A 115,343-nucleotide genomic window follows, 5' to 3' on the forward strand; every position below is an offset into this window, starting at 1 on the left:
TTCAAAAATCCTGTAGTTATATTTTCCAGGCTTTAATTCTTTATAGTCTCCTGCTTGTTTAAAAGCTAGGCCTGTACCCAGAGTGACGATCTCAACAGGTTCAGCAGGCGTATTCTCTGTGGCTGGAACCGCAGCTCTAACCGCATAAGCATCCACTGCAAACGGCATGTTGGCCATGGAATTGACAAATCTCCAATAGATCTTTTCATAATTAGCTTCTGGAAGATCATCTTCGATAGTAAAGATCTCATAGTTCTCTTCTGTACCGCCAAGATACACTGAATAATGTGAATCAGCGGCAAAGGTCAGGGAATTGGCAGCCACCGTATTTCCTTCCAAATCTCGCACCGACACATTAAAAGTGCCCGATGGGATCAAGGCATAGGCGTTGGATGGAAAAACAGATCCGTAGGCATTTCCCTTGACTTCATCAGATGTGGATGAGGCTACTGAACTCACCTTTTTTTCATCAAAATAGAAATTGACTTCTGGAGCATTTTGTACATGAAAAAAGAATTTGCCATAGGTTCCTCCATCAGGGACATTCTCTGTAACTTCAGGAATTGCATTTTCATCGCACGCATTAAAAACGAGACTTACTGCGAATAATAGTAGTATAGTATTGAATGACTTTCTCATAATTTTATAGTTATTCAGGTTTGCTAAACCAAGTTTCATAAGTGTGATAATCTTCTTCATAGGCACCAATAACCTCTAATGCTGCTTTGTTCCACATGTATTCTGAGTTATACCTTGGTCTGGCACGATAGGCCGGTTTACCATTATTGGTAATATACAATGGATCTGGAAGTTCGAAGCCCTTATAGACAGGATCGGCAGCATCAACGTCATAATGATAACGTCTCATGTCAGACCAAGTTTCGAAAAAGCCCCATCCCCACGTGGCGATATATTTTTGAAGCATAATCTTGGATAAGGTCAAATCTTCAGTAGCCACTGGAAACAATTCGGAACTGGACAAATAAACTGCTTTTCTTTCTTCAAAAGTTGCAGGATCCGGCGCATATTGTTTGGCAAACTCCATGTGCGATTTTACGCCCTCTTGGTAGGCAGTAAGCGCCACATCTTTTTTATTGGAGATAAATGCAGCTTCTGCCTTGATAAATTGTAATTGCGCATAGGTCATCAATGGAAATCTCTCTGAATTATTAAAGAAATAAATCTGAGGTGACGGCGATGAGCCTTTATAGCCCACCTCGTTCCAGAAATTCTTAGGCACTTGGCTTGCCTCTGCAGAAGACCATTCGTTGATTCCTAATTCGGGAGAAACGCCGCGGTACTGTCCATCTGGAGATGGTGCCATCATAGCGGTAATACGCGGATCTTTAAGATGTTCGGCAGAATTTTCAGGCAATGGGTCAGCACCAATGAGGCTTGGATCTGTAAGTTCTGGATTGGTGCCATCAAGAAGTCCTATCATAAATTTCGTCTGACGGTAATATCCGATATTATCTCTCAGAGGACCAAAAAAGTTGGTATCAGAACTTATCGTGCCATCAAAACCGATGCTGGCATCATCTTGGTTTCCGGCCAATGACTTATCAACATAGGCAATCACTTGATCGGCGTTATAAGAACTCTTGTTGGTTAGCCTCTGGGCATTCATGGCAAGCAGGCCATAGGCAAATTTTATCCATTTGTCACGGTCGCCATTATAGATAAGATCAGCTTCACGTAAGCCAGAATCGGTAGGGCTCAATCCGTCCGTTCTTTCCAAATTTTCTATTCCCAAGAGCAACAGTCTTTTAATCTCTTCATAAACCACAGATTGTTCATCATAATTAAAAACGCGCTGACTGGAATTAAAGGCTTCTGTTACAATAACAGGCCCGTGATAGTCGGTCAACATCTGCCACCCGTAAGCTCTCATGATATGCCCTACTCCGACAAAATCATACTTTTTATTGAGCTCCCCGCTTTCGATCATATCGGAGAGATTGTATCCCATACTCCAATAAACCGCTCTCCAGAGTTGCGCATAAGAGTCGGACAACGGATTGTTATGGAGGTTGAGCGAATAGCCTGCTCCAGAGGTATGGGCCCAGTTTTGAGTGTAAAACCCTGTGAAACGTCCGTCCCATTGTACGGCTACTGCCATCTCAGATTGTATCTGTGGCAGGAAAAGTTCAGGTTGCAAAAGTGCATCCGGTCCATTGGGATTGGTATTGACGTCTAAATAATCAGAACAACCTGAAAAGGCCAATGTACCGGTAATTATTAAAAATGTATATAGTATTTTTTTCATCGCTTTTTTTATTTAAAATCCAACTTTTAATCCAAAATTCAATCCTCTTGGAAGCGGAAAGTTTCCGTAATCCAATCCTGCTCCTCCAGCACCACCTACAGCAGCAGAGTTTCCATTAGCCACAGGATCTAAACCAGAATAATTTGTAAATAAGAACAAATCAGTCCCTGTGATAAATAAACTGGCGCTTCTTAAGAACTTAGTTCTATCCAAAAAGCTTGATGGCAAATTATAACCTAAGGTAACATCTCTTAAACGCACCCAATTGATATCCTTTTCAATAAAACTTTGATGTGGATAGATTGAACTCCAATAGGTTGAGTTGCGGTACAGATCAATTGGAATATTGTTCTCGGTAGGATTGGCGGAATTTTCGTTCCCGTCTTTTAGCACCCCTGTTACAATTCGTGGCACTTCCCTATCCAAGGTTCTTTTACTTAATCCTCTTGTGGTTAAATAATGTTCCGTAGCATTATAGACATCGCCGCCAACTCTGAAATCCAACAGGAAGTTCAAGGAGAAGTTCTTATATCTGAAGGTATTGGTGAGACCCATGGTGAATTTAGGGTTTCGATCTCCAACGATGATCCATTCGCTCGTGTTCAATATTGGTAATCCGTTGGAAGGATTGATCAACACCTCGCCTTGGTCATTGCGCTGATAATCGTATCCGGTGAATGTAGTCAAAGGACCACCCACTCTCGATCCCACACGTACGTTTCCGTATAGCCAGGTATCCGAATTATAAAATTCTTGAACATCGCCAGGAAGTTTTACAAGCTCACTCTTGTTTTGAGTATAGTTGGCCAAAATATCCCAACTAAAGTTGTCGGTTCTTACAGGTGTGGCATTCAATTGGAATTCAATACCTTCGTTTTGGATCTCTCCGGCGTTAAATGTCATAAGAACGAAACCTGTAGCGTAGCTGAGCCTTAGGTTCTGGACAATTTGATCTACAGATTTTTTATTAAAATAGGTAACATCAAACCCTAACCTGTTCTTAAATAATTTTAGCTCAATACCATACTCATAAGAGGTGGTCATTTCAGGTCGTAAATCCAAACTTGGTCCGGTAAATCCATATCTGAATCCGCCTCCCGTAGTCAAAGCATTTGTATAAAATGGTCGTATGTTATACGGATTAGCATCCTTTCCTACCTGAGCGATAGAAGCTCTCAGTTTACCATAAGACAGCACATCCTTGATGCCTTTTAAAGGCTCCAATTCCGTAAAGACAAAACTCAAACCTGCGGATGGATAAAAGAAGGAATTGTTCTTTTTGGGCAAGGTAGAACTCCAGTCATTTCTGGCGGTTAAACTTAGAAAGAGCATATTGTCATAATTGGCATTGAAGGTAGCAAAAGCACCCACCAAGCGACGCTCAGTCAAATTATTGAATGCTCTATGGGTCTTTAAATCGGTATTGTTTATGGACCATAAATCAGGCGCTTGAAAGTTTTCACCCCCGGCTGCAGCGCTGAACGTATTGTAATCATACACCGCACTACCTATTTTGATATCCGTAGTAATCTTATCGTTTAACAATTTTGGTGGCGTAATTTGCGTATAATATTGAAACGTCAGATTTCTTGTAGTTACCAAGGCCTGATCAAATATACCGTTACGACTTTTTCCGGTGTTTGATTCCGGGTGCCTTACAATTGTGCTTTTGGTAGTGAAATAGTCAATTCCTACCTGTCCCACGAACTTCAACCAATTTAATGGCGTCACCGTGACTGATGTGTTTAATTTATAACGATCAGTCAGGGAGTTGAGAATGTTCTTATTGACATTGAAGAATGGATTTTCAACCGCATTGGCATATTCCGCGTAATCCCGTCTTTTGCCGGACGGTGTCAAATAATTACTGGCATCATCTGTAGATGGCCATAATAACAAATGTAACAACGGACCACCAGTACCTCTAAAAGTTTGATCATTATCTGATCGGGTATAATCAAAGGTCACATCGGCAGATAGAAATCGGTTGAATTCTGCAGTGAGCGCAGATGTCAAATTCAACTTCTCCAAGCTTGTGTTGGGAATAAAACCTTCTGAACTTGTATTGGATGCAGATACACGGTATTGGGTTTTCTCACTCCCTCCAGAAACCGAAATATTATGTTTTTGACTGTAGGCATCACGAAAGAAACTCTTCACGTTGTCATAAAATTGTGTTCCTGCCGGATAAGGCTGTCCAAAATAATACAGTTCCTCGTTGCCTTCCTCAGTATATCCGTTGGCACCTCTATCATAAACTTGCTGAATTTCCGGATATTCCACAATCCGATCTACTCTCATACTTGTGCTGTAATCGATTCGCGGCGTACCAGCCTGTCCTCTTTTAGTAGTAATCACAATTGCTCCTGAGGCCGCTTCTATTCCATATAAAGCTGCTGCTTCCGGACCTTTCAAAATGGTTACCGAGGCAATATCTTCAGGATTGATGTCAGCACCCCTATTGGTAAAATCGATACCTCTATTCTCAAATGAGGTTGCCGTATTAAGAGAGGAAGCAAAAACTGAAGTGGCGGTGGTATTGTTACTGATAGGAAGACCATCCACTACAAATAAGGGCTGATTGTTTCCACTCAACGAACTGATCCCCCTAATGACAATGGATGAAGAAGATCCGGGAAGTCCCGAAGTACTGTTGACTTCAACTCCAGCCACCCTACCGGCTAAACCATTGATAAAGTTTTCACGTTGTGTTTCTGCCAAGGTAGAACCTTTGATTTCAGTCACGGCATATCCAAGGGCCTTTTTCTCTTGTTTGATCCCTAATGCAGTGACCACCACTTCATCAAGGCCTTCCAAGTCTTCCTTTAACGTGACATCAAACCGGGTACGGGTCCCGATGGTTATTTCCTGGGTGTCAAAACCAATGGATGAAATCACCAATACTGCATCATTATTATCTGGCGCAGCAAAAGTAAAATTCCCGTCCATATTGCTCACGGTGCCCTTACTCGTGTTCTTGATATACACTGAAGCCCCTGAAACCGGCAAACCTTTCTCGTCAATGACCTTTCCGGTCAAGATCCGCTCTTGGGCAAAAGCTTGAAATCCCATAAAGCAGAGTAAAATTAAAAGTAATCGTTTTTCCATAATGTGAACCCCTTTAATAAATTGTTATTAGTTGATATTGAAATATTCAAATTGCACGGCACTATTTGACTAAGCAATTTTAGACAATCAATATTAAGGATTTTTTTCTTAAAAAATGTTAAAATTGCAGATTTTTTACGAAAAAAACCAAAAATATGCACATTTTATGAGGCTTATTTCGACATTTATGCCATATTTATACCTCAAACACGCATTTTTAGAAATTTGATAAAAGATAGATATGGCAGTGATTAGCGTTTTTTTCATTAATAATATAAGCCTCGGCCCATAAAACCCATTTATGAAATCAACCCTAAGGAAAGATTGCCGTTTGTTTACAACAGACATCACAAAAGATTTGGATGAAGGGTTTTCCTCCATCTTCATGCAATCAAAATCTTATCAGAATATGATGATGGACTATTAACAGAGAAAGAAAGATCGGTCAGGATCAATAATAGATCTTAAACATGAGCGACGTCGTGTTATACTTATCTAATCTGTGCCGCTAATTCTTATATCAGATGTTAAGATATATAGATTGAGAGATCAAATGAATGCTCACAAATGCACACTTATTATGGATTAAGTTCTGGTGCAGGATAAAAGTCTATTTCCAGAGCTTCCAGTCTCGATTTATGCAGGCTTAAACGTTTGGAAAACTCTTTAAAATCATCGTGGGACGACGACCAGCCAATTTCCGCAACCGCCATCAATCGAGGCCAAAGTCGGTTGTCCAACATGGCATCCGAAACTACCAACTCTGTCCATACGGGTGCCTCCAGTCCAATGATTTCGTCGGCCTTATCGTTGAAATTATAAACATCTTCCAATGACACACCAGATTTTTGACACCAGTTGTTGGTTTTTTCCTGTCCGGTTACATTGGCATGGTCAAAGTAAAAACTCGTGCAAATGGACTCAATAACTTTTGATTTTTTTAAGGGTGTAGTTTTGCCGTTCCACCTCTGAACTATCAACTCCTGGCTTACATCAGCTTTAGAAACTTCCTCCCAACCTATCGGGATCTTCCCAAAACTTCTTACCATGGAATCCGCTTTTACCACAAACGTTTCATAGAGGTCATCATTGATTTCATCGCCACCGATATGCAGCCAAGGACCAACAGTCATTGCCGACACTTCTCTTAAAACCTCGGCTACAAAGTTATAAGTCTCAGGATCGGTGAGGCATAATTTACTCCATCCCACTTTGTAGCCATCAAATAATTCTGGTGGTGTGGCCATTTTCGGATTAAGATTACTCAAATCATCGCAGTTAAGCTCTGGATAAGCCACTAAGGCCGCATAAATATGTCCTGGCAGATCAATTTCCGGAATGATGACCACATGCCGTTCTGTCGCATAATCTTGCAGTTCCTTATAGTCTTCTATGGATAAAAATCCAGATTTTCCGTTTTTAACGGCACTCTTACCCGCAATTTCTGTAAGAAGTGGTTTGCTTTTTAATTCAATACGCCAACCTTGATCATCCGTTAAATGTAGATGTAAACGATTCATCTTATAGAGCGCCATTCTGTCAATATGCCGTTTTAAATATTCCACACCAAAAAAACTACGGGCTAGATCAATCATATTACCTCGCCAGCTGTACTTTGGAAAATCTTCCACATGGAGGTGAGGCAGTGTCAGAGGCTTCGAATCCATTGACCTGCTTTTCAAATCTGCTGGCAAAACCTGCGTCAAGCTCTGTATGGCATAAAATAATCCAACCTCTCCCGCTGCCTTAATCGTTATACCTCGTTTATCGATATCCAAAAAATACCCCTCCTCACCCAACTGGCCATTCAAATCAGCGTCTTGGATCAATTTAAAGTTTCCTCGTTTGGAATTGGCCCGTATAGTGCTTTGTAGGTTGGCATCCTGAAGTAATTCACTAAGCCATTGTGCTGCTATTTCTGAAGATCCTGAAAAAGAGATGGTGTTTTGTTGAGGTAATTGATATACACCATTGTGGTGCGTCAATACTTGTGGTTTTGGAATAATAGCTACAGTTTCACCATTTACAGACGTTTCAACAGGGCTTTTTGTAGAGGAACATCCTAAAATTAAAATTCCAAAAATCAAAACGTTTAGAGTTTGAAAATATCGTACCATAGAGCTGCGAATTAAGAATTATTTGTGAAAATCAATTTAGTACTCCGAGAGTCCTTGTTTTGGTAGTTTAAAATATCAAATAGGGCTAAATCTATTGATTATATACCAAGTGATTATTTATCTTAAATTAACATCATTTCTTATTGTTGATAATACGGGAGTAATTTAGTAGGATTTTACGACAATTTATGATTTTGTTGCTAATTATTTTGTTTCTAAGAATTAGAAGTTTATTTCAATTGGCTTAAAAGTAGTATCAACTAGCATCATTTTATGGAGCTTAAGCTAAGGTTGCCTCAGATTTTATCTCAATGTTGTTTTGACTCTAAAATAATCTTCAGAGTCGTAAAACAACATTTGACACCGTGATTAAAAGGACAACCGATTTATGTCATAAATAAGTGTCTCTATGGTCGATGAGCTTTCGATAATTACGACATGAATGTTGGTGGAATACACCAACAACGGCCGAATTGCTCAAGATGCATCCTTTTCTTGTTATAAAACTTAAAATACTTTTGACCTCCTTGGACCGCAATAGAACGAAATAGATGCAATGTTGATTATGAATCAGGAAAAGTCGGATCAATTCGAAGTTTTTCTTCTCTATGTATTCTAAAGTCCACTCGTCAATTTTGAATTTATGCCGAATTAATTTTGACATTGTTTACATGTATTTTAGTAGTAAATCATGAGTTCCAGCCTTAGATATGCGGATAAGAATCGCTCCAATCCCAAAGCACAATGACCCATTGGGTTTGATATGAATCTGTATAAATATGGATTTCCTTGAACCCCACTTTTTTATGGGCATTTCTTGAGCGATGGTTGGCCAAAGCGATTTCGGTGATGCAAAAGTCATAGCGATCGGCAAATGTATCTTTATAAAGTTGAAAACACTTTTCAAAAACGCCCTTGCCTCTGTAATTTTTGTGAACACAAACTTGTCCAACAACCATATAATTATATTCTGATACCAATTGACCATTATAATCGATTTTCTCGAATTCCTCAAACATCGGGAGAATTATAGGAATATCAGACTTTGATAATTTTGTCATCGCCAACACATAGCCAATAACTTCCTTATCGTCTTTAGCCACAATTTGGGGTTCAATGGAATTTAAGTTTTCAAGCATTTCCAGGCTATGGTCAACAGTCACAAAACCATAGGTCTCAATCTCCTGATTTGATAGATTCTTTTTCAGATTGGCTTTTTGCAAAGTGGAGATACCTTCCAAATCGGCCTTATTTCTATATGTTGTGGAATAGTTGATCATGTTGGCATGAAAATGTGGATGAATATAACCATATAATTCAAGGTATTTATTGCAGCAGGAAATAAAATCAATCTCTTGAATTTGCTGTTTTTTTTGCGGATACGCTGTGATCATCGTTTAGATGGTTCAATTTATATTGCATTTTTTTTCCGATCCTCAATTTTATCAGATTTCATTCAATAATGTAGGATTCGATAATAGATTCTAAAATGCGTTTATTTCATTTTTTTGAGTCGACTAAAATCTCTGCCAAAGGTCTCAAGCATTCGTCGATTAAGTTTTAACTTTGCGCGAATTAAACTAAAACGCAATAATTTTATGACTAACGACGTCCAAAGCCATAAAGGTAGAGGCTGGATCTTAGCGGCTTTAATGATAACCATGGCTTTAGCGGCCATGGACAATACGATTGTAGCTACGGCCATTCCGCAAATTGTGGGCGATTTGGGTGGGTTTTCATTATTTAGTTGGTTATTCTCTATTTATCTTCTGATCCAAACCATTACGATTCCCATTTACGGAAAACTCGCCGATATCTACGGACGCAAACCCATTCTTATTTATGGGGTTATTGTATTTCTTTTAGGCTCTGCCGCTTGTGCCGGGGCTTGGGACATGATCAGCTTAATTGTGTTTCGAGGTTTGCAAGCGGTTGGCGCTGGCGCTATTATGGCAACGGTCAATACAATTGCTGCCGACATTTATACGCTTGAAGAGCGCGCTAAAATCCAGGGTTGGCTTTCCAGTGTTTGGGGCGTTTCGGCTATTATGGGCCCAACCATAGGTGGCGCCTTGGCCGACTATGCTTCTTGGCGTTGGATTTTTCTGATCAATATTCCCGTTGGAATTGGTTCTATTATCATGATCAGTATTTTTCTTAAAGAAAACAAGCCTATCAAATACGCAAAAATCGATTGGCTTGGTGCTTTGGCATTATTGGTCACAGGCGGATTTATCATGTTCGGATTGATGCAAGGTGGGCAATCTTGGGAGTGGATTTCTTATGAAACACTTATTTTCACAGGCATCGCAGCCGTTTTAGTTTATGCAACCATGAAGATCGAATCGCGTGCCGAAAGCCCCATCCTGCCCAGATGGGTCTGGCGAAAACGGGTTCTTGTAGGTGCCAATTTGGCGACCATAGGCATGGGCTGTATGACTATGGGCCCCAATATGTTTTTACCTGTTTTTGCACAATCGGTCATTGGAGTTGGGGCGATTATGGCAGGTTTTATATTGGCGAGCATGAGTATCACCTGGCCGATATCGTCGTCACTTTCGGGAAAGTTATATCTACAGATTGGATTTAGAAACACCGCACTGTGCGGCATTTCCGTTGTACTCATTGCCGTGTCAAGCTTCTTATTCATGCCTTACCCAGGTTCGGTATGGACGTTGGTGGCTATCCAGCTGCTTATGGGGGCGGGCTTTGGATTGATTTCTACGCCTTTGATGGTTGGGGTGCAATCGACCGTAGATTGGGGACAAAGAGGCGTTGTGACAGGCGCCAGTATGTTCTCGAGATATTTCGGGCAAAGTTTGGGAGCTGCCATCTTTGCCGCTATTTTTAATTCGGTGCTATTTGATAAAATGACGGAAGCCCCAGAAAATTTACTAAGCGCATTACCCAAAGTAAATGAGGTTGTAGAGGTGTTACAATCCGCCCATTCAGACGATAGCGTTCAAAACTATTTGCAACACGCATTTTTCGATTCGACACACACGGTCTATATCGGTTTATTGACCGTGGGACTGCTTACGCTCATTATTTTATTGCTCACGCCGAAACACTTTGGTAAAATTGATACGTTTTAAATATCGAAATTGCCTGCCCGTCCGAAGCGAAGTGAAGGCGGGAAGTTAAAGTTGAAAATCTTGAAACATGAACCCGTAACTCTGAAACTCAAAACATAACTCATAACTCTTAACTCATAACTTTAAAACCACCAAAATAGTAGCTATCTTGCGCCCTTAATTGTCCATAATAAAATGGGACACGTGGTTCGAAATTCTCCCACGTTAAAAAACTAAGAAACGCTTTATGTCCTCTATTAAAAACACGCGACTTGTATTATTACTGGTCGGATTTCACATTCTTATTATTGCGTCAAGCAATTACTTGGTACAGTTTCCGATCTCCATTTTCGGCTTCAAGGCCACTTGGGGTGCGTTTACCTTTCCGTTCATCTTTTTGGCAACAGACCTGACCGTGCGTCTTTTTGGAGCGCGAATGGGACGACGGATTATTTTTTATGCCATGTTTCCGGCCTTGTTGGTTTCCTACTTGATTACCGTTGGTTTTCGTCACGGCATTTGGCTGGGATTTGACGCGTTTTTTGGATTTGATCTATTTGTGGCGCGCATCGCCATCGCGAGTTTCGCGGCCTATGTGGTCGGGCAGATTTTAGATATTTTCGTGTTCAATAAACTTCGGCAGCATAAACAATGGTGGCATGCGCCATTGGCTTCGGGCATCTTTGGAAATTTTATGGACACCCTGACATTTTTTTTCATTGCCTTTTACAAAACCTCAGACCCCTATCTTGCGGAAAATCTGGTCGAAATTGCCACTGTTGATTATATTTTTAAAATAATCATCAACGCGCTGTTTTTCCTTCCACTCTATAAAGTCATTTTAGATCGGGTGACAAAAAGATTAAAAGATCAGAATTTGAGAAATGGACCTATCCCATAACAAATCAACTTTTTAAAGTCGAATAAATCCTACTACTCCATTTTCTGAAAAATGTAGAATACCATGCCACCTAATCCATAACAGACCACATCCCAAACATCTCCGGTATAGCGATCATCCTCTTGTGGCAGATAGTATTCAAAAACCACTGAAAAAAGTACAACCAGACTCAAGATCGTAAAGCCATTTACTCGAAGGGTCCTATCTTTTTTAATAATCCAAACCCCGTGCAGAGCTATTGTAGCGATAATTGGAATGGCTAAAAAATCATTGAGATGGTGGAAGATCCAATTGGGACCGGTTATAGCAAAGAATTTCAAGGTTTGTACGACCATGAACGCTGCAAATGACAGCAGCACATATAAATGCAACCGTTTCAATGGCAATTTTTGCATCATATAAACAACATGGCAATTAACCAGGCAATGAACATTCCGATGGCCATTACAATCGCCCAGATCGAGTAAAAGAAATAATAGATTCCGCGAACAAGTAAAAACCGATGCGTTTTCATTCGTTCAGAAAACGTCTCTTTCTTCACTGCTTTAGCCTTTAAAACAGGGGCGGAATCAGTTGTGCCTGCATTGGCCTTGGAAGTCAATGACTCATCCTGAACTATTGAAATCGACTCCTTGCGTGTAATATTTGTGTTGACTTTTTCCTCTGACATCTCATACAAAGTTCAATCTGCAAGAATACAAATAATTATTTACGATGGCTAGGAATTAGGCTATTGTTTAACATTTTATATCACCTGATTTTGATTGCCATTGCCTTCTCAAAAGCTCACTTAAATCACTAAAGAATTTCCATTGGACTCCAAAAACATAAGCACTATGTCATACAAAGAAATCGGACTCAATGTGATTCAATCAAGAACCTCGGCGCATTGAAACCTATTGTCGGGAATAAAAAAAACAGGCCCAGCAAATACTGAACCTGTTCTTAATCATTATTTCTACTAACTGATGTATCAATGTGATTGAACAGTCAAATTTAAGCCTCACAACTCGCACAATCCTTTTTCTGTGCAAACTTCTGGGCAGCATTCATACTGTGTTGGTAATAAAGCGATTTCAATCCCAATTTCCATGCGGTCACATGAATTTTATTGATCTCTTTCACCGGCATTTCAGGATGCACAATAATATTCACTGATTGGCCTTGATCAATATGATTCTGACGGTTGGCCGCTTGATAGATCAAATCCAATTGGTCAATTTCGGAATAGGTTTTAAACACATCCTTTTCGTGCTGAGTTAAAAAATCAAGATGCTGTACGGAACCATCGTTGTTACGGATATCTCTCCAAACCTCTGGATTATTTTGACCTTTTTCTTCCAACAAGGCCTCCAAATATGAATTTTTGATTGTTGTTTTCACCTTTGCAATGTCCTTCACATACACATTGGACCAGATTGGTTCAATACCTTGCGATACTTGGCCCAAGATAAAGGCGGACGAGGTGGTTGGTGCAATCGCATTCAAGGTCGCATTACGTCGGCCGTAGCCTTTAAGAATTTCTGGCTCTCCAAATTTCTCCGCCAATTCCTCAGAAGCTTTATACGATTTTTCTTGAATCAGCTTAAAGATCTCGCTGTTCAAATTGTAGGCTTCTTGGCTATTAAGAGGCAGCATTTTTGACTGTAACAGTGAATGCCAACCCAAGACCCCAAGTCCCAAAGCACGATTATCCTTGGCAAAATTATAGGCACGTTCCATAAAAAGGAAGGTCTGTTTATCTTCTCTACTTTCAGAATCGCGATAGGCTTCCAATTTCTCAACAAACTCAGTAATGACAGCATCCAGGAAATAGACCATAGTCTCCACTGCATCGGTATCCTTCCATTTGTCATAATGCAATAAATTCACTGAAGAAAGCACGCACACAAACGACCAATCGTCATTGGACGGTAGCATAATCTCCGTACACAGGTTACTCGCGTAAATAGGAAGTTTTTTATCCTTATAAACATCGGCAGCCGAATTATTGGCATTGTCCTTAAAGAAAATGTATGGGTAGCCCATTTCACCCCTTCTTTGAAGCACTTTTGCCCAAATAGAGCGCTTTGCCTCATCGCCGGCAATCATTTCCTCCATCCATTGGTTGGTTACGGTAACGCCGTGGGTCAATTCCTGAATAGGATTTCCTTCAGTACCGATCTCCAAAAACTCCATAATGTCCGGATGTTCCACAGGTAAATACGGAGAGAAACGACCACGTCTCACCGAACCTTGGCTCACCACATCCACCATAGATTCAAACAACTGCATGATATGGACCGCTCCAGATGCTTGTCCGTTATTTTTTACCTCTGCCCCACGATGACGGATTTTCCCGAAATAACCTGAGGTTCCGCCACCAAGTTTAGACATCATCCCTACTTCAGATTGGGTATAAAGAATATTGCCCATATCGTCATCAATATGCGACCCAAAACAGCTGATTGGAAGACCTCTTTTCTTACCGAAATTGGACCATACCGGTGATGCCAAAGAGAAAAACCCTTCAGACATATAATTGAAAAATTTATCGGAGTACCCTGGGATATCCAAGATTTGTTCTGCTCTATCGGCTATTTCACGAATACGTTCCTCGGCGGTCGTACCTGGCGTTAGATAGCCTGAAGCTAAAAAGTTACGACTGTGTTCATTAAGCCATTCAAAACCTTGTGTTTTTATTTCTCCAGTTTTTTGGAGCGCTTCTTTTCGAGCGTTTACAAGGTGGTCGGTTTCTGAAATTGATTTGGAGGTTTGTACGTTGAGGGTTTGGTTTAGATTGTTCATTTAAAAAAGGTCATCACTGGTTATACTTTGAGTTCTTTTACTGTAATTGATAGAGCGTTTCACGAAGAAGTCGCCATGCTTGGTTCCGATGATCTCGTCATCAAACCATTCCGTTTGGGCTATGAGGCTTTCGTCTATCTCAAATATTTTTTCTATCCCTATGCTCTCAAGGGAATTGTTGAATCGGTTCTTTATAAATTCATTGACTACGGCCTTAGGCAGGAAATCCAATTCGCCTTCTTCAAAAATCCAGTCCACAATTCTGCTTTCTGACGCAAAGGCCTCTCTACATACTTCCTGGATCATGCTGTTATAGTTCTCATCAAACCACTCTGGATTTTCTTCCTTGATTATTTTGATGATATCAATCCCAAAATCACCGTGGATCTGCTCCTCCTTCGAGGTGGCCTCCACAACGTTTGATATTCCCTTTAGCATATTTTTATGCTTATTAAAGGCCATAATGATCAAGAATTGAGAGAATAATGAGACATGTTCAATAAATAACGAGAACAACAAAATCGATTCTGCATATTCCTTATTGTCTTCACTTTTAGCGTTCTTAAGAGCGGTTTCCAAATATTGGACCCTCATCATAATGGCGGGCTTTTTCTTGAGGTCCTTAAATTCTTCATTAAGACCCAATATTTCCAATAAATGTGAATACGCATCGTGATGGCGTACCTCGCTTTCCGCAAAAGTGGCGCCTACAGAACCAATTTCTGGTTTCGGCATCCGGTGATAGATATCACCCCAGAAAGTCTTGACGGCAACCTCAATTTGAGAAATGGCCAGCATGGTATTTTTAATGGCACTGCGCTCCACTTCCGTGAGACGGGTTTTAAAATCCTGGATGTCGCTGGTAAAGTTGAATTCGGTATGGATCCAATACGAATGACGGATGGCCGGCACGTATTCGTAAAGTGCTGGATATTCGTAGGGCTTCAAATTGATACGCTTTTCAAAGATGTTCAATTTACGCCTTTGGGTCTGCTGATTTCGGTAAAGAATGTATCCTTTTGCCACATCAAAAAAGCCACTTTCCATCAATTTCGTTTCCACGAAATCCTGAACCTCCTCAACGGTTGGGATATAGTTTCCATCCTGTCCTTTCCTGTCTAAAAGGGCTTCATAAACCTTCTCAGATATGCGTTGCGCATCTTCCGGCCCTCCATGATTTGCGGCGGTCATCGCCTTCAATATCGCATCAGTAATCTTCTGTAAATGAAAGGGTTTTGTGGTAAAATCCCTTTTAATCACCTGGGTAATCTCCATACAAATAAGTGCTAAAAATTAGAAAAATTTCTTGAGGTGTAAAGATGTCGATTTTAAATATGACTTTTTGATGGTGCCCAAAATTGTTGTCAAATGGTTATCAACAATTGCACAAAAGTGAGTGGATTTCAGAAGGATCCAAACGGGTAGTTTACTGAGGACCACCACCCCAGAAATAAAAGTCATGGCCAATAGAAAATCAACCAGCTAAATTTTGAATAAGTAGTTTCATATCTCATTTAAAACGGACCAAAAAAAGAAAATGTAGAGTTTGTTCTGCTCTGTAAAAGCTTAAGACTTCCTTTTAAGGCGATTGCGCAAGAGACAAAGCACACCAACTTCCTCCTTGGAAAGGTTTTCGGCATCTTTGAGCAAGGCCTGGATTTCTTTTTCAAAATAATGCAACGTTCGACCCTCTATATAGTCGTCGATAATACGCGGATCGATGTAGGAACTACGGGCAACGGCTGGTGTATTGCCCAACCGTTCTGAAACTTGGTTGACGGCCTCCTTAATGTTTTTATCCAATAATTTCTGATCATCTTTTTTCACCACGCCCAATTCGTCCAAAGCAATGGCCGCAATCATGGTACCGGCCCAAGTGCGAAAGTCTTTGGCCGAAAAATCCTCTCCCATGACCTCTCGAATATAGGTGTTGAGGTCGTCACTTTTGACGTCCACAATCGTACCATCGTCATCCAAGTATTTAAAGATCTCATACCCGGGCATGTCGTCAATGGCTTTGACTATTTTGGCAAGTTTTTTATCCACCACGTGTTTCTCCTGTTCCTTTCCCGACTTTCCCGTGTAGGAAAAAATAAGTTCATCGCCATTTATTGTTAAATGTTTGTGCCGAATGGTGGTAAGGCCGTACGACTGGTTTTCTTTGGCGTAAACCTCACTGCCCGGTCTGAAAAATGCGGACTCCATCAGTCGGAGCATGGTGGCCAAAACTTTTTCGCGGGAGAGTTTTCTCTGTCTCAGATGCTGTCCGGTCACCCGTCTCATGTGCTCCAACTGGTCGGCAAAAGCAATAATCCGATCAAATTTTTTGGCATTTTGATGTTCAACATAATCGGGATGATAGATGTACTGTTTTCGGTCCTTGTCATCCCGTCCAGTCACCAGCAAATCGGCCTTAGGATTTTCATTGATTTCCACCTCGGTCCATGCGGGTGGAATGACCAAGGATTTGATCCAATTCCGGATCTTCTCATCTTTGATGGTAGCACCGTTTTCGTTGCGATAGGTGAAGCCTTTACCATGCTTTTTTCTGTAGTACATGTTATAATTTTGAATTAAAATTAATATAAAATGTGGTTGTTTCCCGTAAATAATGTAACGCATAAGCGTTTTATTCCCGTACTGAACAGGCAAGGCCAGCGACTCTAATGCATTAAATTTGAGTAAGATAAAAAGTAGTTCACAGAGCCAAGACATCTTTAAAACCTTCATTTTGCAACAGAAAGTTGATGTGGGCCGCCCCATTTTGTTTAGCTTAGTCCATTTTTGTGAAGAGGCGTAAAAACCTTAATTTTGGTAGCACCTTTTTTACAGGATTACAGATCATCTTTCGCTAACTTAAATTTCGCACCATGCGCAGCATTTCCCCTCTCTTTGTATTGTTTTTGTTATTTTGTTTGGGATTTCAATGTTGTGGCGTCAAAAAATCGGAGCCTGCTACCCCACCCAATATTATTCTGTTTTTAATTGACGATATGGGTCTGATGGATACCTCGGTCCCTTTTTTGACCGATGCTGCCGGCCAGCCAAAAGCCTATCCTTTAAACGATTTTTACATGACTCCAAACATGGAAAAATTGGCTACACAAGGTATTCGGTTTACGAATTTTTATGCACATTCGGTCTGTTCGCCATCACGGACCTCGATACTGACGGGACAAAATTCGGCACGGCACGGAGTGACCAACTGGATCCGTTCAGAGTCTGATAATCGCACTGCTTATGGGCCCTCGGCGTGGAACTGGAAAGGCTTGACCAAGGCATCTTTGACCCTTCCCAAACTCTTGCAAGCACGCGGTTATAAAACCATTCACGTGGGCAAAGCACATTTTGGACCTTTTGACAGTGAAGGCGAAGATCCACTAAACCTTGGATTTGACGTCAATATTGCCGGCAGTTCCATTGGACAACCTGGCAGCTATTTGGGTACCGAAGGCTTTGGCCATACTGGCGGTAATAAAAGCAGGGCCGTTCCGGGACTTGAAAAATACCACGGACAGGACATTTTCCTGACCGAGGCTTTGACCTTAGAAGCCAACGCGGCTATCACGGCGGCCCATAAGGAGAGGCGTCCATTTTTTCTGAACATGTCCCATTATGCGGTACACGCACCGTTTTATTCGGATGCCCGATTTGCCGCCCACTATAAAAATTCGGCGTATTCAGATCAGACTCAAGCTTATGCCACGCTGATTGAAGGAATGGACAAATCGTTGGGCGATATCATGCAACACATTAAAGATTTAGGTCTTGGTGAAAACACGCTCATCCTGTTTTTGGGTGATAACGGCTCGGATGCGCCACTGCCCATCATGAACGATTACAGCAGCGCTTCCCCTTTGAAAGGAAAAAAAGGCAACCATTGGGAAGGCGGTATGCGGGTACCGTTTATAGCAGCCTGGGCGACTCCCGATGTCAAGAACAAAAACCAACAATTACTGCCCATTTCCCAAGGAGCGGTACAAATTCAATTGGGAACCATATTGGATATTTTTCCGACCATTAATCGCATGGCCGGAGTGCAAACGCCACCCGCCTATCCACTTGACGGTTTTGATCTGCATCAGCAATTTTCTGGAAAGTACAACCAAAATCGGGACCTGATGTTTTTGAACCATTTCCCCCATGGCGACCATAGGAGCAATTATTTCACGAGTTTGGTCCAAGCAGACTGGAAATTGGTTTACCATTACCATCCCGAAAGCAATCAGCCCAGCTACGAACTTTTTCACTTAAAGGACGATCCGTTTGAAAGCAAAAATTTAGCGGACACCCAGCCAGAACGCCTCAAAGCCATGATGCAGGCCTTAACAAACGAACTGGCCGACAAACAGGCCCTTTTCCCCGAAAAAGATAAACATCCTTTAAAATTGATCATCCCAAAATAAAACAGATCTTATACAGTTTAGAAAGCTAATGAAGAACGACAACAATAACCCTAAGTTGCCAACCCAAAAATCATCAAAAACCAACCTGAAACCCTGGTTAGTCTGCCAAAATTTCAGGAACTAAAAATCTATCCAGCGTAAAAAGACCATAAACACTACCCACAACGGCATGCTCGAAACATATCTTCTACTTCAACAATGATTTAATCTTAAGAACCTTGGCAAAAACACTTTATACCATTTACGTAATTGAACTTTCAAAACGCGTGTATTCTGAAAACACAAAGTTCAGGACTGCCAATCCACAGTTTAATGGGGTATTGCAGTGTTTGTACGTTGGTCAGACCAGCAAAACACCTAAGGAGCGCTTCCTTCAACATAAAACAGGCTACCGCAATAAAAAAGGCCATAAAATATCTGCTTCTATAGTAGAGAAGTACGGATTGTATTTAAGACCGAGTTTATACACCCATATCGATCCTTTTCTCACAAGAGCTGAAGCCCTAAAAGCTGAAGAACAGATTGCACTCGAACTACGTCGGGAAGGCTATGCGGTTTGGTTTAACTAAATAGAAAACAAGTGTTTTGAAAGACACCTTTTTAATAATGCTTTGTAACTCTTGCACAACGTGTTTGTGTCGAGTAGGAAAAGGGAGTTTCACCCTTCCCCTCTCACAGAACCGTACGTGATAGTCTCCCATCATACGGCTCTTCTAATTTAATCCACAAATATAAGCTCATCCTCTCTCAAGTTGGCAAATCGTATTTTAAATTAGCTAACCCCTTTGCTCCACTCCCATTAAAGGAGCTTCATCACTACTACGAGTTAGTCCGCCACCTTACACTACATTGGTAATCATCTTGCAGTTGCTCTACTTGATTTTTCCCTTTTGCATTAATGTAAGGCTTCCTGCGTTCCATCCATAAACCCAGATAAAAGTCATGCCCCCTATACGACGGTTGCCGAATAGCCAGTAAATAGGTTTCCGCTATCCTTGTCCCTGAGAACTCGACTTTTCTCGGTTTTGGCAACATGTTTTGTCTTCTCGACGCATCATCGGAAGGTTCGCTTTCGCTCATCTCTTTTATCAATACCTGACAGATCAAGTCTGCCTTTTCTTTTCTCGCTTCACACAAACAAATTGCTTTGGATGCATTAGAAAAGTGGTTTAGAACCAGCTCCTACAAGCAGATTCTGGTGGGTCGGATCCACCATCTTATAAATAGTTACGTGAAGCTTATGCTTCACTCACAGCACACGTCGAGTAGACAAGGGGAGTTTCACCCCGAGCCTCTCACAGAACCGTACGTGATAGTCTCCCATCATACGGCTCTTCTTATTCAATTAATGCCTTTAATTCGAATAACCAATGAACCAATGGTAAAATAAACTCGGGTATTGTTCCCGAACTCTGTTTAACCATTTATAGGCTTTCGTTAGGTTATTCCTATACCGTTTATAGCGATATCTTGCCCATCTTACCAGTTTTATACGTAATATATAAAACACTTTGGACAAACTATAGCCACGGTATTTACCAAAGTAACGAATCCACCCTCGAAGCTTTGGGTTCAAGTGATGTGCAATACCAACAATACTGTCGCATCACATTCTTGGGATTTCCATTTTCCTGATCTGTTCAAATATTCGTGTTCTTGACTGGATGCTTATTGCACAATCAAATCCCAAAAACAGTTTCTTTGTTTTCTTTGATTTTGAGGTGCGTGGCTGAAAAGTATATCCTAAAAAGTCAAATTTTACCTTTTTATACTTTTGTTGCCTTCTAAAATCCTTACAATATACAATCTTTGTTTTATCTGGATGTAATGTCAATCCACAATACTCCACCCTTTCTTTGATTTTTTGTAGATTTTGCTCTGCCTGACTTTGTGTCGAACAATGGATGATAATGTCATCTGCATAACGTACAAATTCAATAGAAGGGTTCAATCTTCCAAGCCAAACATCCAAGGTGTAATGCAGAAACAAATTGGCTAATAGTGGACTGATCACCCCACCTTGCGGTGTGCCGTTTGTTCTTGCAATAATTTCACCTTTTTGGGTTTGCAGTGGAGCTTTGAGCCATCTTTCAATGTATCTCAGCACCCACTTTTCTTCCACGTGTTTGCCCAGCGCTTTAAGCAACTTGTTATGGTCGATGTCATCAAAGAAATTCTTGATATCCAAGTCAATCACCCAATCATATTTCCAACAGTTTTTACGAACCTGATCGAGCGCTTGATGGGCACTACGTTTTGGTCGATAACCATAGGATTGTGGATGAAAGATCTTTTCCAGTCTTCCCTCTATTTGATTCTTTATAACCGTTTGAGCTACTCTATCGCTAATGGTAGGGATCCCCAATTTACGGATAGAACCGTTCTTCTTAGGGATTTCAACTTGTAGGACTGGTGGTGGGAAATAGCTGCCCGAGGCTAAGCGATTCCAGACTTTGTATAAGTGTCGATGTCTTTGTAGGTCGTACTGTGACATACTCAGATCATCTACACCTGCACTTTTTCCTTTGCGCCTTACCTGTAGATAAGCTTCCCATACCATTTCTTTGGTAATAGGTAATGATTTTGTCTTCTCAAATTGAATCATCCTCTTGCAAGTTGTAAAAATTGATAAAACTGAATAAGTCAGTCCCTTCGCTCCATTTCCATTACAGAAACTTCATCACTACTACAGACTGATCCGTCCCTGCGCCAAGCATCGCTATTCTGCCTTTAGTTTGTGCTATTGTGCATTTCACTTTGCATCTTGGTACAGGTTCCCGAGTTCCGTAAATAAGCCCGAATAATGGTCATGCCTCCTAAATGACGTCTGCCGCCCAGCCAATAAACAGGTGACCGCTGGACTTATAATGTTTGTCATACTTCAAACACTTTTGACAGAGGGTTGCACTTTCTCGACACTTCATCAGAGGTTCATTTGCATTCATCTCCATTATTCATACCTGACCAGCTCTTGGCATAGCCTTTTCCATAACGCTCAATACCTTGGCTCTTTACCAAAGCACCTTATGGTGGTTTGATGCTTTCCCCTGTAGGACAACACCGGTGGGTCGGTTCCACCATCTTATAAACAGTTACGTAACGAATTTCAGCCGTTCGTTACTCTCGGCACACGTATGATTAGTGGCGCCTGCCTGTCGGCAGACAGGTGGTTAAGCAAGAAAGTTAGCAAATATAAACCGAATAGAAAATATGCGAGGATTTTCGTAAGCAAGCTAAAACAAGCAATTAATTATACACGTTGGCTGTAGTTTTTCTATATTCAGTAAATTTGTATTTTAGACACATGGAAGAACAAGGATATATAGAATTAAGAGTTACTAACAAGGACAATACTTTAAGTCCTAAGGATATTGATATAAATGAAGTTAAAGATTTTATATCAGATGTTGAGTCTTTTTTATATCCTAACCGAAAAGAAAAGCAAAATAGACCACATATTTCATATGACATTGAAGAAGGCTCTGCTAAACATAAATTCTTTTTGCCAATTACGGCAGTTATTTTGTTCAATGGTTTGACAAATGAGATTACCAATAGAAACAATCTTGATTTTTTAGATTACAAACGACAGTCAATTATTGATAAATTTCAAAAGAAGGCTGTAAAAGAAGATTATGTTATTGAGTTTAATAGTTCAATGTCCAAAGAACCTTCTTTAGTCATTGACTATACAACTAATTTTGAAATGATTGCTCCAACTTTTTATGAAAGTGAATTTTACTTATATGGTGAAATTTATCAGGAAGGTGGAAAAAATCCAAATCTACATATTAGTACCAAAAAGTATGGCAATCTTACAATTTCTGCTACTAAAGAACAAATAATGGCTGGTGAGAAAAAAACTTATAAACCATACGGTATTAAAGTTCGAGGAAAAAAGAGTTTTGAAAATGATTCTTTAACGGATTTAGAACTAATCGAATTTATTCAATACAAGCCTGTTTTTAATAAATCACTTTTGGATAAAGTTATAAAAAAAGCTTCGGTTAATTTAAGTAAAATAACTGACGTTGATTCTTGGTTAGATGATATTAAAGCTGAAGGAATATGAAGGGAATCGAAAGCGTTCTTTTAGATAGTTCCTTTTGTATTAGACTTTTGAAGTCAGATGCTGATTATCATCAAAATACAGTAGATTATTTTGAGTATTTTTTTAGAAAATGAAATTGAAATGTATCTTTCGACCATTGTTGTTAGTGAATATGCAGTTGGTGATAATCCAGACAACTTACTTTCTTTAAATGCATTTCGTTTATTAGAGTTTGACTATGAAGATGCTAAATTTGCTGGTCAATTTTTGGCTACTTTGCGAAATCTTGGTAAATTCGGTGATTTTGGTGAAAGAAAAGTAGTTATAAATGATATTAAACTTTTTTCACAAATTCATAATAGAGCTATTGATGCTTTTGTAACTAAAGACAGAAAGTCAATGACTAAAATGATGGAACCATTGTCAGATTCACATAATTTGAATTTTGAGTTTATTGATTTATCTATTCCGTTAAATGATAGGTTAGGAAGACTGTTTTAAATTACTGCCAATGTTATATAATTTCCAGTTGACTATACCCCGACCCCATTTTCTCCAGTCGTATTTGGGTCGTGATCCGTTCCTTTAAGGCTTCTACATGCGAAATCACTCCAATGGATTTATCGCCTTCATTTTGCATTTTCTCCAAAATGGTAATGGCTTGGTTCAAGGTTTCAGGATCTAAGGTGCCAAAACCTTCGTCAATAAATATGGATTCAATTTTCACGTTTTTAGCAGCCAAATCGGACAAAGCAAAAGCCATGGCTAAACTTACCATAAAAGTTTCGCCACCGGATAAGGTATTAATAGATCTTCGGGCATCACCTTGATGGCTGTCAAACACTTTTAAGGAGTCATTTTTGTCGGCTTCATCTGCAGTGGGGATGTCAAGGATGTAACGGTCGTTCATATCTTTTAAACGCAAATTGGCATAGCCAATCAGTTGCTCCAGCGTTAAATCCTGAACAAAATTTGAAAACCGTTTGCCAGTCGAATCTCCAATTAAATCGTTCATGGTTTTCCAAAGAGCTTCCTCCTTCTTCATTTCTTTTAATTTCTCCAACAGGGCTTCCTGCTTTTCCTTGGCTTTGGCATCGGCCTCCAAGGTCTTTTTAAGAATGCCTATTTGTTGATTTAAATTCCCAAAAGCCTCTTCCAATTTGGCGTAATTGGATTCCAGGACAGGCAAAGCTTCATTGGAAGTGAGTCGTTTCGTCAAAACTTCAATTTCCTTCATGGCAGTGTCCTTTTCGGTTTTTAATCGTTCTTGCCGCAGTTCTATCTCTTTCTTTTTCTGACGGATCTGTTCTGCCTGCGCTTCGGTTAAAATAAATGATTTGAGTTGGGCAACACTTTCAATAGATTCAGTTTTTAAGATATTATCCAACTGCTTTTCAAAAACTTCTTTTTCTTTGGCGATAATCGCCAGTTTAGTATTCAAAGTAGTAATGAAATGCTGGTTGTTTTTGATGTTTTCAAGGTTTGCAGCCCATTTTGAAATTAATGATTGCACCTTGTTATCCACAGCATCGCCCTCATAAAGTGCTTTTCTTTTGGCTTCCTTTTCAAGTTTTAAATCGAAACTTTTATGCCATTGTTTTGCGGAATGGCTCAGATTTTCCAATAAGTTCCTCAATTCAAATGCTTTTTCAACCTTCTCCAACAATTGAGACGTTTGTAGAATCTGGTTTTCTAAAGTCTGAAGCACATCATTATCTGGAATGTTTTCCAATTGAAGCGATTTACAGAGTTTTTCGATCTCAACAAGCTGTGGCGCAATAGCTTCATTAATTGAAAGGATATCTTGCTTTAAGATTAGAATCTTTTTCTGCTCGTTTTCTAAATTGGTTTGGGTGGACGTTTTTAAAGCGCGTTTCGTGTTCAGCAATTCCGTTTTCGATTTTAAAACGGCCTCTTTAGGATCAAAAACCGGATGATCCAAAGCAAATGGATGCTCCAATGCCCCACACAGCGGACAAGCCTCGCCATCTACCAAAGCATTCCGGTGGGCTTCCAGACTTTGATATTTTTTACGCATCTCTTCCTCCTTAATCAAGGTCTCCACCTCCACCTCCAACAGCTTCAATTCGTCGTCTAATGCCTTCAGTTGAATACTGTATTTTTCAACCAAAGTTTGACTGACCTTTAATTCGGCCGCTTTTGTGTTACTTTGTTTTAAATCGGAGTTGTACTGGGTTAGTGCAATTTTTATCGCATGGATGAGCTGCGACCTTTCCTTGAGATGGGCTTCTCTCTCCGCCAACTCGACGGCGTTGTTGATGTCCATTGTTTTTAGAAAATTATCGATTTTTTCTTCGATGGGTTGAATTCCCTCAATAAAAACTTTTGGTTGTGGATTAAAACGGATCCGATCAGAATCTTTATTAATATCCAAAAGGGTCTTTTTGATGTTTCCCTCGTGCAGTTTCGCCTCTGCACTGGCCAGATCTTCTTCTTTCTTTAGCGCAGTCACCGCTTTATTGAACTCCCTTAAATGAGTGACAAACTCTTCGGCGTCAACTTTTCTTCTTAAAAGCGTTGAAGCTTCTTCCAACAAACTGCTTTTCTCTTTTAAAATGTTTGTCTCTTTTACTTTCTCTCGAACAAGCTCTTCTGAATGTTCTTTAAACGCTTTTTCTTGTTGTTCAAAATCGGAAATCAGCTTGGAATGCACTACATATTTCGAGTGGTTTTTTAAGGTGATCTCCTCTTTTTTGAAATGTTCGATATCCTGGGCCAATTCCTTTTGCTGAATATCATTCGCAGTTAAAATCGTTTGATTTTTAAGAATGTTTTTTTGGTTGTCAATCTCAACTTTTAAAACATCCAACTCCTTTTTCTGGGTGATTTTAGATGTGTTTAAAGCGATTTCTTGGGCTATTAAATCCTTCTTTTCGGCCTCAGGGAGCAATTCGACTTCTCCGAGTCGGATGTCCTGTTCTTTACAAAGGTCCGATGCTGCTCTAAACTTTCTGAACACTGCACTTCCGATCGACCTGTAATCTTTTGCACCGGTAATATCTTCAAGTAACTTATTGCGTTCGTCTCTTTTTGCCTGCAACAATTTACTGAACTGTCCTTGAGACAAGACCATCGCTTTTACAAACTGATCATAACTGAGCCCAATCAATTCTTCATTTTTAACGGGCACCGCAGATTTCCCACTCTCAATAATAGTTCCCGTGGCCACATCGATGATTTCCTGTTTTCTATCATTGAGATTGTTGTTCCGATTTCTTTCAATCGACCAATGCGAGCGGTATGTTTTTTGGTTGACGATATATTCCACTTCAGCATAACAATCCGTTGCATTACGGGTCATAATGCCGCCTTCATCCTCAATAACCGATTTGCTAATGGATCCTATTCGGGGTACTTTATTGTATAAAGCCAAGGTAATGACATCCAGCAAGGTGGATTTCCCAGACCCCGTGGCGCCCGTAATTGCAAAAAGGCCGCTTTCTGCCAAAGGCCCCGATAAAAAATCGATATGGTGTTCGCCGCGAAGTGAGTGGATATTCTTAAAACTAATTTTACTGATTTTCATAAACTACAGGTTAAGCTCTTCTAAAATTTGACGAAATGCATTTTTTAATTCTTCGGTATTTTCCTGATGGCCATCCAGCTCCAGTCGTTTTTCAAACATTTCCATGGGCGTCACATCGGCAACACTTATTCCTGGTTCAAAAGCTTCTGAAGCTCCTCGGATTTTATTGAGAAAATTCAATTTTGATTTTACAATTTTAAGATGTGCATTCTCGTAATTTTCCAATAGGTCGTCCAAATCGCGACGGATCTGTATATTTTCATCGGGTTCATTTATAATGATTTCAGCAAGGGAAACCAGATTCGTAATGGGCGAATAGGCATATAATAGCGTTTTAACGTCTTCGAGTGTGCCTTGAAAAGTGATTAAGTTTCTGAACTTAGGGATGGGCACAATGTCAACCTCAACTTGTTGCCCACTAACTGAAATAATATTGACCTGTTTCACCTCTTCCTTTTCACTAAAACTCAAACAAATTGGTGAGCCAGAATAATGAACATTTCTTGATACGGCATAAGGTTTATGGATATGTCCCAGAGCTACGTAATGGGGAGCATCGCCAAAAATAGTGCCTGAAACCCCTGCCTGATTACCGATTTGAATGTCCCTCATACTTTCAGAAACCTGAGCGCCCTGAACATATAAATGACCCATAACGATGAAACAGAGTCCTGGATAATGTTGCATGTAATGCGAATTGACATTAGAAAAATAGGATGTAATTCCCTCTCGAATCTGCTCAATCTTATCACTATAAGATTCCCCAGCCGCGGCATTCCTGATATCCTTATCCCTTAGAAAAGGTACGGCTGCAATAACCACCTGCTCGTCCTTCTTAGTATATTTTATAAACAGATCATTGATATCCTCAGGAGCGCCACCAATCACGTCAATATTCAAGAATTCAAGAATTTCCTTTGGTGCATTTAAAACCGAGGCAGAGTCGTGATTCCCACCGGTCAAGATAATTTTACAATCGGTACCGAGCATGCGTTTTAAAAACCCATAATACTGCTTTAACGAGGCTTGCGAAGGATTGGCTTGATCAAACACATCCCCTGAAATTAAAAGCAAATCGATGTCTTCTTTCGCAATCGTATCCAATAACCAATCAAAAAACAACTCCAAATCCTCGGACAAATCCACCTTATGTAACTGTTTGCCTATATGCCAATCGGCAGTGTGTAATATTTTCATGTAAAATCAATTAGAGTCTGAATTCAAAAGCTATGGTTACGCTCTTTTCGTCAATGGCAACCAAGTTTAAAACAAGAAAACCTTTGGCATTAAAGATGAAAAAACCTCAAAAAGCGCATTAGTATTTTATTGTTTTAATCAGCCCCTAAACTTAAGAATAAATGATAGAATTTAATACGGATTTCCGCAAAAGAGAATAATCCATCCGCTATTTGATAAGCCTAAAACCAAATTGCAAACATTCTTAAGAAATAATTGATAAATCATGCTGACATTTTAGAAGGTCTCCCGATGTGAATTATAGAGAACAATTATTTCCAGAAATCTTAAACCAAAAACTATGCAAGAAAATTTTACTTTTTTGACAACCTTCGTAATTCTATCATTTCTTTCCACTTTTTTATACGCTCAAAATCCCACTTTTGAATGGGTCAGTCAGATAGGCAGCATTGGCAGTGAGTTCGTAAAATCCATTACCACAGATAATGAAGGCAACGTTTACACCACGGGCTCTTTTCAAAACACGGTCGATTTTGATCCTGGTGAGGGCAGTTTGAATTTTACGGCCGTAGGTTGGTCAGACATTTTTATTCAGAAACTTGATACCAACGGCAATTTGATGTGGGCCAAACACTATGGTGCTCCTGGAACTAATCTGGGTACTGGAATTATTACGGATGCCCTGGGCAATGTGTATGCAACTGGGCAATTTGAAAACACCGTCACTTTTGATCCTGACAACCCTACCTCTACCCTGACCTCATTTGGCATGGCAGATATATTCTTATTAAAATTGGATGCTGCTGGCAATTTCCTTTGGGTGAAGCAAATGGGCGGCACAAATTATGACGCCAACAATGCTATCACGTTGGATCCTGAAGGAAATATTTACACCACTGGGCATTTCTCTGGAACTGCCGATTTTGATCCAAGTTCAGAAATAGTAAATCTGACAGCCATAAGAAATAACGATGTATTTGTACAAAAATTTGATAATAACGGAAATCTTTTATGGGTAAAACAGATGGGCGGCAGAAGCTTTGAATATGGAATTTCCATAAAAACTGACGCCTCTGGAAATGTATATACCGCAGGTTATTTTCAAAATACAGTAGATTTTGACCCAGGTTCGGGCGTCGTAGACCTCACTTCAAATGGTAAGTTCGATGTGTTTGTGCAAAAATTGGATCCCTCGGGAGAATTTCTTTGGGCAAAACAAGTTGGTGGAACTGGAGATGATAGAGTCCATCAAATGACCATAGATAACAATGCTAATATTTACCTAACCGGATTCTTTGAAGGCACGGTGGATTTCGATCCTGGGAACGAGACCTTGAATTACACCTCCAATGGTCTTAAAGATATTTTTATTCTAAAATTAAATACCGACGGTGATTATTTATGGGCGAAACAATTTGGGGGAACAAGTGATGATGAAGGCATGTCCATTGTCACAACTACTACTGGTGACCTATTTGCTTCAGGGCACTTTAAAGACACTGTCGATTTTAATCCAGCAGAAGGAAATGCAATTTTCACCACAGGATATTTTGAAGATATATTTATTCTACATTTAAACTCTGATGGCAACTTTTTATGGGTAAAACAATATGGTGGCGTAATGGATGATAGAGGTTTAGTATTGACTACTGATGGTGATGATAGTCTATACAGCACAGGAACTTTCCGAACCACTGTAAATTTTGATCCCGGCGAGAGCGATGCCGAACTGACTTCTAATGGCTTATATGATATTTATATATTAAAATTAGGTATAGAAACATTAGGAATCACAGAAAGCAATATCACAGAAGACCTCCGCATTTATCCAAATCCCACAAAAGGCAAATTCTCCATTGAATTCAGCACTCTACAAACTTCTGTAAACGTCAAATTATATGCGCTGTCAGGCCAACTACTTATGGAAAAACGATTCCAAGACCTTAAAATTCTGCCGTTAGAGATTCAGCAAGCCGACGGCATTTACCTTCTTGAGCTCAAAGATGGTCAAGGTCGAAAAGCCACGGTTAAATTGGTGAAAAATTAAAACAACTATTAATCAAAAAGATAAACTATTATGAAAAAATTACTTATCGCCATCCTGTGTGGCTCGCTATGGACTGTTAGTAATGCCCAAGCTCCTACATTTGATTGGGCCTTTGCCACCGGAGGACTTAACGGAGCTACATACAATAGCTCGATGGCATTGGATAATTTAGAAAACATTTACAGTATAGGTCATTTCTATAGCGGCCCAGCAGATTTTGATCCCGGCTCGGATATGTTAAATTTGAGTTCCGTTGGAGGTCTTGACATCTATGTCAGTAAATATGATAGCTCTGGAGAACTCATCTGGGCCAAAAGAATAGGGGGAACTGAAGATGATGAAGGAACAGCAATAGCACTGGACGGCTCTGGCAATGTCTATTTCACTGGAAATTTTCAAGGTACGGCCGATTTCAATCCAGGATCTGAGGTTTATAACTTGACCTCCAATGGCGTTAAAGACATCTTTGTCTGTAAACTTGACTCAGAGGGCAACTTTCTTTGGGTGAAACAGATGGGCGGCCCTACGAATGATACTGGTCATGCCATTGTAGTGGATCATTCGGGAGATGTATTTGTTACCGGTGAATTTGAAAAAACGGTCGATTTTGATCCAGGCACTGGCAACAGCATGCTTACTTCCCGAGGTCAAACAGATATCTTCCTCTTAAAATTGAGTACTACGGGCGAATTTAAATGGGTCAAACACATTGGTTCTGAGAGTTTTGATCGCGGAGAGGCCTTGACCATTGACAGCGATTCCAATCTTTTTTTGAGCGGATACTTTACGGGCACCGTGGACTTTGACCCAGGTGATGGTATCGCTGAGCTGACCTCGTCAGGAGCTACAAGTGCTTCTGGTTTTGTATTGAAACTCGATGCTGGCGGAAACTTTGAATGGGTCACAGCACTGCCAAATAACATCGCTGGAAGAGCAGTAACAACAGATACGACTGGAAACATCTACATTGGTGGCGGTGGCCCAGGCATTGGAATCGTTAAACTTAATCCTACAGGCGTAGTCACTTGGGAAAAGTTTTTACCAGGACCTAATTCTAACGCAACATCCATTGCTGTGGATGTTTTGGGCCATGTCTATACCACGGGTTCATTCCGTGGTAATATCGACTTTGATCCCAGTGAAGACCAAGTTATTTTTAATTCCGGTTCTTGGCATGATGCTTATATCAATAAATTTGATGCGTCAGGAAATTATGTTTGGGCCTATCAATTGGGCGGACCTACACTACGCAATTATGGCGTAGCCATAGCGCTGGATGCTTCTGGCAGCATTTACGCCTCGGGTCATTTTAGATCGGAAATTGATTTTGATCCCGGCCCAAATACGTTCAATCTCAAATCAGAATACACTTATAACAGGTATCTCCTGAAGTGGAACCAAGAAACGGCTGGATTGGATGATCAATTACAGGGTATCCAAGTGTCTATGCACCCTAATCCAACTCAGGGGCCAATCCATATCAAATTTAATACGCTCCAAGACATTATTGAACTCCGTTTGTTTTCCATAACGGGACAGTTGGTAATGGAAAGCCATTTTAAAAACACCAAAAACATTTCCTTGGAACTTTATCAACCAGCAGGGATCTATGTCGCCGAATTTAAAAATGGCAAAGGTCAAAAGAGTATCCTTAAAATAGTGAAAGAATAACAATTAAAGCACTATAAGAACGGGTCTTAAACACATTGGCTTTTGATCATTTTATCGTTAATGCTATGACTCTGCGCATTGCCAGACTCTTCTTATAAAAAACAAACTCTAATTGATGAAGTATCTAATGGCGTAATTATATTGGGACTGGATATGGTTAATAAAGAGGTCTATCTTTAAGTTTTTGGATTAAGAAACGCCTTTATTTTTGATGGTTTCAAAAAGCGCATATATTATTGTTCAAACTTGGTGATATCAGACTGGAAAATCATGTACTACGGTCAACCATATACCCAATCAATCAATAAGAAATACTACTTAAAAACATATTTGTTTTGAAACATTAATACTGCAAATTCAAATCCTATAAAGTTCATTTTTGGGATTTATGATTCATCATAATGTCAAAACAATAGTTAACATATTGACAATCCTTTACGTTTCTCAGTGATGCCTATCTAAAATTGTTTAATTTTAGATGTCCATTCAATCCCCACTATGAGGCTAAAAGAACATATTATCGCCAAGGTTGCGCTAGTAAGTGCTATTTTAGGAGTACTAGGTGTATTGGCATTACTGTACCCAAATAATGATGGCATCAATTTTCTTATTCCTTTTTATATGGTTTTTTTCGGGATTGCCATACTCCTTGGAGGAATTAGTTTACTTATAAAGAGAAACACCTTGGCTTGGATAGCATTTTTGATTGGCTGTTTATTCGCCTTGGCTTTCATGGTGTTGATATTTTTATTAAAAGACATGTGTGTGATTTGTTGATTTTCCATAACCTAAGTCTCATAAGGATCAATACGAGTCAAAACGATGTAAGTCTTGATTCTTGCTCCTTTGTTCTCTGTTCTCTGGTCTCTGGTCTCTATTCTTTGTACTTAATACTTAATTCTTAATACTTCTTCTAATCACTCAATTCTTCAAATCATGCATCACCAAAATTGGCACTTTTGAATCATAGGTAATTCCCTTTACCAATGGCTGATTGAAAATACTGGCAAAAAACGAGTGCTTGCTATTTATGAAGGCTACCATATCACTTTCTCTACTTTCCACAAAACAATTAATGGCAGCAGAGACGGACAGTTGACTCAGTAAATGGAAGGAATGGTTGACATCTTCAAAATATTCGTCCAGCAGCTTTCTGTTGTTTGTTTGGAGTGCGTTCAATTTACCATCTTCTGAAACATGCAGTACTTTAATGGAAGCATCACAACTTTTCGCAATATCGATCAGATGTTTCAATTCGCGCTTCTTAATACTCGTTTTATAGTTTGTCGGAAAAACGATCTCTTTTGGAAGTACACACTTAGCAACTTGAGGAACCACAATTACTGGACAGTTCCTGATTTTTTCCATGACATCTATTGCAGTACTTCCATAAATTTTACTTCTGGCATTGGTTTGACCGCGAGTTCCCATTACAATCATCTCCACGTCCTTTTCGGCGACAAGGGCTTTAATGGCCTGAAATGGTTCATTGAAGACAGAAATGGCCTGAAAGCTATGTTTTGAATTCCCATTGTCTTGAAAGGCAATTTCATTTAATACCTTATGTAACTGTCGTTCAGAATTCTTCTTCGTGGACTCATACAATTCGCTGCCTGGTTCCATACCAATAAGACTTTCAAGATTGGTTGGCGTTATATAAAACACATTCAAGAGATAAAAAACACACTCTTGGTCTTTATAAAGTTCCAAGGCATATTTGATGGCTTGAAGCGCATTCTCTGAAAAATCGGTAGGCAATAATATTTTTCTTTTCATGGATATTTATGTATTTTAATATGGTTTTTGAAACTTGAAACTTGAAACTTGAAACTTGAAACTTGAAACCCAATATGCGCCCTTCTTTATTCCGGAATCACCAGAAAAGGTACCATCGGCTGGAATCCGATCTTTTTAATCACCGGCTCCTTAATGACCCTTTCAATTAAACTGTGTTTATAATTCACCATGGCAAGCACATCAATCTTAAATTCCTGAACGAAATCGTTGATTTCATCAGATTTAGTACCAAACTTTTCCATCCAATGAAACGTATGTTGATGGTTTACCAAATGGGACTGGAGGGCTCTCATATTGACTTTTTGCCGTTCATTTAATTCACTCTGTAAATTGATGTGCAAGATATAAATATGGGCATTATACAAATCGGCAAAATCCAATAATGCCTGCAATTCCTTAATTTCGTAACTGCGGGTAAAATCGGTTGGAAAGGCAATATGCCTTGGCGCTTTGTATTCATATGCATCCGGAATGGCAAGCATTGGGCAACTCTTCAAGCTCTGAATGATCTTGACCGTATTGCTTCCTAAGAAGTACCTATTAACCCCAGTAGCACCTTTGGTACCCGTAACGACCACATCTATATTGTTAATCTGTACCGCCCTTTTTATTGCTAACGTGATCTCTTCGGAGGTACTTATGACCTCAAACTTATGGTTGGCATTACTATTAAATTGCGTAGCGCGATCCTTTAATGCATTTAACCTAGTTTTTGAAGTTTCCGTCAAAGTGTCCAAATACTTCGCAGTAATATAGGATCTTGAGTCTGTATGAGCGAGTGATATGGAGTTCAGAAAATAGAAGGTGCAATGGAGTTCGGCATATAGACTTAAGGCATATTCAGTTGCACTCCATGCGTTGTCTGAAAAATCGGTCGGTATTAAAATGCTTATTTTTTCTGATGTCATGATGGATTAATATTTATTGTTGTTTTGATGGAATGACGAGAAATGGGATGTTCAAATAAAAACCAATCTGATTGATGGTGTCCTTGAAAAATAAATTCTCAAAAAACGATTGTTTATTATTGATCATTGCCAACATATCAACGGGATGTTCTTCCTGAAATTTATTTATTGCCGCTGGAATCTCCATATCCTCCATATCGTGAAACTCATAAGCTATTTCTTTAAATAAGGTCGGCAATAACATTTTATTACCCTCTTGCGCTTCACTTAAGCCATAGCCCGTATTGACGTGCATGACATTGATCTTGGAGGTGTGCCATTTGGCAATTTCCTTAAGCACATGTAGCTGTACAGACTTATAATCCACTTCCAGATCGGTCGGAAATAATATCTCTTTTGGTGTCACATAATCAAAATTCGATGGAATGGCCAATACAGGAACCTTAATCTCCTTAAAGACTTGAACTGTGTTGGATCCAAACAATATCTTCTTTGCACCTGTTGCTCCCTTGGTTCCCATAACAACAAGATCAATATTTCGCTCAACGATTAATTCCTTGATTCCAGCAATAAGCGTTTCAAATCTGGCAATAGTTTCAAACTTATGGTTTGGATTGGCACCAAATTCTTCTAAAATTTCTGTAGTCAATTCATCTAAACCTTCTTGAGAAGCGGCTCTTATAGGGTCACGTATTCCAAATTGCGCAGGGCTTAACAACACATAGGTCAAGTCGTAAACAACTGGCGTATAAGCATTGAACAGATGAAATGTACACTGATCATTTTCCAATAGTTGAATGGCATACCTAATGGCATTCTTTGAATTATCCGAAAAATCAGTAGGCAGGAGTATGTTTTTCATCATCCAATGGTTTAAGGTACTGGTATGGTACGTGTCGAATTCTGCATCGCCAAAAGTGGGATCTTTAGGTCAAGACTTACTTTATCGATATTGGAAGGAAACAACATGCTTTCTAAGAACGAATGTTGAGTATTGACCATGACCAACATATCAACATTATTCTTTTTAATATACTCCTGAATTGTCTCAGCCACTTTCCTACTTTTTGCAGTTATGAAGTTGATTTCAGTTTTGCATATCGTACCTTTCATAAAGGTCTGATTGTCTTCTTGTCTAATTGATAATTTTTCTGTTTTTGAAACATACAACACATCGATAACACTTCGGTAAGGCGCTGCCAAATCACATAGCAATTTTAGCTCCCGTCGTTTATAAGGAATGAGATAATCTGTAGGGAATAAAATGCGCTTAGGCTGCGTATTGGTATAATTTTTTGGAATAGCCAATACGGGACATTGTACATATTTCAAGACTTGGAAAGTATGACTTCCAAATACTATTTTACGATCATCGGATTTGCCCTTCGTTCCCATCACAATCAAATCGATATTCTTGGTATCCGCAATCCGATTGGCTTCTTCTACCAGCGAGCCATAAGCCGAAATACTATGGTAGGTATATCGGGGGTTTGGCGCTATTTTCTTAACCGTCTTAAGAAGTTCGTCCAAACTGGCTTCAGATTGCGCCTTCACACGCTTCAAAACATCGTCAAAATTTTCACGGGTCACCAAATCCTCGTGGTCATAGACCTCCTTCTGATAGGCGTGCATAAAATAAAACTCAACCCTTTCATATTTGAAAAACTCCAATGCATAGTTGATGGCATTCATTGAGTTTTTAGAAAAATCCGTTGGAAAAAGTATAGAAATCATAATGTTAAGTTTTGTTTCGTTAGGGATAAAGTTAAAGGAATAAAACCATAAAAACTATGATATATGTCATTTGAAAGACTGCCCAATTCCTGCGCCTGCCTCGTCGACAGACAGGAAAGCAGGAAACCTTCAGGTTTAGCGAAGCTAATCTCAGGTTAAAACAGACCAAAAAAACTAAATTACAAAATCACTCCACGATTGGTCTAAGTTCATCCTTTCTAAAAATGGCTCTGTGAAAGCTCTGTGCAACTCTGTGTAACCACGTAAAAATCCGCGAAAATCTGCGAGAGAAAAAAACCTAAAGATAAAGTTCCGTACTCGTAGAACTATAAGATTTGTCTGTACCAACCAGAGATTCCCGTCTTCGCGGGAATAATTCTATTTGTCGTGCATAACTAAAAACGGAATATGCGTGTGGTAGGTCATTTCCTCAATTTTATTATGGAACAAAATCCGTTGAAAGTAATTCAAGTTCTTAGCCACCATGGCCACCATTTTAATGTCCCTACTTTGAACAAAGCATTCAATGGCATCTTCAACGTTTCTATTGGTGAGTTTATGAAATTTAGTATCGAATTTATGAAAATACTCACTTAGTAAGTCTTTGTTATCCTGCTGCGCCATGGTTAGGGTATCCTCCCTGTTGGTGACATGCAGCACCTGTAAACTTGAATTATGGGCTTCCAGAATATTATAAAGTGGCTGTAATAGATCTACAGCGTAGGTCAATAGATAATCCGTTGGAAACGCAACTTCTTCTAAATCTGTGAATTTTGCATCCTCGGGGACCACCAACGCAGGACATTGCACTCTCCTTATGACATCTGCAGCATTACTTCCAATGATTACTTTTTTCAAGCCACTTGCACCTTTGGTCCCCATGACAATCATGTCTATTTTTTTTTCTACCACATGGTTGCGAATGGAATCCACAAAGAAATTATAATCGGTCAGGGTAAAAAAATGATGGTGAGGCTTCACTGAAAATTCTGTAGTAATTCGCTTCAGAAGAGATCTTAGTTGCTTTTTGGCAGGCTTAGTAAACGTGTTTTCAACAAAATCCTTGGTCTGGATATAAGGCGACTCATTTGCTGCCACATAACTCAAGGAATTAACGTGTAGCAAATAGAAGGTACATGTTGTTTTTTCGAAGAATTTAAGCGCGTAAACAATGGCATTCCATGAGTTGTCAGAAAAGTCAGTTGGTAAAAGTATATTTTTCATGTTAATTAGTCATTAGAGTAAGCAAAACAAATATATAGGCATGAAATCTCCTAAGAAATGATATCGGTCATGTATGTCCGATTTTATGGTTTAATAATTCTATTTCTCAACCATACAAAAACGGATTCGTGCACTCAAAACGACAAACTCAATCAAGGTTCATGGGAATGATAAGTTTTGAGGTATTGTCAATTTCTGTAAAGGTCCAAAAGAAATCATTGCCTATTAAGGTACAAAAAAACAAAACCCAATACGCATTGCGTTGGGTTTTCAGTTTTGATTCCTTAATATAGCAGGATTGACCAGAAGCTATTGTACCAAGGATTAGACTTAATGTGTTTTGCTTTTAGGGCTTGGGTTTCACTAATATATTTCTTGGAGTTTTCTAAGGTCAAGGATTTTTATATTTCTGCCCTCAATCTCTATTATGCCCTCTTTTCTAAAATTGGAAATGGTCCTAATAAGTGTTTCTGTGGCAATGCCCGCCACACTTGCCAGATCACTCCGAGAAATTTTTATGGACTCTCCTTTCTTTGGCTCCAGCTTTTCTACAAATTTCAAGATAGTGCTTGCCGTTTTCCTTTGAACCGAACTATAAGCCATTTGCAGCAATTGATCTTTGACATCCTTAAGGTCGTCGGCTAACAATTCAATAAGTTCAAAAGTAATATGAGGATTCTTATCTAAAATTTTTTTAAGCTGCTCTTTTGAAATTCCAACCAATGTGGTGTCATTGAGCGCTGTTGAAGTTTCTTGATAGGGAATGTTTTGAAGAAACGAGGTATATCCGAATATGTCAGAAGATTTATGCAAGGCGGTGGTCAATTCTTTCCCCTGCTCATCAAGCTTATGCGATTTTACAATTCCATCCTTTATCAAAAAGATGGCATTTGAATTTTGTCCCTCTTCACAAATCACCTCTCCTTTTTGGAAATTATACAAAGTGCCATTCTCATCAAAAAAACCCTTCAGGTCATTGAGTGTGCTGATGTCCTCAGTGCTATCATCCAAACCACCACGCCTCTGATTACTGCCAATTTCAAGTAAGATGGAAGCCTTTGCTATTCGGCTTTCAATGGCACTTACCAATTCATCCTCGGTAAAAGGTTTAGTGATATAATCATCCGCACCCAAGTTCATTCCCTTGCGTACGTCCTGTCGTTCTGTTTTGGCGGATAAAAAGATGAAAGGAATTTGCTTGGTATGATCATCTTGTGCAAGCTGCTCCAATACACCATACCCGTCCAATTCAGGCATCATTATGTCGCATACAATAATGTCAGGACGAAAACTTCTTGCCTTTTCCAATCCTATTTTGCCATTTGAAGCCACATCAACTTGATAGTTTAACAATTGCAATAATTCTGCTGTATTATCTCTTAAAACAGCGTCATCTTCTATCAGAAGTATCTTTTTTGTCATTCTGCTTTATTTGGGATGGTTAATATAAATGTTGAACCAATATGTTCTTTGCTCGTAAAACTTATAGTACCGCCTAAATTTTCAATATGCGATTTTACAATATTCAATCCTATTCCTGTACCTTGTGTTGTCAAGACATTCTCTGATCTGAAATAGCGGTTAAAAATATTTTTTTGATCTTTTTCTGGGATTCCAATGCCAGCATCGGCTATTTCAAAAATGGTATCCTTATCATTTTGAGTAATCCTTATGGTCACATCACTGTGTTCCGGGGAGTATTTGATGGCATTGTGAACCAAGTTTGACAAGGCCAATTCTATTGTTTTCTCGTCCTGGATTAAAGTAATGTCATCAATATTTTCTGGATACTTTATCTGTTGCCCTTCCTTTAATAGCATGTTGGCATTATAAACCACCTCATTGAGTACCTTGCTCAATCTAAAAGTACTGAATTTATAATTTACCTTTCCGGTTTCAAGTCGTTCAATGGACAAGAAATCGTTCAAAATGGCATTCAGGTAATTCACTTTGTCTTGAATAATTTTAATGTGCTTATCGCGATTGTCCTGTTGTGCCTCCAAGGTATATTTACCCAAAAGCATGGCAGAGGTTAAAATACCGCTCAACGGGGTCTTGAACTCGTGCGACACCAAGGATAAGAACTTAGTTTTGAGTTCATTGAGTTCCTTCTCTTTTTCGAGTGCCATTTCAAGTTGCTTGGTCCTCAACTCTACCGTCTCTTCTAATTTTTTGGTGTAATTTTTTTGTTCTGTGATGTCTAAAACAATGGAAATAAACACCTCACGATCCCCCAACATGGACAATTCCAAAGTGATATGTACTGGATAGGTTGTACCGTCCTTTCGTTGATGGACGGTTTCAAACTCCATTTTTTCCTCACTATGGCTCACTAAAGATGCGATTAATTCTCTAAATTTCCTTTCGGTAAAATCTGGTTTGATATCTACAGGCGTCATGGTCTTGAGCGTTTCAAGACTGTAACCCAGATTTTTTTGAGCGCCATAATTGGCGTTTAAAAACTGTAAAGAATCAGAATCAAAGACAAATATTTCATTGAGCGAATCATGAAATATTTTGGTGAGATAGTTGCGTTCTTCTTCAGCTTTCTTGCGTTGGGTAATATCATTCTGAATGCCAATAAAATGGGTTATCAAGCCAGTCTTATTTTTAATCGGGTTGATATAAAGCTCATTCCAGAACAAAGTTCCATCCTTTTTATAATTACGCAAGATCACCTGGCAGCTTTTACCATTTTTTAAGGCGGCCCTGATCACATCCAATCCTTCCTGATCCCGATCGTCACCTTGCAGGAATCGGCAATTGTTACCCAGAATTTCTTCAGAGGAATAACCCGTTAGAATCTGAAAAGCGGGATTAAAATAAATGATGGGATTGTCCTGCTCCAATGCATTACAGATTAAAATACCATTCCCAGCAGATTGCAGGGCCTCACTTTTTAAATTAAGATTCTCCTCAATGGCCCGGCGTTCGGTAATATCCACGACTAGCGCCATGACCAAGGTTTTACCGTAAAGGGTAAATGGATTCAGTCCCACTTCAACAGGAAAGCGCATATGGCTTTTAGTGAGGCCATATAGATTTCTCCCTTGACCCATGCTGCGTTTTTCACTATGCTTAAAAAACGAGTGAAAATGTTCAACATGTCTTTGGTGATACTCGACAGGAATTAAAGTATTTAGGGTTTTCCCTACCAGTTCATTGTCTTCATACCCAAACATGGCATTGGCTGACGCATTGGTAGACACGATGTTTTGGTGTTCATCCACCACAACAATCCCTTCAGAAATGGCATCTGATAGTAACTTTAAAATATCTTCCCCGTTTTCAAGCATAACGCAAAAATAGAATGATTTTAATAATTTGTGAAGATAGTAACAATTTATATTACGGTTTCATCTATTGAATTTTCTGTTTTGTTAAAAAAGTTGAAACCGTTTACACATAACAAATCTTTAAACCCGACCCCAGTACAAGGATCGGAAATTTGAACGCATAGAACAACATAAATGTAAAACTGCTTGTTCGTTGGCATCAAAACAAAGACTGGTAGGAAGCTGATAAGGTAATTGTGAATATAAACACAGACCCCTAAACTTTAAACTTTGATCTATTCATCGACGGCCTATTCGTAGCGTTTTCAAAAATGCCAACCATGAATTCCGAATTCCGAATACCTCCAATATTCTTTTAAAAATCAATAAATTGTTGAAAACATCTTGATAATTCTACAACGGAATCGCACTCTTGATGGATTTTTTGGTATTTTTATCAGATTAATTACGTTCCTTTAACCCACCCTCAACCAATTAGTGATTAAAATGAAGCGACTTTTTAAGTGTTTTGCACTATTATTCTTATGTTTTCACACAAGTATTGCTCAGGAAGGCTTGAAGAAGCATACAGTTAGCAGTGGTGAAACCTTATTCTCCATTGCAAAAAAGTACAATGTTACCCCGTACGATCTTCAGAAGGTCAATCCTAATGTCATCAATGGTATTAAAGTAGACGAAGTGCTTCTGATTCCCGAAAGTAAAATCAAAACACCCGTTCTTGAGAGTGCTGCCGACTCCATAAAAGCTTCAGTAAGATCATCCTCAATAAGCCATACCGTCAAAAAGGGAGAAACAAAATTCAGTCTCTCAAAACGCTTTGATTTGACTATTTCCGAACTCGAATCGCAAAATCCACAAATTATTCATGGTTTAAATATTGGAGATGTATTGGAGATATACCCGGGAATTTCGTACACAACTCCAACCGAGTCAATGACCTCTCCAAAGCCTTCGGACACGGCGCCTGCCAAATCGCAATCAAATATTGCATCGCCTAATGGCAAACGTCACGTGGTTGTTAGTGGTGAAACGCTTTGGCGTATCGCAAGTGCCAATGGATTGACCGTCGACCAATTGGTCAACGCCAATTCAAGAGTACTTTCTCGCGGTTTAATTGCAGGTCAAATTCTTTGGATTCCGAGTAGTCAACAGCTCAATGTTTCGGGTGACAGTGTCACTTATGTTGTTAAAAATGGAGATACCAAGTTCGGTCTTTCCAGACGTTTCAATACAACAATTTCTGAACTGGAGCGAAATAACCCACACATTAAAAACCTGCTTGAAATAGGGCATGTCATTACCATGCCTTATACCGAAGGGACCAGCAGAACAAACGACAATCTCACGCAAACCGAAATCCAATCCAAAACCCAAACCACCACCTCCATAAAGAAGGAAACTCCAGTAGAACCTATTGAGACCGATCCGAACATCAAAGAAACAACAGAGATTACGGAAGAACAACCTAAAATAAAGGAAACAGTCCCTACCGTTCCAGATGTGGACCTCGCTAAGGAGGAAGTTAAAAAGGTGGAAGTTGTTCCTACAAACACCGAAATAGTCACTACTACCAAAGAGCAACCTAAAGCGATTGAAACTGTACCTAGCACTCCAGAAAAAACGTTCACTCCTGAGAAACAACCTGTTGAAAGAGTGGATCAAAACACAGAAGCTGTCCGTGTGACCACTACAGTACCCAAAGAAAAAACTGAAACTCCTATGGAGACGCCGATAGCAAGTACCACAAAAACAGAATATGTGCCTTATGAAATCCAACCTAAGGAAACACTCTTCAGTTTGGCTCAAAAAGCAGGCATGTCCATTGATGATTTCCTTATATTAAATCCGCGGTTAAAAGAATCCGTACAAACTGGCACCTTCATCAAAATGCCAAATGCTGTTAGTCCACCTCATGCCCCATCACAAACCGTAAACACTCCAGGCCTGATCAGGGATTATTCAGTTCCTGTCGATTTAAAAGCAACTGCCAATACATCTCAATTTAAGAAATTATTGTTTTTCCTTCCTTTTTCACAAACGGAATATCAAAATTATGAGGCAAACAGCTCTAATTTCAGTGACATTTCTGACGATTTCAAACGTGCACATCTCGAGTTTTATAAAGGTGCCAATATCGCTATTGATTCCATCAGAAAAATGTACCTTTCTCTGGATGTAGATGTTTTAGAGCTCCAAAGTAACGTCCGATCTTCCAAAATAATGCCATTGCTTGAAAAAAGTGAAGTCAACGACTACGACGCCATTATCTTGCCATATTACGATACCGTTGAAGAAGAAATTGCCGCGTTTACTGCAGACAATAACATTCCTGTAATAACGGCTTCAACAATGGACTTCCAAAGTGGCAACGACAATTTGTTCAGTGCGGTACCTTCCATTAACCTTCAACGTCAAAAGGTATTGGACTATATCATGTCAAAAAATGCCCATATCATTGTTCTCAATGATGCCAACCGTTCCGAAAGCAGAGCCTTTATTTCTAAATACGTACCACATGCAGACTTCATCAATATCAAGAAGAACGGATCGTTCAGTGAAGGTGAATTAAAAGGAAAATTTAAAAAAGACCAACTCAATTATGTGATCATAGATAGTGAAAGGAATAGTGTATTTCTCAACACTACCAATATACTTTTGAGTGAACTAACCAATTACAACCTTCAGTTGGCGGTTTTGGAATCTGAACTAATTCCCGATGACGGTGCTGTATCCGAAAAAAGATTTCGCATTTTAAACATGGTTTTTCCATCATTAATCCCTGCCAAATCAACTGTAAGTTCAAAGGAATTTTTAAGTGCTTACCAAAAAAAGTATAATTTACTACCTTCGGCAAATATTATGTTGGGATTTGACATTACATTTGACAGCTTGTTAAGGCTTATCCAACAACAAGGTTTTAAAAGCTCCGCAGTGAAGGACATTACGGAATATACGCAGCTGAAATTTGATTATGAAAAGAACAATTTAGGAGGTTTTAGGAATGAGGGTATTTACATTTTGCAATATGATTCAGCCTCCAATATACGGGAAGCCAATTAATTTAAAGAAACGGTTTTGATCTATTGAATCCCTGTTTATATTTATGAAAAAAATTACAAAAGCCAATCTTTATAATAAATTTTTAGTTGCCTTCGTATGTATTATCAGCGTAAGCTTAAATTCATATGGCCAATGTCCAACGATTACGAATCCATCCCAAAGTTTTTGTGATATTGAGGCACCTAAGGTGTCAGATCTTGTGGCCACCGATAATGGCGGAGGGATTAGATGGTATGAAACAGCAACATCCACAACACCTCTTTCAAATACGGTGGGACTTGTCAATGGCAGAGACTATTATGCCGATGACAATTCAGGGTCTTGTGGCACTCGGCAATCTGTAAACGTCACGATTTACGGAGTCCCTTTCGGACTTGGATTTCAGGGGGTTTGTGTTGACCATCCTGAAGAAGCTACCATCGCCGACTTGTATGCTATTGGAAATGATCTTCAATGGTATGATTCTGCCACTGGGGGCACTCCTTTAGATCCCACAACTATTTTAGTGGATGGGACCATTTATTATGTCAATCAATCCAATCCTGACACAGGTTGTAGAACTTCACGACTTTCAGTTTATGTCAATGTTGGACTTGTTCCTGTTCCTACGGGAGAAGCCCATCAGATATTTTGTGGGGATGTTCCACCTACAGTTGCCGACTTAGTAGCTACCGGAAACAATAATTGGTACGGCACTCTTTCATCAGGATCACCTTTACCTTTATCAACACCATTGGTGAATGGTGAAAGTTATTATGCCACCACCTTTGACCTTCCATGTGAAAGCATAGAACGTTTCCAAGTGACTGTTGAAATTATTGAGCCTAACGATGCTGGCGGCAATGGGGAAATAGAAATCTGCGAATCGGGTTTGGCCAGTACCAATACCATCAATTTGTTTGACGGGCTTTTGGGTACACCCGATACAAACGGTACTTGGTCAGGTCCGCTACCAACTTCCAATGGAAATACGGGTACGATCAATGTGACGTCCATGACGTCAGCTGAAAGTCCGTATATCTTTACCTATGCAGTCAGTTCTGAGCATTGTCCTACCAGCACTGCAACAGTAAGCATTTATGTTATTGAAGGTCCGGACCCTGGTACTGATGGTTCATTAATACTATGTAGCACCAGTGCGCCACAAGATCTTTTTTCAAGCTTACAGGGCACTCCGGATCCTGGAGGCACCTGGTCTCCAGCTTTGGCTAGTGGCACTGGCATTTTTGACCCGGCCCAAGACACCGCGGGAATTTACACGTATACGGTACAGGGAGTTCCACCATGTGGGCCTCTAACTTCAACAGTAGAAGTTACGGTCAATCCTGAAGCAAATCCCGGAACCAACGGGAACTTAACGCTTTGTTTTGATAGTGCTCCTGTCGATTTATTTAACAGCCTAGGAGGATCACCCCAATCTGGTGGCACTTGGTCGCCAGCTTTGGCAAGTGGTACAGGCGTTTTTGATCCATCGCAAGATGCCGATGGCACCTATACCTATAGCGTTTCAGGCATCTCTCCTTGCGGAATTGCCACGGCAACGGTTACCGTAACGACCATTCCTGCTCCTGATCCTGGCACCAACGGCAGCTTAATTTTATGTAGCAATGATGCGACGGTAGATCTTTTTGACAGCTTGGGCGGTACCCCAGAATCGGGTGGGACCTGGACACCTGCATTGGCAAGTGGTACCGGTGTATTTGATCCGTCACAAGATGCTGCCGGAATCTATACCTATACACTTCAGGGGCCTGCACCGTGTGGTGCCGTTTCAGCAACCGTTAATGTCACCGTGAATCCTGAAGCAGAACCCGGAATCAATGGCAACTTAACACTTTGTATTGATAGTGCTCCTGAGGATTTGTTCAACAGTTTAGGCGGCAGTCCAGAAACTGGTGGAACTTGGTCGCCTGCGTTGGCAAGTGGCACCGGTATTTTCGATCCTACGCAAGATGCAGAGGGCGTATACACTTATACAGTATTGGGGGTTTCGCCATGTGGGGACGCCACGTCTACAGTCACCGTAACCATCAACCCATTAGCCGACGCTGGCACTAATGGCAGTTTGATGTTGTGTAGTAATGATGCCCCCCAGGATCTTTTTAATAGTTTGGGGGGCACTCCAGAAACGGGAGGCATTTGGTCGCCTGCTTTGACGAGTGGTACCGGAGTTTTTGATCCGTCGCAAGACGCGCCGGGAATCTATACCTACACAGTTTTAGGCCTTACTCCCTGCGGAGACGCTACGGCAACGGTGAATGTCACCGTCAATCCCTCTCCAGAGCCAGGAATTAACGGAAGTTTAACCCTATGTGTTGACAGCACGCCTCAAGATTTATTTGACAGCTTGGGGGGTACACCACAAACAGGTGGAACCTGGTCGCCGGCACTGGCTAGCGGCACAGGTGTTTTTGATCCATTGCAAGATACTCCTGGTATTTACACCTATACTATCGTTGGAATTCCTCCTTGTGGGGATGCCACGGCAACGGTTACTGTGACCGTTAATCCATTGCCCAATCCAGGAACCGATGGCAGTTTGATTTTGTGTAGTCACGATGCTTCACAAGATCTTTTTAATAGTCTGGGTGGCCGTCCAGATGCCGGTGGAGTTTGGTCTCCCGCTCTGGCAAGTGGGACGGGTGTATTTGATCCCTCCCAAGATGCTCCTGGGATTTACACCTACACGGTCAAAGGTTTAGATCCATGTGGAGAAGCCTCAGCAACAGTTGAAGTAACCGTCAATCCTGGGGTTGAACCTGGAACCAACGGAAGCTTAACGCTTTGTATGAACAGCACTCCTGAAGATTTATTCAACAGTTTAGGTGGCAGCCCGCAACCTGGTGGCACATGGTCGCCAGCTTTGGCAAGTGGCACCGGTGTCTTTGATCCGTTATTAGATGCCGAGGGAGTTTACACCTACACTATCGTTGGAATTCCTCCTTGTGGAGATGCTACAGCAACCGTCACCGTAACCATTAGTGAACTATCGGATGCCGGCACCAATGGCAGTTTGATTTTATGTAGCAACGATGCATCACAAGATCTTTTTGACAGCTTAGGTGGCACACCTAAATCTGGGGGTGTTTGGTCTCCTGCTTTGTCGAGTGGCTCTGGCGTTTTTGACCCAGCCCAAGACGCACCGGGTATATACACGTACACTGTTCAAGGTGTACCTCCTTGTGGAGAAGCGTCTGCAACAGTTGAAGTCACCATCCACCCCGAAGCAGATCCTGGAAGTGATGGCTCCTTATCAATATGTATTGAAAGTGCTCCTGAAGATTTATTCAACAGCTTAGGTGGCAGTCCAGAATCGGGAGGCGTCTGGTCGCCTGCACTTGCAAGTGGTACGGGTATTTTCGATCCGTCTCAAGATGCTGCTGGAACATATACTTATACGGTTTCTGGAATATCACCTTGTGGAGATGCCACAGCAACTGTCACCGTCACCATTGCCACAGTCCCACAAGCTGGATCTGGTGGCCGATTGGCAATCTGTTCCAATGATGCCCCACAAGACCTTTTTGAAAGCCTTGGCGGCACACCAGACGCCGGTGGAACTTGGACTCCCGCCTTGGCAAGTGGCACCGGACTCTTTGATCCTGCGCAAGACAGTGCCGGATCTTATACCTATTCGGTGACTACAACCTGCGGAACGGATTCAGCAACAGTAGTTGTTGCACTGATTCCGCAACCTGATATTACCGGACTTACCCTGGACGCAGATACCATTTGCTTGGAGGATGCTATTGATATCACCCTATCAGGTGCAAGTCAACTTGCTGATGGCAATTACAGTCTCAACTATTCGCTCTCCGGAGCCAATATCGCCGAACAGACCATCATCGTTACCATCGCCAGCGGCAGTACGGTCATTAACATACCAGCATCGCAATTGTCGACTGTCGGAACCACCACATTCACTATTTTAAATCTGCTGGATCCTGTAACCAACTGCGGCACTGCATCCGGCACGCTTCCAACCATAGATTTTAACATAGAGCAGGCACCCACCCCACAATTGATTACTGACGGTAATTCATTTTGTACAGATGATAACGCTACGATTGCCGATTTAACCAGTAACCTTGTCAACGGAGATGTCGTCACTTGGTATGATGCCTTAGAAAATGGCAACGCATATCCTGAAGATACACCCTTGGTAGATGGCCAAATCTATTACGCCTCCAACAGCACCAATAACGGCTGTAGCACTGGGATCCGATTGGCGGTAACCGTCAGCATTGATACTTGCGAGCCTTTAGAAATTATTATTCCCGATGGCTTTAGTCCAAATGGCGATACTATTAACGACGATTTCTTGATCAAAAACTTGAGAGAGCTGTATCCTAATTTCAAACTGCAGATTTATAACCGTTACGGAAATATTCTTTATAAGGGCGATAGTAATACGCCAAATTGGGATGGTACCTCCAATCAAGGTCGAGAAGTTGGCAGTGGTCAATTACCGGTAGGGGTCTATTTTTATATTTTGGAACTCAACGACACTAACAATAAAACGATACAAGGTAGAGTCTACCTTAGCAGGTAATCTGAATAAATGTATCTATGATAATTAAACAATTAAAATATACGCTTCTTAGTTTCCTTCTCATGGTAGGATTGTTTGGCATGGCACAACAAGACCCTCAGTACACCCAATATATGTATAATATGAGTGTCATCAATCCTGCCTATGCTACTGAAGGAGATGATATCAATGTGGGTGCCTTGTACCGTTCGCAATGGGTAGGCTCTGTAGGCGCTCCAAATACCGGATCTCTTTTTATCCATGTGCCTTTGCAGGAAAAAATACAAGTGGGATTATCCGTTATCAACGATCAAATTGGAGATGTGGTCAACGAAACCAATGTTTATGCTGATTTCGCCTATATTTTACGATTGGGAACATCCACAAAGCTCTCGTTAGGAGTCAAAGCAGGTGCTACATTTTTCAATACCAATTTTAATGGTTTTATCTATTCTGATGCTTTGCCAGATCCAGCCTTTGCCAATAATTTAAGTAAAACATTCCCCAATATTGGTGCTGGAGCCTATGTGTTTGGCGATAATTATTACGTCGGATTTTCTGCCCCCAACCTATTAAACTCAAAACATCTCGAAAACAATAGTGGTATTGTGGCCAATGGTGTTGAAGAGATTCATTTTTTTCTAACCGGGGGTTATGTGTTTGAAATGAATGAGAACTTAAAATTAAAACCTGCATTTATGACCAAGGCGGTTTCTGGAGCACCTTTATCCGTTGATCTCACCGCAAACGTGCTGTTCAACAATGTGTTTGAGGTTGGCGCCGGCTATCGGCTTGATGATGCCGTCACAGGGCTTGTGAATTTCAGGGTGAGTCCATCCCTACGGATTGGCTATGCCTATGATCATACCCTATCCAATTTAGGGAGGTTCAATTCAGGATCGCATGAAATTATGATTTTATTTGATATCGATAAATTAGGAACCCAGAAAGGATATGATAAATCGCCAAGATTTTTCTAAAACAATAGCTATGAAAAACGTTTGCCTACTTCTTAGTTTACTTGCTGCCTCATGGACTGTCCATGCGCAAAGACCGAGCATTAAAAGGGCCAACCAACTTTTTGCCCAAAAATCGTATGCCGAAGCCGCAAAAATGTACCAAACCCTTGGGCAGAGTCAGGAGGTACTACAAAATCTGGCAGATTCCTATTATTATAATTCTGAAATGAAATTGGCAAGAACTCCGTATACTGGTCTGTTCACTCACTTCAAGGACAGTTTAAAGCCAGAAGTCTATTTCAGATACGCCCAAGCTTTAAAAGGGGTTAAGGATTATGCCAAAGCCGATGAGATTATGGGTGAATATCTGGGGTATGCTGTTGATACCAAAAAATTCATCAGCAATCTCAACCGATTGGTGCCATATAATTACGAGATCCAATTGATGAACCAAAGTTCACGTACAGGTGATTTTGGGATTGCCTATTATGGAGACAAGGTCGTGTTTTCATCTTACCGAAATCGTAAAAATCCTATCTATGAGTGGAATAATCAGCCGTATTTGGATTTGTATCAGGCGGAGGTTTCCAAAGATAAAAAACTGATCAATATCCAGCCGTTTTCCGAAGCGATCAATACAAAGACCCACGAAAGCAATGCCACATTTACCAGCGATGGCAAAACCATGTACTTTTCAAGAACCAACGAAAAACGTGTCCATATTGGCGAAGAACTCATCGCGACGGTCAAATTGTTTAAGGCCGAATTAGTGGACGGTGAATGGGCCAATATTACCGAACTTCCATTTAGTAGCGACCTCTACTCTACTCAGCATCCTGCGCTCAATCCGGACAATTCACGACTCTATTTTTCGAGTGATATGCCTGGGTCTTTAGGTTCCTTTGATATTTTTTATGTGGATATATTGGAGTTTGGATATGGCCAACCCGTACATTTAGACAAAACGATCAACACCGTACACAGGGAGCAGTTTCCATTTGTTGGCGAGGAAGAAACTCTCTACTTTGCTTCCGATGGTCATGAGGGCATGGGTGGTCTGGACATTTTTGTGAGTAAGATCTTTGATGGGGTTTATTCCAAACCGCTGAATCTTGGCGAAACGATCAACTCAGAAATGGACGATTTTGGCTATCTCCTCAATGAAAAGGACGATACTGGATATTTTGCTTCCAATCGTACCGGTTATGACAATCTGTATGCCTTTACACGTACTGAAAACGAACGGCAATTTACTGTGGAAGGATATGTAATAGATAAAATTTCGAAGAATCTACTTCCAGGGACTACCGTGACCCTATTTGACGATAACGACAATTTAATTAGTCAGATGGTTGTGGGCGAAGATGCCAAATATGTTTTCAATACAGAGCCAAATAAAACCTATGCACTTGAAGGACATCGTGATTTCTATATCCCAACCGTCGAGTTTTTCACCACCAATGATGATGGCAATATCACATTTAATATCGAGCTAGCCATTGAATCTTATGATGATGCCGAAGACATTGTGGTCACCAAGGATGACGGCTATATTTATATAGAATTGGAAAACATTTATTTCGATTTCAACAAGTATGACATCAAACCAGAAGCTGAAAGAATTCTGGACGTTCTGGTCGATCTGTTAAACAAATATCCACGAATGGAAATCCAACTGGGTGCCCATACTGACAATCGCGCTTCCGACCTCTATAACTTACATTTATCACATAACCGCGCCGCTGCTACACTTGAATATTTGGTTAAAAATGGCATTGACAGGAAACGCTTGCGTTCAAAAGGTTTTGGAGAACATTTCCCACTCGTCAATTGTGGTGATAACTGTACTGAAGAAGAGCATTCCATTAATAGACGTTGTGAGTTTTTGATTCTGAAATAGGAGGACGTCGGGAGACGAAAGACAGGTGATCGAAAACTGATTGCCCAGTCTTGAATTGCAGTAACTTAGTTACACTTTGAATCTCGCATCCTTGGCACTGGATTTGAACTTTGATCAAAGATTGATTTTCGAAGCCCGGCAATTAGGGATTTCCTATTGTGGTCTGTAGGCGAAAGTTTAATCTGCCGTCGTGTGCATGAACACCATGCAGATAAGCTCTTATTCCATCGAATGGTACTTTCGTCCATTGTCCAATCAGGGCATCTTTTGCTTTTTAACAAAAAACATCAGGCCCACACCGTGGGTTCGCAAAGCTTGGCGCAAGGAATCTCGGAAAATGGTGTGACCGTCCATTAGGGAGTGGAGCGGGAATTCAAAAAAATAGAATAATGAAGTCGAGCCATGGAGAAATAAGAAACTTGAAATTTAAACGTCAAGCTTCCAACTTTATTCCTTTAATACCAACTTCTCGAAGTATTTATACAAATCGCCTTTGGTAATGACGCCACCTTGTTGGATGAGTTTAAATTTGTCCAAAGCTTTATCCTCTGAATAAGCTTTGCTGGCGGTCAGGAATTCAACCTCATCAGAAAGCAGGTTTTCTCTGAACCATGAAAAACCTTCTGAGGTGGTGAGGTCCACGGTGTCTATAGTTAATTTTATGGCTATCAATTGCATCTCGTTTTCCTTTAAATGGAAGAGATGCATTTGTTGTGGTGAAATATGTTCTAGATAGACCACTTTTTTTAAAACGCCTTCCCAGACCAAATCGCTAAACACATCGAGTTCTTCCTCTGCAACTTCGGGTTTATTGGCTTTAATGTCAGCCCATTCCTCAGCGGTGATGGATTGTGTTGCCAAAAAGTTAATAAATTCTTGATGCAATTCTTCAAATTGTTCCTTAGTGAGTCTTGTATATTTCATAAACATATAATTATTTCATTTCCGCGAAGGCGGAAATCTCTTAACTATCAGGTTGAAAATTGTTAAGTTATTTAGATAAAATATTCTGGCCAAATATCTTACAACGGTAGTTTACTTTGTTATGGTAGATTTCCATTTATGAAAAAAGCCTCATTCCGATAAAGGATTGAGGCTTTTTAAATATTTATTTTGAATATTAAGCTTCTGCAATAACTTCAAAAGTCATATCAACGGTTACGTCTCTGTGAAGTCTGATGACCGCATCATATTGACCTAAACGCTTTATATTACCACCTGTAATGGCGATATACTTTTTGTCAACAGAAATGCCAGCATTGTCCAATGCATTTGCCAAGTCAATATTGGTGATCGAACCAAATATTTTGTCTCCAGCAGTTGCGCCAGCACTCGTTTTAGAAGTTAATTTAATTTCTAAGGCTTTTATGGCCTCAGCTTGCTTTTGAGCTTCTTCAATAATTTGTTTCTCTTTATAGGCACGTTGTTTCAAATTTTCAGCCAATACTTTTTTAGCTGAAACCGTTGCCATTATCGCTAATCCTTGAGGAATTAAATAATTTCTACCATAACCGTTCTTAACCGTTATAACATCGTCTTTAAATCCTAAATTTTCAACGTCTTGTTTTAATATAAGTTCCATAGTTATGTTTTTATTATTTTAATAAATCTGCTACATAAGGTAACAACGCCAAGTGACGTGCTCTCTTAACCGCTACAGATACTTTTCTTTGATATTTTAAAGAGGTTCCCGTTAAACGTCTTGGTAACAATTTACCTTGCTCGTTAACAAAACCCAATAACCAATCGGCGTCTTTATAATCGACATATTTGATACCAGACTTTTGGAAACGACAGTATTTTTTCGTTTTACTTGTGTCAATATTCAATGGTGTCAAATATCTGATTTCACCATCCTTCTTTCCTTTAGCTTGTTGTTCTATTGATGACATAATTACGCTTTTTGTTTAAGTTTAGTTCTTCTTCTCTCAGCCCATGCAATAGCATGTTTGTCCAATTTCACTGTTAAATAACGCATAAAACGCTCGTCACGTCTAAACTCTACTTCTAGTGGATTGATGACTTCACCATCTACAGTGTACTCAAATAAGTGGTAAAAGCCACTTTTTTTGTTTTGGATTGGGTAGGCCAATTTTTTTAGGCCCCAATCTTCCTTGGATATCATCTTCGCTCCTCTAGAAACAAGAAAATCTTCGTATTTCTCTACTGTTTCCTTTATCTGGGTCTCAGATAAAACGGGATTTAAGATGAAAACAGTTTCATAATGATTCATATAATGTATATTTAATAATTAAAAATGGCTGCAAAAATAACTATTATTTATGGTTCTGACAACTATATTTTAAGTAATTTTCAGTCAGATTTCAATCAATTAAAATAATGTTAAATTTCACGCTTTATCGATGTTATTTGGTTTTTGTCCGAATTTTTCGTACTATTGTCGATATCTTAACCTAAATAAATCAAATGTTATGACTTTAAACTGTGTAGTAGTTGATGACTCGGCGATACAACGCTTATCGATTGTAAAGTTAATTGAAAATCATTCATCACTTAACCTTATTGCAGAATATAGTAGCGCACTTGAAACCAAAAACGGTCTAAATACCCATAAAGTAGATCTCATCTTCTTGGATATTGAAATGCCTGTTCTAAATGGTTTTGAGCTACTTGACGTACTCAACAACAAACCTCAAATTATTTTTGTTACTGGTAAAACGGAGTACGCGTTTAAAGCCTTTAACTATGATGCTACAGATTATCTACAAAAACCAATCACTAGAGAGCGTTTTAATACTGCTGTAGATAAAGCTCTTGAACAGCATAAACTGAAACTCGATTTCAATGAAGCTGACGGCGAGCACATCTTTGTTAAAAGCAATCTTAAAAAACGTAAAGTTTATATTAAGGACATCAAATGGATTGAAGCCCTTGGTGACTATGTTAAACTGGTCACTGAAGAGAACAGCCTGGTTGTACTTTCAACCATGAAAGCCTTCGAGCAAGAACTTCCTGAAGGAAAGTTTTTAAGAATCCACAAATCCTACATTGTCAATTTAGACAAGGTAGACCGCTTTAACAGTAAGAATGTTGAAGTTGGTGCTTATGAAATTCCACTGAGTAGGAATAAAAAGACAGAACTTGTGGATGCGTTAAATAATATCTAATCGACAATGGTCCCACCAATCCCAGTGAATTGGGAGGGATTAGTTCGATTACGAAATTTGTTCCAAATTTCTAAACCAATGACGCAAAACACAAGATGAGATCCCACTGAGGAGCGGGATTAGTTCGATTACGAAATTTGTTCCAAATTTCTATAACAAATTAAGCAAAAAGAACAAGAGATCCCGCTAAGGAGCGGGATTAGTTCGATTACGAAATTTGTTCCAAATTTCTATCTCACTAAAAGTTATCGACATTTAGAATCACCCTAACCGACCTAAATTCTTTAATGCCCAAAAAGCTATTGTTAATTTTAACAATGGCTTTTTTAGTTTTTGATAGCGATTGCTGTGGCGGAATCTTAACAAGGATATTCTTGTGAAACTGATTTCTGATCCTTGAAATTGGCGGGAATTCAGGACCTAAGATATGGCTTTTAAACACCTGCCTTAAGCCCGTGGCATACCATTCGGCACCAATATTTACTTTATTGAAGTCCTTGTGCTTTAAGGTAATCTTGATCAACCTGTAAACTGGTGGGTATTTAAAATTATGGCGCTCATCCATCTGCTCCATATACATCTCTGCATAATTATTGGTCGACACTTGGTGTAAAATTCTGTGGTGCGGATTATAGGTTTGAATCAACACCTTTCCCCTTTCGTCCGTACGTCCGGCCCTACCTGCTACTTGCAACATCAATTGAAAACTACGTTCAAGGGCCCTAAAATCAGGGAAATTGAGCATATTATCGGCGTTCATGATGCCCACCAATTTAACATTTCTAAAATCCAGTCCTTTGGTCAGCATTTGTGTACCGACCAAAATATCAATTTCCTTTTGTTCAAATGCCGTAATGATTTTGTCATATCCAAATTTGCCCCTTGTCGTATCCAAATCCATCCGTCCCACTTTGTGTTCTGGAAAAAGCTCCTGGGCTTCTTCCTGTACCTGCTCCGTACCAAATCCTTTGTTGTCCAATTCCACACTGCCACAAGCCATACAGTTTTTGAGCATGGCGGTATAATAGCCACAATAATGACAACGCAACTGATTCTTGTACTGATGAAAGGTCAAACTGACATCGCAATTAGGGCATTGTGGCGCATGACCACAGGTCGTACATTCAACAATAGGAGAAAATCCGCGTCTATTTTGAAACAGAATAATTTGATGTCCCATCCTAAGAGCCTCCGTCATTTCCTCAATCAAGCGGTCGCTGAAATGACCTGTCATCCGCTTGCGTTTTTGCTTGTCCTGAATATCGACCAACTCAATATCTGGCATCAACACGTCATTGAATCGGTGCGTAATTTCCACCAAACCATATTTCCCTTGTTTGACGTTGTAGTAACTTTCCAAACTTGGGGTGGCCGATCCCAACAAGGTTTTGCTTTTAAAAAGTGAGGCCAATACTATGGCTGCGTCACGGGCGTGATATCTTGGTGCAGGATCAAACTGCTTAAAAGAGGTTTCGTGCTCTTCGTCAACAATAACCAAACCGAGATCGTGGAACGGTAAGAAAATGGACGACCGTGCGCCCAACACGATTTGCGCCTTAGGTTGATTCTGCATTACATTGTTCCATAGTTCAAATCTTTCGTGTGATGAATATTTGGAATGATACACAGAAACTTTTCCTCCAAAATAGGTTTCCAACCGGCTGACCAACTGTGAGGTCAAGGCGATTTCAGGGAGTAAATACAACACCTGTTTTCCTTTGGCAATCACCTCTTCAATGAGTTTGACATAGACCTCTGTTTTACCGGAGGAGGTGACACCGTGAAGTAAAGTAATGTTGAATTTTTCAAACGATTGTTGGATTTCTTCGAGTGCTTTCTCTTGATGGGAATTCAAGGTTTTTGAAGCTTCATTTGCCTCTCCTGTATATACTACACGATCTTCCTGGAAATGGTACTCCTCTAAAATCTCCTTATCGATCAAGATTTTGATTATTGCCGAAGAGGCCTCACTCGCGTCCGACAAATCAGAAACCTTGACCGGTTTTTTTGTCTGTGCAGAAATTGAAAACAAGGTCATAATCACGTCTCTTTGCTTTGGCGCCCTGCTTAACTCCTCCAACAAATGTTGTAATTTCTCAGATTCCGAATATTGGGAATTCAACTTGACATACCGCACCAATTTTGGTTTGTATTTTTCATAAACCTCTTCCTGAAGTACAATGGCATCTTTATCCAACAATGAATTGATAACAGGAAACACATTCTTTTTATCGAGAATATTGATCAAATCCTGAAGCTTTAGAGACGACTGGTGGTGAAGCGCCTCATACACCAAGAACTCCTCGTCCTTTAGATCGGTATCGTTGATGATTTTATCATTGTTTTTGGTGATGATGGTTTCGCTCTCCAACAAAAAAGAGTTGGGCAATGCCGCCCTTAGCACATCGCCCAAAGTACAGAGATAATACTCTGCAATCCACTGCCAATGGGTCAGCTGCGTTTGGGTGATGATAGGTGCATCATCCAAGATTTGATGAATTTCCTTGGCTTCATAGGCCATGGGCTGCTGTTGATGGACTTCAAACACCAATGCCGTGTAAATTTTACTTTTACCAAAGGGCACCGCCACCCGCATTCCGGCTTTCAAAAACTCTGATTCAGCCTGGGTGATACTGTAGGTAAAAAGCCGTTCAAGCGGAATGGGAAGTATGACGTCTATAAAATATGGCATAGATTAGGATTGTTCTTCGGCAATTTGTTTTTGACGATTAAATTTCTTTAATAACCTTATGGTAGCATTCAACTCAAATCCCAATAATAGAATATTGGAGTTCAGCCAAAGATAAAATAACAAAATCAATAGGGCGCCAATCGAACCATACAACTCATTATAAGTTGAGAAATAAGTGACATAGATTCCAAATAAATAGGAAAACACAATAATCAAGATGGTTGTCAACAAAGCCCCAGCTGAAAAGAACTTCGAATTCTTACCTTCTCTGGTGCCAAAATAATACAAAGTGGCCGTAGCGATATAGACCATAATCACGAAAAATATATATTTGGCTGCGGCTACCATAAGCAAGCCCTCCTCATAGGTTTCGTAACCCTGCCTATCCATATAGTATAGTACCTTTTGGATGACATAAATTTGAAAATAGCCTATCACCGCAATGGTAATGATCAGCAAAAAAACCAAAATAAGCGCCACAAACATCGAATATAAATATTGTTTTACCACGCTGCGTGTCAGTTGCTGATGGTATGAACTTTCAAATCCCGAAAAAAGAGCACTGATCCCGTTCGCCATTAAAACAATGGACAATAAAAATACTGTTGAAATCAATCCGCCACTTGCTTTAGTATATATATTCTGAAAAATATTGTCGAAAAAGAAATCAGAAGTCTGAGGTGGCAAAACAGAATTCAGAAAACCCTTAAACTCATATTCAAAACCTGCCACGGGAATATAAGGAATAAGGATAATAATGAACAATAGAAAAGGAAATATGGCTGTAAAAAAGCTAAAAGCAATGGCACTCGCCCGGCTGGTTACCGCTCCTTTAATAATCCCCTTACCATAAAGTCTCAGAAAATAATACAAGGTCAGCCCCTCTAAAGCAGGTAGTTTTATTTTTTTTAGGAGTTTGATGAAATATTTTAAAACAGGGATTTTTTCGAGTTTGTCCTCGATTTCATTCTCAATATTATCATCTGTTTGTTCAGACATTTAAACGGCTTTTAAACTCAAGTCCATATTATATACCGAATGCGTCAAAGCTCCAGAAGATATATAATCCACGCCGCATAAAGCATATTCTCTTGCTGTATCCTCATTGATCCCTCCGGAAGATTCGGTTAAGCATTGATCCCCTATCAGGGCAACGGCCTTCTTGGTGTCGGCATAATTAAAATTATCAATCAGAATCCTGTAAACACCATCATTTTCGAGAATTTCCTTTATTTCATCGAGGTTTCTAGCTTCCACAATAATTTTTAAGTCTAAATTATTTTCATTTAGATAGGCTTTTGTCTTGGTAATGGCTTTCGTAATACCGCCTGCAAAATCGATGTGATTATCTTTCAACATGATCATGTCATATAAGGCAAACCGATGATTTTCGCCGCCTCCAATTTTAACCGCCCATTTTTCGAGTGCTCTGATCCCCGGTGTTGTTTTTCGAGTATCCAGTATTTTGGCTCCTGTACCCTCCAACAAATCTACGAAAGTCTTAGTTTTTGTTGCAATCGCACTCATCCGTTGCATCGCATTTAAAACCAATCGTTCTGCTTTAAGAATGGATTGTGATGCGCCCTCAACATAAAACACAATGTCGCCATACTTCACTTCAGCCCCGTCGTCAATCAAGGTTTCTACTTTTAAGTTGTTATCGATATACTCAAAGACACGTTTTGCGAAAGCAACACCCGCAATAACGCCGTCATCTTTGACCAAAAGCTTTGCTTTGCCCTGTGCTGAAGCAGGGATGCAGGCCAGAGAGCTGTGATCGCCATCTCCAACATCTTCTCTAACAGCATTAGCAATGATGCCTTCTATCTCTATATTGAATTGTTCTTGTGAAATCATTTTAGGAATATTTAATGTAAAAATACTAATTGAAAATTGAAATACTCAAATTCCAAAACTGAAATTCCATATCGCTACAAATTTGTAAATTTACGCCATGCAAATAAAACTTTTAGCCATTGGTAAAACCGACAATCCGCAATTGCAGATGCTCATTGACGACTACCAAAAACGCTTGGGATTCTATATTAAATTTGAATTCGAGATCATTCCCGATCTTAAAAAAGTCAAGAATTTAAGCGAAGAACTGCAAAAGCAAAAAGAAGGCGAGCTGATATTGGCCAAGCTTAGCAACACCGATATTCTCATCTTATTGGATGAAAATGGAAAACAATACGATTCCGTCGCCTTTTCCGAATACCTACAAAAACACATGAACTCGGGTATCAAACAATTGGTATTTGTCATTGGTGGACCGTACGGATTTTCGCAAGATGTCTATCATAAAGCAAATGGGAAAATATCATTGTCTAAAATGACATTTTCCCATCAAATGATCCGTTTGTTCATGATTGAACAATTGTATCGTGCCTTTACCATTTTACGGAATGAACCTTATCATCATCGGTAACAGGTAGTTTCTTGTTTCTTGTTTCTTGTTTCTTGTTTCTTGTTTCTTGTTGAAGAAAAAGTTAAAATTCAAAATTTAATGTTTAACTCATAACTCATAACTCTGAACTTACTCCTCTCACCACTAATCCATCATACCTACTTCTAATGCGCCATAAACGTCTGTTTTCTCTTTTTCAGTTGTATTACCAAATCGTTGATTGTTTCTTTTACGGCCATTTCAAAATTTTTCTCATCAGAAGTAGCAAATATTTGCGGTCCTGGTAGACTCAATTTAATATTGCAAATCTTTCCTTTTTCAGGATTGGTACCTTCTTCTTTGAAAAACACATCGGCACTGATGAGCCAATCATATTTTTCAGCCATTTTATTTAATTTTTTAGTAGTATGTTCAGCAAGTGATACGCTATAATCTAAATTTACGAATTGAATGTTAATTGTCATAGTTATTGTTTTTAGGTTATGTGACTAATTTACGGGTTTAAAAAGGAAGAAAAGCTGACAAACATCATAAAATAAGCTTAAAGTTGCTCCATTTTGCCAGGATTCAAAGTTCAAGGTTCAAGACTCAACAAAAATCAACAATTTTTAATCTTCAATCATTCATCACTTTTGAACATCCCTGACTATAGTTGACCGTTATTCGTTATTCGTTATTCAAAAATCTTCAATCTTCGATCACTAATTTTTTTTGGCCTTTTATCTCTATTCTATCGTCTTTTGTCCAACTTTTCTCTACCCTCTACCCTCTACCCTCTACCCTCTACCTTCTACCCTCTATCCTCTACCCCCTACCCTCTAATTTCTATTTTCTATTTCCTCTTTTCTCTTAGGACAAATCAAAATTATTACAGTAATTTTGCCAATTAATATTCTGCCATGCAACTTGTTTTCGCCACCAACAATCCCAACAAACTCCATGAAGTCCAGAGCTTAATTCCAAGTAGCATCACATTATTAAGACTTGAAGACATAGGATGTTATGAAGATGTACCAGAAACCCAAGACACTATTAAAGGCAACGCCATCCAAAAAGCGTCATATATCAAAGAAAAATACGGTTACGATTGTTTCGCCGACGATACCGGCTTGGAAGTGGACGCGCTTGACGGCGCCCCAGGTGTCTTTTCTGCTCGATATGCCGGCGATCAGCGAAATTCAGAAGACAATATCCAAAAACTTCTTGAAAGCCTTAAGCATTCATCCAATAGAAAAGCACAGTTTAAAACTGTTATTGCATTGGAACTTCAAGGCGATCAGCACCAATTTACAGGCATCTGCAAAGGGGAGATTACCAAAAATAAGAGTGGTACTAACGGGTTTGGATATGATCCAATCTTTAAGGCCGAGGGCTATCATAAAACTTTCGCGGAACTCTCTTTGGAAGAGAAAAACCGCATTGGACATCGTGGAATTGCTATAAATCAGCTTGTCAAATTTTTGAACACCTTATAATTTATTACAAATCAATCGCTTAACAATTAGGAATTGTAATAAATTAAATTGTACCTTTGCACCTTGTAAAATTTCCTCAAGGTGAGGATGTGTTACTGGAGGTTTAGGTTTAGTATGTCGATTCGCTTCTGTTGTAACACCAAAAGAACATAATCAAATACTTATTAAATCGAATGAACACATTCCAAGATTTAGGTCTTAATGATGACCTATTACGGGCTATTACTGACATTGGTTTTATTACTCCAAGTGATGTCCAAGCAAAAGCAATTCCAATTTTATTAGAACAAGACACTGATTTAGTGGCTTTAGCACAAACAGGAACAGGTAAAACTGCTGCTTTTGGTTTTCCAATGTTGCAAAAAATCAACATAGAGAGCAGAACAACCCAAGGCTTGATCCTCTCTCCAACTCGTGAACTTTGTTTGCAAATTACCAACGAATTAAAAAATTACGGAAAATACTGCAAAGGCTTTAATGTAGCCGCTATCTATGGTGGTGCAAGCATTAGCGAACAAGCAAGAGAAGTTAAAAGAGGTGCACAAATTATTGTGGCTACTCCAGGCCGAATGAAAGACATGATCAACCGTAATATGGTGGACATTTCTAAAATAGAATATGCCGTACTTGACGAGGCCGATGAAATGTTGAACATGGGTTTTTATGAGGATATCACAGATATTCTTTCCCATTCCCCAAAAGACAAAAACACTTGGTTGTTTTCGGCAACCATGCCAAAAGAGGTCTCAAACATTGCCAAAAAATTCATGAATTCGCCAGTAGAAATCACTGTTGGCAATAAAAATGAAAGCACTAGTCAGGTATCACACGAATATTATTTAGTAAATTCTCGCGATCGTTACCAGGCTTTAAAACGTTTGGCCGACGCACATCCAGATATTTTCTCAGTCATTTTCTGTCGTACCAAACGCGATACACAAAAAGTTGCAGAACAACTTATAGAAGATGGTTATAGTGCAGGTGCCCTACACGGCGATTTAAGCCAGAACCAACGTGATATGGTCATGAATTCTTTTCGTAAGAATCAAATCCAAATGTTGGTGGCTACCGATGTTGCCGCACGTGGAATTGACGTAGACAACATCACCCATGTTATCAACTACCAATTACCAGACGAGATTGAGACCTATACACACCGCTCAGGCAGAACAGGTCGAGCAGGTAAGACGGGAGTTTCAATGGTCATTGTATCAAAAAGTGAGCTGCGCAAGATTAAAACCATTGAGCGTATCATCAATAAAAGTTTTGTCAAAAAAGACATTCCTGATGGAATGGAAATTTGCGAAGTCCAACTCATGTCATTGGCCAATAAAATCCATAAGACAGAAATCAATCCTGAGATTGAGAAGTACCTTACCAGCATTAACGAATTGTTCGAAAACACCTCTAAAGACGAATTAATCAAAAAATTCTTCTCGGTGGAGTTTACGCGATTCTTTAACTATTACAATAAAACGAAAAACTTATCAGTTCCTGAATCTCGCGGTAGTGATAGCGATTCTGGAAGAGACTTTGATCGTGGTTTCAGCAGCAATGGCGATTCTTCACGTTTCTTTATCAATGTTGGTAAAAAAGATGGCTACGATTGGATGAGCCTTAAGGATTTCTTAAAGGAAATTCTGGAACTCGGAAGAGATGATGTCTTTAAAGTAGATGTCAAGGATAGCTTCTCTTTCTTTAATACCGAAAAAGGATTACAAGAAAAGGTATTGGCTTTTTTCAATGACTACAAGCACAATGGCCGATTTGTAAATGTTGAGGTTAGCCAGGACCAAGGCGCAGGCACCAGCAGAAACAAAAGACGTTCTGGCGGTGGTGGCAGACGCTCAGATGGCGATTTCAAGCCTAGACGTTCAGGAGGCGACTTTAAATCTTCAGGTAGAAGAAGTTCAGACGTATCAAGACCAAGACGTTCAGGAGATAGCTCAGGACCGAACAGACGTGAAAGACGTAGTGGTTTAGCAGAAAAATCAGGAGAAGCAAGTTTTTCAAGACCAAGACAGTCGAGAAGATAGCATTTGGGTTGCATGATGGCAGGTCACCAATGACCGATATCGGGCAAGACCAATTTTAAACCTTAAAGATAACGAAGTGGAAAGTTTACATTTTCCACTTCGTTTTTTTTATTTCCATGAGTTTTATAAAAAAAACGAATAAAAAATCATTAGAGCAAGGTTTTCGTCCTGAAGCCCTCTTTTCTTTTTTTCACCAGTTTATCAGCGAGTTACAGAATGCTCGAAGTTTTCATTCGTTCTTCATAACTCCCGCATAGTCGTGGGCTGAACTCCAACATGATCGGAATTCAAAACTCAAACTCTACCTGCCCGTCAGCAGCATTAGCAAAGTCTGTAACTCTGGACTCTAAACCCATAACACTGAACTTCCCCACTATTGAAAGTTAATATTATATCAATTTTCTAATGTTTCAACAGGTTTGTGAGTTTTGTTTCTTATTTTTATCGCATAAATAAACCAATGAGGCACCTACTAATACTTACTGCTTTTTTCTTCATTTCTACATTGATTGTGGCACAAGAACCGACAACCGTTAAGGGTGTCGTTTATAGCACGAGCACGAACGATATATTGGAAAGCGTAAATATTGTCAACTTAAATCAGGTAATTGGCACTTCAACCGACAGTTTAGGGGAATTCGAAATACGGGCAGCAGCAAATGACACCTTACATTTTTCATTTTTGGGTTATAAATCGATTAAAGTTAGGGTGACCAACGACTGGTTGAAATTTGGAGAAACCAGAATTGAAATGACAGAGTTAGCTTTGGCGCTTGAGGAAGTTGTGGTTAATCAGCTACGCCTCACGGGCTATTTGGAGCTTGATATTAAACAAGTGCCGGTTAAAACCAATTACAGATATAGTATTTCTGGACTGTCCACAACCGGATATGAAGCGGGCAACACCGGATCGGTCAATAAGGTCTTAGGTGCTCTTTTCAATCCTGCGGACTTTTTGTATAATATGTTTGGGAAGAAGCCCAGGGAGTTGCAAAAGTTAAAGCAAATGAAAAAGGACGATGAGATCAGAAACCTATTGGCGTCTCGTTTTGATCGTGAAATGCTCATGGTATTGTTAGATGTAGACCGCATTGATCTTGACGAAATTGTGAGCCAGTGCAACTATTCCAGAGAGTTTATCCAAACAGCAAATGACTTGCAAATATTAGATGCCATCAACGAATGTTATGAAGAATACAAAATACTGAGTAGAAGTCAACGCCGCTCTAAGTAGATTTTTTATTCTGATAGTACCGCGCTACAATGGCATCATAACTTTTCAAGGTTTTTGATATCCAATCCATACGTTTTTCCAATTGTTCCTGTTCGGCCAATCTCCAGTCAATATCAGATTGTCGCAACTTGTTGGTGACATCCTGTAAGATAATTGCTGCTGAAACAGAAATATTTAAGCTTTCTGTAAATCCGACCATTGGTATCTTCAGATAACAATCTGCAGCCTCCATTACCTCTTTCGATAAACCCTTGGACTCCATTCCAAAGAAAAAACAAGACTTCCTATGGATATCAAAATCCGAAAGAAGCTGATCGTTTTTATGTGGCGTCGTCGCCACAATTTGATAGCCACTTTCTCTTAAACTATTGATGCAATCGTTAACCGAATGAAATCGCTTTAAATCCACCCACTTTTGTGAGCCCATGGCAATTTCCCGATCGATACGCTTGGTATTGCGCTCTTCCACAATATGCACCTCTTGAACACCAAAAACATCACAACTTCTGAATACAGCACTCGTGTTATGCAATTGGTAAACATCTTCCGTAGCTACCGTAAAGTGTTTCGTCCGATTTGAGATGACACTGTCGAATCGTGCCTTTCGTTCTGGAGTGAGCCGCGATTCTAAATACTTTAAAAGTTCGAGATCAATCATTGAAATAGGTTATATTAGACAAAATAACAAACAAAGATAGCGCGTTCATTGGTTTTGAGCTGATATTTTTTTTAAGGATTTCTATTTATTGCTATCTTGAAAGCTTATCCAGATTTATCAATACCATTTAAATTGCGCAAAAAATAATTTGATCATTAAAAGTTAAAATATGAAACATATTGTTGTACTCACTGGCGCCGGTATGAGTGCCGAAAGCGGAATCAAAACCTTTAGAGATGCTGATGGACTATGGGAAGGCCATGATGTGATGCAGGTTGCAACACCAGAAGGTTTTCAGGACAATCCTGAGTTGGTTCTCGATTTTTACAATCAGAGGAGACGACAGTTGCTGACTGTAAATCCCAACGCCGCACATTATGATTTGGCCTCACTCGAAAAGGATTATAAAGTCTCCATCATCACACAAAATGTAGACGATTTACATGAAAGAGCAGGAAGTTCCAATGTCATCCACCTCCATGGCGAATTGCTAAAAGTCAGAAACGTAATTGATGAACTTAGTTATTTTGAACACCAAGGCGATATTAAATTGGGTGATACCTGTCCCGAGGGACATCAATTAAGACCGCATATTGTGTGGTTTGGAGAAATGGTTCCCATGATGGAAACAGCCATGGAAATTTGTGCCACGGCAGATGTACTGATCATTATTGGAACTTCAATGCAAGTGTATCCTGCAGCGAGCTTAATGCATTATGTGCCTGAAGGGATACCCAACTTTTTTATAGATCCCAAACCCGCAATGAACAGTCGTGGAAATTTAACAGTAATTCCTGAAACTGCAACGAAAGGAGTTAAACAACTTCTTGAATTATTAAAAAATAAGAATTAAAGCAATTTTGGATAGTTTATCAACTTATTGTAAATTAGAGTGTTAATTTTTAAAATGATACATCTATGGCCATGTTTAGCGTTAACCAATACCGTTTTGATCCCTACAAAAACTTTAAATTTAGAGTAAAATGGGATGGACAGTATATTGCTGCCATTACAAAAGTGAGTCCGTTAACCCGCACCACTGCACCATTACAGCATCGGGAAGGTGGCGACCGGAGCAGCTTTAGGCTATCGCCTGGCATAACAACCTTTGAACCAATTACCTTGGAGCGGGGCCTTTCACATGATACTGCGTTTGAAGATTGGGCTAACTTAGTATTTAATTTGGATGGTGATGCCGCTACTTCATTAGCTAAAAACAAAAAAGATATCATAATTGATCTTTTCAATATGCAAGGCAGCCTTGTGATGTCTTATAGAGTCTATCGTTGTTGGGTGTCCGAATACCAAGCTTTACCAGAACTCGATGCCAATGGGGCCTGCACTGCTTTTGAGAAAATTGTCCTGCAACACGAAGGCTGGGAACGTGATCATGAAGTCACGGAACCGACTCAAACATAAACCGTTTACAACGTCATTGATTTATCGAATGAGGCTAAAATGCCCGTTAAAACTCTTCCTCTCACCTATACCGTCTATAAAATGGGCCACGAACCAGTAATCGGTAGCAGGTAATGGGTTGCCCTTATAAGTGCCGTCCCAACCTAATGCGTTCGGTTGGATCCTCGCAAGAAATACACCATAACGATCATAAATTTCAATATAGGATTGTGCTGAAAACTGTCCCTCAAAACCTTTGATGTTCCATCGGTCATTATAACCGTCATTATTTGGTGTAAAGTACTTTGGAAAACCCATCACAGGCACGTCTATTTCAGCAATGCCACAGCCGTTTTTGTCGTTCGCATAAAGTGTGTAAATTCCGGCACTAAGGTTTGTGAAAATCGGCGAATCTTGATATGGACCTTGACTACTTCCTAATGAAAATTCATAATCGCCAATACCCAAAGTACTAGCATCAATAGTAATGCTATTGGCCATGGACAAATCGGAAATAGAAATACTCTCATCAGTAAATCGTGCAGTTTCTGAAGCGTCAACTCGGAATGTTACAGGCGCAGATTCGCAATTATAGATTGAGCTGGCAAAAACCGTATAAGTGCCTCCAGTTGAAACGGTTGCCGTGGTTCCTGTACTGATAATGTCGTTGGCTTCGTTGATCCAGGTATAATTAAAGTTTCCTGTCGGATTTTCAATTGCCAAAACCGCCGGTTCTCCATTTAGACATAGGCCTCCCATTTGATAAATGCTGAATTCTGGCAATGGGTATACAGTTAATTGCAAATGTGGTCCAACGCCAAAACAATCGCCATTATCCGCACTTTGAACCCTCACGTAGATATGTTGGAAAAATGGCTGAGTATTGGTAAATGAGGATGTGTTTGGAATTTCGTTTTGATTCAATTGTGCATCCTCGAAACTGAGATAATAATGGACACTTAAATTTTGACCTGTTGGGAATTGTGCCAAAAACTCATCTTCATTCTCGCTCAAATCGAAGGTATGAAAACCATCGTTAACCCCATCATTATCACAAACCTCCAATTCTTGCAAATAATTTGTCGGAAAGGAGGTTGTGGACACCTGTAGGTGAATAGTCGAAACCACATAACAACCATCAGCATTTTCAACACGTGCATAGATGGTTGAGGCCATCGCGTTATTAAAGGGCAAGCGGTCTAAAGGCAGTAGATTTTCATTGGCATCTTGTTCTGTCAGATGATAACTAATGACTAACCCAGAAGCGTTATTTATATTCAAAAGCACATCAATCTCATTCAAATTAAAGTTCGTCAACCCGTCAGCAATTCCGTCTTCATCACAATTTCTATACGTAATTTCAGCAGGTACTAATGGCAATTCACCAACGCTTATCCCAATTGAGGTGTCAATGGAACAGGCGCCGAAGGTATAATTAAAGATTCGGACATAAATAATCTGACCATTTTGAATGGTGTTAGTAAAGTTAGAAGGATCAGGAATAAGATTCGAATAATTGGGATCAGTATAAAAATTGAAATCAAATTCTGATACAGAACTCCCATTGAGCAAAGCAGGCATATAGGAATATAGATCAAACTCTGTAAACCCATTCGCAGCATCACCATCTGCATCAGAATCGCATTCCATAAAAGTACGAACTGATGAAGGCAGATTGATGGCTTGGAGAGTGGTATTTATCGAAATCTTGGTACTGCCCGAAATATCAATCACCGGATCCCCGGGCATTCCTCCATATTCAACAATATAACCCTTAGGCTGAAAGTCTCCACTGACACTGCCCGTATTGCTCAAATCATTCCAGGAACCGCGTATTCCTACTCCCGGCGCTGTAATATGCGCATAATCCTCTCCATCCAAATTATTTGGTTCCCCCCTATTCCAATTGGCATATTGGCCTGGAGGTGATGAACCATTGGGTCCACCGTTCCAAAATACGGTTCCGGCTTCAGGACCAGTGGCCCATTTCCAAACGCCCTCTACTTCCTCATCGGTACCTCCTATCCATCCTGCACCTGAGGCCTGTTCTCCCGCCAATTGCGCTTCTTCTGGAGAGCCAATGGTGGCCAAATAGCCTTGCAGGCCGTAATAATTTCGGTTGGATGCTGCAACGACAGCCTCTTTCCAAGTAATACCTACAAATGAAATAAATTCATAATAATGTCCTGTTGAAGGCAAATAGTTTGCATTGCCTATGGTAAACGAAAAATACCGATCGCCGGAAATTGACGGTGAATTACTTTCAAACACGACGTTCAAGACAGCGTTTATAAGATCAGGATAAGGTATGAGTGCATTGCCGATGCCTGAAAGTGTGAGTTTACCTTCCGTATTATTCCATGAAGCCGTTAGGTTGGGATGCGAACCGGTCAAAATCAATGTATCCTGATTAATGACATATCCCGTCGATATTTGAATGTACAATTCCGAGATGCCAGGATTGTCAGGATCAGTAATATCAAAGGATGTCACCACTGGAATTTGAGTCAATGGACAGTAAACTTGATCTCCAATGGAATCAATAATGGGTGGACCATTTTGGCACCAATTCATTTGAATACAAAATAACAGAAACGTAAAACAGGACAGCAGGTGCTTTTTAAACAATTTAAAACCTCATTTAATTCTTAGGACCCTAAAAATAGGAATTAAAATAGAATGCACATTGTTGTTTTAGATATTTTAGAGGAATTCCGCGCACTAAATTTTAAGCAAACCCCTAAATCCCCGACCCGCATAGTATGATTGCGCACCATTATGATATATAAAAACGCGGCCAAATCTATAATCGCCAAAAATAGAGCCATCCACTTTACGAATGTCTGAAGGTGTTTTTAACCAACTTGATGTTTTTAAGTCGAAAGGACCAAATTTTTGCAATCTGTGGTAGTCGTCCTCTGTCAAAAGTTCGATACCCATCTGATGAGCCATATCAACCGCTGATGCTTTTGGCGGATGGTTTTTTCTTGATTCCAAGGCTTCGCGGTCATAACATAAGCTTCTTCTTCCTTTTGGACTTTCTTCTGAAAAATCGTAAAAAACGATCTTATCAGCCAAGTCATTCCGTTCCATAACATCAGGTTCACCCCCAGTTCGTTCCATCTCATTGAGTGACCATAGTTTGTGAGGTTGTTTTCTTAAACGCTCTTCAATTGCAGTCCATTTTAAATTAGGATGACGATTTCGATTGGTTTCAAAACGAGTTTTTAAAATCCTGATGAGCCCATCAGATTGGTCTTGGGTCAAGGTGTGTGAGTGTTCCATAATCCAATGCTTTAGAAGAATAACAAAGATAGTTTCAACAAATTAAAACTCAAACTATCTCATCTGTTTTCATCACACAAAAAAAATATTGCAGCGACGTTAACCAAAGCAATTCCAATAAAGACGATCTTCCTTTCGCTCAATACTACTCAATGCTATAATAAAAAGATCAACAACTTACTCAAACGAGGAGATGGAATTTAAACAGTTGGTGTCCTTGGGTCTCTTCTAAAGACTTCAATAAGATCAAAAATAAGAATACAAAAAATCACCCATATAAAACCTGCAATATAGCCACCAGCAATATCGGAGGGAAAGTGTACACCCAGATAAATACGACTAATTCCTATACTCAGAATCAGCATCCCCAAGAGTATGATGATTGGAACTTTCAAAAAGACACTGATTTTGAACCGGTAGAATAGATACATTAAAAAGCCATAAAACGCCATGGCACTCATGGCATGTCCACTGGGATAGCTCAATGTTTCTACAGATACCATATGCTCAATTCCCGGTCTTGCCCGGTCCACAAACCGCTTTAAAATCAAATTGGATATGGCTGAAAGTGCCAAGACCAAAACAATTTGTACCGCATATTTCCAACGCTTATAGACAACTATGGACAATAGGGTAAAGATTCCCAAAACGATGGCATAACCATAGATATCACCAACATGGGTCACAAATATAAAGTATTTGGTAAGCGCAGGTGTACGGTGGGAAATCACAAATTCCGTAATTCTCTGATCATAATCTGCCAGTAAATCTGATTTTAAGGTCTCAGTGAGCTCAACAAATAAATTGATTCCTCCCACTACAACGATAAGCGCAATTACGACCGTGATAATATATGGAAGAGTGACATCGTACTGGTGAAGTTTTTCTCTTAAAAAGGTTCTTAATTTACCAATTAAGAATTTTATAGCTTTTCTCATAGGCATTCTTGTTCAAAATAATTCTCTAAAATATGGATATTGTTGTGGAATTATAGTTCAAAATCTAATTAAAAATTCATGAACAACTGTGCGCAATGAGAAGATTATATAACTGTATCGCGGGAGATATTAGTTTTTTAGATCAATTTCCTTTAGGTTCTCAATTCTATTTCTAACCAAGAAATCGTCAATGGTTTCAAAATGTTCAATGACTCGTTGGTCTTTAAATTCGAATACCTTTTGAGATAGGCCTCGCAAAAAATCCCGGTCGTGAGAGACCAATATCAAGGTGCCGTCAAAGTCCAAAAGCGCTTCTTTTAACACGTCCTTTGATTTTAAATCCAAGTGATTGGTAGGTTCGTCCAGGATCAACAAGTTGACTGGCTCCAACAAGAGTTTTACCATGGCCAATCTTGTTTTTTCTCCACCAGAAAGCACGCTTACTTTTTTGTCAATATCATCGCCTTTAAACATAAACCGACCGAGAATATTCTTGATCTGGGTTCTAATATCACCTTCAGCAACTTCATCTACCGTTTGAAAAATAGTTAAGCCTTCATCCAATAGGGATGCTTGGTTTTGTGCAAAATAGCCTACCTTAACATTGTGGCCCAAATGACACTTTCCTTCCACATCAATTTCACCCATAATGGCTTTGATCATCGTGGACTTCCCTTCACCATTTCGTCCTACAAAAGAAACCTTTTCCCCTCTTGAGATTGACATGTTGGCATTTTTGAATACGATATGATCGCCATAAGATTTTGACAGATCCTTTACCGTTACTGGATAATCGCCTGAGCGTTGTGCCGGCGGAAACCGTAATTTCAAAGCCGATGTATCTATATCGTCAACTTCAATGATCTCCAACTTTTCTAACATCCGTTCTCTGGAATTCACTTGATTAGTTTTAGAGTAAGTGCCTTTAAATCGCTCAATAAAGGCCATATTATCGGCGATAAATCGTTGTTGTTCTTGATAGGCCTTAATTTGGTGTGCCCGACGTTCTTCTCGCAATTGTAAATAGTGGGAATAATTGGCTTTATAATCGTAAATACGCCCCATGGTAACTTCAATTGTCCTATTGGTGATATTGTCAATAAAAGCTTTGTCATGCGAAATCACCATTACGGCATTGGCCTTGTTGATCAAAAAATCCTCAAGCCAGATCACCGATTCAATATCGATATGGTTGGTAGGTTCATCCAGAAGGATAAGATCCGGTTTTTGCAACAGGATTTTAGCCAATTCAATTCGCATTCGGAATCCCCCACTAAACTCGCTGGTCATTCTTGTGAAATCGGCTCGTTTAAAACCTAATCCGATCAATGCTTTTTCAACTTCAGCATCATAATTGACATCTTCCAGAGCATAATATTTTTCACCTAAATCCGATACCTTCTGAATTATCTTCATGTAATCGTCAGAGTCATAATCTGTTCTGGTTTCTAAGGCTGTGTTCAACCGCTCCATTTCATCACGCATTTCAAACACATGGGCAAAAGCTTTGGAAGCCTCCTCAAAAACCGTACAGGCATCTTCAGTGAGTAAATGCTGGGGTAAATAGGCGATAATGGCATCTTTCGGGAAACGTACATGTCCTCTACTCGGTTTTTGCTCACCAGCAATAATCTTCATCATTGTGGATTTACCAGCGCCATTTTTGCCCATTAGGGCTATTTTGTCATTTTCATTAATAGTGAAGGACACCTCACTAAACAAAGTGGTTCCGCCAAATTCTACTGCCAAATTATCGACTGAAATCATAGGTTCAATTTTAACGCTGCAAAACTATACTTTATTTTGGTAACTGTCGTAGTTAATAAATCAAAAAAAGTGTAAGGAATTATAGTTTTCAACCACCTATAAAATGTAACTCTATTGCGAGAAAAGTGTTCCCATTTCATATTTTTATTTCAAAACCATAAAATCCTCAGTATCTTTATCAAAGCCATGAATACACTCACTAAAAAATACATTGAAACCCGCCAACAAACTGTAGCTCTTTGTAAGCCTTTACAGGTGGAAGACTACACTCCACAATCTGCCATTTTCTCAAGTCCTCCAAAGTGGCATATTGCCCATGTCACCTGGTTTTTCGAAGAAATGATTTTAAAAAATCACGTGCCAGATTATAAGGTTTTTAATAAAGATTTCGGCTTTTTATTCAACAGTTATTACAACAGTATTGGTGAACGGATTGAAAGAAACAATAGAGGGTTGTTAACACGTCCAAAAATTGAAACAATTTATGACTTTAGGGCCTATGTCGATAAAGCGATGATTGAATTATTGGAATCGACCTCTGATGAAGACATCATATCCCTGACCATTTTAGGAATCAACCACGAACAGCAACATCAGGAATTATTGGTTTCAGACATCAAATATACCCTATCATTCAATCCTCTGTACCCAAAACTCTACGAGAAAAATTATGTGTCACATTTTAACAATACAGAGGAGTGGTTAACAATTGATGAAGGCATTTATACCATTGGCCATGACAGCAACGATTTTTGTTTTGACAATGAGTTGGGCGTGCATCGCGTGTTTCTGGAGCCGTATGAAATCTCTAGCGGACTCGTAACCTATGGTGATTTTATGGCCTTTATAGATGATGATGGTTATAAAAAACCTGAATATTGGCTGGATGAAGGTTGGTTTTGGATCAATGACAATAAGATAGGATATCCTTTATATTGGAAGAAGGTGAATAACCAATGGCACCATTACACACTATCAGGTTTAGAAACCATAGACAAAAATGCCATATTAACCCATATTTCATTTTATGAAGCGTCGGCATTTGCCCAATGGAAAGGTTGTCGATTGCCAACAGAATTTGAATGGGAAGTTGCTTCAAAACAGCTTAATTGGGGAAGCCATTGGGAATGGACCAATAGCGCCTATCTACCGTATCCAAAATTCAAAACAGCTGAAGGGGCCGTTGGTGAATACAACGGCAAATTTATGATCAATCAAATGGTTTTGAGAGGTGCTTCCAGCGCCACGGCGCCAAACCATAGCCGACACACCTATAGGAATTTCTTCCACCCTCAAGCCCAATGGCAATTTTCAGGAATCAGACTCGCGAGATAAAACATGAACAAAAACTTCCAAAAAGACATCGACCTTGGCTTGAGTGCCTTAAACAAAACATTGCCGTCCAAATATTTCTATGATGAAATTGGTGATGCCCTATTTGTTGAAATCATGAATATGCCAGAATATTATTTGACCAACGCCGAGTTTGATATTTTCAAAAATCAAAATCAACAACTTATCAAAGCACTTAAGCTCGAAAACAACAACTTTTTTGAGCTTGTAGAGCTAGGGGCCGGTGATGGTACAAAAACAAAACAGCTACTGAAAGCTTTGGATGATCAGAATTATAATTTTAAATATGCACCCATTGATATTTCAGAAAATGCACTCATACAATTAAAGGCATCCGTAAACAATGAATTACCAAGAATACAGATCCATCCAAGGCAAGGCGATTATTTTAATGTGTTGGCCGATTTAAAAACTTCGGCACACCCAATAATCGTATTGTTCTTAGGTTCGAATATTGGAAACCTAACCGATGCAAGAGCCAAAGAGTTTATTCAAAAACTTGATGATAATCTAAAAACTGGTGATAAGGTAGTATTGGGCGTGGACTTGATAAAACCGAAATCTGTTGTTTTGCCCGCTTATAATGACGCCCAAGGCATCACCAAACGCTTTAATCTCAATTTATTAACGCGAATTAACAAAGAGTTGGGTGCCGATTTTGATATTGACACCTTTGAGCATCAACCGGAATACAATGAAGAAGAAGGCATTGCCAGAAGCTTTCTGGTAAGTACCAAAGATCAAATCGTTTCGATAAAAAGTTTAGACAAGGCGTTTACGTTTAAAAAGGGCGAAAAAATCCACATGGAAACCAGCAGAAAATATAACGACCTTATTTTGAATGGGATTTTAGATGGGTCTTCACTAAAAATTAGCGATCGATTGACCGATTCACAACAACTTTTTGCGGACTATATTTTGGAGAAACGTTGATAAAAACCTTCTAAGTCATATAAAACCTGCCCTTTTGATTTTAACTTCGGCCATTTTTCTCTTCAATCCACTTGCTCATATATTTTGTAGATTGAAGGATATGGTGTAGTAACATTTGCCCGGTGAAGTTATTATCACGATGTTTTTGCAAATGCTTAATGGTGTCTATAATCGTAGAAAACAATCGATCGTGAAAGATTATCTTATTGAACCGTTCGTTGAGAACCTTAAAACCATTGCACTGCCTTTCCTTCCAAATAGATTTGTTTTGATAAAGCAAAACTGCAGCTTCTGCGAATAATTCTGGTGCGTCTTCAATATATCCATTTGGCTCCAAGGTTCCATACATGCCTTCGGCAGCAATTGTAGTCATCATACAAGGCGTCCCATTTTTCATGGCATCAACCAACTTGCCTTTTAGTCCTGCACCAAAACGCAGTGGTGCTAAACATACTCTGGAGTTTGCCATGACTTCATTAACATCCGATGCAAAACCTTTGATCAAAAACCCATTCTTGACATCATGTAACTGGTTCACCTTTTGCGAGGCGTAGGCCCCATAAATATGCAATTCAATATTGGGAAGTTTCTCTCTGATCAAAGGCCAAACAGTTTCCTTCAGATACAAGATGGAATTATAATTCGGCTCGTGCAAAAAGTTACCGATGCTTATAAAATGTTTACGATTATCGAATTCAGGAAGTCCAGAAATCTCCTGAGCAGCAACTGCATCGAGTTGAAATGGCAGATAAATGAGTAAGTTGTCAGGGATCTTAAATTCATTGTTCAAGATATCCATTTCCACTTCCGAAATGATCAATGATAAATCACAACGGTAAATACTTGCCATCTCACGTTTTGCAAAATCATTAAAAAGATAAGATGCATCAAACGTCTTTCCGTCCTTAAAAGCTTGCTGTCTCCCTTTTCTCAAAGAGTGCAAATCTTCAGTATCAAGGATTCTCAATGCTTCTGGACAGTGCTCCACCACACGCCAACCAAATTGTTCCTCGGTCATAAATCGATCAAAAAGCACAACATCTGGATTAAAGCTTTTTACAAAATGATCAAAACTAGACTGGTTCATCTCTATATTGGCTTGAACTATGCCAATTGCCGACAAGTCAAAAGCATTGTCGCTTTTGGCACAGGCACTCGCAAAAATGATTTCGTAATCCTCTTTTTGAAAAGCTTCAATAAGTTGCATCATCCTGCTCCCGGCCGCAGAACTTTTGGGTTCTGGCCATACATGACCGATGATGAGTAATTTGTTTTTCATGGAGGTATTTCAGATTTAAATTCCAAACACTTAAATTCCAAACCCCAATGAAACTTCAATCAACTGGAATTTGGAATTTGATATATTTGACTTTAGGGTGTTTATTGTGGTTTTGGCTCTAAACTATATTTGAATCTCACTTTTTTACCCCAATCCATAATTGCGGCTATTTGCGTATCGGTCAATTTGGCTTCAGGATGTGCATAAGTGTAAGATTTTAATGGCATTTCTTTCTTTTCGACCAGTTCAATGAGTTCCTTAAATTTATGATCTTTCTTCTTGGTAGAATAGTCGTCCCATGCAGAAATATTAAATTCCTTCTTCCCTTCAGCAATATGGTCTGCCAACCAGTAGTTAACAGGTGTAATCTTATCATACCATGGATATCGGGTAACAGAACTATGGCAATCAAAACAAGTTTCTTTAAGGATATATACTACATCTTCAGGTGGATTGGTGTCTTCTAAAAAAGATTCAAATGATGACACTTCCCCTTGATTTTTTTCAGGCCCAAAAAATTGCGCCACAGCAAATAGCACCAATAATATCAAAAGTATCTTTTTTAAATTTTTCATTTTGATTAATTTTAGGCTTAAAAATAATAAAAACGAGTGACTACCGAGCAACTTTACGCCGAATTAAACCATGTGGACCATTCGCGCGCCAAACGGTTAAAGTATGCTAATTTAATCCTCTCACAACCTGAATTGATCCCAGTCTTATTGAATATTCTCTTTATGGTAGACGATAAAATTTCCTGCAAAGCAGCGTGGGTTTTTGAATTTATATGCAGTGAAAATCTCGAAACCATCATTCCGCATTTAGATCAATTTACAGAAAACATTCATAGCGTACATCTCGATCCAGCCGTCAGACCAGTCGCAAAAGTTTGCGAATATCTGACTAAAGCCTATTACTCAAACTATCAGAATATCTTTCAGAACACTTTGACCAGCACTCATAAGGAAAGAATCATTGAAGCCTGTTTTGATTGGATGATCAATGATGAAAAAATTGCACCAAAAGCCTATTCTATGAATACCCTCTATTTTTTAGGACAAGAATTTGAATGGATCCATCCCGAATTGGCAGTCATTCTGGAACGTGATTTTCAAATGCAAAGTTCGGGTTTCAAGGCTCGAGCGCGGCATATTTTAAAGAAGATAAAGCAATCCTGAAGTTAAAAACACACAGACTAAGCTCAGGGTTTAGTCCCGTTTGAAAATGTCAAAACGACATAAAATCCGATTTCAAATCTACAATCTCTTGACAAACCCACATAATTGGAATACGGATTGGCCTTCCCAGCGGAACAAGCAAGTAAATATTATATGGTAATAAAAACATTTCATAAAACTTATAATCAAACATACTTCGAGCTTCCTGCTCCTAACTTCTAACTTTCTTTACTATCTTTGCAACTTCTTTTTAACTCAACAAAATAACGCAACCAATGTCATTATCATCTTTAAACGCTATTTCTCCCATTGATGGAAGATATAGAAACAAAGTCAATAGCTTAGCCAATTATTTTTCAGAAGAAGCACTCATTAAATATAGGGTTCAGGTTGAAATCGATTATTTTATTGCCTTATGCGAAATACCGTTGCCTCAACTTAAAGATTTTGATAGTTCCAAATTCGACGATCTAAGAGCAATCTATACACAATTCTCGACGGAAGATGCACTTGCCATTAAAGCCATTGAAAAGGTAACCAACCACGATGTTAAGGCGGTTGAATATTTTATTAAAGAGAAATTTGATGCGCTAAATCTACATGCGTACAAAGAATTTATCCATTTTGGCCTGACTTCACAGGATATCAACAACACGGCAGTTCCGCTAAGTATAAAGGAGGCCATGAACGATGTTTACGTCCCAGAATATCTGAAGGTGATCAAAAAGCTAAAAGAGCTTTCTAAAGAATGGGCAAACATTCCAATGTTAGCGCGTACGCACGGGCAACCGGCATCGCCAACACGTTTAGGAAAAGAAATTGAGGTATTTGTAGTGCGTTTGGAGGAGCAGTTCAATTTATTGAATGACATCCCGAGTGCCGCAAAATTTGGTGGAGCTACAGGAAATTTCAATGCACATAAAGTGGCTTATCCTACTATTGATTGGAAAGCATTTGGAACACAATTTGTTCAAGGGAAATTAGGTTTACAACACTCCTTCCCTACTACACAGATTGAACATTATGACCATATGGCAGCGTTATTTGATAATTTAAAGCGCATCAATACTATCCTCATAGATTTAGACAGAGATATGTGGGCTTATGTGTCTATGGATTATTTTAAACAAAAAATAAAAGAAGGCGAAGTTGGCAGTAGTGCCATGCCACACAAAGTCAACCCTATCGATTTTGAAAATAGCGAAGGTAATCTAGGAATCGCCAATGCCATATTTGAACATTTGTCGGCAAAATTACCTATATCACGTTTACAGCGAGATTTAACAGATAGCACCGTATTGAGAAACGTCGGTGTTCCTTTCGGACATACATTAATTGGATTGAAGAGCACGATGACAGGATTGGGCAAATTGGTGTTGAATGAACCGAAATTCCAGGAAGACCTTGAAAATAATTGGGCCGTTGTTGCAGAAGCCATCCAAACGATTTTAAGAAGAGAGGCCTATCCCAACCCTTATGAAGCATTAAAGGGATTGACCCGGACCAATACCAAAATTGATCAAAAATCAATTTCGGATTTCATTAATACTTTAGAGGTATCAGAGGCCATCAAAACAGAATTGAAACAAATCACACCAAGCAATTACACAGGTATTTAAAGATGAACCAAATTGACTTTATCGGACGCATTCTTTCAGGAGCTGTTGGCATTGGTTTTTTAATTGCCGGTATTTTTGACGTGCTCGATTACTTTATAGTGAAGTTTTTATTGTTCGGAACTTTCATTTTTCTTGTGCTCTATATGTTTATTAGATTATATGAAAACGAAAATCACCCAGAACCTTAATCGTTCCTGGGTGATTTTCAATATTGAAAACACATTGTTTTCCAGCAGTGGGTTTAAATACCCTAACTTGCCTTGATTAAAAAGACAATTTTTTGTTCCTTCCTCATAGCATAGGTTTGCTTGCCCGTACCGTTTCTGAGGGTCTTGATTACTGGTTATTTGAAAAACTCAGTAAACTGACTGAGTTGTGAATCGCTAATATTTGCTTTGTCCAATGCAGATGCCAAAGTCATGATTTTATTTGGGTTCATGTCATTTCCCAAGATCCTTACAATGGCAAACCCCCTGTTATCGATATTTCCAAATAGGATGAACTCCTCAACATCATCCTCATCGCCCAAAATCTTGATGCTGAAGGTCCCATCTTCAGGATTACCCCCACGCATCAGCTCTTCGTATTTAGGATTGTCTAAAATAGTTTTCACTTTTGCCATTTCCTCTGCATATTGCATCGTATTGTCAGGGGTAACTTTATAAGCCAACATATTCAATTTTTGGATGGATTTATAAGCGTCCTTTTGGTCTTGGGTCAACTGTTCCTTATCAAGGTTCAACATACTTAAAGGTACATCTATCGAAAGAAAGTTGGGCTGCTCCTGATTGTCAACGTAATAACGTTGTAATGATGGCCCTTGATCGCAACTGTAAAGCGTTGCGACCAAGAGGATCATTCCTGTTAGATTTTTGATTAATGATTTCATAATTATTGTTTTTTACCTTTTCCGGCCTTTTCAAGATGCTCTCCGCCAGGAACATTCATTTTACTCGTGATTTTGGATATCTCTCTCAAATCTACATCACCAATAATGGAGACCAAGATCGTTTCAATCTCTCTCTTTTCACCATTGATTTCAATGTTGGCGTCTTTGGTCAATTCTTTCAATCCACTAATAAACATTAATAGCTCTTTGACATGGTTTTCATCACGTCCTTCCTTGACGTAAAACTTTACCGTTTGGCCACCATCTTTAAAACGCATCAATTCATCCAATTTTGAGCTGCTAATATACTTCTCGGTATCGGCCGATAAACTTGAAGAAATATTTGAATCGCCAGTACTTAGTACTTTGATACTCTGGATTTTTTTGACCATATCCAAAAAGCCTTGGGCTTCCGGATCATCAAGATCCACATCAATAGTGGCAATCATTTTAAACATTTTTTGACTGATCACTCCGGACGTCACGCCCTTCATGGATTCATATTTATCAAAAAAGCTCTGTCCAAAGGATAGCATTGGCGCAATTAAAATGGCCAATAAAACAACTGCTTTTTTGCTCACGTCTCTCTTCTTTTGGAGATATATGCGAAGGTTTTTTAAATTTCTCATAATTTCTTTATTTAATCAGGTTACTTGTTTTTAATTATTCTGTTTGTTGCTTTGTTAAATTCTTTAATATGGATCAGGTTTTCAGCACCTTCGTTCAACTTGGAGGACACTAAAGTTAAAGCTCCTAAATTGTTCGAACCTTTATTGAGTTTAGAAGACACTAAGTTAAAGACCTCCATGGTTTGGTTGTATGCCATTAATTGCTCGTGGCTCAAATCATCCAAAGTTGTTTTCTGATTCATTTGGCTCACTTGAAAATAAGCACCCAACATAAGAACCGCTACGGCTGCGACTGAAATCCACTGGTACACTTTTGTACGTTTAGTCCCGACCGCTTTTGGGAGTAATGGAACGTCTTTGGTAAACTGTTCTTCTTTTGCATGCGAAACGTATTGAAACAAGAGCTTATAAGACTCTAAATGTTCTGGCACATCTTCTTCGGCAAAAAAAGCTCTTATTTCTGCTTCTTCAGCTAAACTTGTTTCAGCATTATCGTATTTTTCTAAAAGTTGTTCTATATTAATTAAGCCCATAGCTGTGTTTTTTAGTCAATTTTTCTCGTATTGTTTTTCTTGCCCTCGATAAGGCAACTCTTACTGCTGTTTCATTCATTTCCAAAACCTTTGCAATCTCATCAAAATCATACTCTTCGATATCTCTGAGCTGCACAATTATCTTTTGCTGTTCTGGCAACTCCTCCATAATCTTAGAAACCCAGTCCACACTATCATTGAGTTCCACTTGCTTTTGCAAAGAGACGTTATGATCCTGATAATTGCTGTGGACAATTTTTAAGTTCTGCGCCTGTTTTGATTTTAATCGGTCCAAACACAAATTCTTGGCCATGGTCATTGAATAAGCTTCCACATTTTTATAATCTTCGATTTTCTCATTGTTGTTCCATAATCTTATTAAGATCTCTTGCGTGGCATCTTCAGCTTCCTCTTTAGAGACCAAAAGCCGTTTGGCAAGTCTATAGACTTTATCCTTAAAAGGCAGTACCAATTTTACAAAATCACTTTGTGTCATTATGGTTAGTTTTATAACAGATGAGTTAAACCTGTTTCTATTCTTACGACGAAAGACTTTCAGTTTTGTTACAAATATTTTTGATTTTACAATAATGTAAGTAAATTTCGAGTTAAATTACCGACCAATTAATTGATAATAAAAAAAAGTCCCATGAAAATTTTAAAATTTGCCCTTTTTGCCCTGGTTGTATTTAGCTTAAACGTGAGCTGTTCTAAAGATAAGGATGATGAAGTCCCGCCTCCAGCAGTCGTCAAGAATGAAATCAATGATTTTATCTGGACAGCTATGAACTTTGCTTATCTCTATAAGGCAGATATTCCAAATTTAGCAGACAATCGGTTTGCTACCGATGAAGCTTATACAAATTATATAAACGGATATTCCGTACCTGAAGAGTTTTTCGAAAGTTTAATTTATCAAAGAGAAGTCGTTGATCGTTTTAGTTTTATAACATCCGACTATGTTGCTTTGGAGCAGCAATTTCAGGGAGTATTTAAAAGCAATGGTCTAGAGTCCAATTACTATTATCAGCCAGGCAGCAACAGTAAGGTGTTCGGAGTTATTAGATTGGTGTTGAACGACAGCGAAGCAAGTGCCGCTGGCCTGAAACGTGGACAGGTTTTTAATGCGATAGATGGAGTTCCAATGACTGTGGACAACTTTAATACGCTCTTAAATCAAGAAACTTACACATTAAATTTTGCCACCTACAACGACAACGGTACATCTACTCCCGATGATGATTTCTTGGAATCAACATCTGAGACCGCTACATTGACCAAAAAACCTTATACCGAGAATCCTGTACATACCACCAAAGTACTGGACATCAATGGTTCGAAAATTGGATATTTAATGTACACTAGTTTTACTAGTAATTTTGATCCTCAGTTAAATGAAGCTTTTGGGGAATTTAAAACTGAAGGCGTTCAACATTTGGTTTTAGATTTAAGATACAATGGTGGTGGATCAGTCAATACCGCATCGCTTTTGGCAAGTATGATCACCGGTCAATTTAATGGTCAGGTTTTTTCCAAGCTTGTTTGGAATGAAAATTTGCAATCAGAAAACACCTCATACACATTCAAGAGCAGTGCACCTGGCGGCGTTGGCACCATTAATTCCCTTAATCTAGATAAAGTCTATGTTTTGACAACAAGCAGAACAGCTTCTGCCAGTGAGTTGATTATCAACGGCCTGTCTGCATATATTGATGTGATTCAAATTGGGGATAGAACTACAGGGAAATCCCAAGCTTCGGTGACCTTATATGACTCGGACAACTTTTCCAAACAAAACGCAAATCCAAGCCATAAATACGCCATTCAACCCTTAGTGGCCGTTTCTGTTAATAAAGATGATGAGCGCGTACCTCCTAACGGATTTTTGAGTGATATGGAGCAATTTAGGATGAGAGAAGCCGTGAACAATCTTGGTATTTTGGGTGATGCCAGCGAACCATTTCTGGCAAAAGCAATAGCTAACATTACCGGAAGTGGACGACCATTTCCAACGGTTGATCAGAATCTGATTCCTTTAAAAGATCATGTTGATACGAAATTGTTAGATAATGAAATGTATATCGATATCCTGGACCATCTGCCAGCATTTCAAAATCTGAGATAAAACCATAAACCAATAAAAAAAGCCGCTGAAATAGCGGCTTTTTTTATTGAATATAGGATTGAAATTATGATTAATCGTTAAAATAAATTCCGCTTGGAATAATTCCCACTTCTTTCGAGTGTTTTAGTGCATTAGTTTCTAAATCAAAACTTTGTAGCGTCCCATTTGAAGTATAGTCACCTGCGTCTACACCGTACAAGACATTATTATGAATGGCCATATAATTAAAATTGACAACTTCAATTTCTGGTGTTGTTGGCAACTCTTCGCTTCCAACTGCTAACTTATAAACTCCTCCATTTAGAGTATAATAAAGCGATTCTCCGTAAGTCAAATTAGATGGGTGCTCATTATCGTCAAACCCAAAAGTTGCTGAAACGGTGTTAGAGCTCGTGTTGATAACATCCAATTGACCGCCTGTTTCATTTTCTGTCCACGCTGGAATTCCTCCAGATAACACATATAAGGATCCTTGGTTATCAAAAACCATTGAATTAGGCACATCGCCAACAGTAATCGTTTCTACCTCATCAGAGTTGGGTTTAATGACTGATATAATATTATTTTGTCCATAGCCACCTTGGTGTGCTACATAAATAGATGTTCCGTTTGTAACAATTCTTTCAGGACCTTCTTCTACTGGAATTGTGCTGGATACGGTATTGGTTTCTAAATTGATAACCGCAACGAAGTCATCTTCCGGATTTGACCCATCGCCCCAGTTGGTGACATAGCCCTTTCCCGATAAAAAAGTGATATATCGCGGATTGCTTAATCCTGAATCTATGGTTGCTACCGATTGAAACGTATATCGATTGACCACTTCAATCTTTTGCGAATTATTGACCACGATGTAAGCCAAATCATCATAAAAGCCAATACTTTGAGCAGTATCTCCTAACAACGTACCGTTTACATTGAAAAACACCTTTTGTTCAGTATAAGAAAAGTCGTCCGATACATAAGTTACAGAGCCATTACCTTGGCCAAAATTTCCTTCGTTTGTAATCAACATGCCATCTTCATAAGCGCCCTGTGGTTCTTGTTGATGGTTATCATCATCACTACTACAAGAGAATGACAAAACGAGCAATGATAATGCTAATACTAAATTGTTTTTAATTTTCATAGTTTAAAATTTGAGAGTTAATTGTAATTGATAATTTCGATTGGGCATTGGACGCAACGCCACATTTTCATAGGTGGTATTATAAAGGTTATTGATAGTAAACTGTAAAATGGAATGGACATTTTTGGAGATTGTATAATTATAGGAAAGTCCCAAATTACCTACATCATACCCATCCAATTGCCCCCCAATAATGTTGACTTCTCCATTAAATAAATGTTGATAGAAGACTTCCATAGCTTTAAAACTGTAGCCGAAGTTTAAATTGGCTTTATGTAACGGCACATAAATAAGCTGCTTGGCATTGGCATCATTTTCAGAAACCGTATAGGAATAACCCGAATTCATATTAAAATGATGATTTCCGATAGTATGTTTAAGAAAAAGTTCCAATTCGCCACCATAACTCGTGACCTTATTAATATTTTGTGGACGAAATAATCCGGTGTTATCCGGCACCCATTGGATCATATCCTTGGTGGTGATATAGTAGGCGTTCAATTTTAGAGCGATGAATTTGGATGAGAATTCCTGTCCCAAATCCACTTGATAAGAGGACTCAGGAAGCAAATCCAAATTACCGCCAGGATTCCAATACAGATCATTAAAAGTGGGTACCCTAAAATTTTTCGAGCCATTTAATTTGAGCGCATAGCTTTCACTAAAACGATATTCGCCATCTACAGAAAACACCATCGGACTTGTAAAATCTGATGTAAAGTCCTTTCTAATGCTCAATCCGTAAATCAGAGGTTCAGAAACCTGATGTCGCCACAATGCGGTTGCGGAAAATGCATTTCTATTCGGATTTGCAAAATCATCGCCGTTTCCTGAATATTTGGCAAACTCAATGATGGTTCGCAAATCAATAGTTTCAGTCAGTTTGATATTGAGATTGTGATTTCCTATAAAACTCTGGACCCGCCCAAAAGAAAAGTGTTCTGCATCCTTATTCTCAAAGTATTTAAATTCTTCAAGAAGATGCACCACCTTCACTTTTGAGGTGTACTGTTTATGAAAATAGCCCCATTCCAACATCGACCTGTAATTGGTATCTTCATATTTACTTTTTGATGGTGCCAGGAGCGTTCCTGAAAAATTACGATCGCCCAAAAAACTTTGGTGGTATAACTTTAAAACATGATGATCATTAAGCAGATAGCCAGCATTGAGATTAAAGCTTAAATTATCGTATTGACCATTTTTATTGGTTTTATCGGTGCCCAAATACTTGTAATCATTTTCTGAATCGACATAAGCAATTCCTGCATTCACCGACCAATTATTTGAACCTGTAGAAAGTCCGTAATTTGCCCGCTTGGTATCAAAACTGCCATAGCTCATTCTGACCGTATGATCGGTGTGTTTCATAAAGGACAAGGTGTTGCTCAAATGCACACTCCCTCCTATGGCACCACTGCCGTATTGCACACTGCCACCACCGCTGCGGATTTCAACAGCCTCATAATTTGAGGTGTTGATGGTATTAAAATCGACTTGTCCGTTTAGTTGGGAATTGATATTAATGCCATTCCAAACCACGGCGGTCTGTGAAGCGTTCGTGCCTCTAAAAGATGGCGATGACACCATGCCATAACCATTTTCCTTAAAGTAGATATTTGAATTGTAGCGAAGCAAATCGGTCAATGACCACGGACTTTTTGTTAAAACAAAATCTTTTAACACCGTTACCTTAAAGCCGGATGCGTAGCGTTTCAACTTCACATCGCTCAAGATGACTTCGTCCAATTTCTGGATGGAATCCAACTGCGCCTGGACAACATTAAAGTTGCCAATACCCAAAACTAATAAAATATAAAGTAGTCGTTTCATAATCTAAAGGCTCTTTACCCGAAAGCCGTTTTAAATGATGAAATTGGCAGGTCTCCTGACTTGCGTCTTCATGTTTGCCTTCCCATTTCGCTAATCGAAACAGTGACTTGAAGTGTAACATGAAGCTTTATAGCTTACAGTTGCGGGAACAGTTTTGGATTTTAACCAAATTCCCTTTTAATTGACATAGATTATTATATCAAACCAAATTCGGTGCAAAAATAATCATTTTAATTGGATAAAGGCCGAAGGCTTAAAATGTTTTTATTCCAGAATCTTCCCGACAGGCAAGTCTCCTATTTCAGTTAATAATCTTACTTTTGAAGTAAAAAATTAAGATTTTGAAGAAAATATCTCTTTTATTACTGTTTTTAATCTTTGTTAACTGTAAAGAAGACAAAGGATTACATCAAAAATCGCAAGCATCAGACAAAGAAATCACATCACTTTCTTATGCTCAAGGATTTTCCATAGAAAACCATCAGGATTTTAAGGTTTTGGAAATCAAGAACCCATGGCCTAAATCGGATAAAACCTATCGTTATGCGCTAGTCAGTAAAGAGATGGCTCCCAAAATCACATTAAATAAGGATGAATTTGATGCGATCTTAATCACTCCGATCCAAAAAATTGTAGTCACCTCCACTACTCACATTCCCGCTTTGGAATTACTAAACGCAGAAAACACCTTGATTGGTTTTCCTGACACGAATTTTATCTCTTCAGAAAAAACAAGAGCTTTAATAGATCAAGGGTTGGTGAGGGAATTGGGTAAAAACGAAAGTATCAACACCGAAGTATTATTGGAACTCAGGCCAGAATTGGTCATTGGTTTTGGAATTGATGGCAACAACAAAACTTTTGACAACATACAAAAAGCAGGTATCTCAGTCATCTATAATGGCGATTGGGTGGAGAAATCGCCTTTGGCCAAAGCCGAATGGATCAAGTTTTTCGGTGTGCTTTACAATAAAGAAAAAGAAGCTGATTCGATTTTTAAGAACATTGAAACCAATTATTTGGACGCCAAAAAGATTGCTCAAAATGTGACCCAAAGGCCGACAGTATTAAGTGGGGCTATGTACAAGGATATTTGGTATTTACCAAGTGGTACCAGCTCTGAAGCTATTTTGTTAAAAGATGCCAATGCCAATTATTTGTGGAGTGACACCACAGACAAAGGCAGCCTATCACTCAATTTTGAGGTTGTTTTTGACAAGGCCAAAGAAGCCGAGATTTGGATTAGCCCTTCTTATTATTCTAGTTTGGAGGCTATCGAAAAAGCTAGTCCCCATTACACCAAGTTTAGAGCATTCCAAAACAAATCGGTCTACTCCTTTGTCAATACCACAGGAAAAACAGGAGGCGTTACCTATTTTGAAATGGGTATGTCACGACCTGATTTGGTTTTAAAGGATTTAATTAAAATTGCCCATCCTGAACTATTAAACGACTATGAGCCTCATTTTTTTGAGCGTTTAAAATAAAAAATAAAATAATTATTCAGACCTGACAGGTTTTAGAAACCTGTCAGGTCTTGAACACATGGAAAAAAAATATACATATCCATTCCTGATACTGATAGCGCTGCTCATCATCTGTTTTTTCGTGAACATTAGTTTGGGATCTGTCTCCATTCCTACAAAGGAAATTTTCAATAGTCTGATCGGTAAAGCCGATAATTACATCATTCAAAATTACCGTTTGCCAAAAGCCTTTACGGCAATTTTGGTCGGATCCGGATTAGGAATCTCAGGCTTGTTGATGCAAACGCTATTTAGAAATCCGTTGGCAGGACCATTTGTTTTGGGTATTAGTTCCGGAGCAAGCTTAGGTGTTGCATTGGTTATTTTGGGTTCAGGTTTTTTTGGCGGTGTTTTTACCACGCTGCTGATCTCCAAATGGAGCGTCGTGATTGCTGCAAGTTTAGGTAGTTTTTTAGTACTATTGGCGGTAATGATCGTATCTTCCAGAGTACGGGACACTATGGCTATCCTTATTATAGGATTGATGTTTGGGAGTATCACCGCTGCCGTGGTTAGTGTCCTTTCTTATTTTAGTTCCGCAGAACAACTTCAACAGTATGTTTTTTGGGGATTTGGTAGTTTGGGTAATCTTTCATGGAGCGAGCTTTTTATTTTCTTTTTAATCTATCTAACAGGAGTTTTGATGACCATTGTTTCAATAAAAGGCTTGAACACCCTGTTATTAGGTGAAAATTATGCTAAAAGCATGGGATTAAATTTAAAACGAAGTAGGCTCGTTATCATCATCGCTACAAGTTTATTGGCAGGGACGATCACAGCTTTTGCAGGGCCGATAGCCTTTATTGGACTCGCCATTCCGCATATGACACGTCAAATTTTTCATACTTCAAACCATAAAACCCTTTTGCCTGCCGTATTTTTATTTGGTGCCATAGTAATGCTTATTTGTGATAGTATTGCACAATTGCCAACAAGCGATTATACACTACCTATTAATGCCATAACCTCATTGGTTGGTGCGCCAGTGGTGATATGGTTGTTGGTGAGAAAGCGAAAGATGTTATTTTAGACGGTCAGATTAGGGATTAGGCATGAGGGATTAGGGGATTAGTAGGCGTTGAGAGGTGAGAGTGAAAGGTAAAAGTTCAGTGAAATTTAGATTTTAAAAGAAAAAGCAATAATAATGAGTATCTTCTATTCAAGATAGAATATCGAAGTTTTGAACATTAAATTCAGACAACAGAAAACAGATAACAGATAACAGATAACAGAATATAGAATATAGAATATAGAATATAGAATATAGAAATTTGAAAAGATAACACACGTGATTACAGCACAACCACATATCGTCCTTGAAACCAAAAACCTATCCATTGGTTATGCTTCCAAAAAGGGAGTTTCTATGGTAGCAGATGCGATTAATATCGTGTTGGAAAAAGGGCAATTGGTAGGTTTAGTGGGTGCCAATGGCATTGGGAAATCCACACTATTACGGACTTTGACCAATGTCCAAAAACCTTTATCGGGTGAGATTTACATCAATTCCAAATCGGTTTTGGATTATGAGCCGGTTGAACTGGCACAACAATTAAGTTTAGTGTTGACCGAGCAGATTGCATCAAAAAACCTTTCCGTTTTTGAATTGGTAGCTTTAGGTCGGCAACCGTACACCAATTGGATGGGAAATTTATCTCAGGAAGATATTACCATCACCAATAAAGCGCTGGCTCAGACCAATATTGAAGCTTTAAAAACTAAAAAATGCTTCGAATTAAGTGATGGTCAACTGCAAAAAGTCATGATTGCACGTGCTTTGGCCCAAGATACCGACTTGATAATTCTTGATGAGCCAACCACCCATCTTGATATGTATCACAAAGCATATATTTTAAAGCTGGTTAAGAAGTTAGCGAAAGATACCGGTAAAACTATTTTATTTTCTTCGCACGAAATTGATTTGGCCATTCAATTATGCGATTCCATGATTGTGATGAAGGAAAACGAAGTGGTTTCTGGCCAACCGTGCCACCTTATTTCGAATGGCACCTTCAATTCTTTATTTCCTAAAGATCTGATTGCTTTTGATGAAAACACGGGAGCGTTTAGAGTCAATTAGTAGTTTTCGGTCGGCAGTATGCAGTATTGAGTTGACAGTTTGACATTAATTATCGACTAATCTCAACTTTATACTTTTACTTCATGCTGCCAACTTCGCGCTTCCAACTTCGTGCTTCCAGCTCCATGCTTCACGCCCAATCTTCCACCATAGCACACCCATCATCTTTGGAAAAAAAATCTATCTTTGATAAAACTGACTTTTTTAAATGAACGACAACATTATCCTTATTATTTCCATTCTCATTTCTGGCGGAATTGGCGCCTATATTGGTATTACCATCACTAAACTTAAAGGTAAAAGCGAACAAAGTACACTTGAAGAACGCATTTTGAATCTTCAGCAGCAACTTCAAGATTCAAGAGTACAGTATGATGTGGAGGTACAGAAAATAGAGCAGAATAATGAAGTCCAAATAAATTCTCTCAAGGAATCTATTGCCAAAATTGAAGAAGATCGTGAGTTCATCCGAAGTGAGAAGGAATTCCTCAATACTGAATTGACGCGAAAAAATGCCGATTTTGAAAATCTATTTACAAAAAATCAAGAACAAAAAGCTGAAGTTGAAAAGCTACAGGAAAAATTTACCATAGAATTTGAAAATTTAGCCAACAAAATCCTTGATGAAAAATCGACCAAATTCACCACTCAAAATAAAGAGAATATAGACGCCATATTAAAACCTTTACAGGAAAAAATTCAACACTTTGAAAAGCGCGTGGAAGAAACCAATAAGGAAGACATCACGAGAAGTGCCGATTTGCGTCGTCAAATCATCGGCTTAAAGGAACTCAATGAGCAAATGAGCAAAGAGACTACTAATTTGACCAAAGCGCTGAAAGGTGATACCAAAATGCAGGGAAATTGGGGAGAATTGGTATTGGAGCGGGTTTTAGAGCGCAGTGGCCTTCAAAAAGACAGTGAGTATTTTGTACAACAGAGCTTTACCACAGAAGAAGGCAAGCGTGTGCTTCCAGATGTGGTCATTTCTTTGCCAGGAGATAAAAAAATGATTGTCGACTCTAAAGTATCTTTAGTGTCTTACGAACGGTATATCAATGAAATTGACGAATCAGAACGTGCAACACATTTGAAAAACCATTTGATATCGGTTAGAAAACGTGTTAGTGAATTGGGCGAAAAAAATTACCACCAACTCTACGATATGGAAAGCCCGGACTTTGTGTTGTTGTTCATCCCCATAGAATCTGCTTTTGCCATCGCCTCCATGGAATATCCAGGCTTATACAACGATGCCTTTGAAAAAAACATTATTATCGTCACGCCTACGACACTACTTGCGGTTTTAAAAACCATTGACAGCATGTGGCAAAACGAAAAACAAAAGGCAAATGCCATCGCCATAGCCACCCAAGCTGGCCGTTTGTATGATTCTTTTGTGAACTTGACGGAAGAATTACTCAAGGTTGGCAATCAGATAGGAACTGTTCAAAAATCTTATGATAGTGCAATGGTCAAATTAACAGGGAAAGGAAATTTGATCAAACGCGTGGAAACCTTGAAAGCCCTTGGTGCAAAAGCAAGCAAACAACAAAACGAACAACTTTTAAAACGGGCCACTGATGACGAATAATATGCAAGAAGATACAAAATTTAAAAAAGTAGATGACTCCCGGATTCTGATTTCCGAATTGATGCTGCCATCCAATTCCAACTTTAATGGAAAAATTCATGGAGGCTATATTCTCAATTTAATGGATCAAATTGCATTTGCCTGCGCTTCAAAACACTCTAAAACCTATTGTGTTACCGCTTCTGTAGATACCGTTGATTTCTTGAATCCGATTGAAATTGGCGAGTTGGTGACCATGAAGGCATCCATCAATTATGTAGGTAATACATCCATGGTAGTCGGAATTCGGGTAGAAGCTGAAAACATTCGAACGGGCGAAATAAAACATTGCAACTCTTCTTACTTTACGATGGTTGCCAAAGACCAGGCTGGAAATTCTGTTGAAGTTCCAGGATTGATCATCACTGATAAACACGAAATCAGGCGTTTTTTGAAGTGCCTAAAACGCACCGAGATGAAACATTTGAGACATGAGGAATTTGAAAAAAGAAATTTTTCACCGCACAACTATTTACATATTTTAGAAGCTTACAAAGTGAAGGTCATGCTCTGATACTTTGTTTATTCCCGAAATAAACAATATATTTGAATATCAATCAAAAAGATGATATTTGTATTTATCATCATAAAACGTGATAATTATACTTATCACAGGAAGAATCGATAAATTTCATTAAACGGCTTATATGACAAGTGTATTAACAGGAGACATCATCAAATCGCGATCCATAAAAAATCCAGAGGTATGGCTTTCTACTTTAAAAAAAGCCTTGACCCTATGCTGTAAAAACTCTTCCAATTGGGAAATTTATAGAGGTGATAGTTTTCAATTGGAGTTGGAAAATGTTGCCGAAAGTCTAAAAGCTGCCATTTACATTAAGGCTTGCATAAAAACCCTCAAAGGCTTGGACGTACGTATTGCCATAGGTATTGGAGAAAAATCATTTACCGGTAAGACCGTTGTAGAGTCCAATGGTCAAGCCTTTCAATTTTCTGGTGAAACTTTAGAAAGCCTGAAAAAAGAGAAAATTAATCTCAAGATCAAAACCACTGATGAGCCATTGAACCATGAACTCAATCTCTACTTTAAGTTAGCCTTGACCATAATGGATCATTGGACAGTGAATTCGGCAGAAATTGTAAAATTATTTATAGAGCAACCAAACGCCTTACAAGAAGAACTTGGTAAACTTATAGGCATCAACCAAAATGCGGTAAGCAGTAGGCAAAAGCGTGCCCATTTAGATCTTATTATGCAGTTGGAAGAGCATTACCGTCAAAAAACTAAACAATTAATGGCATGATTCTTATAAAACTCATACTCGCTCATCTTATTGGGGATTTTTTTCTACAACCAACCTCTTGGATCAAAGAAAAGGAAAGGAAGACGATAAGATCTCCCAAGCTCTATCTCCATGTTTTTATTCATATTATTTTATTGTTTGTTATACTTTGGGATATTTCTAAATGGCCATTAATATTAATCATCGGTGTATCACACTTTATTATTGATGCTTTAAAATTGACCTTGCAAAAGAAGAAAACAAAACGACTCCTATTTTTTGTAGACCAATTTCTGCATCTTCTAGTCATTTTGGTAGTCTATTGGTTGTTTATAGCCAAGGATACAGGTTTAGATCATCTACTGACCGATCATACAATCCTGCTCCTAACTTGCGTATTGTTCTTGACCGTTCCAGTGTCCATCATTATGAAAGCCATCTTTTCAAAATGGAACATTTCAAAAATTATTGAAGGCAATGAATCTCTTAAAGATGCTGGCAAGTATATTGGGATTTTAGAACGTGTTCTGGTATTTGTCTTTGTGATTTTGGATCATTGGGAAGCTGTAGGATTTTTGATAACCGCCAAATCCGTATTTAGGTTTGGAGATCTGAGAGAATCAAAGGAGCGGAAGTTGACCGAATATATTTTAATTGGAACCCTGATAAGTTTTGGGATTGCCATCTTAGTAGGTCTTTTGTATTTGGTGAGTGTACCGTTAATTTCATAAAAAAACCACCAACACTACTGTTGATGGTTATAAAATAAAGTTTTTAAGAAGTTTATTGTTTAATAAAACGTTTGGTTTGCGAACCATTGTCTGACGTAACCCTGACCAAATACACTCCACTGTTCCATTTAGAAACATCAATTGTGGTTGATAGAGTACTTACAGTTTTGGTTAAAACATTTTTCCCCAATACATCAAATACCTGAAGCTTTACATTATTCACACCATTGGGAAGTTGTAGTTCAAATTTAGAACGTCCAGGATTAGGAGTCAATTTAAAGTCACTTAATTCCACATCCTCTTGACTCAAAGTCAATGACTGCATTGAGCCTCCTCGCGTACTATAATCGTGTCGGGACATTGAATAGCCATTACCAATTGCCCAAACAAAATCCAACGAACTATCAGAAGTTGAAAACACATAATCATCGTCATGCCCCGTGTCCAGAACTCTCGTGCCTATCACGGTACGCTGACCATCCGCGAGTATGTTTGATACCAAGGTCCAATCTTGATTAACGTCAATTTCCGGCACCTGTCCTGTTCCTAAAAATTTTCTATCAGACAACTGAAAATCTTGTGCAGGCGTATCAACGTCATCATAAAAAATGACGACATCCCCACCAGAACCCATTGATCGGACGCCAAATCCAAATCCCAAATACCGATTGTCAGGACCGCTTAGGGTTAGAGTTACCAGAGTGCTCGTAACATCCACTTTTGCAGTAAAAAGGACATCATCTACATTATAAAGCTCCATTGTTCCCGTAGAATAGGTTTGAGCAAAAGCATAAGAGGTTAATAAAATGCCCAATAAGGCCAAAGTAGTTTTTTTCATATTTTATTTCTTTTCAAAAGATTAATAATGATTTGGTTTTGAGTCATTTTACCATAATCCAAGGCGGAATTTCCTCTTTTATCCTTGAAAGACACATCTGCATTAGCATCCAACAGTAGTTTTATAACAGCTTCGTTCCTGTTCAAAATAGCATAATGTAATGCTGATGTTCCATTAGCATCCGCAATATTAGGATCTGCATTCATGGCCAACAAGGCCTCCACAATGGCTACATCGTCCTTAAAAACGGCTGCCATCAATGGTGTACCCATCTTACTGGTTCCATTAATATCCTTGACCCGTTCAATTAAAAAAACTGCCACTTCCCTATTCCCATTATAACAAGCCAGAATTAATGGTAAATATCCTGAATTTTCAACTGTGTTAATGGTGTCTGCATTTATCGCCATCAAGGCCTTTACATCATTTACCGAGCCAGAACGTGCTACTTCAAAAATATTCTTTTGGGAATGTCCCACAAGCGACAAAAGAAAGAACATTAAAAAAGAAATGCATTTTATATTCATTAAATAAATTTCATTAGCAAGAGAGCTAAATTACAATTTATTAATAAAACATAGAATGCATTTCAACGAATAAATTCGCTAATGACTTGTTATTTACTCAAATACATCTTACGTCTCAAGTACAAATCATAAAATTGATCATCTTTTAAACTGTCAATAAATAGGATGCTTTCTCCAGTACTTTTCATTTCTGGCCCTAATTGTTTGTTGACCGTTGGAAATTTATTGAAGGAAAATACGGGTTGCTTAACGGCAAAACCTTCCAATCGCGGATTGAAGTTAAAGTCTGTAACCTTTTTCTCTCCCAACATGACTTTAGTCGCATAATTGACATAAGGTTCCTGATAGGCCTTCGCTATAAAAGGCACGGTTCTAGATGCTCTTGGATTGGCCTCAATGATATAAACGATATCATCTTTAATTGCAAACTGTACGTTGATCAGTCCCACTGTATTTAATGCCAAGGCTATTTTTTTAGTGTGATCTTTTATTTGTTGCAATACAAATTCGCCCAAATTAAAAGGTGGCAATGTGGCATTACTATCGCCTGAGTGAACACCACAAGGCTCAATATGCTCCATTATTCCAATGATGTACACATTTTCGCCATCACAAATAGCATCCGCCTCCGCCTCAATGGCACCATCCAAATAACGGTCTAAAAGCAATTGGTTATTGGGCATTTTTCTGAGTAGATTCACCACATGCTCTTCCAAGTCCTTCCTGTTGATGACAATTTTCATGCCCTGACCTCCGAGAACATAAGAAGGTCTTACCAAAATTGGAAAATCGAGCACATCTGAAATTGCCAAAGCTTCATCAGCTGTTGTAGCCACGTCGAATTCTGGATAAGGAATATTGTTTTCTTTCAACAGTTTAGAAAAACTACCTCTATCTTCAGCTAAATCAAGCGATTTGTAGTTTGTTCCAATGATTTTGATTCCATAACGATCCAACTTTTCGGCCAATTTCAACGCCGTTTGTCCACCCAATTGCACAATGACACCTTCTGGTTTCTCGTGGCGAATGATGTCGTAAATATGTTCCCAAAATACCGGTTCAAAATAGAGCTTATCAGAAATGTCAAAATCTGTTGAAACCGTTTCTGGATTACAGTTGATCATAATGGTCTCATATCCACATTCCGAAGCAGCCATAACGCCGTGCACACAACAATAATCAAACTCAATACCTTGTCCAATTCGATTAGGACCTGACCCTAAAACAATAATCTTTTTCTTATCAGACACTACACTTTCATTGGCAGAGATCTGCGTCCCATCTGAAGATTCAACATTGTTTTCGAATGTCGAATAATAATAAGGTGTTTGTGCTTTAAACTCGGCAGCACAGGTATCTACCAACTTATAGATGCGCTTTATATTCAGTTCATCACGTTTATTATAGACTTGACTTTCCAAACAATTCAACATGTGGGCAATCTGTCTATCGCCATAGCCCTTCTGTTTGGCTTCCAACAACAAATCGTGTTCAATGGTGTCAATAGTGTAGGTTGAGATCTCCTTTTCAAGATGGTACAACTCCTCATATTGCTTTAAGAACCACATATCAATTTTCGTGATTTTATGGATACGGCTCAACGGAATACCCAATTGAATGGCATCATAAATAACAAACACTCGATCCCAACTGGCATGTTCAAGCTTATCAAGAATTTGATCATAGTTTTTATAGCCTTTTCCATCAGCACCAAGTCCGTTGCGTTTTATTTCTAACGACTGAGTGGCTTTGTGAAGTGCTTCCTGGAACGAGCGGCCAATAGCCATCACCTCTCCAACCGACTTCATTTGAAGGCCTAAGGTACGGTCTGCACCTTCAAATTTATCAAAGTTCCAACGTGGGATTTTTACGACCACATAATCCAATGTCGGCTCAAATAAAGCAGAGGTTGATTTTGTTATCTGGTTGGTCAATTCGTCCAGATTATAGCCAATGGCCAATTTTGAAGCAATTTTCGCAATTGGATACCCCGTTGCCTTACTCGCCAACGCCGAAGAACGGGAAACCCGCGGATTGATTTCAATGGCAATAATATCTTCATTTTCATCTGGGCTCACTGCAAACTGAACATTACATCCACCGGCAAAGTCGCCAATACTACGCATCATAAGGATGGCCATATCTCGCATTCGCTGAAAAGCGGTATCGGACAAGGTCATTGCTGGCGCCACTGTAATGGAATCTCCTGTATGGATGCCCATCGGATCCATATTTTCAATGGTACAAATAATGACCACATTATCATTTTTATCGCGCAACAACTCTAACTCATACTCTTTCCATCCAATCAAAGCTTTGTCGATCATGACTTCGTGAATAGGCGAAACTTCAAGTCCACGAGTCAGTAATGCGTCAAATTGATCTTCTGTATGAACAAAGGACGCACCCTCTCCACCAAGCGTGAAGGAGGCTCTAATAACTAAAGGAAAACCAAACTCCTGTGCAATCTCTTTACCTTCCAAATAAGAAGTCGCCGTTGCCTGAGGGGCCATAGCTACTCCTATTTTTAGCATTAACTCTCTGAATTCCTCACGGTCTTCCGTAATATTAATGGCATTGATATCAACTCCAATCAATTTGACATTAAAATCCTTCCAAATGCCTTTCTCATCCGCCTCAATACACAAATTCAAGGCCGTTTGGCCACCCATGGTTGGCAAAACAGCATCAATCTGAGGGTGCTCCTTTAAGATTGTAATTAGCGATTTTGTAGTTAGCGGCAATAAATACACATGATCAGCCATGGTTGGGTCTGTCATGATTGTGGCTGGGTTTGAATTGATGAGAATGGTTTCTATACCATCCTCCCTAAGCGATCTTAAAGCCTGGGTACCAGCATAATCGAACTCGCAAGCTTGTCCGATAACAATTGGCCCCGAGCCGATAATTAATACAGATTTAATGTCTTTGTTTCTTGGCATTGTGTTGAGTTATTTTTCAGTGTTCAGTGTTCAGTGTTCTAAAGATTTTTGAAAATTCAGGTACCTATTTTCAAATTTTGATGTTGACAATGGTTTATATTTTTACCCGTACAAAATTACGTATGAATTTGGTACAAAAAAAGGCGTTACACCTAAGTAACACCTTTTAATATTAACAAATGTTAACCATTGTCAATCTTTATTTTTTATGTCTTGTTTCTGAAGATACAGATAGTTTTTTTCTTCCTTTAGCTCTTCTACGTGCAAGAACCTTTCTTCCATTAGCAGACGCCATTCTTTCTCTAAAACCGTGTTTGTTTACTCTCTTTCTTTTCGATGGTTGAAACGTTCTTTTGCTCATTGTTTTATATCTTTAAAATAATCTTGTATTGTCTAAAATTCCGTCTTGATACTTTCTCCAAAACTGCGGGCAAATATACAAAGACTTTTTACTTTGGCAAATCTAAAATTAAAATATTTTTTTGAAATTTTCATCCTGCAGTTTAAGTTTCAAAATGACGGCCAATTTATGTGAAAGTTCGACTTTAATAAGATAGAATATATCAATGCCAACTTAAAAAAAATTAGTTTCTTTGTGATTTGAAAAAGGACACTATAATACGTCATATGAAAAGCTTTTCCATTTTGCTATTTTTTCTTTCATCTTTGGGTGTGGTTGCGCAGCAAATGCTTCAATATGACCTTAAAGTGAATGATACGTTTCAAGTCGAACAACAGGCCAAACAACATATCATACAAGATATTAATGGGGTGGATCAGATTATTGACAACCATTTAAAAAGCGCTATGCAGTTTAAGGTTGTCAAAGTAGAAAACGACATCATCACTATGGAAATGACCTTTAAGCATTTAAAAATGACCATGAGCTCTCCAGAACTTGGTGAACTTCTCAACGCAGATACGGCGCTTAAGGATGACGCTGACCTTACCTCAAAAATGTTTAGGGGCACCTTAAATATTCCTGTAACTATGATCATGGAAAGATCAGGAAAAATCCAATCCATTTCTGGGGGTGAACAACTTATTGCTTCCATGTTCAAAGCTGCAGATATTACTGATAAGGCTACCATTGACGCTAACAAAGCACAATTTGAAAAACAATTTGGCAGCGCAGCACTCTCCAATAGTTTTGAGCAAATGACCTATTTCTTGCCTGCCAAGATCGTAACTATTAACGATACTTGGGATAATGTTTATCAAGGTGATTTGCAAGCCAAAAACAAATGGACCTTAACATCATATGACGACAACACTTACACAGTTTCTGGAAATGCAGACACTACGATGTCCAATATGGATGATAACGTCATAATGGTGCTAACCGGAACCCAAAAAACAACCATTAATGCCAACTCAAAAACAGGCTTGTTTAAGGAGATAACTGTTGAAGGCATTTATAGTGGTGACACTCAGGTCAATGCTCAAAACATGACCATACCAACAAAAATAACATCTACTATTACTTATAAAATATTAAATTAACCATGTATAATAAAAACATAAAACTCGTTATAACAGCTTTAATCATAGCTTATGCCGTATATCAATTCACTGAGGGATATATCGGAAATGGCATCATGTTTATTTTATTATCTACAATTTTTGTATTTCTATATTTTAAGAATGAATTTATTCTGTTGGCATTTTTAAGATTAAGAAAACAGGATTTTGTTGGTGCCAAAAAGTGGTTGGACATGATCAAAAATCCTTCTAGTGCCCTAGTGAAAAAGCAAGAAGGTTATTACAATTACCTTCATGGCATTATGGTCTCACAAACCAATATGAATGAAGCCGAAAAATATTTTAAAAAGGCAATCAGCTTCGGGCTGACAATGGATCACGATATGGCTATGGCAAAATTGAATTTGGCGGGAATTGCCTTTAGCAAAAGACGTCCGCAAGAAGCCAAAATGTTATTGAAAGAAGCACAAAAGCTGGATAAACGCAACATGCTTGCAGATCAAATTAAGATGATGAAGGACAGTATGAAAAAGGCACAAATGCCCAATCAGCATTACGGTGGAAATAGACAAGGGAGACGGCGCTAAATCCCTTGTGCTAAAAGCTCATGGCAAGAGCATCATATCATTATCTAGTAGATGAAATCTCAGGCACTTCCGTTGGAAGTGCTTTTTTAATGGCAATCAACAGTGTTTTTCAATCAGTTATCGAGAAGTTTTGAGAATGACCTGAATAAAACCTAAGTTGCACATTCTTTAAAAAACCCTCACGCCTATGGTCCTTAAAAGACTACTCACTCTTTTATTCTTTGCTTATATTCCTCTGCTCCTTGCTCAAGAGGAAAAAGTGTATTTTGATGACGCGCTTTCCCAACATTTAAGAAAGTACAACAACAAATCAGATTTGGCCATTAAAAATCAAATGCCACCACATGAGGTCGATGCCATATTTGATACGCTCATAAACACTCATTTAAGGAGTACGTATATTTCTGATTTAAAGCTCAAAAAGGTGTCGGGTGAAACACTGTATACCGAAAATATTGACAAACCCTTTCTTCTGATCACAAAAAATTCCGCAATCATCCAAACCGAAGAGGAAATAAAAACAATCAATGCCATAGCCAACGAGTATTACGGAAAGGTGGACATTATAATTTTATATTGGAACAGCAGAGATATTGCCAAAAGAGAAGCTCGCCAATACAATAAAAATGTTACCGTAGTCTACGCTGATGAACGCCATAATAATTTTAACAAAGCGCTTTCAGCATTAAAACATTCCTTTGGTGTACCTGCATGTTTTTATATCAATCAAGACAAGCAGATTTCTGATATTGATAGAAAATTCTTCTTAAAAAATGTGAATACACTAAGCAAAGAACTGTTTGAAGAAAAGGCCCACAGAGGTATTTCTGAGTTGTTGGCAAGTCAAATTGACACAGCTCAACACAATACTCCAAAAAATCATCGTTAGAAAAAGACCTCAGATTAGAGTAAGGGTGCCCATAGGCGGCAATAGGATTCTTTCAGCTTTTCGATCCTTGGCCTTTTTAGCCACCTTTCTTGATCAATGGCTTCGCTTTCTTTGAGATCCTCGAAGAAATGTGATTTCAGCTCCAAACTTTTTTCTTTGTTGTAGATCATCGCATTGATTTCAAAATTGATATTGAAGCTTCTATAATCCATATTGGTGGTCCCCACCGTACAAAATACATCATCAATCACAATGGTTTTGGCATGTATAAAACCCTTACAATATCGATAAATTTTAATATTGGCCTCTAATAACGACTCAATATAGGAATTAGTCGCATATTTGGCAGTCCAAGAATCAGATTCCTTAGGAATAAGCAATCGCACATCAACCCCGCTTTTTGAAGCCACCTGTAATGCGGTAATGATCTGTTCGTTGGGAATGAAATAAGGTGTGGTCAAATAGACATATTTTTCAGAGGTAACAATGGCCGTAAAAATCACCTCCATGATATTGGCCCAATCTGTATCAGGCCCACTGGCAGCAATTTGCATTGCCACGCACTCCTCGCAATGATCTCTTGGAAAGAAGTCTTCTTCTATGTCAACCTTCTCATTGGAAACGAATTCCCAGGTCATCAGGAAATGAATTTGCAAGGATTTCACAGATTCTCCGGTAATCCTTAAATGAGTATCTCGCCAAAAGATATCAGAATCGGCATAATTGACATAAGTATCAGACACATTGATACCGCCTATATACCCTATTATCCCATCAATGATCACAATTTTACGATGGTTTCTGTAATTCATTTTTCCCGTAAAGCCTGGAAAAAGAACTGGCATAAACGGATGCCATTCCACACCGCTTTCCACCATCCTGTTCTTGTTTTTCCTTGAAATACTACTCCCTACATCGTCAATACTCAATCTTACCTTAACCCCTTCTTTTGCTTTATCACAAAGAATATCAATAACCTGCATTCCAATCTTATCATCACGTAAAATGTAATATTCCATGTGAATGTGTTTCTTCGCTTTTTTTAAATCGGCCAGAAGCAATTTGAATTTATTTTCTCCGTTTTTAATGATTTTTACATCATTATAAATCGTTAAAGGCGCGTTCTGACTACTGTGAAGAAGTTTTACAAGTTTTATTTTCTCATCCAGAAGATCATCCTTCAACTCTCTGACCTCCTCTTTATCAGGCTTTAAACGTTCGCTGACATCTGCAATTATTTTTCGATTGAGAATGTGTTTTCTATTGAAGATTTTATTTTTACGATATTCCTGACCGAATAGGTAATAGACGACAAGACCAAAAAATGGAAAAAAAACCAAAACGATAATATAGGATATCGTTTTGGTTGGATTAATATTTTTAGTGAGCACCGTAAATGCAGCCAAAATCACCAAGAGATAATTTATAGCTATTAGGATGATCCATATATTACTTGAGAGGATTTCAAGCATCAATTGTTGGAATAATATCCCTTTTCAGGAATTTCTATGACGTATTTTTTTCCAGATCTATTGTTCAAACGGGTTTCCCTAAGCCAAGGATTATGAATTTTAAGAACTTTATAGTTGATTCCATATTCTTGGGCAAATAGGGCGAAATCAGACACTTCTTTATCTACTACAACATTAAAGGTGGGGATGTTGGCATAGAGATCATCCTCATCAAAATTGAATCCGTAAGTTTTAGGATTGGTCATAATCTCCTTCAGAGCCACAATTCTGAACATATAACGTCCTGTTTCTTCTCCCAACAACAAATCATAATAATCAGTTACACCTTGTTCTTTAAGACGTCTTGATATTCCTGCATTTCCGGCATTATAGGCTGCAGCAGCCAAAGTCCAAGATCCTAAATTCCTTTTAGACTGTAGAAGATATTTACAAGCTACTTCAGTAGATTTTTCCAGATGGTAACGTTCATCGACATTATCATTGACCTCTAAACCATTTTCCCTCGCGGTAGCTGGCATGATCTGCCAAATACCTCTTGCGCCTGCTGGAGAAACCGCATTGGTCAACCCGCTCTCTATGACCGCCAAATACTTAAAGTCGTCAGGAATACCATGCTTTTTCAAGATAGGCTCAATAACAGGAAAATACTTTTGGGCACGTTTGAACATCAAAAGCGCGTTTGATTGCCAATAAGTATTGACCAAAAGCTCCCTATCCATTCGCTCATAAACATCTGGAATTGACAATGGCAATGGTTCATCCGCAAAATTAAGGTCTTCAGGAATTTTTAAAGCATGGATATTATAACCATTGTCCATTTTTTGCTCAACTTTTATATCCTTATCTACAGGTGTCTGAACAGCAAATATGAACAATCCCGAAATACTGATAAGTCCCACAACCGCTAATAAATTCTTAATAATTTTCATTTTTCAAGTTTTTTATAAATGTAAAAAATAATTCAACAATATTCACTTAGAGCCTGTTATTAATTCAGGAAGATGTTTATTAAACCACTTGTATTTTGTAACAATCATAATATGCGTTCCTCCTTTCACAACAATACAATCTCCTTCACATGAATGGGTAAAAATAGCATCTTTGTCTCCATGTATATAAATGGCATCCTTATTCGATTTTTCTTGGTCCCATAGCAACATTTCTTTAATGGCCCAATCCAAATACCGCTTATCATTTACAGCCAGATAAGTTTTGTAAAGATCAATACGTTTGGAAATAGTCTCGTTGAAGGCATACTTTTTCAGAACGTCCAAATTTGATAACAATTGCGTTGGGACATATTTATAGGCTTTAATGAACTTTGCAAGCTTCATTCGTTTAGGGAGTTCATGTCGTGATTTGACACTGCTTACCACAATCAATTTCCTTACGGTCATATATTTGCTCATTTCCTGTACCAAAATCCCACCAAAGGAGACTCCCAAAAGAACTGGGTTTTCATGATCAATCTTTTGAATCATACGTTTGGCATAACTTTCCAAACTTTCGTTTTCTTCAGGAATCATCCATTCCAACCAATAAATTTTAAACTGGTCTTCAGGTAATTTGATTCGTTCAAATATAGTTGGTTTCGCCGCCATTCCTGGCATAAGATAAACAGGTATAATGTTTTTCTCCATTTGAAATTATAAATCTTTGTACAAACTCCTTTAACCAAGTGTTGACGAAAAATACTCGTTCAAAGCTGCTGTAAACATTTACATCTTAAGTATTTAACATTCAAGAAATCGATTGCTAAGGTTATTTTTCGTAAATTTGCGTTGCAAAGCTATATAAAAATGTAGTGACCACCCCTTCCAGCCCAATGAAATAAAATTAAATATATAATTATGATTGATGCAGCAGAATTAGTTGACAATGACTTCTTACGTCAATTTGAGCTTAAAATTGAAGATGATTTGGCAAAAATCGAATACTCTCTTCAAGACCGTAAAATTTTTCTGACCAAAATATGTATTCCTGAGAGTATTTCCTCAGAGAAATTTGAAACAGAATTTTTAACCTTGGTATTTGAAAGTATTTCTGAACGAAATATTAGCGTTGTACCAACGAGTCCAGAAATCGCTAAATTTGTGAGGAGGAACAGGAAATACCAAAAGATGCTTCCAGTAGGCATCAGAATCTAAAATTAAAAATCCGAAGTTTAACCTTCGGTTTTTTTTTACCCTTTCTTTGTATACACCAACGTCAGATCTTTATTTTCAATCACTTCAGTCAATGCTTCGTTGTAGATCTTAATAGCATCCTTGTAAATAACGGTCAGTTGCTTGTTGGCTACAACTCCCACTATACTATTAAATTCAACATTCCCATTACTGTCGTACGAATAATCCGTGGCATAGCCAATTCGTCCTTCAGCACAAATTTCTTCAACTAAATAAACATCAGAGGTGCCATCTTTCAAGCGGATAATAATTTGGGGACTGAACGTATCTTCAGAGATTACGATGCCGTCCTTGTCAAAACTTAATATCTCATTGACATTGCAAGAGGTTTGATCCAAGAGATTTGTAGTGAAGTGCTTACTATCCTTTAACTGAATAGGGATACCGACGGTCCAAGTGGTCAATTCCCACCCGCCAATTAATGGGTTTTTTACAACCTGTTTTGAACTGCTCAATAATATAAAAAAGGTGAAAGTAAAAAAAAGTAGGCGTATTGAAGTTTTCATTTCAAGTTATTAGATTAGGGATCAACTTCGAAATTATCGATAAACGTTGATTATCTAAAAAAAAAAGGATAAATAACCTAAAAGACGGATAAAAAACACTTTAACCCGTTGATTTAGACAATTTAGTGAGCAAGAACTGGGATAAATTCAAACCTTACAATGCCATCGGAATCAATCTTAGTGAGTTCAACTTGATGAAGGGTGTTTACAAGTTCTGGGTTCCATGGGGTTTTCACCTTGACATAGTTTTCCGTAAATCCATGGATATATCCTTCTTTGTTTTCGCCTTCAAACAGAACGGTTCTTGTGCTTCCCAATTGGCTTTCGTAAAATGCACGACGTTTTTTAACCGATAATCCCCTTAGCATTTTACTCCGTTTCATTCTCACATTTTTGGAAACTACGCCATCCATTACGGCCGCTTCAGTATTATCACGTTCAGAATACGTAAACACGTGCAAATAAGAAATATCTAAGCCATTTAGAAAGTTATAGGTTTCTAAAAAGTGGCCATCCGTCTCTCCAGGAAAACCAACGATTACGTCAACACCTATACAAGCATCTGGCATGACTTCTCTAATTTTTGAAACGCGATCTATATAAAGCTCTTTCATATAACGACGTTTCATTTTTTTAAGAATGTCGTTACTGCCACTTTGTAAAGGAATATGGAAATGTGGCACAAAGGCTCTCGATTTAGCTACCAAATCAATGGTTTCATTCTTGAGCAAGTTTGGTTCAATAGATGAAATTCTTAAGCGTTCAATACCTTCCACCTTATCTAATTCAGTAACCAAATCCAGGAAGGTATGCTCATGTTTTTTATTGCCAAATTCCCCTTTCCCATAATCGCCAATATTCACTCCAGTCAATACAATTTCCTTGATATTTTGACTGGCAATCTCTTTAGCGTTCTCAATAACACTTTCCATAGTATCACTTCGCGAGATACCTCGAGCCAAAGGAATAGTGCAATAAGTACATTTATAGTCACAGCCATCTTGGACCTTTAAAAAAGCGCGTGTTCTATCGCCTATGGAATAACTTCCCACGTAAAAATCGGCCTCCTCAATTTCACACGAATGCACCTCTCCCATATCATTTTTTGAAAGGTCATTTAAATAATCAGTAATCTTGAATTTCTCTGTCGCTCCAAGTACTAAATCCACACCATTGACATCTGCCAACTCATGAGGTTTTAGCTGGGCATAACATCCCACCGCTGCCACAAAGGCCTTTGGATTGACTTTCTGCGCTTGCTTTACGATAGATTTGAAACGTTTATCGGCATTTTCTGTAACAGAACATGTATTGATCACATAAATATCAGCCACTTCATTAAATTCTACCCGATCAAAGCCCTCGTTTACAAAAGTTCTTGCAATCGTCGAGGTTTCTGAAAAATTCAGTTTGCACCCTAAAGTATAAAACGCTACTTTTTTTCTCATAATTCAGTTTTCATTTTCTAAAAATAGACGCTTCTTCCATTGAAAAATCTCTACTTTCAAAAGTAAAATACAAATTTAACCTGTTTTTGGATTTTGAAGCGCAAAGTTACGCAATTGTTTGAAAGTAATTTACATATCACGGAATTAGTAAAGAGAATTGTAAAAGCAGATATCAGTACTTTGGATAAAGTAATGGCGATTAAAAGAGCATATGGCCATTTATTCTCATCCAATAAAACAAAACAGGAAACTATCTAAAGCTATCATAATCTGGAATGAGCTACACTGTCCCAAGAGTACAAGGCCTCAAATGATAAATATTCTTTTAACTTCAACTTAGAGCGTCGAGAATAGAACCCAAAGATCCTGCTAAAAAGTGGGATTAGTTAAACTGTCAATTTTCAATCCATGGCTCCCCCATATTTAAAAATTGAGTTTTATTAATTTAATCCCTTCTGAATTTCCTAGTAATCTCAAAGATATGGTTCATAATATCTTTGTCAAGCTCGCAGAACTCTATTTCACGTCTGGACATTACCTTTTTGGCCACATCAAAGGCCTTATTTGTTTGGTAGGTCGTAAATCCAGCTGCGCCTCCCCAACTAAAACTTGGTATAAAATTGCGCGGGTACCCACTTCCAAAGATGTTTGCACTAACGCCAATTACTGTTCCTGTATTGAACATGGTGTTAATGCCACATTTACTATGATCACCCATCATAAGGCCACAAAATTGTAGTCCGGTTCTTCCAAAGCTTTCAGTAGTATAATCCCATATTTTCACCTCAGCATAATTGTTTTTAAGGTTGGAATTATTGGTATCAGCTCCCAAATTGCACCATTCGCCTATTACCGAATTTCCCAAAAAACCTTCGTGTCCCTTATTGGCATGAGAAAACAAAACCGAATTATTGACTTCGCCTCCTATCTTAGAATAAGGTCCTACTGTAGTGGGTCCATAAACCTTTGCTCCCATTTTGACAATAGAGTGTTCACAAAGCGCAAATGGTCCTCTAATCATGGCGCCTTCCATGATCTCGGCATCTTTGCCAATATAAATTGGCCCCTTAGCAGCATTAAGGGTGGCAAATTCCATTACAGCACCTTCCTCGATAAAAATGTTATGTGGGGCTATAATATTATTGGTGGCAGAGATAGGTTGTGAATCCCTTCCGTTGGTAATCAATTCAAAATCCTCCTGAATGGCCTCACCATTTTTGGCAAAAATATCCCAAACATGCTCTAACTTAATGGCTTGGCCATCATATTCAATGGCATCAAACGTATTAAAATCAATATCCTCCTGAGCATCCTTCGTGAAGAATGCGATCACATCTTCATCCTGAAAAATGGCTTGATTCTCTTTAAGGTTCTCCACCAATTGCACCAACTCATTATTGGGCAGATAAGAAGCGTTGATCATGATGTTTTCTTCCATTTCCACCATTGGATATTTTTCCGAAAGATAATCTTCAGTTATAGTGGTAGTGGTATAGCCTAAATGCATTTCCCATTTTTCCCGTACGGTCAAAATACCTATTCTGAGATCAGCCACTGGGCGTGTATAGGTAAAAGGAAGTAGATTATCTCTATAAGGACCGTCAAAAAGGATGTAGTTCATTTATTAAAATAAAAGTTAATTAGCAATCAAATAGCAAATATTATAAACGGTAGATTCTCAACCTAAGAGAAGAAATGCCTCTCCCAAATATGGCAACTATTTCGATTTCGAAAATTTCAAGGCTCAAAAGTAGTGTATTTATAGAAAACAAAAAAGCCTCCAGAAAATATCTGAAGGCTTTTGCTATTTTGGACACTAAAATTACTTTTTGAATTTAGCGTATTTGCTTTTAAATTTATCAATACGACCAGCAGTATCTACCAACTTGGATTTACCAGTGTAGAACGGGTGAGATGTTCTTGAAATCTCCATCTTTACAAGTGGATACTCAACACCATCAACGTCAATAGTTTCATTTGTATCAGCTGTAGATTTAGTTAAAAACACGTCTTCATTCGACATGTCCTTAAATGCTACAAGTCTATAATTTTCTGGATGTATACCTTTTTTCATCTCTAAATACTTTATAATCGTTCAATTTTTGAAAGTGCAAATTTAAGTAATTTTTACAAATGCGCAATAGATTTAGTTTAAATTTTCACTTTTAACTTTGGATTGGATATTGCCTTTATATTTCCTTGGCAAAAGTAACTCTTTTAAATCGCAAGATTACACACTTAACCAAAAATAGTTTGTAACGTTTTTCTATATTTGCTTACTAACTAATATATAAACTAATTAAACCAATTATTATGGATATCATGGAAACACAAAAATTTCCTCCAGGGAAATTCGCCATTAACTACGGTGTGATCTTAGGGCTTGTTATGGTCCTTATCTCAGTCTTTACTTACGTAACAGGATTAGCTATAGAAGGTGCACAATGGCCTACGGCCATTTACTATCTTATCTTTCCTATTGTCATTTTTTATGCAATTTCGCAGTATAAAAAACGAAATGCCAATCTTTTAAGCTTGAGTGATGCTCTTAAAGTAGGTGTTTTGATTGGTGTGATAAGCGCCATTGTTTTCGTGATCTATTCTCTAATATTTAATTATATCATAGATCCTGATTTTATTAACCAAATGATGGATGTAGCCAAAGATAAAATGCTTGAAGACAATCCGGAAATGACCCAAGAAATGATTGATCAAGGAATGAAGTTTGTTGAAATGTTTGCCAATCCTTGGTTAATGGGAGCTTTTTGGGTGGCTATGAGTGGACTTTTCGCTCTTATTTATTCGCTTATTGGCGGTTTGGTAATGAAAAAAGAATAGTATCATTTACAAGTAAATTTGTACTTTTGACTCATTACAACTTGAAACATCTTAAATGAACATATCAGTAGTTATACCACTACTCAACGAAAAGGAATCGTTAACTGAATTATATGATTGGATTGCAAAAGTTATGCAGTCCAATCATTTTTCTTATGAAATTATCTTTATTGATGATGGCAGTACTGATGGTTCATGGAAAGTCATAAAAAAATTATCCGAGAAAGATCCTAACGTAAAGGGCATTCGCTTTATACGGAATTTCGGAAAATCACAAGCACTTCATGCGGGATTTGAAAAGGCGCAAGGTGATGTGGTCATTACCATGGATGCCGATTTGCAGGATAGCCCAGACGAAATCCCAGAACTTTATGATATGATCGTCAAAGACCATTACGACCTGGTTTCAGGTTGGAAGAAAAAACGCTATGATTCTGTGGTTTCAAAAAATCTACCCTCCAAGCTGTTCAATTGGGCGGCACGGAGCACCTCAGGAGTCAAACTGAACGATTTTAACTGTGGACTCAAAGCATACAACCATAAAGTTGTAAAAAATATTGACGTACATGGCGAAATGCACCGTTACATTCCAGTGTTGGCCAAAAACGCTGGATTTTCAAATATCGGAGAAAAAGTCGTGCATCATCAAGCCCGAAAATACGGCACTACGAAATTCGGAATGAACCGATTTATTCATGGTTTTCTCGATTTATTGACTATTTGGTTTATCTCGCGTTTTGCGAGACGTCCCATGCATCTGTTTGGTGCCCTGGGTGCCATCATGTTGGTCATTGGATTAGGTTTTACACTTTATCTAGGCATTGACAAACTCTTTTTAAATACTACCGGCCGACTGATTACCGATCGCCCTCAATTCTATATCGCGCTATCCACGATGATTATTGGAACTCAATTTTTCATTGCTGGCTTTTTGGGTGAAATCATTTTACGCAACAAAGACGATAGAAAACGTTATCTTGTTCATGATGAATTGAATTTTTGACCCATTAAATTAATAGTCTTTAATCAATCAACATTTGCTTAATTGCCTATTTTTGTAATATTAACTTTAATCATACCGCCATGATCCACATTGAACCAAAAATTTTAGAACGCATCAACACTTGGCTAACACCAACTTTTGATAAAGAAACACAAGATAAAATCAAGGACAGTATTGCTTTTCACCCTAAGGAAATTCAAGAAGCATTTTATAAGGATTTAGAATTTGGAACGGGTGGCATGCGTGGCATAATGGGTGTAGGCACCAATCGTATCAATAAATATACTCTTGGACGAAACACACAGGGCCTGAGCAATTACTTGCATGAGCAGTTTCCAAATGAAACGCCTAAGGTGGTGATTGCTTATGATTGCCGACATAACAGTAAAACCTTGGCCAAGGTTGTGGCCGACGTGTTTTCAGCAAACGACATTCAAGTTTTTTTGTTTGAAGATCTGCGCACCACTCCTGAATTATCTTTTTCAGTAAGACATTTGGGCTGTCATTGTGGGATTGTTTTGACAGCTTCCCATAATCCTCCAGAATACAACGGTTTTAAAGTGTATTGGCAAGATGGTGGACAATTGGTACCCCCTCAAGATGCAGCCATAGTGGATGAAATCAACAGTTTGGAGTATTCCGAGATTAATTTTAAATCTAAGGACAAATTCATAAAAATCATTGGCAAGGAAGTAGATGACGCTTTTATAGACGCTTCGGTAAAAAACGGAAACTATACCACCCAAAAAGCCAAAGACGACATCACCGTTGTTTTTACCTCGCTTCATGGAACTTCTATTGTCACAATCCCTGAAACGCTCCAACGCGCAGGTTATAAAAATGTTCATATTGTCAAAGAACAAGCGGTTCCAGATGGCGGCTTCCCAACGGTACAATCTCCAAACCCTGAAGAGCCTGAGGCTTTGAAAATGGCTTTGGAACTTGCAGAAAAAGTGAATGCGGATATTGTGATTGGGACAGACCCTGACTGTGATCGTTTAGGAGTTGCGGTGAGAGATTTAAACGGCAAATTAATCCTACTTAATGGCAATCAAGCCATGTTGGTAATGACCGATTTCTTGTTAAAACAATGGAAGAAACAAGGCAAACTCGATGGCAATGAGTTTGTAGGCTCTACCATAGTTTCCACGCCAATGGTGGAGGTCTTAACAAAATCCTACGGTGTTGAATACAAAGAAGGCTTGACTGGATTTAAATGGATTGCCAAAATGATCAAAGATTTTCCTGAGCTCGACTTTATTGGAGGTGGTGAGGAAAGTTTTGGATTTATGGTGGGCGATTTTGTACGAGATAAGGACGCAGTGACCTCTACCCTATTGGCCTGCGAGATAGAAGCTCAAGCAAAGGCCGATGGCAGCTCATTTTATGAAACCCTATTACAATTGTACGTCACCCATGGACTATATAAAGAACATCTGGTTTCAATTACCAAAAAAGGCAGAGAGGGCGCCCAAGAAATCAAGCAAATGATGATTGACGCCAGAGAGAACCCATTTATGGAAATCAACGGATCCAAAGTGATAAGAATTGAGGATTACCAAACTTCAAAAGCAAAAAACTTTATCACCAATAAAGAGGAAGCTATTGATATTCCAAAATCAAACGTCATTATATACTATACCGAAGATGGCAGCAAAATAGCCTTGAGACCAAGTGGTACTGAACCTAAAATTAAGTTTTATATGAGCGTTAATGCGCCTTTGTCTTCTATTGAAGCCTACGCTTCTGTGGATAGCCAGTTGCAGAAAAAAATTGATGCCATTCTAAAAGACATGAAACTCAGCTAAATGGAGTATTTAAAGAAGTTTTATCGGTTTATTATTCCGTATAAAAAATATGCTTACCTCAACATTTTTTTCAACATCCTCTATGCGCTTTTTAGCACACTTTCATTTGTTGCTCTAATTCCTGTATTTAAGGTTATTTTTAGCGATCAACGGGAGACAGTAGTTAAACCTACATTTGAAGGGTTGGGGAGCATAAAAAGTTTTGTGGAAAATTACCTAAACTTTTTTATAGCCGATAAAATAGAGAGGTATGGCGATTTTAAAGTCCTCATGCTCATGGTTGGAGTCATCATCAGTATGTTTCTACTTAAAAATCTCTTTAATTATCTGGCCATGTATTATATCACTTTTTTGAGAAATGGCGTTTTAAAGGATATCCGGAATGTACTCTTCGATAAAATCGTCAGTCTGCCTCTTGCTTTCTATTCTGAAAAAACCAAAGGCGATACCATCTCTCGGGTCAGCGCAGATGTGGATGAGGTCAAAAATTCGTTTTTAGCCGTATTGGAAATGATTGTCAGAGAGCCTCTGACCATTTTATTTTCATTGATTGCGATGCTGATCTTGAGTGCTAAACTGACCTTATTTGTTTTTGTTTTTATTCCAATATCAGGATTCATCATTTCCAAAGTCGGAAAATCGCTCAAAAAAGGATCATTGAAAGTACAACAGGAACAAGGAACCTTCTTATCGATTCTTGAAGAAACCATGTCGGGACTTCGTATTATCAAAGCTTTCGACGTAGAACATGTGTTTGCCAAGAAGTTTGAAGACTCTAATGAACGCTACTATAAATATTCAAACGCACTATTGAACCGTCAAAACCTAGCGTCGCCCATCAGCGAATTTTTAGGAATTATCGTCATTGGGATACTTTTGGTCTATGGTGGATTTTTGGTTTTTATAGACAATTCCATGGATCCGAGTTTCTTTATAGGCTATATTACACTTGCCTATAATATTTTAACCCCTGCAAAAGCCATCGCCAAGGCAAGTTATGGGGTCAAAAAAGGAAATGGTGCGGCCAATCGGATTCTGGAATTTCTGGAATCTGAGAACACCATTAAGGAAATTGAAAATCCAGTAATTAAAAATGAATTTGAATCCAATATTAGTATCGATAATATTTCTTTCAAATACGACGACCAATTAGTGCTTAAAAACTTCAATCTGAACGTTCCCAAAGGAAAAACCGTGGCGCTTGTTGGACAATCAGGAAGTGGAAAAAGCACTATCGCCAATTTGATCACCCGGTTTTATGATGTCACTGAAGGCTCCATTTCTATTGATGATATTGATATTAAAAACCTATCCCAGTCTTCCCTAAGAGGCATGCTTGGGGTCGTATCACAAGATTCCATTCTTTTCAATGACACCATTAGCAACAATATTAAAATTGGTAAGCAGGACGCAAGCGATAAAGAAGTCATTGATGCCTTAAAAATTGCCAACGCCTGGGAATTTGTAAAAGACCTACCCGGTGGAATTCACTCCAATATAGGTGATTCTGGAAATAAACTATCCGGAGGTCAAAAGCAACGCTTAAGTATTGCCCGAGCGGTCCTTAAAAATCCTCCGATCATGATTCTTGATGAAGCCACATCAGCTTTAGACACAGAAAGTGAGCGTCTGGTCCAATCTGCCCTAGAAAATATGATGCGAAATAGAACTTCCATTGTCATAGCCCATAGATTATCAACGATTCAGAATGCCGATGAAATTGTAGTCATGCAAAAGGGAGAAATTGTTGAGCAAGGCAAACACAATGATCTCATGGCAAAAGATGGCGTGTACAAAATGCTGGTAGAGATGCAGAGTTTCGAGTAAGACAATCAATTATTAAAACTAAAAGTCGGCTCGTAATGGAGCTTTTAAGTGGGTTTGATCTCCAATCTGTTTCAGCCTTCGTCAGATGGATATTGATGAATGAGCTTAACTAAATAAACCATTCTATGGTTTGGAAATGCTAGTTTTATAATGGTCGACTGAAAGTCTGCTTCGTGAAATAGTTGGAAAAGAATATGAGAAAAACATATATTCATTCGTGAATTCGTGGCCAATACATCTTTAGAAACTAAAGTAGCTGAAATGAATCCGATAGCTATCGGGACAACCATCTGTTTTAAATGCGGAGTTTTGCTCCTTTTCAAAACAGTGTTTTACTAATAAGAAAAGGATGCCACTACCAATGCGCATCCTTTTCATTTTACTGTCAGTGCTTGGGTCGACACTGACGATTAAGTAGGTTAGTTAATGTAAATTTATTGCTTTTAATATTACTAAACAAGAAAAAAATGCAATTCGTCGATAAATTTTACTTTTAATCGATATAAATTAATGTAACCTGTTGATTATCAGTAAAATTATTTTTAAAAAAAATTAAAATAAATATATTAAACTTTTCCTACCTTCAACAGTCCTATTAAAAAACATTTTTGTGCATAACGAAAAAGAGCTCATTTTAAGATTAACCTCCGAAGCAACCAAAGACTCTGCTTTTAAGGAGTTACTTCAGTTATATAAGGAGCGGCTCTATTGGCATATTCGGAAAATTGTCGTGAGCCACGATGATACGGATGACATCTTACAGAACACCTTTATCAAGGTATATAAAAACATCCATAGTTTTAAAGGCGAGAGTAAGTTATTCTCTTGGATATACCGCATTGCGACGAATGAGGCGTTTACGCATCTAAAACGAAATTCAAAATTAAGGAGTGTTGACAACGAGGAGTTACAGGATCAAACCATTGATAATCTTGAAGCCGATGTATATTTTGAAGGTAGTGAGATTCAATTGAAATTACAAAAGGCCATTGCAACACTACCCGAAAAACAAAAATTAGTTTTTAATATGCGCTATTTTGATGATTTAAAATACTCCGATATGTCAGAGATTTTGGAAACCAGTGAAGGGGCACTAAAGGCCTCCTATCACATTGCCGTCAAAAAAATAGAGGCCTATTTAACAAACGATTAAACCTTTTGCAAAATAAAAAGTCATAGTAATAGCATGAAGAAAAGTCAGTTACATAATATAAATGAGACAGGGTTTACAACCCCTGATTCTTATTTCGATACTTTTGATCAGCGTCTGCTTAAAAAGCTGGAGGTTCAAAAGGAGATGGCTTCTATGTCAGATCCTGGTTACATCGTACCGGAAAATTACTTTGAAGATTTTGATGCTAGATTACAGGCCCGTCTTAAAAATGAAGAAAAACCAAAAGTCATATCGCTTATATCATGGCGAAATACAGCCTACATTTCAGGTGTTGCTGCTATTTTGGTGTTGATGCTTACGGTATTTTTTAGACCTAATGATCCTTTATCTATCAATCAAGTTGAAACGGCTTCGATTGAAGATTATCTGAATAATGAAAACCTCAACATCGATGATATTGCATCACTTTTAAATGAAGACGATCTTAACTTCGACAACTTTGTGTCTAATACACTTACGGAAGAGTCCTTAGAAAACTACCTCCTTAACAATGCTTCTATTGAAGATTTAATATTTGGAAAATGAAAAAAATAACGTTTATATTTTTGGTGATTTTGACTTCTTGGTCAACATTCTCACAGAACTCAGATAAAAGAGAAAGAATAAAAGCGCTTAAAGTCGCGTTTATTACTGAGCGTTTGGCCTTGACCCAAACCGAAGCCCAAAAATTTTGGCCTATTTACAACGCCTATGAAACTGAAAAAGATAATCAACGAAGACTTGGTTATGAAAAGCGCAAACAGATTTCGGAAAACATCACTGAAGCAGAAGCCAGAGTTGCACTGAATGATCTCATAAAATTTGAAAGAAACAGAGAGAATTTGAGAATCGATTTTATTGAATCTCTATTGAAGCAAAATGTATTGCCTGCAAGAAAAATTCTTCAGTTGAGAACGGCTGAGGAGGAATTTAACCGAAAGATGCTCCAGGAGTACAGGAAACGTCATGGCGATCAACATGGAAAACAATAAACTCAGAGTTTTAAATTCAATTAAAAAATCTCGAATTCCAATCATTTAGACTTGGAATTTGGGATTTTTATTTATTGGGATTTCTTTTGTTTTATTGAAATTTCAAACGTGCTATTCTCCCCTTGCCCGCAGCATAGGCCACACTATCATTTAAAAATCGGAGGGTATAAAATCCTTCATCGCTTAAATGGGTCCAAGTGCTACCAGAATCCGAAGAATAGTCAATACCCTTAAAACCTATAGTTACAAGCTTCTTCCCATTAGCATTTGGAATATATTGCACGCAACTTCGATATCCCGGTTCTACCCCATCACCCACCAATTGCCAGGTTTTTCCACCATCTGATGTTCTCATCTTATTGGCCTTTGTTCCATCTGGTTTTGTATAGTCGCCACCAATGGCAAAACCATTAGTTTCATCATAAAAATCAACGGAATATGTGCCTGTCGTGTTTTCACCATTGATCATTGGCGTTTCAAAAATCTCCCAAGACTTGCCTTTATCACCAGAAAATAATATTCTACTCGTTTT

Annotated in this window: 100 protein-coding genes and 2 riboswitches (2 of these 102 cut by a window edge); of the genes, 46 read left to right on the plus strand and 54 right to left on the minus strand. The window is 38.7% G+C overall.

The genetic code is table 11. The features are described 5' to 3' along the window. The 3 genes in view from G6N06_RS06840 to G6N06_RS06850 are tightly spaced (at most 12 nt apart) and all read right to left on the minus strand, a layout consistent with a single transcriptional unit that may run on beyond the window. Nucleotides 1–639, minus strand: the 5' portion of a protein-coding gene (locus tag G6N06_RS06840; RefSeq protein WP_163515326.1) for a DUF4397 domain-containing protein. 153 nt of this gene lie to the left of the window's left edge; only the first 639 of its 792 coding nucleotides appear in the window; it begins with the start codon at nucleotides 637–639; its stop codon lies off the left edge, out of view. A gap of 10 nt (nucleotides 640–649) precedes the next feature. Continuing rightward, the gene (locus G6N06_RS06845; protein ID WP_163515327.1) at nucleotides 650–2,266 is read right to left on the minus strand and encodes a SusD/RagB family nutrient-binding outer membrane lipoprotein; all 1,617 of its coding nucleotides are present in this window, start codon (nucleotides 2,264–2,266) and stop codon (nucleotides 650–652) included. Nucleotides 2,267–2,278: 12 nt separating this feature from the next. Continuing rightward, nucleotides 2,279–5,374: a SusC/RagA family TonB-linked outer membrane protein gene (locus tag G6N06_RS06850; RefSeq protein WP_163515328.1), complete on the minus strand. Its 3,096-nt coding sequence runs from the start codon at nucleotides 5,372–5,374 to the stop codon at nucleotides 2,279–2,281. A 301-nt stretch (nucleotides 5,375–5,675) separates the two neighbouring features. Here G6N06_RS06850 and G6N06_RS20010 point away from each other — a divergent pair, with 301 nt between their 5' ends. After that, the gene (locus G6N06_RS20010; protein ID WP_262890103.1) at nucleotides 5,676–5,801 is read left to right on the plus strand and encodes a hypothetical protein; all 126 of its coding nucleotides are present in this window, start codon (nucleotides 5,676–5,678) and stop codon (nucleotides 5,799–5,801) included. Between the two features lie 151 nt (nucleotides 5,802–5,952). On the opposite strand, the gene G6N06_RS06855 is transcribed toward G6N06_RS20010, so the two are convergent. Further along, complete coding sequence (locus tag G6N06_RS06855; protein ID WP_163515329.1) at nucleotides 5,953–7,491, minus strand: beta-N-acetylhexosaminidase; 1,539 nt, start codon at nucleotides 7,489–7,491, stop codon at nucleotides 5,953–5,955. 704 nt (nucleotides 7,492–8,195) lie between these two features. After that, nucleotides 8,196–8,885, minus strand: a complete 690-nt coding sequence (locus tag G6N06_RS06860; protein WP_205334735.1) for a GNAT family N-acetyltransferase — start codon at nucleotides 8,883–8,885, stop codon at nucleotides 8,196–8,198. A gap of 204 nt (nucleotides 8,886–9,089) precedes the next feature. Here G6N06_RS06860 and G6N06_RS06865 point away from each other — a divergent pair, with 204 nt between their 5' ends. Both G6N06_RS06865 and G6N06_RS06870 read left to right on the plus strand, forming a co-directional pair. Then, nucleotides 9,090–10,586, plus strand: a complete 1,497-nt coding sequence (locus tag G6N06_RS06865; protein WP_163515330.1) for an MDR family MFS transporter — start codon at nucleotides 9,090–9,092, stop codon at nucleotides 10,584–10,586. Nucleotides 10,587–10,763: 177 nt separating this feature from the next. Next, a riboswitch (PreQ1 riboswitch) is annotated at nucleotides 10,764–10,808 on the plus strand. A gap of 4 nt (nucleotides 10,809–10,812) precedes the next feature. Next, a complete protein-coding gene (locus G6N06_RS06870; protein WP_163515331.1) occupies nucleotides 10,813–11,466 on the plus strand; it encodes a 7-cyano-7-deazaguanine/7-aminomethyl-7-deazaguanine transporter in 654 nt (217 codons plus the stop codon). Between the two features lie 32 nt (nucleotides 11,467–11,498). Here the strand turns inward: G6N06_RS06870 and G6N06_RS06875 are convergent, their stop codons facing one another. The 5 genes from G6N06_RS06875 to G6N06_RS06895 all read right to left on the minus strand — a co-directional run bounded on the left by G6N06_RS06875 (nucleotide 11,499) and on the right by G6N06_RS06895 (nucleotide 16,812). Beyond that, nucleotides 11,499–11,864, minus strand: coding sequence for a hypothetical protein (locus G6N06_RS06875; RefSeq protein ID WP_163515332.1), 366 nt, complete (start codon nucleotides 11,862–11,864; stop codon nucleotides 11,499–11,501). Next, the gene (locus tag G6N06_RS06880) at nucleotides 11,861–12,136 is read right to left on the minus strand and encodes a hypothetical protein (protein WP_163515333.1); all 276 of its coding nucleotides are present in this window, start codon (nucleotides 12,134–12,136) and stop codon (nucleotides 11,861–11,863) included. The genes G6N06_RS06875 and G6N06_RS06880 overlap by 4 nt, the downstream gene beginning before the upstream one ends. Nucleotides 12,137–12,462: 326 nt before the next feature. After that, nucleotides 12,463–14,253: a ribonucleoside-diphosphate reductase subunit alpha gene (locus G6N06_RS06885; protein ID WP_163515334.1), complete on the minus strand. Its 1,791-nt coding sequence runs from the start codon at nucleotides 14,251–14,253 to the stop codon at nucleotides 12,463–12,465. Continuing rightward, on the minus strand, nucleotides 14,254–15,528 hold the full coding sequence (locus G6N06_RS06890; protein ID WP_163515335.1) for a ribonucleotide-diphosphate reductase subunit beta: 1,275 nt from the start codon (nucleotides 15,526–15,528) through the stop codon (nucleotides 14,254–14,256). A gap of 291 nt (nucleotides 15,529–15,819) precedes the next feature. Next, the gene (locus tag G6N06_RS06895) at nucleotides 15,820–16,812 is read right to left on the minus strand and encodes a DNA topoisomerase IB (protein WP_163515336.1); all 993 of its coding nucleotides are present in this window, start codon (nucleotides 16,810–16,812) and stop codon (nucleotides 15,820–15,822) included. A 311-nt stretch (nucleotides 16,813–17,123) separates the two neighbouring features. On the opposite strand from G6N06_RS06895, the gene G6N06_RS06900 reads away from it, so the two are divergent. Together G6N06_RS06900 and G6N06_RS06905 are read left to right on the plus strand one after the other, a co-directional pair. Further along, nucleotides 17,124–18,659 carry a sulfatase-like hydrolase/transferase gene (locus tag G6N06_RS06900; RefSeq protein WP_163515337.1) on the plus strand — a complete coding sequence of 512 codons (1,536 nt, stop codon included), beginning with the start codon at nucleotides 17,124–17,126 and terminating at the stop codon, nucleotides 18,657–18,659. 218 nt (nucleotides 18,660–18,877) lie between these two features. After that, nucleotides 18,878–19,228 (plus strand): GIY-YIG nuclease family protein, encoded by a 351-nt coding sequence (locus G6N06_RS06905; RefSeq protein WP_163515338.1) that lies wholly within the window; start codon nucleotides 18,878–18,880, stop codon nucleotides 19,226–19,228. Nucleotides 19,229–20,013: 785 nt separating this feature from the next. Here G6N06_RS06905 and G6N06_RS19860 read toward each other — a convergent pair. After that, nucleotides 20,014–20,256, minus strand: coding sequence for a group II intron maturase-specific domain-containing protein (locus G6N06_RS19860; protein ID WP_308469749.1), 243 nt, complete (start codon nucleotides 20,254–20,256; stop codon nucleotides 20,014–20,016). 9 nt (nucleotides 20,257–20,265) lie between these two features. Continuing rightward, nucleotides 20,266–21,264, minus strand: coding sequence for a group II intron reverse transcriptase/maturase (gene ltrA / locus G6N06_RS06910; RefSeq protein ID WP_240338000.1), 999 nt, complete (start codon nucleotides 21,262–21,264; stop codon nucleotides 20,266–20,268). Between the two features lie 699 nt (nucleotides 21,265–21,963). Here ltrA and G6N06_RS06915 point away from each other — a divergent pair. Then, nucleotides 21,964–22,731 carry a hypothetical protein gene (locus G6N06_RS06915; protein ID WP_163515339.1) on the plus strand — a complete coding sequence of 256 codons (768 nt, stop codon included), beginning with the start codon at nucleotides 21,964–21,966 and terminating at the stop codon, nucleotides 22,729–22,731. Nucleotides 22,732–22,821: 90 nt separating this feature from the next. After that, a complete protein-coding gene (locus G6N06_RS06920) occupies nucleotides 22,822–23,211 on the plus strand; it encodes a PIN domain-containing protein (RefSeq protein ID WP_240338001.1) in 390 nt (129 codons plus the stop codon). A gap of 13 nt (nucleotides 23,212–23,224) precedes the next feature. Here the strand turns inward: G6N06_RS06920 and G6N06_RS06925 are convergent, their stop codons facing one another. Both G6N06_RS06925 and sbcD read right to left on the minus strand, forming a co-directional pair. Next, complete coding sequence (locus tag G6N06_RS06925; RefSeq protein WP_163515340.1) at nucleotides 23,225–26,257, minus strand: AAA family ATPase; 3,033 nt, start codon at nucleotides 26,255–26,257, stop codon at nucleotides 23,225–23,227. A gap of 3 nt (nucleotides 26,258–26,260) precedes the next feature. Further along, the gene (sbcD, locus tag G6N06_RS06930; protein ID WP_163515341.1) at nucleotides 26,261–27,454 is read right to left on the minus strand and encodes an exonuclease subunit SbcD; all 1,194 of its coding nucleotides are present in this window, start codon (nucleotides 27,452–27,454) and stop codon (nucleotides 26,261–26,263) included. Nucleotides 27,455–27,794: 340 nt separating this feature from the next. Here sbcD and G6N06_RS06935 point away from each other — a divergent pair, with 340 nt between their 5' ends. The 3 genes from G6N06_RS06935 to G6N06_RS06945 all read left to right on the plus strand — a co-directional run bounded on the left by G6N06_RS06935 (nucleotide 27,795) and on the right by G6N06_RS06945 (nucleotide 31,949). Continuing rightward, nucleotides 27,795–29,501 carry an SBBP repeat-containing protein gene (locus G6N06_RS06935; RefSeq protein WP_163515342.1) on the plus strand — a complete coding sequence of 569 codons (1,707 nt, stop codon included), beginning with the start codon at nucleotides 27,795–27,797 and terminating at the stop codon, nucleotides 29,499–29,501. Between the two features lie 30 nt (nucleotides 29,502–29,531). Next, complete coding sequence (locus G6N06_RS06940; protein ID WP_163515343.1) at nucleotides 29,532–31,172, plus strand: SBBP repeat-containing protein; 1,641 nt, start codon at nucleotides 29,532–29,534, stop codon at nucleotides 31,170–31,172. Between the two features lie 498 nt (nucleotides 31,173–31,670). Beyond that, nucleotides 31,671–31,949 (plus strand): DUF4337 domain-containing protein, encoded by a 279-nt coding sequence (locus G6N06_RS06945; protein WP_163515344.1) that lies wholly within the window; start codon nucleotides 31,671–31,673, stop codon nucleotides 31,947–31,949. 144 nt (nucleotides 31,950–32,093) lie between these two features. Here the strand turns inward: G6N06_RS06945 and G6N06_RS06950 are convergent, their stop codons facing one another. From G6N06_RS06950 to G6N06_RS06980, 7 genes are all read right to left on the minus strand, one after another. Then, entirely contained in the window at nucleotides 32,094–32,948 is an 855-nt protein-coding gene (locus G6N06_RS06950; RefSeq protein WP_163515345.1) for a universal stress protein, read from the minus strand. 86 nt (nucleotides 32,949–33,034) lie between these two features. After that, the gene (locus tag G6N06_RS06955; RefSeq protein ID WP_163515346.1) at nucleotides 33,035–33,877 is read right to left on the minus strand and encodes a universal stress protein; all 843 of its coding nucleotides are present in this window, start codon (nucleotides 33,875–33,877) and stop codon (nucleotides 33,035–33,037) included. Between the two features lie 13 nt (nucleotides 33,878–33,890). Further along, nucleotides 33,891–34,742, minus strand: coding sequence for a universal stress protein (locus G6N06_RS06960; RefSeq protein WP_240338002.1), 852 nt, complete (start codon nucleotides 34,740–34,742; stop codon nucleotides 33,891–33,893). Nucleotides 34,743–34,750: 8 nt separating this feature from the next. Next, nucleotides 34,751–35,611, minus strand: a complete 861-nt coding sequence (locus G6N06_RS06965) for a universal stress protein (protein WP_163515347.1) — start codon at nucleotides 35,609–35,611, stop codon at nucleotides 34,751–34,753. A 378-nt stretch (nucleotides 35,612–35,989) separates the two neighbouring features. Then, entirely contained in the window at nucleotides 35,990–36,835 is an 846-nt protein-coding gene (locus G6N06_RS06970) for a universal stress protein (protein ID WP_163515348.1), read from the minus strand. Between the two features lie 363 nt (nucleotides 36,836–37,198). After that, on the minus strand, nucleotides 37,199–38,257 hold the full coding sequence (locus G6N06_RS06975) for a response regulator (RefSeq protein ID WP_163515349.1): 1,059 nt from the start codon (nucleotides 38,255–38,257) through the stop codon (nucleotides 37,199–37,201). Beyond that, on the minus strand, nucleotides 38,254–40,131 hold the full coding sequence (locus G6N06_RS06980; protein ID WP_163515350.1) for a PAS domain-containing sensor histidine kinase: 1,878 nt from the start codon (nucleotides 40,129–40,131) through the stop codon (nucleotides 38,254–38,256). The genes G6N06_RS06975 and G6N06_RS06980 overlap by 4 nt, the downstream gene beginning before the upstream one ends. 486 nt (nucleotides 40,132–40,617) lie before the next feature. Here G6N06_RS06980 and G6N06_RS06985 point away from each other — a divergent pair, with 486 nt between their 5' ends. From G6N06_RS06985 to G6N06_RS07000, 4 genes are read left to right on the plus strand one after another with little or no spacing between them, the layout of a single operon-like run. Beyond that, the gene (locus G6N06_RS06985) at nucleotides 40,618–43,191 is read left to right on the plus strand and encodes a LysM peptidoglycan-binding domain-containing protein (protein WP_163515351.1); all 2,574 of its coding nucleotides are present in this window, start codon (nucleotides 40,618–40,620) and stop codon (nucleotides 43,189–43,191) included. Nucleotides 43,192–43,234: 43 nt separating this feature from the next. Beyond that, a complete protein-coding gene (locus tag G6N06_RS06990) occupies nucleotides 43,235–47,743 on the plus strand; it encodes a gliding motility-associated C-terminal domain-containing protein (RefSeq protein ID WP_163515352.1) in 4,509 nt (1,502 codons plus the stop codon). 17 nt (nucleotides 47,744–47,760) lie between these two features. Beyond that, nucleotides 47,761–48,702, plus strand: coding sequence for a PorP/SprF family type IX secretion system membrane protein (locus G6N06_RS06995; protein WP_163515353.1), 942 nt, complete (start codon nucleotides 47,761–47,763; stop codon nucleotides 48,700–48,702). 10 nt (nucleotides 48,703–48,712) lie between these two features. After that, a complete protein-coding gene (locus G6N06_RS07000) occupies nucleotides 48,713–50,581 on the plus strand; it encodes an OmpA family protein (RefSeq protein WP_163515354.1) in 1,869 nt (622 codons plus the stop codon). Between the two features lie 447 nt (nucleotides 50,582–51,028). On the opposite strand, the gene G6N06_RS07005 is transcribed toward G6N06_RS07000, so the two are convergent. From G6N06_RS07005 to rpsF, 4 genes are all read right to left on the minus strand, one after another. Further along, the gene (locus G6N06_RS07005; RefSeq protein ID WP_163515355.1) at nucleotides 51,029–51,505 is read right to left on the minus strand and encodes a DUF6495 family protein; all 477 of its coding nucleotides are present in this window, start codon (nucleotides 51,503–51,505) and stop codon (nucleotides 51,029–51,031) included. Between the two features lie 196 nt (nucleotides 51,506–51,701). Next, entirely contained in the window at nucleotides 51,702–52,163 is a 462-nt protein-coding gene (rplI, locus tag G6N06_RS07010) for a 50S ribosomal protein L9 (RefSeq protein WP_163515356.1), read from the minus strand. A 13-nt stretch (nucleotides 52,164–52,176) separates the two neighbouring features. Beyond that, entirely contained in the window at nucleotides 52,177–52,473 is a 297-nt protein-coding gene (gene rpsR, locus G6N06_RS07015) for a 30S ribosomal protein S18 (protein WP_163515357.1), read from the minus strand. A 2-nt stretch (nucleotides 52,474–52,475) separates the two neighbouring features. Next, nucleotides 52,476–52,814, minus strand: a complete 339-nt coding sequence (gene rpsF / locus G6N06_RS07020; RefSeq protein ID WP_163515358.1) for a 30S ribosomal protein S6 — start codon at nucleotides 52,812–52,814, stop codon at nucleotides 52,476–52,478. Between the two features lie 199 nt (nucleotides 52,815–53,013). Between rpsF and G6N06_RS07025 the strand changes: the two genes are divergently transcribed. Then, nucleotides 53,014–53,709 carry a LytR/AlgR family response regulator transcription factor gene (locus tag G6N06_RS07025; RefSeq protein ID WP_163515359.1) on the plus strand — a complete coding sequence of 232 codons (696 nt, stop codon included), beginning with the start codon at nucleotides 53,014–53,016 and terminating at the stop codon, nucleotides 53,707–53,709. 238 nt (nucleotides 53,710–53,947) lie between these two features. Here G6N06_RS07025 and priA read toward each other — a convergent pair whose 3' ends face one another. From priA to nadC, 3 genes are read right to left on the minus strand one after another with little or no spacing between them, the layout of a single operon-like run. Beyond that, the gene (gene priA / locus G6N06_RS07030) at nucleotides 53,948–56,401 is read right to left on the minus strand and encodes a replication restart helicase PriA (RefSeq protein ID WP_163515360.1); all 2,454 of its coding nucleotides are present in this window, start codon (nucleotides 56,399–56,401) and stop codon (nucleotides 53,948–53,950) included. 3 nt (nucleotides 56,402–56,404) lie between these two features. Further along, on the minus strand, nucleotides 56,405–57,400 hold the full coding sequence (locus tag G6N06_RS07035) for a YihY/virulence factor BrkB family protein (protein WP_284046833.1): 996 nt from the start codon (nucleotides 57,398–57,400) through the stop codon (nucleotides 56,405–56,407). Continuing rightward, nucleotides 57,401–58,258: a carboxylating nicotinate-nucleotide diphosphorylase gene (gene nadC / locus G6N06_RS07040; protein WP_163515361.1), complete on the minus strand. Its 858-nt coding sequence runs from the start codon at nucleotides 58,256–58,258 to the stop codon at nucleotides 57,401–57,403. Nucleotides 58,259–58,355: 97 nt separating this feature from the next. Here nadC and rlmH point away from each other — a divergent pair, with 97 nt between their 5' ends. Further along, on the plus strand, nucleotides 58,356–58,829 hold the full coding sequence (rlmH, locus tag G6N06_RS07045) for a 23S rRNA (pseudouridine(1915)-N(3))-methyltransferase RlmH (RefSeq protein ID WP_163515362.1): 474 nt from the start codon (nucleotides 58,356–58,358) through the stop codon (nucleotides 58,827–58,829). Between the two features lie 143 nt (nucleotides 58,830–58,972). Here the strand turns inward: rlmH and G6N06_RS07050 are convergent, their stop codons facing one another. Further along, the gene (locus G6N06_RS07050) at nucleotides 58,973–59,272 is read right to left on the minus strand and encodes an HPF/RaiA family ribosome-associated protein (RefSeq protein ID WP_163515363.1); all 300 of its coding nucleotides are present in this window, start codon (nucleotides 59,270–59,272) and stop codon (nucleotides 58,973–58,975) included. A 435-nt stretch (nucleotides 59,273–59,707) separates the two neighbouring features. On the opposite strand from G6N06_RS07050, the gene G6N06_RS07055 reads away from it, so the two are divergent. The 3 genes from G6N06_RS07055 (at nucleotide 59,708) to G6N06_RS07065 (ending at nucleotide 63,553) form a co-directional block, all read left to right on the plus strand. Beyond that, nucleotides 59,708–60,283: a non-canonical purine NTP diphosphatase gene (locus tag G6N06_RS07055; RefSeq protein ID WP_163515364.1), complete on the plus strand. Its 576-nt coding sequence runs from the start codon at nucleotides 59,708–59,710 to the stop codon at nucleotides 60,281–60,283. A 173-nt stretch (nucleotides 60,284–60,456) separates the two neighbouring features. Beyond that, nucleotides 60,457–62,319 (plus strand): DEAD/DEAH box helicase, encoded by a 1,863-nt coding sequence (locus G6N06_RS07060; protein ID WP_163515365.1) that lies wholly within the window; start codon nucleotides 60,457–60,459, stop codon nucleotides 62,317–62,319. A gap of 460 nt (nucleotides 62,320–62,779) precedes the next feature. Next, complete coding sequence (locus G6N06_RS07065; protein WP_163515366.1) at nucleotides 62,780–63,553, plus strand: carboxypeptidase-like regulatory domain-containing protein; 774 nt, start codon at nucleotides 62,780–62,782, stop codon at nucleotides 63,551–63,553. On the opposite strand, the gene G6N06_RS07070 is transcribed toward G6N06_RS07065, so the two are convergent. Beyond that, nucleotides 63,546–64,211 carry a TrmH family RNA methyltransferase gene (locus G6N06_RS07070; RefSeq protein ID WP_163515367.1) on the minus strand — a complete coding sequence of 222 codons (666 nt, stop codon included), beginning with the start codon at nucleotides 64,209–64,211 and terminating at the stop codon, nucleotides 63,546–63,548. The two genes, G6N06_RS07065 and G6N06_RS07070, sit on opposite strands and share 8 nt — an antisense overlap. Nucleotides 64,212–64,380: 169 nt before the next feature. On the opposite strand from G6N06_RS07070, the gene G6N06_RS07075 reads away from it, so the two are divergent. Then, the gene (locus G6N06_RS07075) at nucleotides 64,381–65,064 is read left to right on the plus strand and encodes an SIR2 family NAD-dependent protein deacylase (protein WP_163515368.1); all 684 of its coding nucleotides are present in this window, start codon (nucleotides 64,381–64,383) and stop codon (nucleotides 65,062–65,064) included. 65 nt (nucleotides 65,065–65,129) lie between these two features. Next, entirely contained in the window at nucleotides 65,130–65,630 is a 501-nt protein-coding gene (locus G6N06_RS07080) for a phage tail protein (RefSeq protein ID WP_163515369.1), read from the plus strand. A gap of 21 nt (nucleotides 65,631–65,651) precedes the next feature. Here the strand turns inward: G6N06_RS07080 and G6N06_RS07085 are convergent, their stop codons facing one another. The 4 genes from G6N06_RS07085 to G6N06_RS07100 form a co-directional block, all read right to left on the minus strand. Next, on the minus strand, nucleotides 65,652–68,183 hold the full coding sequence (locus tag G6N06_RS07085; protein ID WP_163515370.1) for an FIDD domain-containing protein: 2,532 nt from the start codon (nucleotides 68,181–68,183) through the stop codon (nucleotides 65,652–65,654). Between the two features lie 147 nt (nucleotides 68,184–68,330). After that, nucleotides 68,331–68,894 (minus strand): DUF4256 domain-containing protein, encoded by a 564-nt coding sequence (locus tag G6N06_RS07090; RefSeq protein WP_163515371.1) that lies wholly within the window; start codon nucleotides 68,892–68,894, stop codon nucleotides 68,331–68,333. Between the two features lie 200 nt (nucleotides 68,895–69,094). Then, on the minus strand, nucleotides 69,095–69,832 hold the full coding sequence (locus G6N06_RS07095) for a phosphatase PAP2 family protein (protein ID WP_163515372.1): 738 nt from the start codon (nucleotides 69,830–69,832) through the stop codon (nucleotides 69,095–69,097). 129 nt (nucleotides 69,833–69,961) lie between these two features. Next, entirely contained in the window at nucleotides 69,962–71,599 is a 1,638-nt protein-coding gene (locus tag G6N06_RS07100; RefSeq protein ID WP_163515373.1) for an ABC-F family ATP-binding cassette domain-containing protein, read from the minus strand. Between the two features lie 186 nt (nucleotides 71,600–71,785). On the opposite strand from G6N06_RS07100, the gene egtB reads away from it, so the two are divergent. Together egtB and G6N06_RS07110 are read left to right on the plus strand one after the other, a co-directional pair. Further along, a complete protein-coding gene (egtB, locus tag G6N06_RS07105; RefSeq protein ID WP_163515374.1) occupies nucleotides 71,786–72,934 on the plus strand; it encodes an ergothioneine biosynthesis protein EgtB in 1,149 nt (382 codons plus the stop codon). Nucleotides 72,935–72,937: 3 nt separating this feature from the next. After that, entirely contained in the window at nucleotides 72,938–73,885 is a 948-nt protein-coding gene (locus tag G6N06_RS07110; protein WP_163515375.1) for an L-histidine N(alpha)-methyltransferase, read from the plus strand. Between the two features lie 40 nt (nucleotides 73,886–73,925). On the opposite strand, the gene G6N06_RS07115 is transcribed toward G6N06_RS07110, so the two are convergent. Together G6N06_RS07115 and G6N06_RS07120 are read right to left on the minus strand one after the other, a co-directional pair. Beyond that, nucleotides 73,926–75,164, minus strand: a complete 1,239-nt coding sequence (locus tag G6N06_RS07115) for a glycosyltransferase (RefSeq protein WP_163515376.1) — start codon at nucleotides 75,162–75,164, stop codon at nucleotides 73,926–73,928. Nucleotides 75,165–75,265: 101 nt separating this feature from the next. Then, a complete protein-coding gene (locus tag G6N06_RS07120) occupies nucleotides 75,266–75,739 on the minus strand; it encodes a heme-binding domain-containing protein (protein WP_163515377.1) in 474 nt (157 codons plus the stop codon). A gap of 36 nt (nucleotides 75,740–75,775) precedes the next feature. On the opposite strand from G6N06_RS07120, the gene G6N06_RS07125 reads away from it, so the two are divergent. The 3 genes from G6N06_RS07125 to G6N06_RS07135 all read left to right on the plus strand — a co-directional run bounded on the left by G6N06_RS07125 (nucleotide 75,776) and on the right by G6N06_RS07135 (nucleotide 78,149). After that, nucleotides 75,776–76,342 (plus strand): adenylosuccinate lyase, encoded by a 567-nt coding sequence (locus G6N06_RS07125; RefSeq protein WP_163515378.1) that lies wholly within the window; start codon nucleotides 75,776–75,778, stop codon nucleotides 76,340–76,342. A gap of 275 nt (nucleotides 76,343–76,617) precedes the next feature. Further along, nucleotides 76,618–77,961: an adenylosuccinate lyase gene (gene purB / locus G6N06_RS07130; RefSeq protein ID WP_163515379.1), complete on the plus strand. Its 1,344-nt coding sequence runs from the start codon at nucleotides 76,618–76,620 to the stop codon at nucleotides 77,959–77,961. Between the two features lie 2 nt (nucleotides 77,962–77,963). Then, a complete protein-coding gene (locus G6N06_RS07135; RefSeq protein ID WP_163515380.1) occupies nucleotides 77,964–78,149 on the plus strand; it encodes a hypothetical protein in 186 nt (61 codons plus the stop codon). A 155-nt stretch (nucleotides 78,150–78,304) separates the two neighbouring features. Here the strand turns inward: G6N06_RS07135 and G6N06_RS07140 are convergent, their stop codons facing one another. Genes G6N06_RS07140 through G6N06_RS07155 form a run of 4 tightly spaced genes read right to left on the minus strand, consistent with a single transcriptional unit; the run spans nucleotide 78,305 to nucleotide 80,508 of the window. Further along, on the minus strand, nucleotides 78,305–78,850 hold the full coding sequence (locus G6N06_RS07140; protein WP_163515381.1) for a GFO_1091 family lipoprotein: 546 nt from the start codon (nucleotides 78,848–78,850) through the stop codon (nucleotides 78,305–78,307). A gap of 2 nt (nucleotides 78,851–78,852) precedes the next feature. Continuing rightward, complete coding sequence (locus tag G6N06_RS07145; protein WP_163515382.1) at nucleotides 78,853–79,479, minus strand: GFO_1090 family protein; 627 nt, start codon at nucleotides 79,477–79,479, stop codon at nucleotides 78,853–78,855. Nucleotides 79,480–79,499: 20 nt separating this feature from the next. Beyond that, complete coding sequence (locus G6N06_RS07150) at nucleotides 79,500–80,012, minus strand: PG0215 family putative anti-sigma factor (RefSeq protein ID WP_163515383.1); 513 nt, start codon at nucleotides 80,010–80,012, stop codon at nucleotides 79,500–79,502. Beyond that, a complete protein-coding gene (locus G6N06_RS07155) occupies nucleotides 79,999–80,508 on the minus strand; it encodes a GFO_1088 family ECF-type sigma factor (RefSeq protein WP_163515384.1) in 510 nt (169 codons plus the stop codon). The genes G6N06_RS07150 and G6N06_RS07155 overlap by 14 nt, the downstream gene beginning before the upstream one ends. Nucleotides 80,509–80,661: 153 nt before the next feature. On the opposite strand from G6N06_RS07155, the gene G6N06_RS07160 reads away from it, so the two are divergent. Beyond that, nucleotides 80,662–82,137 (plus strand): GFO_1087 family putative carboxy terminal peptidase, encoded by a 1,476-nt coding sequence (locus G6N06_RS07160; RefSeq protein ID WP_163515385.1) that lies wholly within the window; start codon nucleotides 80,662–80,664, stop codon nucleotides 82,135–82,137. A 70-nt stretch (nucleotides 82,138–82,207) separates the two neighbouring features. Here the strand turns inward: G6N06_RS07160 and G6N06_RS07165 are convergent, their stop codons facing one another. Both G6N06_RS07165 and G6N06_RS07170 read right to left on the minus strand, forming a co-directional pair. Further along, the gene (locus G6N06_RS07165; RefSeq protein ID WP_163515386.1) at nucleotides 82,208–83,266 is read right to left on the minus strand and encodes a YncE family protein; all 1,059 of its coding nucleotides are present in this window, start codon (nucleotides 83,264–83,266) and stop codon (nucleotides 82,208–82,210) included. A 3-nt stretch (nucleotides 83,267–83,269) separates the two neighbouring features. Next, on the minus strand, nucleotides 83,270–85,099 hold the full coding sequence (locus G6N06_RS07170; protein WP_163515387.1) for a TonB-dependent receptor plug domain-containing protein: 1,830 nt from the start codon (nucleotides 85,097–85,099) through the stop codon (nucleotides 83,270–83,272). A 28-nt stretch (nucleotides 85,100–85,127) separates the two neighbouring features. After that, nucleotides 85,128–85,323, minus strand: a riboswitch (cobalamin riboswitch). 117 nt (nucleotides 85,324–85,440) lie between these two features. Here G6N06_RS07170 and G6N06_RS07175 point away from each other — a divergent pair. From G6N06_RS07175 to G6N06_RS07205, 7 genes are all read left to right on the plus strand, one after another. Continuing rightward, entirely contained in the window at nucleotides 85,441–86,586 is a 1,146-nt protein-coding gene (locus G6N06_RS07175) for an ABC transporter substrate-binding protein (RefSeq protein ID WP_163515388.1), read from the plus strand. A 58-nt stretch (nucleotides 86,587–86,644) separates the two neighbouring features. After that, nucleotides 86,645–87,655: a FecCD family ABC transporter permease gene (locus G6N06_RS07180; RefSeq protein ID WP_163515389.1), complete on the plus strand. Its 1,011-nt coding sequence runs from the start codon at nucleotides 86,645–86,647 to the stop codon at nucleotides 87,653–87,655. 336 nt (nucleotides 87,656–87,991) lie between these two features. Next, entirely contained in the window at nucleotides 87,992–88,705 is a 714-nt protein-coding gene (locus G6N06_RS07185) for an ABC transporter ATP-binding protein (protein ID WP_163515583.1), read from the plus strand. Between the two features lie 208 nt (nucleotides 88,706–88,913). Continuing rightward, nucleotides 88,914–90,299, plus strand: coding sequence for a DNA recombination protein RmuC (locus G6N06_RS07190; RefSeq protein WP_163515390.1), 1,386 nt, complete (start codon nucleotides 88,914–88,916; stop codon nucleotides 90,297–90,299). Next, nucleotides 90,289–90,852, plus strand: a complete 564-nt coding sequence (locus G6N06_RS07195; RefSeq protein WP_240338003.1) for an acyl-CoA thioesterase — start codon at nucleotides 90,289–90,291, stop codon at nucleotides 90,850–90,852. Before G6N06_RS07190 ends, G6N06_RS07195 begins: the two co-directional genes overlap by 11 nt. 133 nt (nucleotides 90,853–90,985) lie before the next feature. After that, a complete protein-coding gene (locus G6N06_RS07200; protein WP_163515391.1) occupies nucleotides 90,986–91,603 on the plus strand; it encodes a transcriptional regulator in 618 nt (205 codons plus the stop codon). Continuing rightward, a complete protein-coding gene (locus G6N06_RS07205) occupies nucleotides 91,600–92,313 on the plus strand; it encodes a DUF3307 domain-containing protein (protein WP_163515392.1) in 714 nt (237 codons plus the stop codon). The genes G6N06_RS07200 and G6N06_RS07205 overlap by 4 nt, the downstream gene beginning before the upstream one ends. Nucleotides 92,314–92,365: 52 nt before the next feature. Here the strand turns inward: G6N06_RS07205 and G6N06_RS07210 are convergent, their stop codons facing one another. From G6N06_RS07210 to rpmH, 4 genes are all read right to left on the minus strand, one after another. Next, the gene (locus tag G6N06_RS07210) at nucleotides 92,366–93,151 is read right to left on the minus strand and encodes a T9SS type A sorting domain-containing protein (RefSeq protein WP_163515393.1); all 786 of its coding nucleotides are present in this window, start codon (nucleotides 93,149–93,151) and stop codon (nucleotides 92,366–92,368) included. After that, the gene (locus G6N06_RS07215; protein ID WP_163515587.1) at nucleotides 93,148–93,651 is read right to left on the minus strand and encodes an ankyrin repeat domain-containing protein; all 504 of its coding nucleotides are present in this window, start codon (nucleotides 93,649–93,651) and stop codon (nucleotides 93,148–93,150) included. The genes G6N06_RS07210 and G6N06_RS07215 overlap by 4 nt, the downstream gene beginning before the upstream one ends. Nucleotides 93,652–93,767: 116 nt before the next feature. Continuing rightward, on the minus strand, nucleotides 93,768–96,620 hold the full coding sequence (gene carB / locus G6N06_RS07220; protein WP_163515394.1) for a carbamoyl-phosphate synthase large subunit: 2,853 nt from the start codon (nucleotides 96,618–96,620) through the stop codon (nucleotides 93,768–93,770). 199 nt (nucleotides 96,621–96,819) lie between these two features. Next, nucleotides 96,820–96,981: a 50S ribosomal protein L34 gene (gene rpmH / locus G6N06_RS07225; protein ID WP_163515395.1), complete on the minus strand. Its 162-nt coding sequence runs from the start codon at nucleotides 96,979–96,981 to the stop codon at nucleotides 96,820–96,822. A gap of 266 nt (nucleotides 96,982–97,247) precedes the next feature. Here rpmH and G6N06_RS07230 point away from each other — a divergent pair, with 266 nt between their 5' ends. The 3 genes from G6N06_RS07230 to G6N06_RS07240 all read left to right on the plus strand — a co-directional run bounded on the left by G6N06_RS07230 (nucleotide 97,248) and on the right by G6N06_RS07240 (nucleotide 99,578). Continuing rightward, complete coding sequence (locus G6N06_RS07230; protein ID WP_163515396.1) at nucleotides 97,248–98,123, plus strand: DUF6263 family protein; 876 nt, start codon at nucleotides 97,248–97,250, stop codon at nucleotides 98,121–98,123. A gap of 2 nt (nucleotides 98,124–98,125) precedes the next feature. After that, a complete protein-coding gene (locus G6N06_RS07235) occupies nucleotides 98,126–98,689 on the plus strand; it encodes a DUF2892 domain-containing protein (RefSeq protein WP_163515397.1) in 564 nt (187 codons plus the stop codon). Between the two features lie 187 nt (nucleotides 98,690–98,876). Then, the gene (locus G6N06_RS07240; RefSeq protein WP_163515398.1) at nucleotides 98,877–99,578 is read left to right on the plus strand and encodes a hypothetical protein; all 702 of its coding nucleotides are present in this window, start codon (nucleotides 98,877–98,879) and stop codon (nucleotides 99,576–99,578) included. Nucleotides 99,579–99,592: 14 nt separating this feature from the next. Here the strand turns inward: G6N06_RS07240 and cls are convergent, their stop codons facing one another. The 3 genes from cls to G6N06_RS07255 are packed head-to-tail and all read right to left on the minus strand — an operon-like array spanning nucleotide 99,593 to nucleotide 102,690. Beyond that, nucleotides 99,593–101,050 (minus strand): cardiolipin synthase, encoded by a 1,458-nt coding sequence (gene cls / locus G6N06_RS07245; protein ID WP_163515399.1) that lies wholly within the window; start codon nucleotides 101,048–101,050, stop codon nucleotides 99,593–99,595. Then, entirely contained in the window at nucleotides 101,050–101,979 is a 930-nt protein-coding gene (locus G6N06_RS07250; protein ID WP_163515400.1) for a lytic transglycosylase domain-containing protein, read from the minus strand. Before G6N06_RS07250 ends, cls begins: the two co-directional genes overlap by 1 nt. 42 nt (nucleotides 101,980–102,021) lie before the next feature. Next, the gene (locus G6N06_RS07255; protein ID WP_163515401.1) at nucleotides 102,022–102,690 is read right to left on the minus strand and encodes an alpha/beta hydrolase family protein; all 669 of its coding nucleotides are present in this window, start codon (nucleotides 102,688–102,690) and stop codon (nucleotides 102,022–102,024) included. Between the two features lie 210 nt (nucleotides 102,691–102,900). Between G6N06_RS07255 and G6N06_RS07260 the strand changes: the two genes are divergently transcribed. Then, the gene (locus G6N06_RS07260; RefSeq protein WP_205334736.1) at nucleotides 102,901–103,197 is read left to right on the plus strand and encodes an N-acetyltransferase; all 297 of its coding nucleotides are present in this window, start codon (nucleotides 102,901–102,903) and stop codon (nucleotides 103,195–103,197) included. A gap of 35 nt (nucleotides 103,198–103,232) precedes the next feature. Here the strand turns inward: G6N06_RS07260 and G6N06_RS07265 are convergent, their stop codons facing one another. Both G6N06_RS07265 and mtaB read right to left on the minus strand, forming a co-directional pair. After that, complete coding sequence (locus G6N06_RS07265) at nucleotides 103,233–103,742, minus strand: hypothetical protein (RefSeq protein WP_163515402.1); 510 nt, start codon at nucleotides 103,740–103,742, stop codon at nucleotides 103,233–103,235. 122 nt (nucleotides 103,743–103,864) lie between these two features. After that, nucleotides 103,865–105,190 (minus strand): tRNA (N(6)-L-threonylcarbamoyladenosine(37)-C(2))-methylthiotransferase MtaB, encoded by a 1,326-nt coding sequence (gene mtaB / locus G6N06_RS07270; protein WP_163515403.1) that lies wholly within the window; start codon nucleotides 105,188–105,190, stop codon nucleotides 103,865–103,867. A gap of 93 nt (nucleotides 105,191–105,283) precedes the next feature. Here mtaB and G6N06_RS07275 point away from each other — a divergent pair, with 93 nt between their 5' ends. Next, a complete protein-coding gene (locus G6N06_RS07275; protein WP_163515404.1) occupies nucleotides 105,284–105,448 on the plus strand; it encodes a hypothetical protein in 165 nt (54 codons plus the stop codon). 187 nt (nucleotides 105,449–105,635) lie between these two features. Here G6N06_RS07275 and G6N06_RS07280 read toward each other — a convergent pair whose 3' ends face one another. Then, nucleotides 105,636–106,811 carry a GlmU family protein gene (locus G6N06_RS07280; protein ID WP_163515405.1) on the minus strand — a complete coding sequence of 392 codons (1,176 nt, stop codon included), beginning with the start codon at nucleotides 106,809–106,811 and terminating at the stop codon, nucleotides 105,636–105,638. 201 nt (nucleotides 106,812–107,012) lie between these two features. Then, a complete protein-coding gene (locus G6N06_RS07285) occupies nucleotides 107,013–107,264 on the minus strand; it encodes a type B 50S ribosomal protein L31 (RefSeq protein WP_163515406.1) in 252 nt (83 codons plus the stop codon). A 248-nt stretch (nucleotides 107,265–107,512) separates the two neighbouring features. Here G6N06_RS07285 and G6N06_RS07290 point away from each other — a divergent pair, with 248 nt between their 5' ends. The 7 genes from G6N06_RS07290 (at nucleotide 107,513) to G6N06_RS07320 (ending at nucleotide 114,811) form a co-directional block, all read left to right on the plus strand. Next, a complete protein-coding gene (locus tag G6N06_RS07290) occupies nucleotides 107,513–108,028 on the plus strand; it encodes a DUF4199 domain-containing protein (RefSeq protein ID WP_205334737.1) in 516 nt (171 codons plus the stop codon). A 55-nt stretch (nucleotides 108,029–108,083) separates the two neighbouring features. After that, a complete protein-coding gene (locus tag G6N06_RS07295) occupies nucleotides 108,084–109,031 on the plus strand; it encodes a glycosyltransferase family 2 protein (RefSeq protein ID WP_163515408.1) in 948 nt (315 codons plus the stop codon). Between the two features lie 80 nt (nucleotides 109,032–109,111). Continuing rightward, complete coding sequence (locus tag G6N06_RS07300; RefSeq protein ID WP_205334738.1) at nucleotides 109,112–110,839, plus strand: phospho-sugar mutase; 1,728 nt, start codon at nucleotides 109,112–109,114, stop codon at nucleotides 110,837–110,839. Then, entirely contained in the window at nucleotides 110,840–112,666 is a 1,827-nt protein-coding gene (locus G6N06_RS07305; protein WP_163515409.1) for an ABC transporter ATP-binding protein, read from the plus strand. A gap of 610 nt (nucleotides 112,667–113,276) precedes the next feature. Beyond that, entirely contained in the window at nucleotides 113,277–113,819 is a 543-nt protein-coding gene (locus G6N06_RS07310) for an RNA polymerase sigma factor (protein WP_163515410.1), read from the plus strand. A gap of 33 nt (nucleotides 113,820–113,852) precedes the next feature. Next, complete coding sequence (locus tag G6N06_RS07315) at nucleotides 113,853–114,365, plus strand: hypothetical protein (protein WP_163515411.1); 513 nt, start codon at nucleotides 113,853–113,855, stop codon at nucleotides 114,363–114,365. Next, a complete protein-coding gene (locus tag G6N06_RS07320; protein WP_163515412.1) occupies nucleotides 114,362–114,811 on the plus strand; it encodes a sensor of ECF-type sigma factor in 450 nt (149 codons plus the stop codon). The genes G6N06_RS07315 and G6N06_RS07320 overlap by 4 nt, the downstream gene beginning before the upstream one ends. A gap of 91 nt (nucleotides 114,812–114,902) precedes the next feature. Here G6N06_RS07320 and G6N06_RS07325 read toward each other — a convergent pair whose 3' ends face one another. Then, nucleotides 114,903–115,343, minus strand: partial view of a WD40/YVTN/BNR-like repeat-containing protein gene (locus tag G6N06_RS07325; RefSeq protein WP_163515413.1) — the 3' end only. 606 nt of this gene lie beyond the right edge of the window; the window shows 441 of its 1,047 coding nt (coding positions 607–1,047); its start codon lies beyond the right edge, outside the window; its stop codon occupies nucleotides 114,903–114,905.

Source organism: Gelidibacter japonicus (assembly GCF_010725055.1).
GTDB lineage: Bacteria > Bacteroidota > Bacteroidia > Flavobacteriales > Flavobacteriaceae > Gelidibacter > Gelidibacter japonicus.

Coding starts and splice junctions, on each gene's coding strand:
- G6N06_RS07260 (WP_205334736.1), top strand. CDS start 102,901: ATGATTGATGCAGCAGAATTAGTTGACAATGACTTCTTACGTCAATTT.
- G6N06_RS06870 (WP_163515331.1), top strand. CDS start 10,813: ATGTCCTCTATTAAAAACACGCGACTTGTATTATTACTGGTCGGATTT.
- G6N06_RS07240 (WP_163515398.1), top strand. CDS start 98,877: ATGGTCCTTAAAAGACTACTCACTCTTTTATTCTTTGCTTATATTCCT.
- G6N06_RS07165 (WP_163515386.1), bottom strand. CDS start 83,266: ATGAAAATTAAAAACAATTTAGTATTAGCATTATCATTGCTCGTTTTG.
- G6N06_RS07075 (WP_163515368.1), top strand. CDS start 64,381: ATGAAACATATTGTTGTACTCACTGGCGCCGGTATGAGTGCCGAAAGC.
- G6N06_RS07050 (WP_163515363.1), bottom strand. CDS start 59,272: ATGACAATTAACATTCAATTCGTAAATTTAGATTATAGCGTATCACTT.
- sbcD (WP_163515341.1), bottom strand. CDS start 27,454: ATGAAAATATTACACACTGCCGATTGGCATATAGGCAAACAGTTACAT.
- G6N06_RS06960 (WP_240338002.1), bottom strand. CDS start 34,742: ATGATGAAAAACATACTCCTGCCTACTGATTTTTCGGATAATTCAAAG.
- G6N06_RS07115 (WP_163515376.1), bottom strand. CDS start 75,164: ATGAAAAACAAATTACTCATCATCGGTCATGTATGGCCAGAACCCAAA.
- G6N06_RS07185 (WP_163515583.1), top strand. CDS start 87,992: ATGGTAGCAGATGCGATTAATATCGTGTTGGAAAAAGGGCAATTGGTA.
- G6N06_RS07000 (WP_163515354.1), top strand. CDS start 48,713: ATGAAAAACGTTTGCCTACTTCTTAGTTTACTTGCTGCCTCATGGACT.
- G6N06_RS06935 (WP_163515342.1), top strand. CDS start 27,795: ATGCAAGAAAATTTTACTTTTTTGACAACCTTCGTAATTCTATCATTT.
- G6N06_RS06925 (WP_163515340.1), bottom strand. CDS start 26,257: ATGAAAATCAGTAAAATTAGTTTTAAGAATATCCACTCACTTCGCGGC.
- G6N06_RS06980 (WP_163515350.1), bottom strand. CDS start 40,131: ATGCTTGAAAACGGGGAAGATATTTTAAAGTTACTATCAGATGCCATT.
- G6N06_RS07060 (WP_163515365.1), top strand. CDS start 60,457: ATGAACACATTCCAAGATTTAGGTCTTAATGATGACCTATTACGGGCT.
- G6N06_RS07235 (WP_163515397.1), top strand. CDS start 98,126: ATGTATAATAAAAACATAAAACTCGTTATAACAGCTTTAATCATAGCT.
- G6N06_RS07120 (WP_163515377.1), bottom strand. CDS start 75,739: ATGAAAAATTTAAAAAAGATACTTTTGATATTATTGGTGCTATTTGCT.
- mtaB (WP_163515403.1), bottom strand. CDS start 105,190: ATGAGAAAAAAAGTAGCGTTTTATACTTTAGGGTGCAAACTGAATTTT.
- G6N06_RS07295 (WP_163515408.1), top strand. CDS start 108,084: ATGAACATATCAGTAGTTATACCACTACTCAACGAAAAGGAATCGTTA.
- G6N06_RS07265 (WP_163515402.1), bottom strand. CDS start 103,742: ATGAAAACTTCAATACGCCTACTTTTTTTTACTTTCACCTTTTTTATA.
- G6N06_RS07155 (WP_163515384.1), bottom strand. CDS start 80,508: ATGACACAAAGTGATTTTGTAAAATTGGTACTGCCTTTTAAGGATAAA.
- G6N06_RS07070 (WP_163515367.1), bottom strand. CDS start 64,211: ATGATTGATCTCGAACTTTTAAAGTATTTAGAATCGCGGCTCACTCCA.
- G6N06_RS06855 (WP_163515329.1), bottom strand. CDS start 7,491: ATGGTACGATATTTTCAAACTCTAAACGTTTTGATTTTTGGAATTTTA.
- G6N06_RS06995 (WP_163515353.1), top strand. CDS start 47,761: ATGATAATTAAACAATTAAAATATACGCTTCTTAGTTTCCTTCTCATG.
- G6N06_RS20010 (WP_262890103.1), top strand. CDS start 5,676: ATGAAATCAACCCTAAGGAAAGATTGCCGTTTGTTTACAACAGACATC.
- rlmH (WP_163515362.1), top strand. CDS start 58,356: ATGCAAATAAAACTTTTAGCCATTGGTAAAACCGACAATCCGCAATTG.
- G6N06_RS07085 (WP_163515370.1), bottom strand. CDS start 68,183: ATGAATTGGTGCCAAAATGGTCCACCCATTATTGATTCCATTGGAGAT.
- G6N06_RS07230 (WP_163515396.1), top strand. CDS start 97,248: ATGAAAAGCTTTTCCATTTTGCTATTTTTTCTTTCATCTTTGGGTGTG.
- G6N06_RS07025 (WP_163515359.1), top strand. CDS start 53,014: ATGACTTTAAACTGTGTAGTAGTTGATGACTCGGCGATACAACGCTTA.
- G6N06_RS07095 (WP_163515372.1), bottom strand. CDS start 69,832: ATGAGAAAAGCTATAAAATTCTTAATTGGTAAATTAAGAACCTTTTTA.
- G6N06_RS07035 (WP_284046833.1), bottom strand. CDS start 57,400: ATGTCTGAACAAACAGATGATAATATTGAGAATGAAATCGAGGACAAA.
- G6N06_RS06990 (WP_163515352.1), top strand. CDS start 43,235: ATGAAAAAAATTACAAAAGCCAATCTTTATAATAAATTTTTAGTTGCC.
- G6N06_RS07250 (WP_163515400.1), bottom strand. CDS start 101,979: ATGAAAATTATTAAGAATTTATTAGCGGTTGTGGGACTTATCAGTATT.
- G6N06_RS07255 (WP_163515401.1), bottom strand. CDS start 102,690: ATGGAGAAAAACATTATACCTGTTTATCTTATGCCAGGAATGGCGGCG.
- G6N06_RS07080 (WP_163515369.1), top strand. CDS start 65,130: ATGGCCATGTTTAGCGTTAACCAATACCGTTTTGATCCCTACAAAAAC.
- rplI (WP_163515356.1), bottom strand. CDS start 52,163: ATGGAACTTATATTAAAACAAGACGTTGAAAATTTAGGATTTAAAGAC.
- egtB (WP_163515374.1), top strand. CDS start 71,786: ATGAATACACTCACTAAAAAATACATTGAAACCCGCCAACAAACTGTA.
- G6N06_RS06900 (WP_163515337.1), top strand. CDS start 17,124: ATGCGCAGCATTTCCCCTCTCTTTGTATTGTTTTTGTTATTTTGTTTG.
- ltrA (WP_240338000.1), bottom strand. CDS start 21,264: ATGATTCAATTTGAGAAGACAAAATCATTACCTATTACCAAAGAAATG.
- G6N06_RS07290 (WP_205334737.1), top strand. CDS start 107,513: ATGGAAACACAAAAATTTCCTCCAGGGAAATTCGCCATTAACTACGGT.
- G6N06_RS07215 (WP_163515587.1), bottom strand. CDS start 93,651: ATGTTCTTTCTTTTGTCGCTTGTGGGACATTCCCAAAAGAATATTTTT.
- G6N06_RS06970 (WP_163515348.1), bottom strand. CDS start 36,835: ATGAAAAATATACTTTTACCAACTGACTTTTCTGACAACTCATGGAAT.
- G6N06_RS07280 (WP_163515405.1), bottom strand. CDS start 106,811: ATGAACTACATCCTTTTTGACGGTCCTTATAGAGATAATCTACTTCCT.
- G6N06_RS07160 (WP_163515385.1), top strand. CDS start 80,662: ATGAAAATTTTAAAATTTGCCCTTTTTGCCCTGGTTGTATTTAGCTTA.
- G6N06_RS07305 (WP_163515409.1), top strand. CDS start 110,840: ATGGAGTATTTAAAGAAGTTTTATCGGTTTATTATTCCGTATAAAAAA.
- G6N06_RS06965 (WP_163515347.1), bottom strand. CDS start 35,611: ATGATTTCTATACTTTTTCCAACGGATTTTTCTAAAAACTCAATGAAT.
- nadC (WP_163515361.1), bottom strand. CDS start 58,258: ATGATTTCACAAGAACAATTCAATATAGAGATAGAAGGCATCATTGCT.
- G6N06_RS06895 (WP_163515336.1), bottom strand. CDS start 16,812: ATGTACTACAGAAAAAAGCATGGTAAAGGCTTCACCTATCGCAACGAA.
- G6N06_RS06915 (WP_163515339.1), top strand. CDS start 21,964: ATGGAAGAACAAGGATATATAGAATTAAGAGTTACTAACAAGGACAAT.
- G6N06_RS06975 (WP_163515349.1), bottom strand. CDS start 38,257: ATGACAAAAAAGATACTTCTGATAGAAGATGACGCTGTTTTAAGAGAT.
- G6N06_RS07090 (WP_163515371.1), bottom strand. CDS start 68,894: ATGGAACACTCACACACCTTGACCCAAGACCAATCTGATGGGCTCATC.
- G6N06_RS06850 (WP_163515328.1), bottom strand. CDS start 5,374: ATGGAAAAACGATTACTTTTAATTTTACTCTGCTTTATGGGATTTCAA.
- G6N06_RS07100 (WP_163515373.1), bottom strand. CDS start 71,599: ATGATTTCAGTCGATAATTTGGCAGTAGAATTTGGCGGAACCACTTTG.
- G6N06_RS07140 (WP_163515381.1), bottom strand. CDS start 78,850: ATGAAATCATTAATCAAAAATCTAACAGGAATGATCCTCTTGGTCGCA.
- G6N06_RS07005 (WP_163515355.1), bottom strand. CDS start 51,505: ATGAAATATACAAGACTCACTAAGGAACAATTTGAAGAATTGCATCAA.
- G6N06_RS07315 (WP_163515411.1), top strand. CDS start 113,853: ATGAAGAAAAGTCAGTTACATAATATAAATGAGACAGGGTTTACAACC.
- G6N06_RS06950 (WP_163515345.1), bottom strand. CDS start 32,948: ATGAAAAGAAAAATATTATTGCCTACCGATTTTTCAGAGAATGCGCTT.
- G6N06_RS07285 (WP_163515406.1), bottom strand. CDS start 107,264: ATGAAAAAAGGTATACATCCAGAAAATTATAGACTTGTAGCATTTAAG.
- rpsF (WP_163515358.1), bottom strand. CDS start 52,814: ATGAATCATTATGAAACTGTTTTCATCTTAAATCCCGTTTTATCTGAG.
- G6N06_RS07065 (WP_163515366.1), top strand. CDS start 62,780: ATGAGGCACCTACTAATACTTACTGCTTTTTTCTTCATTTCTACATTG.
- G6N06_RS07180 (WP_163515389.1), top strand. CDS start 86,645: ATGGAAAAAAAATATACATATCCATTCCTGATACTGATAGCGCTGCTC.
- G6N06_RS07110 (WP_163515375.1), top strand. CDS start 72,938: ATGAACAAAAACTTCCAAAAAGACATCGACCTTGGCTTGAGTGCCTTA.
- G6N06_RS07200 (WP_163515391.1), top strand. CDS start 90,986: ATGACAAGTGTATTAACAGGAGACATCATCAAATCGCGATCCATAAAA.
- G6N06_RS07190 (WP_163515390.1), top strand. CDS start 88,914: ATGAACGACAACATTATCCTTATTATTTCCATTCTCATTTCTGGCGGA.
- G6N06_RS07170 (WP_163515387.1), bottom strand. CDS start 85,099: ATGAAACGACTACTTTATATTTTATTAGTTTTGGGTATTGGCAACTTT.
- G6N06_RS06985 (WP_163515351.1), top strand. CDS start 40,618: ATGAAGCGACTTTTTAAGTGTTTTGCACTATTATTCTTATGTTTTCAC.
- G6N06_RS06845 (WP_163515327.1), bottom strand. CDS start 2,266: ATGAAAAAAATACTATATACATTTTTAATAATTACCGGTACATTGGCC.
- G6N06_RS06885 (WP_163515334.1), bottom strand. CDS start 14,253: ATGAACAATCTAAACCAAACCCTCAACGTACAAACCTCCAAATCAATT.
- G6N06_RS06880 (WP_163515333.1), bottom strand. CDS start 12,136: ATGTCAGAGGAAAAAGTCAACACAAATATTACACGCAAGGAGTCGATT.
- priA (WP_163515360.1), bottom strand. CDS start 56,401: ATGCCATATTTTATAGACGTCATACTTCCCATTCCGCTTGAACGGCTT.
- purB (WP_163515379.1), top strand. CDS start 76,618: ATGTCATTATCATCTTTAAACGCTATTTCTCCCATTGATGGAAGATAT.
- G6N06_RS06890 (WP_163515335.1), bottom strand. CDS start 15,528: ATGGAGATTACCCAGGTGATTAAAAGGGATTTTACCACAAAACCCTTT.
- G6N06_RS06945 (WP_163515344.1), top strand. CDS start 31,671: ATGAGGCTAAAAGAACATATTATCGCCAAGGTTGCGCTAGTAAGTGCT.
- G6N06_RS07150 (WP_163515383.1), bottom strand. CDS start 80,012: ATGGGCTTAATTAATATAGAACAACTTTTAGAAAAATACGATAATGCT.
- G6N06_RS07195 (WP_240338003.1), top strand. CDS start 90,289: ATGACGAATAATATGCAAGAAGATACAAAATTTAAAAAAGTAGATGAC.
- G6N06_RS07135 (WP_163515380.1), top strand. CDS start 77,964: ATGAACCAAATTGACTTTATCGGACGCATTCTTTCAGGAGCTGTTGGC.
- rpmH (WP_163515395.1), bottom strand. CDS start 96,981: ATGAGCAAAAGAACGTTTCAACCATCGAAAAGAAAGAGAGTAAACAAA.
- G6N06_RS07210 (WP_163515393.1), bottom strand. CDS start 93,151: ATGAAAAAAACTACTTTGGCCTTATTGGGCATTTTATTAACCTCTTAT.
- G6N06_RS06860 (WP_205334735.1), bottom strand. CDS start 8,885: ATGATCACAGCGTATCCGCAAAAAAAACAGCAAATTCAAGAGATTGAT.
- G6N06_RS07300 (WP_205334738.1), top strand. CDS start 109,112: ATGATCCACATTGAACCAAAAATTTTAGAACGCATCAACACTTGGCTA.
- carB (WP_163515394.1), bottom strand. CDS start 96,620: ATGCCAAGAAACAAAGACATTAAATCTGTATTAATTATCGGCTCGGGG.
- G6N06_RS06865 (WP_163515330.1), top strand. CDS start 9,090: ATGACTAACGACGTCCAAAGCCATAAAGGTAGAGGCTGGATCTTAGCG.
- G6N06_RS06940 (WP_163515343.1), top strand. CDS start 29,532: ATGAAAAAATTACTTATCGCCATCCTGTGTGGCTCGCTATGGACTGTT.
- cls (WP_163515399.1), bottom strand. CDS start 101,050: ATGCTTGAAATCCTCTCAAGTAATATATGGATCATCCTAATAGCTATA.
- rpsR (WP_163515357.1), bottom strand. CDS start 52,473: ATGTCATCAATAGAACAACAAGCTAAAGGAAAGAAGGATGGTGAAATC.
- G6N06_RS07055 (WP_163515364.1), top strand. CDS start 59,708: ATGCAACTTGTTTTCGCCACCAACAATCCCAACAAACTCCATGAAGTC.
- G6N06_RS06955 (WP_163515346.1), bottom strand. CDS start 33,877: ATGACATCAGAAAAAATAAGCATTTTAATACCGACCGATTTTTCAGAC.
- G6N06_RS07205 (WP_163515392.1), top strand. CDS start 91,600: ATGATTCTTATAAAACTCATACTCGCTCATCTTATTGGGGATTTTTTT.
- G6N06_RS07145 (WP_163515382.1), bottom strand. CDS start 79,479: ATGAGAAATTTAAAAAACCTTCGCATATATCTCCAAAAGAAGAGAGAC.
- G6N06_RS07320 (WP_163515412.1), top strand. CDS start 114,362: ATGAAAAAAATAACGTTTATATTTTTGGTGATTTTGACTTCTTGGTCA.
- G6N06_RS06875 (WP_163515332.1), bottom strand. CDS start 11,864: ATGATGCAAAAATTGCCATTGAAACGGTTGCATTTATATGTGCTGCTG.